We start from the raw sequence: 112,233 nt of genomic DNA, 5'->3' as shown, positions 1-112,233 counted from the left end.
CCAAGGAGGCGCCGTACATCCAGAAGAACATCGACGCCACCCGCAAGGCGTACGGCATCGACGCGACCGAGGTGAAGGACTACAAGGGCACCACGGCCGCCGAGGACAACTCCAAGCTGCGCGCCGACGCGGACACGGCCGCCAGCTACCGGCTGATCGACCCGAACGTGGTCACGCCCGCGTTCCAGCAGCTCCAGCAGGAGCGGAAGTACTACCAGTTCGCCGTGCCGCTGGACGTGGACCGCTACACCGACAAGGACGGCAAGGAGCAGGACACCGTCGTCGGTCTGCGTGAGCTCAACCTCAACGGCATCGACAAGCGCAACTGGATCAACGACCACTTCACGTACACCCACGGCTACGGCATGATCGCGGCCAAGGGCACCAGTGTGGACTCCAACGGCGCGCCCGACTTCACCGAGTCGGGGCTGCCCACCACCGGCCTGTTCAACGGGTACGAGCAGCGGATCTACTACGGCGAGAAGACCGAGCAGTACTCGATCGTCGGCGGTCCGCAGAAGGAGCTCGACTACGAGGCCGAGGGCAAGGGCCAGGCGACGACGAGCTTCAAGGGCAAGGGCGGCGTCAGCCTCTCCAACCCCTTCAACCGCGCCGCGTACGCGGTGGCCTTCAGCGAGCCGCAGATCCTGTACTCGGGAGCCATCGGCGAGGGCTCGAAGATCCTCTACAACCGCACGCCCAAGCAGCGCGTGGAGGCGGTCGCCCCGTGGCTGACCATCGACGGCGACCCGTACCCGGCCAAGGTCGGCGACCGCATCCAGTGGGTCGTCGACGCGTACACCACGACCAACGGGTACCCCTACGCCTCGCGTACGACGCTCGGTGAGACGACGGCGGACTCGCTGACCACCCGCCAGCGCGCGGTGATGGCGCAGCAGAACCAGGTCAACTACATCCGCAACTCGGTGAAGGCCACCGTCGACGCGTACGACGGCACGGTCACGCTCTACCAGTGGGACACCCAGGACCCGGTCCTCAAGACCTGGATGAAGGCGTTCCCCCACACGGTGAAGCCGAAGGCGGACATTCCGCCCAGCCTTCTGGCCCACCTGCGGTACCCGCAGGACATGTTCAAGGTCCAGCGCGAGCTGCTGACCCGGTACCACGTCACCAACCCGGCGCAGTTCTACAGCGGCAGTGACGCCTGGCAGGTGCCGGACGACCCGACCAACAAGGACGGCGTCGCGGTTCCGCCGTACTACCTGTCGATGAAGATGCCGGGGGCCGAGGACCAGGGCAAGAAGTTCTCCCTGACCACGACGTTCACCCCGAACGGGCGGCCGAACCTCGGCGGCTTCATGGCGATCGACGCGGACGCGGCGAGCAAGGACTACGGCACGATCAGACTGCTCAGGGTCACGGACAACGTGCAGGGCCCCCAGCAGGTCCAGAGCAAGCTGAACAGCTTGCCGGAGGTCGCCGAGTTCGTGCGGAACCTGCGCGGCAGCGACTCCGAGATCGACTACGGCAATCTGCTGACCGTGCCCCTGGGCGGCGGATTCCTGTACATCGAGCCGGTGTACGCGCGCGGTGGTTCGGCCAACTATCCGCTGCTGAAGAAGGTCGGTGTCTCCTACGGGCAGACGACCGTCTTCAAGGACACCCTGGCCCAGGCGCTGAACGCGGTGTTCGGCGTGGACGGGGCCGAGCCGCCCGCGACCAAGCCGCCCACCGACACCACCAAGCCGCCGTCCACCGGGACGAACGCCACGGTGGAGCAGGCCATCAAGGACGCCCAGAAGGCGTACGACGACGGCCAGAAGGCGCTGCAGAAGGGCGACTTCACGGCGTACGGCAAGGCCCAGGCGGACCTCCAGGCCGCGCTCCAGCGGGCCGCCGACGCCGAGGCCAAGGCCAAGGGGTCGAGCGGCGCCGGGACCAGCGGCGGCTAAGCCGGTCAGAGCTCCGTCCCGTGTCGTGATACGTTGTATTCACCGACGCGGGGTGGAGCAGCTCGGTAGCTCGCTGGGCTCATAACCCAGAGGTCGCAGGTTCAAATCCTGTCCCCGCTACTGACGAACGAGGGCCCGGATCCATCAGGATCCGGGCCCTCGTCGATTTGCGTTGTCCCGATGTGCCCCTGCTGCGTTTGGCTTATCTCTCTGTGGGCATGTCGACAAAACGCTGAAGTGACCTCACTGGCTGCGGTATACCAGGTGTACGCGGGTTGCGGGTGGTGCGACGATGGTATTTATGGGGGACAGGGCAACTCTGTTGGAGACAGGGCGGTTTGCGCGGATGCGCTCCGATGACGCCGCCGATGCCGAGACCGAGGCACGGCACCGGCGTGCTGCCGACAGCGGCGACGCCGCGTCCATGAGCGTTCTCGGATCCATGCTGCTGCGCCGCGGCGACCTCGACAGCGCCGAGCCCTATCTGCGGGGGGCCACCGCCGAGGGCGACCGCGCCGCGGCCAACAACCTGGGCGTGCTGCTGCACCAGCGCGGCTACCCGGACGAGGCGGCCGGATGGTGGCGCATCGCCGCCGTCGCCGGCTCCGCCGCCGCGGCGCACGCGCTGGGCCGGCACTACCGCGAGCGCGGCGACGAGCCGGCCGCCGAGTACTGGCTGCGCCAGTCCGCCGAGCAGGGCCACGCGCTGGGCGCGTACGCCCTCGCCGACCTGCTGGAACACCGCAGCGACGTGGGCGCCGAGCGGTGGCTGCGCGCCGCCGCCGAGCAGGGCCACCGCGAGGCCGCGTACCGGCTGGCGCGCCTCATCGACCAGCGGGCCGAGCGCGACGGCGGCGAGGCCGACATCGCTGTCGAGCCCGAGCCGGACGACGAGGCCAGGGCCCGGGCCGCCGAGGCCGAGCAGTGGTACCGCCAGGCCGCCGCGCGCGGCCACCGGCGGGCCGCGCTGCACCTCGGCGCGATCCTGGAGAAGCGCGGCGAGCTCAGGGAGGCCGGGCGCTGGTACCTCACCTCGGCCAAGGACGGCGAGGCGAAGGCGGCCTGCGCGCTGGGCTTCCTGCTCAAGGACGCGGGCGACGAGGAGAGCGCGGCCGTGTGGTGGCTGCGCGCCGCCCAGGACGGCGACGGCAACGCGGCCAACGCCCTGGGCGCGCTGCACGCGGCCCGGGGCGAGCCGCAGACCGCCGAGCGCTGGTACCGGGCCGCCATGGACGCGGGCGACGACAACGGCGCGTACAACCTGGCGCTGCTCTGCGCCGCCCAGGAGCGGACCGCGCAGGCCGAGCAGTGGTACCGGCGCGCCGCCTACGCGGGGCACCGCGAGGCGGCCAACGCGCTCGCCGTGCTGCTGCTCCAGGCCGGTGACGCCACCGGCGCCGAGCCCTGGTTCTCCAAGGCCGCCGAGGCCGGCAGCGTGGACGCCGCGTTCAACCTGGGCATCCTCTTCGCCAGCCGCGACGACGACGTCGAGGCCCTGAAGTGGTACGAGCGGGCGGCGGCGGCCGGGCACACCGAGGCGGCCCTCCAGGTCGGCATGGCGCTGCTGCGCGACGGCGAGGAGGCCGCCGCCGAGCGGCACCTGCGGTGCGCGGCGGGCGGCGGCAGCGCGGAGGCCGCGTTCCGGCTGGCCACCGTGCTGGACGCGCGCCAGCCGCCGCCGGGCGCCCCGGTGCTCGGCGAGCCGGTGGCCGAGAAGACGGAGTGCGAGGAGTGGTACGAGCGGGCCGCCGGGCAGGGCCACCGGCGCGCCCAGGTCCGCGTCGGCATGCTCGCGGCGGCCCGGGGCGACCAGGACGGCGCCGCGCGCTGGTACCGGGAGGCCGCCGAGGCGGGCAGCCGCAACGGCGCCTTCAACCTCGGGCTGCTGCTCGCCCGCGAGGGCAAGGAGCGCGAGGCCGCGCTGTGGTGGACCCGGGCGGCCAACGCCGGGCACGGGCGGGCGGCGCTGCGGCTCGCGCTGCTCGCCGCGCGGTGCGGGGAGCTGGCGGAGGGCCAGCGGTGGTGCGCGCGGGCGGTCGAGCTGGGGCCGGCCGAGGTGGCCGAGCGCGCGGCCCGGCTGCGGGAGGCCCTGCACCAGGAGCTCACGGCGTAGGCGCCGCGCAAGCGGGGGTGCGCCGATCGGGTTTGCGCTGCCCTGCACGGTGACGTAATGTTGTGTTCACCGACGCGGGGTGGAGCAGCTCGGTAGCTCGCTGGGCTCATAACCCAGAGGTCGCAGGTTCAAATCCTGTCCCCGCTACCAAGTACTCAGGGCCCGGATCCATTGGATCCGGACCCTGAGTCGTTTCCCGGCACCGTTCTCGGACATCGGTTCCGGACACCGTTCACGGACGCGGCCACGGCGTACGGGAAGAGGGCCCGCCCCCTGGGGGACGGGCCCTCTTCCCGTATGCGTACGCGTACGGCCGCGGCTACGCCTTCGCGCAGTCCGGGCAGATGCCGCGGTAGGTGACCTCGACGTCCGAGACGGCGAAGCCGAACCGCTCCGCCGGGGGGAGGTCCGCCAGCGGGTTGCCCGTGGGGTGCACATCGCGGATCGCGCCGCACAGGGCGCAGACCAGGTGCTGGTGGGGCTGGTGTGCGTTCGGGTCGTACCGCTTGGCGCGGCGGTCCGTGGAGACCTCGATGACCTCGCCGAGCGTCACCATCTCGCCCAGCGTGTTGTAGACGGTCGCGCGCGAGATCTCGGGCAGCTTCGCCACCGCGCGCGCGTGGACCTCGTCGGCCGTCAGATGCATGTGGTCGCCGTCGAGCACCTCGGCCACGACACGCCGCTGTGCGGTCATGCGCCATCCGCGTCCGCGAAGTCGTTCCAGCAGGTCACTCATAAGGGCCAGCCTAACAGCCGGGGGAGTCGAATCCCGAACAGGTGTGACTTTGGATGTCTGCTTGACTTGGACAATGTCCATTGTAGGATCGAGAACGGCAAACGCCAAGGGACAGGACTCGCAGGAAATGACGCAGGAGGCGCACGTGACGCAGGGACCGCTCACCACGGAGGCCGGCGCGCCGGTGGCCGACAACCAGAACAGCGAGACCGCGGGCGTCGGCGGTCCGGTGCTCCTCCAGGACCAGTCGCTCCTGGAGAAGCTCGCGCACTTCAACCGCGAGCGCATCCCGGAGCGCATCGTCCACGCGCGCGGCGCCGGCGCGTACGGCACGTTCACGGTGACCCGCGACGTGACGCAGTGGACGCGCGCGAACTTCCTCTCCGAGGTCGGCAAGCAGACCGAGACGTTCCTGCGCTTCTCCACCGTGGCCGGAAACCTCGGCTCGGCCGACGCCGTGCGCGACCCGCGCGGCTTCGCGCTGAAGTTCTACACGGAGGAGGGCAACTACGACCTGGTCGGCAACAACACGCCCGTCTTCTTCATCCGGGACGCCATCAAGTTCCCCGACTTCATCCACACCCAGAAGCGCGACCCGTACACGGGCTCCCAGGAGGCCGACAACGTCTGGGACTTCTGGGGGCTGAGCCCCGAGTCGACGCACCAGGTCACCTGGCTCTTCGGCGACCGCGGCATTCCGGCCACGCTGCGCCACATGAACGGGTACGGCTCGCACACGTACCAGTGGAACAACGAGGCCGGCGAGGTCTTCTGGGTCAAGTACCACTTCAAGACCGACCAGGGCATCAAGAACCTCACCCAGGCCGACGCCAACAGGCTCGCCGGCGAGGACCCGGACAGCCACCAGCGCGATCTGCGCGAGGCCATCGAGCGCGGCGAGTTCCCGAGCTGGACCGTGCAGGTCCAGATCATGCCGGCGGCCGACGCGGCGGGCTACCGCTTCAACCCGTTCGACCTCACCAAGGTGTGGCCGCACGAGGACTACCCGCCGATCGAGATCGGCAAGCTGGAGCTCAACCGCAACCCGGAGAACATCTTCGCCGAGGTCGAGCAGTCGGTCTTCAGCCCGGCGCACTTCGTGCCCGGCATCGGCCCGTCCCCGGACAAGATGCTCCAGGGCCGTCTCTTCGCGTACGGCGACGCCCACCGCTACCGCGTCGGCATCAACGCCGACCACCTGCCGGTGAACCGCCCGCACGCCACCGAGGCGCGCACCAACTCCCGCGACGGCTTCCTGTACGACGGCCGCCACAAGGGCGCGAAGAACTACGAGCCGAACAGCTTCGGCGGCCCGCAGCAGACCGGCCGTCCGCTGTGGCAGCCGGTGCCGGTCGCGGACGCGACGGGCAACCACCCGACCCCGCTGCACGCCGAGGACGACGACTTCGTCCAGGCGGGCAACCTCTACCGGCTCTACTCGGAGGACGAGAAGAGCCGGCTGATCGAGAACCTGTCCGGCTTCATCGCGAAGGTCTCGCGCGACGACATCGCCGAGCGCGCGATCGAGAACTTCCGCAAGGCGGACGCCGACTTCGGCAAGCGGCTGGAGGCCGCGGTCCAGGCCCTGCGCGGCTGACAGCACTGGACCGCTTGTCGTAGGCAGTCGGAGGGCCGGTTCCCCAGCGGGGGGTCGGCCCTCCGCGCGCCCGCGCCCGGCCCGGTCAGCCGACCAGTTCGCTCTGCCGGCGCGCGGGGGCCCAGCAGCGGATGATGTCCCGCACCGAGACCACCCCGACCGGGCCGTCGCCGTCCAGGACGATCAGGTGCCGGAAGCCGCCGTGCGACATCGCGTCGGCGGCCTCGGCCAGGGTCCAGCCCGGCGCCGCGAAGACGACGTCGGTGGTGGTGTGCCTGCTCGCGGTCTCCCGGTCCGGGTCCTGGCCCCGGCCGAGGGAGTTGAGGATGTCGCGCTCGGTGAGGATGCCGAGCCCGCTGGTGTCGGTGTCGAGGACGACGGCCGCTCCGACGCGGCGGTCGGCCATCAGCCGGGCCGCCTGGCGGAGGGTGTGGGCGGGTCCGATGGTGAGGACCACCGTGCTCATGGCGTCACGGACGAGCATGGATGGAGCCACCTCCTTGGTGAACCCCCGTGGCCCGTACGGAAGTACGGGAACGAGAACGGATTCACAAGTTCACAAGTGGGGGGACTCTTAGAGTGACATCACGGCGGGCGCGTCAACAAGAGGGTGGTAGAGGTCAGTTGAGGGGCGCGTAAAAGTACGACCCACGCCCCCCGGGGGCCCCAGCGGCGCACGCGCCCCGGCCCGGAGCGGGCCCGGGCGCCGTGCGCGCCGTGCGGGGTCCGGTCAGTCCGCCGTGCCCACGTAGTTCAGCAGCTCGTCGTGGAGCAGGCCGTTGGAGGCCGCCGCGTTGCCGCTGTGCGGGCCCTCCTTGCCGTCCAGACCGGTGAAGACGCCGCCCGCCTCCTGGACCACGATCACATTGGCCGCCATGTCCCACAGCGACAGCTCGGGCTCGGCGCAGATGTCCACCGACCCCTCGGCGACCATCATGTACGGCCAGAAGTCGCCGTACGCGCGCGTGCGCCAGCACTCCCGGGTCAGATCCAGGAAGTCGTCCAGCTTGCCGCGCTCCTCCCAGCCGCTCAGCGAGGAGTACGCGAACGAGGCGTCCGCGAGCTCGGAGACGCTGGAGACCCGCAGCCGCGTCGCCTGCGACAGGCTGCGGCCGGTGTACGCGCCGAGCCCCTCGGCCGCCCACCAGCGGCGGTTGAGCGCGGGCGCCGACACCACGCCGACCACCGGCCGGTAGCCGCCCTCGCCCGCCTCCATCAGCGCGATCAGCGTCGCCCAGACCGGCACCCCGCGCACATAGTTCTTGGTGCCGTCGATGGGGTCGATCACCCAGCGGCGCGGGCCCGTGCCCTCCAGGCCGTACTCCTCGCCCAGGATCGCGTCGCGCGGCCTGGCCCGCTGGAGATGGCCGCGGATCAGCTCCTCGGCGGCCTTGTCGGCCTCGCTCACCGGCGTCATGTCCGGCTTGGTCTCCACCTTCAGGTCGAGCGCCTTGAACCGGTCCATCGTGGCGGCGTCGGCGGCGTCCGCGAGGACGTGGGCCAGTCGCAGGTCATCGTGGTAGTCGGGCATGGCCACCACCGTATCGACCCGCTCCCGCCGCGACCACACGGCCCGGAATGCGGACGGCGCCGGTGCTTCCCGGACGCCTCCGGGGTGCGCCCCGACCGCCCGCCGCGGCTATTGACAGTGCCGGGGCACGCGTCAACTCTGAGGGACGAGCCTGCCCCAGCTCGACGAGCAGGGGAGCGCCCATCGGCCCGGGGAGGCCCGATGCCCACCGCGCGCGAAGCACTTCTCGACGCCGCACTCGCGGCCCTGGGCGCACGGCCCTGGGCGGCCGTGCGGATGGTGGACGTGGCCTCGGCGGCCGGGGTCTCGCGCCAGACGCTCTACAACGAGTTCGGCAGCAAGGAGGGGCTGGCCCGCGCGCTGGTGCGGCGCGAGGCCGACCTCTATCTGCGCGGGGTCGACCGGGTCCTGGCCGACCGGGTCGGCCCGGCCGAGCGGCTGGTCTCGCTCGCCGAGTGGACCGTGCGCTCGGCCCGGGCCAGCGCACTGGTCCGCGCGCTGCTCACCGGGTGCTGGGGCGAGCGCCTGCCCGCCCCGCGCCCGCTGCGCCCGCCCGGCGCGTACTCGCCCGTACCGGCGCAGCGGCGCGCGGACGCCGGAGTTCCGGGCCCCGCCGAGCTGGTGGCGACCGTACGGGACCGCTCGCTCGCGATGCTGGAGAAGGAACTGCCGGGCGCGGACAGCGTGGAGCTGGCGCGCTCCTGCGAGACCGTGGTGCGGCTCGCCCTGTCGTACGTGACGGCTCCCGCACCCGAGACGGCCGCGCCCGGGACGCCAGGCGGCACCGGGCACGTCGTCCACGTCCGCGCGCTGCTGGCCCGCACCCCGCTGCGGCCGGTGTCCCCGGGCCCGTGAGCCGGGGCCCCTGAGCCCGTGCTCGTGAGCCGGGACCCGCCGGGGCGGTCCGCGGGTGCGCGTGGACTCAGTGCGCCGAGCCGGAGATCTGCAGGCCGATCACGCCCACGATCACCAGGGAGATCGACACCAGCTTCAGCGTGGAGACCACGTCGTCCAGGAAGACCATGCCGTAGATCGCGGTGCCCGCCGCCCCGATGCCCGTCCACACCGCGTACGCCGGACCCACGTCCAGCTTCTTCAGCGACAGCGTCAGCAGGCCGAACGAGCCCAGGGCGAAGACCGCGAAGGCGATGGTCGGCCCGATGCGGGTGAAGCCGTGCGACAGTTTGAGACAGACGGCGAACCCGGTCTCCAGGATCCCGGCGACCACCACCAGCAGCCACGCCATGTCCAGGGCCTCCCACAACGGATAGTGACTGCTCGTCATCGTCAGGGCCGAACCGGGGCCCGACTGAGCCCGATTATGCACGGGGGCCCCGACGGCCGCCCCCGGGGCACGCTCGGCCCGGTGCCGGGCCGGGGATCCGGTCAGTCGCCCTCGTGCCGCTCCCGGGTGGCCAGCAGCCGCCGCAGCGAGTACAGCCGCGCCGGATCGGCGTGGCCCTCGGCCACCCAGGCGTCCAGCGCGCACTCCGCCTCGTCGTGGCTGCACGCGCGCGGGCAGTTCTCGGTGCCGGGCACCAGATCGGGGAAGGCGAGGATGACCCGGGACGGCTCCACATGGTGCAGGCCGAACGACCGCACGCCCGGGGTGTCGATGACCCAGCCGCCGTTCTCGCTGGCCAGCGGCAGGGCCAGCGCGGAGGTGGTGGTGTGCCGGCCGCGGCCGGTCACCGCGTTCACATGGCCGGTGACCCGGCGGCGGTCCTCCGGCACCAGCGCGTTGACCAGGGTCGTCTTGCCGACGCCGGAGTGGCCGACGAACGCGGTGACCCGGCCGTCGAGCTGCTCGCGCACCCGCTGGGCCGCGTCGCCGTTGTAGAGCTCCTCGCGGGAGGTGACGACGTGCGGGACGCCCAGCGCGCCGTACATCTCCAGGAGTTCGTCGGCCGGGGCGAGGTCGGACTTGGTGAGCACCAGCAGCGGCGAGAGCCCCGCGTCGTACGCCGCGACCAGACAGCGGTCGATCATGCGCGGGCGCGGCTCGGGGTCGGCGAGCGCGGTGACGATGGCCAGCTGGTCGGCGTTGGCGACGATGACCCGCTCGAACGGGTCGTCGTCGTCCGCCGTGCGGCGCAGCACCGAGCTGCGCTCCGAGATGCGCACGATGCGCGCGAGCGTGTCCTTGGCGCCCGACAGATCGCCGACGATCATGACCCGGTCGCCCACCACCGCGGCCTTGCGCCCCAGCTCACGGGCCTTCATCGCGGTGACCGTACGGTCCTCGACGAGACAGGTGAGGCGGCCCCGGTCGACGGTGAGGACCATCCCCTCCGAGGCGTCCTCGTGCTTGGGGCGGATGTTGGTGCGCGGGCGGTTGCCCTTGCGGTTGGGGCGGACCCGGATGTCGTCCTCGTCGGGGTTCTTGCCGTAGCGGCGCATCTGCTCAGGCCCCGCTCAGTTTCCGGCCCCGGACAGCATCTCGGTCCACATCTTCGGGAAGTCGGGGAGCGTCTTGGCGGTGGTCGCCACGTTCTCGATCTCCACGCCGGGCACGGCGAGACCGATGATCGAGCCGGCGGTGGCCATCCGGTGGTCGTCGTACGTGTGGAAGACGCCGCCGTGCAGCGCGCGCGGGCGGATGTGCAGCCCGTCCGCGGTCTCGGTGACGTCGCCGCCGAGCTCGTTGATCTCCTTGGTGAGGGCCGCCAGGCGGTCCGTCTCGTGCAGCCGCAGATGGGCGACGCCGCGCAGGGTGGAGGGGGAGTCGGCCAGCGCCGCGACCGCCGCGATGCCCGGCGTCAGCTCGCCGACCTCGCCGAGGTCCACGTCGATGCCGTGCACCTTGCCCGAGCCGGTGAAGACCAGGCCGCGGGCGGTGAGCTCGCAGGAGCCGCCCATCTCGGTGAAGATCCGGCGCAGCTGGTCGCCCGGCTGGGTGGTGCGCTCGGGCCAGTCCGGGATGGTCACCCTGCCGCCGGTGAGCAGGGCGGCGGCCAGGAACGGCTGGGCGTTGGACAGGTCCGGCTCGACGGTCAGGTCGCGGCCGAGCAGCGCGGACGGGGAGACCCGCCACACATTGGGCTCGCCGCCGGTCTCGGGCTCGTCGACCTGGGCGCCGACCGAGCGGAGCATGTCGACGGTCATCCGGATGTGCGGCATGGACGGCAGCGAGGCGCCGACGTGCCGCACCTCCACGCCCTGGTTGAAGCGCGGGCCGGAGAGCAGCAGGGCGGAGACGAACTGGGACGAGGAGGAGGCGTCGATGCGGACCCGGCCGCCGTCCAGGGCGCCGCTGCCGTGCACGGTCATCGGGAGCGCGCCGCGCCCGTCGTCGTCGATGCGTGCGCCGAGCGCGCGCAGGGCGTCGATCACGCCGTTCAGGGGGCGCTCGTAGGAGCGGGGGTCGCCGTCGAAGCGGATCGCGCCGTCGGCGAGGGCGGCGACGGGGGGCAGGAAGCGCATCACCGTACCGGCGTTGCCGACGTCGATGGCGGCGGGGCCGTGCAGACCGGCCGGGATCACCCGCCACGCCTCGCCGGAGCCGTCGGGGCCGACGCCCTCCTCGATGCCGACGCCCAGGGCGCGCAGCGCCTCCGCCATCAGCAGGGTGTCGCGCGAGCGCAGGGGGCGGCGCAGCCAGCCGGGCTCGGCGGCGAGGGAGGCCAGGACGAGCGCGCGGTTGGTGACCGATTTCGAACCGGGCACGGTGACCGTCGCGTCGACGGCTCCGCTCGCTACGGGGGCGGGCCAGAGGGCGGGGTGCACGGGCGTTTCGGTCATGGCTCTCACTTTAGTGGGGGGAGAACCTAGAGACCGAGCAGCCACCGTCCGCCACCGATGAGCGAGCAGACGGAGACGGCGTGGAAGAGGAAAAGCCAGAGCGCCGGTGGTACGTGGGTGAGCCGTCCCAGCTGGTCGGCGTCGGAGTCGCCGCCGTGCCGTCCGTGCCGCTTGCGCTGGAGCTCGAAGGCGGGCCGCACGCCCCCCAGCAGCAGGAACCACACCACCGTGTACGCGAACGCGGACTGCACGTCGGGGGCGGCCAGCCAGGACACCAGCAGGAAGGCGGCGCCGGAGAGGACGACGGTGAGCACGCCGTAGGCGTTGCGGATCATCACCAGCATCGCCGCCAGCAGGGCGGTGGCCAGCCAGAGCAGCAGGGTGACGTGGTGGGCGGCCAGCAGCGCGGCGCCGCCGAGGCCGAGCAGCGGGGGAGCGGTGTAGCCCGCGGCGGCCGTCAGGATCATGCCCGGGCCGGTGGGGCGGCCCCGGCTCACGGTGAGGCCGGAGGTGTCGGAGTGCAGGCGTATGCCGTCCAGGCGGCGGCCGGTGAGGAGGGCGACGAGACCGTGCCCGCCTTCGTGGGCGATGGTGATCGCGTTGCGTGAGAGGCGCCACACGCCGTGCGGGACGACGGCGGCGAGCGCGGCCACCCCGGTGGCGACGACCAGCCACTGGGCCGGTGCGGCCTGGGTGTCGAAGAGCTCAAGTCCGGGCAATTCGGCGGGCATGTGCGGAACGGCTCCTTGTGATCGGCTGCCGCGTGGCAGGGTGGCTGTCATGTGTGGGAGGTATGCAGCGAGTCGTGGTCCCGAGGATCTCGCGGAAGTCTTCGAGATAGAGAAGTGGGACCCCGAGGAGACCCTGGCGCCCGATTGGAACGTGGCCCCGACCAAGGAGGTCTACGCGGTCCTGGAGCGTCCACTGAAAGACGCGGAAGACCGCCGTCCGGTTCGCCAGCTGCGGAAGCTGAGATGGGGGCTGGTGCCGTCCTGGGCGAAGTCGCCCGAGGGCGCGGCCCGGATGATCAACGCACGGTCGGAGACGGTGCACGAGAAGCCGTCCTTCCGGCGGGCCTTCGCCACCCGCCGCTGCATCGTTCCGGCCGACGGCTACTACGAGTGGGTCACCGGGGCCGACGAGCGCGAGCTGGAGGTCGAGGGGAAGAGGAAGCGGGCGCGCAAGCAGCCGTACTTCATCTCGCCCGCCGACGGGTCGGCGTTCGCGATGGCGGGCCTGTACGAGTTCTGGCGCGACCGCACGCTCCCGGACGACCATCCCGCCGCCTGGTGGGCGACCTGTTCGGTGATCACCACCGAGGCGGAGACCGGGCCGCTCGGGGTGGCCCCCGCCGAGGGCCCCTCGACCCTGCACGCGATCCACCCCCGGATGCCGCTGATGCTCACCCCGGACCGCTGGGCGGCCTGGCTGGATCCGGCCACCACGGACGTGGCGGAGCTGCGGGGGCTGCTGGCGCCGCCGCCGGAGGGACGGATGCGGGCGTACGCCGTCTCGACGGCGGTCAGCAACGTGCGCAACAACGGCCCGGAACTCCTGAAGGAACTGGCGGGCCCGGAGGAGGGCACGCTCTTCTGACGCCGCCCCGCGCCCCTGGAAAGGACCTTCGGGCCCGCCTTCAGGGGCGCCGGCAACCGCGCGGGCGTCCCCGCACGGTCCGCGGACGAAACACCCGGCCGCCCGCCCGAGGCGTTCGGGAAGGGGCGGGGCGGGGACCCGGCAGGATGACCCCGTGACCCACAGCGACCTCATCGAGACCCCCGCGGGCGACGCCCGCATCACCTGGCACCGCGCCGCCGGAGCCCGCCTCACCCTCGCCCTGAGCCACGGTGCGGGCGGCGGCATCGACGCCCGGGACCTCGCCGCGCTGGCCGCCGCGCTGCCGCCCCGGGGCGTCACCGTCGCCCTCGTGGAGCAGCCCTGGCGCGTGGCGGGCAAGAAGGTGGCGCCGGCGCCGAAGACGCTGGACGCCGGGTGGCGCGCGGTGTGGCCCGCGCTCGCCGCCGAGGGGGCGCCCGTCGTCGCGGGGGGCCGCAGCGCCGGCGCCCGCGTCGCCTGCCGCACCGCCCGCGAGCTCGGGGCGCACGCCGTGCTCGCGCTGAGCTTCCCGCTGCACCCGCCGGGCAGGCCGGAGAAGTCCCGTGCCGAGGAGCTGCTGGGGGCCGGGGTGCCCACCCTCGTCGTGCAGGGCGGAAACGACCCCTTCGGGAAGCCCGCCGAGTTCCCCGACGGGGAGCACGAACTCGTGGAAGTGCCCTTCGGCGATCACGGGTTCGCGGTGCCCAAGCGCGCCTCCCTCACCCAGGACGAGGCCCTCGCGGTCATCACGGACGGCGTCGGCCGGTGGGTGCGCTCGCTGCGGGAATGACACGTACCCACCCGCTGTTGTGAGGGACATACGCATCCGCAAGCCTGAGCATTACGTGGAGAGGGAGTCCGTCGCATGGGTTCGACCATCTGCCCCAGTCGCTCGCACGCCGCTGACCTGGAGTGGACGGTGCTGACGGCTGCCAAGAACGCTCCTATTCGAGCGGCGGGCGGACCGGATCGTCGTCTATCCTCCGATTCGAGTGGGTCCAGCTTCGGACTCGCCACACCGTTCGAGGAGGTGGGTCCGGTCACAGGGACCGACGACGGCCACGCGGAAGAGTCGACCGCCGAGCGCAACGCGCGCTTCGAGCGGGATGCCCTCGGCTACCTCGACCAGATGTACTCGGCCGCCCTGCGCATGACGCGCAACCCGGCCGACGCCGAGGACCTGGTCCAGGAGACCTACGCTAAGGCGTACGGATCCTTCCACCAGTTCCGGGAGGGGACGAACCTCAAGGCTTGGCTCTACCGGATTCTCACCAACACCTTCATCAACTCGTACCGGAAGAAGCAGCGCGAACCCCAGCGCAGCGCCGCCGAGGAGATCGAGGACTGGCAGCTCGCGCGCGCGGAGTCGCACATGTCGACCGGACTGCGGTCGGCCGAGTCGCAGGCGCTGGACCACCTGCCCGACTCCGACGTGAAGGAAGCCCTCCAGGCGATCCCCGAGGAGTTCCGCATCGCCGTCTATCTGGCGGATGTCGAGGGCTTTGCGTACAAGGAGATCGCGGACATCATGGGTACACCCATCGGTACGGTGATGTCCCGGCTGCACCGGGGCCGCCGCCAACTGCGCGGAATGCTGGAGGACTACGCCCGTGACCGCGGGCTCGTCCCGGCCGGCGCCGGCGAGTCGGACGAAGCGAAAGGCTCGGGCTCATGAGCTGCGGAGAGCCGCACGAGACGGACTGCTCTGAGGTCCTGGACCATCTCTACGAGTTCCTCGACCACGAGATGCCCGACAGCGACTGCGACAAGTTCGAGGTGCACTTCGAGGAGTGCTCGCCCTGCCTGGAGAAGTACGGCCTGGAGCAGGCCGTGAAGAAGCTGGTCAAGCGCTGCTGCGGATCGGACGACGTACCCGCCGACCTGCGGTCCAAGGTCATGGGCCGGATCGATCTGATCCGCTCCGGCCAGGCCGTGCCGGACCAGGACATCGTCGCCGAGGGCTGACCCCCGCGACGGAACGGAGCTGAGGGCCGCGACCCAGGGGTCGCGGCCCTTCTCTGTCACTCGAAGGTGCTAATCGGACGGGACCTAAACGGTTCAATCCGACAATGCGCCTACTCGCCGCGCCGCGCGGGCCTATCCTCCCGATCCGGGGAACGGAGGGAGGCGCGCCATGGACGGACCGCAGCGGCGGACCCTGAACCGGGGGGCGCGCGGGGTTCTGCTGGGCGCCGTGGTGGCCGCCGGGGCGGTCGTGCTGCCCTTGGCGCGCACCGCGGTCCCCTGGGGCGCACTGGGGCTGCTCGCGGCCCTGTACGCGCTCTGCGAATGGCCCGCGCGCTGCCCGTTCCTGGCGGGCCGCGCCACCGTCGCGGTGCCCTCCGGATCGTTCTTCCCGGTGCTGCTCGCCGCCGCGTTCCTGCTGCCGCCCGGCGCCGCCGCGCTGGCCGCCGTCCCGGGCGCGCTGCTCGCGCCGGTCGCCGAGGCCCCCGAGACCCCGCGCCGGATCTGGCGGGCCGCCCGGCTCGCGCTGGCCGGCTCCGCGGCGGCCTGGACGCATCTGCTGCTGGGCGGGCGCACCGCCCTCGGCGGCACCCCGGCCGCCCCCGCGCCCGACTTCCCGTACGCGCTGCTGCCCGCCGCGGCGGCGGCGCTGGTCTTCTGCCTGGTGCTGACCGCGCTCGACGGGCTGATCCTGTGGACCGCCGAGCGGCTGCCCGCCCGCACCGCCTGGCGCGGACTGCTGCCGCGCTCGCTCGCCCCCTACGGGGTGCACGGGCTCGCCGGGCTGATGATGGCCGTCCTGTGGCGCAGCCCCTACGGCCCGCCCGCCGCCCTGCTGGTGCTGCTGCCGATGTACGTCTCGTGCTGGGTCTTCGCCCAGTACCACCGCGAGCACGCCGCCCACCAGGCCACCATCCGGGCCCTGGTGCAGGCCGTCGACATCAAGGACACCTACACCCGCGGCCACAGCGAGCGCGTCGGCCTCGCCTCCGTCCTGATCGCCCGCGAACTCGGCATGGCCGAGGACCGGTTGGAGGTGCTGCGGTTCGCCGGGATCCTGCACGACGTGGGCAAGCTCGGCGTGCCGACGCGGCTGCTGCGCAAGGACGGGCCGCTCACCCCGCAGGAGCGCGCGGTGATCGAGCTGCACCCCGAGTACGGGCACGAGATGGTGCGCGGCATCGGCTTCCTCGGCGAGGCGCGCGCCGCGATCCTGCACCACCACGAACGCCTCGACGGCAGCGGCTATCCGTACGGGCTCCGCGGTCCCCAGATCCCCGAGTTCGCCCGGGTCGTCGCCGTCGCCGACGCGTTCGACGCGATGACGTCCACCCGCTCCTACAGCCGCGCCCGGCCCGTCGGGGCGGCCGTCGAGGAGCTGCGGCGGTGCGCGGGGCGGCAGTTCGACCCCCAGATGGTGGGCGCCCTGGTGCGGGCGCTCGACCGGCACGGCTGGCATCCGGCGGTGACGGCGGACGAGCCGGACCGCGGCGCGCTCCCGTCGCACGCCGGGCGCGGAAACGTCTCGCCGTGCGACGCCGCCCCGGCCGGGCGCGGATGAGCCGCCCCCAGGCGCCCCCGCTGCCGTACCCCGTCGCCGGGGTGTACGGGGCCGCCGCCGCGCTCACCGTCTGGGCCCTGGGCCGCACCCTCTGGTACGGCGTGGTGGAGCCCGGCGGCGCCCTCGCCTTCGGCGCGCTGGTCGCCGTCGGCGAACTGGCCCGCTGGGACGGGCGGGACGGCCGCGAGGACGAGGGGGCGGCCCGCGAGTCGGCGCCGCTCGGCTCGGCCGGCGCCCTCGCCTACGCCCTGCTCGGCCAGAACGGCGGGCGCGCCACCCACCACGGCGTCCTCCAGGCCGTCGCCGTGGTGTTCGCCGCCGCCCTGGTCGGAGCGGTCCCGCACGTGGCGCGGGGCCGGGGGCCGAGCCCCGAGCAGATGGCCCGGCGGGTGCTGACCGTGGCCTTCGCCGCCGCCTGCTTCCAGCCGCTCTACAACTCCGGCGCACTGGCGCTGTGGGCCGGACACGGGCCGTCCTACGCGCTGTTCCTGCTGCTCGTCCTGGTGCTGACCGCGCTGTGCGACGCGGTGGTCGCCGCCGCCCTGGTGCGGGCCCGCACCTCCTACCCGTACGGCCCGCTCCTGCGCGAGCAGCTGCGGGCGCTGCTCGGGGTGGGCTCCGCCGTCTGCGCCACCGGCGCCGTGATCGCGCTGGCGGTCGCGGTGGCCGGGCTGTGGGCGCTGCCGGTGTTCTGCGTGCCGCTGCTCCTGACCCAGCTGGCGTTCCGGCGGTACGCGGGGGTGCGCACCACCTACCGGCAGACCATCGCCTCCCTGGCCCGCGCCACCGAGATCGCGGGGTACACCCAGCCGGGCCACGCCCGCCGGGTGGCCGAGCTGAGCCGGGCCGTCGGGCGCGAGCTGGGGCTGAGCGGGCCGGAGCTGACCGTTCTGGAGTACGCGGCCCTGATGCACGACATCGGGCAGCTCTCGCTGGTCGACCCGGTGCCCGCCGGGGCGACGGCGGCGCTCCCCGAGGCCGAACAGCGCCGGATAGCGCTGCTGGGCGGGGCCGTGGTCCGCCAGACCGGGGTGCCCGCCGAGGTCGCGGTGATCGTGGAGCGCCAGGCCGACCCGTACCGCGAGCAGCCGCTGCCCGCCCGGATCGTGCGCGCGGTCAACGCCTACGACGACCTGGCGGCCTCCCCGGGCGGACCGGGGGGCTCGCTGAGCGCCCTGGAGCAGCTGCGGCTCGGCACCGGGAGGGACTATCAGCCCGAGGTCGTCGAATCGCTGGCACGCGTCCTGGGCCGCGGCAGTCTGACCCCGGTGTCACCTGGGTAACCCAGGAGTAATGAGCGGCCTTCCGGCCGGGCATGGTTGGATGCGAAAGAACCCAGAAACACTGGGAGACCGTAAGACCGGCTCGGAGGCAGGCCGGTCTGGGCAGGCGGGAATCGTGAGGATCTTCGGCAAGGGACGGCACCGGCCCTCCGCCTCGTGGCGGCAGGCCACGGACCGTGCGTTCACGCTGATCGGCGACGGCAGGTACGAGGACGCCGGCGCGCTGCTGACGCGCGCCGCGGACCTGGAACCGTGGCTCTCCGAGTCCTGGTTCAACCTGGCGCTGCTGCACAAGTTCCGGCACGACTGGGAGCAGGCGCGGGCCGCGGGACTGCGGGCCGTGGCGCTGCTCGACAAGGAGACCGGGGCCCCCGACTGGTGGAACGTGGGCATCGCGGCCACCGCGCTCCAGGACTGGCCGCTGGCCCGCCGCGCCTGGCAGGCGTACGGCCTGAAGGTCCGCGGCTACCAGGAGAGCGCCACCGGCACCGGCGAGCCGCTGGGGATGGAGCTGGGCAGCGCGGCCGTGCGGCTCTCGCCCGAGGGCGAGGCCGAGGTGGTGTGGGGCCGCAGGCTGGACCCGGCGCGGATCGAGGTGCTGTCGATCCCGCTGCCGTCCTCCGGGCGGCGCTGGGGCGAGGTGGTCCTGCACGACGGGGTGCCGCACGGCGAGCGCACGGTCGCGGCCGGGCCCTCCTTCCCCGTCTTCGACGAGATCGAGCTGTGGGCGCCCTCGCCGGTGCCCACCTGGGTGGTGCTCCTGGAGGCCGCCACCGAGGCGGACCGGGACGCGCTGGAGCGGCTCGCGGCCGACGCGGGCTTCGCCGCCGAGGACTGGTCGTCGTCGGTGCGGCTGCTCTGCCGGGCCTGCTCGGAGTCGCGGATGCCCAGCGACGAGGGCGACGGCGAGCACCTGGACCCGCACGACCACAGCGAGCCGGGCCACCCCGGCCCGCTGGGCCACCGCACGGCCGGCGAGCTGTGGGTGCCCGAGCGCGAGTGCGGGATCGCTGCGCCGCCGGGGCTGGTGCGCGGGCTGCTGGACGGCTGGGTCGCGGACAGCCCGGACAGCCGCGAGTGGCGCGACCTCGAAGAGGTCTGCTGAACGCGCACCGCCCGGACAGGCCATAGGCTGTACGGGATCGGAACCGGCTTTCAGGAAGGCTTACGGCCAAGATGTCGCAGCAGGAGACGGACCAGCAGGTCGAGAACGACGGGTTCGTCGTCGACACGGAGGACTGCGAGGAGCGCGAGCAGGCGTACCGCGAGCGGGGCACGTCCCGGCCGATCACGGTCGTCGGCAACCCGGTGCTGCACAAGGAGTGCAAGGACGTCACCGAGTTCGACGACAAGCTCGCCGCCCTGGTCGACGACATGTTCGCCAGCCAGCGCACCGCCGAGGGCGTGGGCCTGGCCGCCAACCAGATCGGCGTGGACCTGAAGGTCTTCGTCTACGACTGCATGGACGACGAGGGCGTGCGCCACGTCGGCGTCGTCTGCAACCCGGTCCTGGAGGAGCTGCCGGCCGACCGCCGCGTGCTCGACGAGTCCAACGAGGGCTGCCTCTCGGTCCCGACCGCCTACGCCGAGCTCGCCCGCCCGGACTACGCGGTGGTCAGCGGCCAGGACGCCGAGGGCAACCCGATCCGGGTCCGCGGCACCGGCTACTTCGCCCGCTGCCTCCAGCACGAGACGGACCACCTGTACGGCTACCTGTACATCGACCGCCTCTCCAAGCGCGACCGCAAGGACGCGCTGCGCCAGATGGCGGAGAACACCCCGCGCTACGAGGTCGTCCCGAACGACTGATTCCCGGTCGCCCGCAGGACGCGAAAGGGGCCCGCACCTTCGGGGTGCGGGCCCCTTTCACAGCTCGTCCGAAGGATCAGAACTCCTCGTCGAAGCCCACCGAGCCCTCGACCGCCACCTGGTAGGCGGACGGGCGGCGCTCGAAGAAGTTCGTCAGCTCCTGGACGCCCTGGAGCTCCATGAAGGAGAACGGGTTCGCCGAGCCGTACACCGGGGCGAAGCCGAGGCGCGTCAGACGCTGGTCGGCGACGCACTGGAGGTACTCGCGCATCGACTCGGTGTTCATGCCCGGCAGACCGTCGCCGCACAGGTCGCGGCCGAACTGCAGCTCGGCCTCCACCGCTTCCTTGATCATGTCGGTGACCTGCTGCTGGAGCAGGTCGTCGAAGAGCTCCGGCTCCTCCTTGCGGACGGTGTCCACGACCTCGAAGGCGAAGTTCATGTGCATCGTCTCGTCCCGGAACACCCAGTTGGTGCCGGTGGCCAGGCCGTGCAGCAGACCGCGCGAGCGGAACCAGTACACGTACGCGAAGGCGCCGTAGAAGAACAGGCCCTCGATGCACGCGGCGAAGCAGATCAGGTTCAGCAGGAAGCGGCGGCGGTCGGCCTGCGTCTCCAGCTGGTCGATCTTCTCGACCGAGTCCATCCACTTGAAGCAGAACTGCGCCTTCTCACGGATGGAGGGGATGTTCTCCACCGCGTCGAACGCCGCCGCGCGGTCCTCCGGGTCGGGGAGGTAGGTGTCGAGCAGCGTCAGATAGAACTGGACGTGCACGGCCTCCTCGAAGAGCTGACGGCTCAGGTACAGCCGCGCCTCGGGGGAGTTGATGTGCTTGTACAGCGTCAGGACGAGGTTGTTGGCCACGATCGAGTCGCCGGTGGCGAAGAACGCCACCAGCCGGCCGATCATGTGCTGCTCGCCCGGGGACAGCTTGGCGAGGTCGGCGACGTCCGAGTGGAGGTCGACCTCCTCCACGGTCCAGGTGTTCTTGATCGCGTCGCGGTAGCGCTCGTAGAAGTCCGGGTAGCGCATCGGACGCAGGGTCAGTTCGAAGCCCGGGTCGAGCAGGTTCTTGTCAGAGGCGGACTTGTTCTCGGTGGAGCTCATTACTGGCATGCCTCGCAGGACTCGGGGTTCTCAAGGGAGCAGGCGATCGCGTCGGCGTCGGGGGCGGCCTGCTGGACCGGGATGGGGGCCGCGGCCTGGGCGGCGCGGGCGATCCGGGTGGCCGGGCGCGAGCGCAGGTAGTACGTGGTCTTCAGCCCCTGCTTCCAGGCGTACGCGTACATCGACGACAGCTTGCCGATGGTGGGCGTCTCCAGGAACAGGTTCAGCGACTGCGACTGGTCCAGGAACGGGGTCCGGGCCGCCGCCATGTCGATCAGACCGCGCTGCGGGATCTCCCACGCGGTGCGGTACAGCGCGCGCACGTCGGCCGGGATCCAGTTGAAGTCCTGGACCGAGCCGCTGGCGTCGCGCAGCGCCTCGCGGGACTGCGCGTCCCACACGCCGAGCTTCTTCAGGTCGTCCACCAGGTAGCCGTTGACCTGGAGGAACTCACCCGACAGCGTCTCGCGCTTGAAGAGGTTGGAGACCTGCGGCTCGATGCACTCGTAGACACCGGCGATGGAGGCGATGGTCGCGGTCGGGGCGATCGCGAGCAGCAGCGAGTTGCGCATGCCGGTCGTGGCGATCCGCTCGCGCAGCGCCGCCCAGCGCTCCGGCCAGTTCAGCTCGACGTCGTAGTGGTCGGGGTGGAGCACGCCGCGCGCGGTGCGGGTCTTGTCCCACGCGGGCAGCGGGCCCGACCGCTCGGCGAGGTCGCAGGACGCCTCGTACGCGGTGAGCATGATGCGCTCGGCCAGCCGGGTGGAGAGCGCCTTCGCCTCGGGGGAGTCGAAGGGCAGGCGCAGCTTGAAGAAGACGTCCTGCAGACCCATCGCGCCCAGGCCCACCGGACGCCACTTGGCGTTGGAGCGGCCGGCCTGCTCGGTCGGGTAGAAGTTGATGTCGACGACCCGGTCGAGGAAGGTCACGGCGGTGCGGACGGTCTCGTCCAGCCGCTTCCAGTCGATCTCGCCGGAGGCCAGCACGAAGGAGCCGAGGTTGACCGAGCCGAGGTTGCAGACGGCCGTCTCGCCGTCGTCGGTGACCTCCAGGATCTCGGTGCACAGGTTGGAGGAGTGGACCGTGTGGCCCGGCTCCGCCGTCTGGTTGGCGGTCCGGTTGGAGGCGTCCTTGAAGGTCATCCAGCCGTTGCCGGTCTGCGCCAGGGTGCGCATCATCCGGCCGTACAGGTCCCGCGCCGGCATGGTCTTCTGGGCCAGACCGGCCGCCTCGGCCCTGCGGTAGGCGGCGTCGAACTCGTCGCCCCACAGGTCGACCAGCTCGGGCACGTCGGCGGGGGAGAACAGCGACCAGGTGCCGTCCGCGTCCACCCGGCGCATGAACTCGTCCGGGATCCAGTGCGCCAGGTTCAGGTTGTGGGTGCGCCGGGCGTCCTCGCCCGTGTTGTCCCGCAGCTCCAGGAACTCCTCGATGTCGGAGTGCCAGGTCTCCAGGTAGACCGCCGCCGCGCCCTTGCGCCGACCGCCCTGGTTGACCGCCGCCACGGAGGCGTCCAGCGTCTTCAGGAACGGCACGATGCCGTTGGAGTGCCCGTTGGTGCCCCGGATGAGGGAGCCGCGCGAGCGGATGCGGGAGTAGGAGAGGCCGATGCCGCCCGCGTGCTTGGAGAGCCGCGCCACCTGGTGGTAGCGGTCGTAGATCGAGTCCAGTTCGTCCTGCGGGGAATCCAGCAGGTAGCAGCTGGACATCTGCGGGTGGCGGGTGCCGGAGTTGAAGAGCGTGGGGGAGGACGGCAGGTAGTCCAGCCGGCTCATCAGCCCGTACAGCGAGGCGACCTCGTCGAGCGCGCGCGCCGAGTCGTCCTCGGCCAGGCCCGCCGCGACCCGGAGCATGAAGTGCTGCGGGGTCTCGATGACCTTGCGGGTGATCGGGTGGCGCAGCAGGTAGCGGGAGTAGAGGGTGCGCAGGCCGAAGTAGCCGAAGCGGTCGTCGGCGCCGTCGGCGAGGGAGGCGTCGACCAAGGCGTCCAGCCGGGCCGCGTGCAGCGCGACGAAGTCGGCGGTGCGGTCGGCGATCAGGCCCTCGGTGTGGCCGACGGCGACGGACCGGGCGAAGGAGACCGAACCCTGGGTCGCGGCCTCCTCGGCGATCGTGATCGTCAGCAGCCGGGCGGCCAGACGGGAGTACGCCGGGTCCTCGGAGATGAGGCCGGCGGCGGCCTCGGTGGCCAGCCCACGCAGCTCCGCCTCGTCCGAGCGCGCGTTCCGGCCGCGCAGCGCGGCGGCGGCGACACGGCCGGGGTCGGTGTCCGGCAGATCGGCGGTGAGGTCGGTCAGGGTCCGCAGCAGGGCGGTCCCGGGGGCGTCCGCCTGCTCGTCGGCGATCGCTGAAGCGGGATCCGCAGGGGCGATGGTCACGTGGGGGCACTCCTCGCTCGGCACGGGGCCTTGGGGGAGGGTGCGGGCACACGAACACACCCCATCGGGGGTACGTCGCGTCCACCTGCCCATTCCGCGAGGCCCGGACGTCTGGGCACCCGGACCGGATGGCCCAGGGTGCGCTGTCGGCAGGACCTCGGACTGAACAAAGTGCGCGTATGCACACCAGTACACCGTTGCGGGACAGTTCCGGATTTGCACCGGATTCCCCTGCGTCGACAGCGATGACGAGCATACATCTTGTGCCGGGTTCCGACTCCACCCCCACATGTTGTGTCGCGGTGAAATCATCGCGTGGCAGAGCGTCAACTCGCCTTCCCGGAACGCGACAACGGGCCGCCGGGATTCCCGGCGGCCCGTGTGCGTTCGGTGAAGGGTCGGCTCAGTGCGCGGAGCCCGCCGTCGCCGGGGGCAGCTCGGTCTGTACGCCGGGCTCGCCGGCGTCCGCCGTGTAGTCCTCCGGGGAGGTCTCGTCGACGCCGTCGGGGGCCTTCAGGGCCCGCAGGGCGACCGTGAGGACGACGGTGACGGCGACGTTCAGGACGAACGCGGTGAGGCCGATGTAGCCGATCTCACCGATGCCCGGGATCTCCTTGGAGCTGCCGCCGAAGTGCTTCTGGGTGGGGGAGGCCACCCCGTACGCGGCGAGCGTGCCGTAGAGCATGCCGGCCGCCCAGCCCGCGAGCAGCGCCCAGCGGTGGAACCAGCGGGTGAACAGACCGCCGACCAGCGCCGGGAAGGTCTGCAGGATCCAGATGCCGCCGAGCAGCTGGAAGTTGATCGCGACCGTCTTGTCCATGGTCAGGACGAAGACCAGGGCGCCCACCTTCACCAGGAGCGAGACGAACTTGGAGACCTGGGCCTCCTGCTTCGGCGTGGCGTCCGGCTTGATGAAGTCCTTGTAGATGTTGCGGGTGAACAGGTTCGCGGCTGCGATCGACATGATCGCCGCCGGGACGAGCGCGCCGATGCCGATCGCCGCGAAGGCCACGCCCGCGAACCAGTCCGGGAACATGTCCTCGAACAGCTGCGGGATCGCCAGCTGGCCGTTCTTGACCTTGACCCCGGCCGCGATCGCCATGAAGCCGAGCAGCGCGAGCAGCCCCAGCATCAGGGAGTACAGGGGCAGGATCGTGGTGTTGCGGCGGATGACGTTGCGGCTGCGGGAGGAGAGGGTCGCCGTGATCGAGTGCGGGTACATGAAGAGCGCCAGCGCCGAGCCGAGGGCGAGCGTGGCGTACGTCCACTGGCCCGCTTCACCGGGCACCAGCGCGCCCGTGGGCTTCCCGGCCGCGTTGGGCGTCTCGAACTTGTGGCGGGCCGCGGCGAAGATGTCGTGGAAGCCGCCGAGCTTGATCGGGATGTAGATGATCGCCACCAGGATGACGATGTAGATCAGCGTGTCCTTCACGAACGCGATCAGTGCGGGGGCGCGCAGCCCCGAGGAGTAGGTGTACGCGGCGAGCACCGCGAAGGCGATCAGCAGCGGCAGGTCCTTGACGAACCAGTTGCCGGAGCCGCCGATGCCCATCACGTCCAGCACCGCCTGGATGCCGACCAGTTGGAGCGCGATGTACGGCATGGTGGCCAGGATGCCGGTGACCGCGACCGCCAGCGACAGGCTCTTGGAGCCGAACCGGCCGCGCACGAAGTCCGAGGTCGTCACATAGCCGTGCTTGTGCGAGACCGACCACAGGCGGGGCAGGAAGGTGAAGATCAGCGGATAGACGAGGATGGTGTAGGGCACCGCGAAGAACCCGGCCGCACCCGCCGCGTACACCGCCGCCGGGACCGCGACGAAGGTGTACGCCGTGTAGAGGTCGCCGCCGAGCAGGAACCAGGTGACCCAGGTGCCGAACGAGCGCCCGCCCAGGCCCCACTCGTCCAGGCTGTGCTCGTTCTCGGCCCGGCGCCAGCGGGCGGCCAGGAAGCCGATGACCGTGACGGCCAGGAAGAAGAAGATGAAGACGCCGAGCGCGACGCCGTTGACACCGTCGCCAGCTGCGAGAGTCACTTGCCCTCACCCGCCTTGCGGCCCTGCTGGTCGCGCTGCCACAGCTTGTACGCGAGCATGGTGAGCGCGGTCGAGATGACCACCCACAGCATCTGGTACCAGTAGAAGAACGGGATCCCGGCGAGGGCCGGGTCGGCCTTCGCGTACGAACCGACCCAGAGCATCGCCACGAAGGGCGCGATCAGACAGATCGCGATGACCACGCGCACCGGCGTGATCACCGCTCTCCGCACTTGCGTTGTGTCCGGCATGGTGGCTGCGTCCCCTCACTGTGCTCACCTGTTGTAATGCGCACGAAATCTAGGGGACGGGGACCCGTCACGGAACCCCTGTACCGGATACCGGACGTCGCCCGGCGCGTCGTCCGGGGCGTCGGCCGGGGCCGTCCGGTCGGTTCGGCCCGATCGGCCCGATCGGTCCGTTCTTCCGAGCGGGCCGATCAGTCCGTCGGCCGCTTGAGCCGGGCCACGAACTTGTAGCGGTCGCCCCGGTAGACCGAGCGCACCCACTCCACCGGTTCGCCGTCGCCGTCCAGCGAGTGGCGGGAGAGCATCAGCATCGGCAGGCCCACGTCCGTGCCGAGCAGCCCGGCCTCGCGGGGGGTGGCCAGGGACGTCTCGATGGTCTCCTCGGCCTCGGCGAGCCGCACCCCGTACACCTCGTTCAGGGCGGTGTAGAGAGAGGTGTACTTGACGAGCGAGCGGCGCAGCGCGGGGAAGCGCTTGGCCGACAGATGGGTCGTCTCGATCGCCATCGGCTCGCCGCTCGCCAGCCGCAGCCGCTCGATGCGCAGCACCCGGCCGCCGGCCGCGATGTCGAGCAGCCCGGCCAGGGTGTCGTCGGCGGTGACGTAGCCGATGTCCAGCAGCTGGGAGGTGGGCTCCAGACCCTGGGCGCGCATGTCCTCGGTGTAGGAGGTCAGTTGGAGCGCCTGGGAGACCTTGGGCTTGGCGACGAAGGTGCCCTTGCCCTGGATGCGCTCCAGGCGGCCCTCGACCACCAGCTCCTGGAGGGCCTGGCGCACGGTGGTGCGGGAGGTGTCGAACTCGGCGGCCAGGGTGCGCTCGGGCGGCACCGGGGTGCCGGGCGGCAGGGTCTCCGTCATGTCCAGCAGATGCCGCTTGAGGCGGTAGTACTTGGGCACGCGTGCGGTGCGGGCGCCGGCCCCCGCCTCCGTCTCCGTGCCGCTCCCGTCGGTGCCCATGGCCCGCCTTCCCGAGTGCTGCGCTGCTGCCGTCACCGGCTCCTCCGTCTGTCGCGGCTCACATGGTGGCACGTACCGGTCACGGGTCGTCTCTCTCCTCTAGGTGTCGGTCCGATAACGGACGCGACAGCCCTTCTTATACACCCTTGACACCCCTAAAGGTCTAGGCCAAGCTCCCGGTACTGGTCTAAACCATTAAAGACCAGGTCCCAGCCCCACAGGCAGTACACGTCGTATGTCTTCGCGGTGGGCGGGGGGTTGCAGCATCCCTTGAGGAGGATGGCGTGAAGCGCAAGCTCATCGCGGCGATCGGCGTCGCGGGCATCATGGTCGGCGTCGCGGCGTGTGGCGGGTCGGACGACAAGAAGGACGACGGCAAGGGCGGCGCGGACGCCAAGCAGCTGACCGTCTGGCTCACCGTGGACGCGCAGAAGAACTGGCCGGACCTGGTCAAGGCCGCCGACGACGCGATCATCGCCAAGCACCCCGGCCTGAAGATCAACCACGAGTACTACGGCTGGCCGGACAAGAACGCCAAGCTCGACGCGGTGCTCGCCACCGACAAGGCCCCCGACGTGGTCGAGATGGGCAACACCGAGATGCTCGCCTACTCGGTCAAGGGCGCGTTCGCCGAGATCGACCCGTCGAAGTTCGACAACTCCTCCGCCTGGCTCGACGGTCTCAAGGCGTCGGTCACCTACGACGGCAAGACCTACGGCGTCCCCTACTACGCGGGTGGCCGCACGGCGACCTGGCGCAAGGACATCGCCGCCGACGCCGGCGTCACCGCCGTGCCGAAGACGTACGCCGAGCTCACCGGCGACCTGGACAAGATCCAGGCGAAGAAGGGCGACAAGTTCAGCGCCTGGTACCAGCCGAGCCGTGACTGGTACGCGGCCATGTCGTACGTGTACGACGCCGGCGGCTCCATCGCCAAGGAGGACGGCGGCAAGTTCAAGGCGAACCTGTCCTCGCCGGAGTCCCTCAAGGGCCTGACCGAGTACAAGAACATCCTCGACAAGTACATGCACGGCGACAAGACGAAGGACGAGGCCGACCGCCCGATCGTCTACGGCCAGGGCAAGTCCGCGCTGATCTTCAGCGCCGCCTGGGAGGGCGGCAGCGCCGCGCTCCCCGAGAACGACAAGGTCGGCAAGCTCGCCGACAAGCTCGAGTCCTTCGTGATGCCCGGCCCGTCCGGCAAGGCCATGCCCGTCTTCCTCGGCGGCTCGGACCTCGCCATCCCGGTCAAGTCCAAGGCGTCGGCGCTGGCCGGCGAGTGGATCAACGCCTTCACCGGCACCCAGGGCCAGAAGGGCCTGATCGCCAAGCAGAACCTGCCCAACAACAAGACGGACCTCGCGCCGCTGAAGTCGGACCCGAAGACCGCCGTCGCGGCCACCGCGGCCGAGTCCAGCTGGTTCGTGCCCATGGCGCCGGGCTGGGGCCAGGTCGAGAAGGCCAAGGTCCTCCAGGACATGCTCCAGGCCATCGGCACCGGCAAGAAGTCGGTCGAGCAGGCCGCCAAGGACGCGGACACCGCGATCGACAAGGTCATCAACACCAAGTGACCTGTGGGCGAGGGCCCCGTCGGAACAGCGACGGGGCCCTCGCCCGGCCAGTACCGGAGAGGGACCGCTAGGAGCGCGCGATGAGTGCCGCAGAGACAACCACCGCCAAGGTGCCGCCGGCGCGGCGCGAACCACAACCGGGCACGGGCCCCGCGGAGCCGGGCAAGCCGGGCAGAAAGCGCTCGCGGGGGCAGGCGGCGGTGCCGTGGGCACTGCTGGCCCCCTGCATCCTGGTGCTCGCCCTCGTCCTGGGCTATCCGCTGGTGCGCCTGGTCACCCTGTCCTTCCAGAAGTTCGGCCAGCCGCAGCTGTGGGGCTTCAAGGACCCGGAGTCGGTCGGCTTCGACAACTTCACCAAGGTCCTGAGCGACAACGAGTTCTGGACCGTCGTCGTCCGCACCGTGGTGTTCGCCTTCACCGCGGTCGTGCTGACCATGGTGCTCGGCATGCTGATAGCCCTGCTGCTCCAGCGGGTCTCCGGCTGGGTCAAGACCCTGGTCAACATCGCCCTGGTGGCGAGCTGGGGCATGCCCATCGTCGTCGCCATCACCATCTTCAAGTGGATGTTCGACACCGACTTCGGCGTACTGAACTGGCTGCTCAGCCAGTTGCCCGGGGTCGACATGATCGGCCACAACTGGTTCGCCAGCGGCACCCAGGGCCTCACCGTCATCATGCTGCTGGTCGTCTGGGGCGCGGTGCCGTTCGTCGTCATCACCCTGAGCGCGGGCCTCACCCAGGTCCCCAAGGAGCTCGAAGAGGCCGCGCGGCTCGACGGCGCCGGCTCCTGGGGCGTCTTCCGGCACGTCACGCTGCCGATCCTCAAGCCGATCATCGTGATGCTGGCGACCCTCTCGGTCATCTGGGACATGGGCGTCTTCCCGCAGGTCTTCGTGATGCGCAGCAACCACCCCGAGCCCGAGTTCCAGCTCCTCACCACGTACTCGTACGACAAGGCGTTCGTGGTCAACGACTACTCGCAGGGCTCCGCGATCGCGCTGCTCACCGTGCTCCTGCTGCTCGGTGTGATCGCCGTCTACATGCGCCAGATGCTGAAGATCGGAGAGGTGGAGTAACCGATGGCTGCCTCCAACGCGCTCGCGCGCCCCCGCAAGAAGAAGTCCAAGCTCGGCTGGAACCTGCTCGGACTGCTGGTCTTCGCCACCGCGGGCTTCCCGGTCTACTGGATGCTCAACACGGCCCTCAAGCCGTCCAAGGACGCGATCGACCCGAACCCGCACTTCTTCCCGCGGACCTTCACCCTGGACAACTTCCGCCGGGCGCTGGACATCGGCGACTTCTGGGGCTCGATCGGCCGCTCGCTGATCGTCTCGGTCGTCGTCGTGCTGATCGGCATCGCTGTCGGCCTGCTGGCCGCGCTCGCCATCTCGCGGTTCGCCTTCCGGGGCCGCAAGATCGTGATCATCGGCATCCTGGCGGTCCAGATGGTCCCGCTGGTCGCGATGATCATCCCGGTCTTCCTGCTCCTCAACGACCTGGGCCAGTACGACAAGCTCTCGGGTCTGATCCTCACCTATCTGACCTTCATCCTCCCCTTCACGGTCTGGACGCTGCGCGGTTTCATCGTCAACGTGCCCAAGGAGCTGGAGGAGGCGGCGATGGTCGACGGCTGCAGCCGCACCGGCGCCTTCATCCGCGTGGTCTTCCCGCTGCTGGCCCCGGGCATGGTGGCGACCTCGGTCTACGGCTTCATCCAGGCGTGGAACGAGTACCTCTACGCCCTGATGCTGATGAGCCAGAACCACCAGACGGCCACCGTGTGGCTCTCCAACTTCACCACCCAGCACGGCACCGAGTTCGCCCCCATGATGGCCGGCTCCACCATGATGGCCGTCCCCATCGTGGCCCTCTTCCTCCTCGTCCAGCGCAAGATGGCCGCGGGTCTGACGGCCGGCGCAGTGAAGGGATAACGCCGCCACATGACGACGATCGCACGCAGCACCGACACGCTCACGCGTGACGCCCTGACCGTCCTGCAGCCCGGCTTCGTCGGCACCACCGCCCCCGACTGGCTGCTGCGCCGGATCGGGGAGGGCCTGACCTCGGTCGGCCTGTTCGGCCGCAACATCGACTCGGCCCCGCAACTGGCCGCCCTGACCGCCCAGTTGCGGGCCGAGCGGGACGACGTCCTGGTCGCCATCGACGAGGAGGGCGGCGACGTCACCCGCCTCGAAGTCCGTACCGGCTCGTCCTTCCCCGGCAACCTCGCGCTCGGCTTCGTCGACGACACCGAGCTGACCCGGGCGGTCGCGCACGAACTCGGCCGCCGCCTCGCGGCCTGCGGCGTCGACCTGAACTGGGCGCCGTCGGCGGACGTCAACTCCAACCCCGGCAACCCGGTCATCGGCGTACGGTCCTTCGGCGCCGACCCGTACCTGGTGGCGCGGCACACCGCCGCCTACATCGACGGCATGCAGTCCGCCGGCGTCGCCGCCTGCACCAAGCACTTCCCCGGCCACGGGGACACCGCCGTCGACTCGCACCACGCGATGCCCCGCATCGACGTGGACCTCGACACCCTGCACGCCCGTGAGCTGGTGCCCTTCCGCGCCGCGATCGCCGCGGGTTCCAAGTCGGTCATGAGTGCGCATATCCTGCTACCCGCGCTCGACCCGACCTGCCCGGCCACGCTGAGCCCCCGCGTCCTGACCGGACTCCTGCGGGAGGAACTCGGCTACGACGGGCTGATCGTCACCGACGCCGTGGAGATGCAGGCCATCGCCTCGACGTACGGGATCGAGCGGGGCTCGGTCCTCGCGATCGCGGCCGGAGCGGACGCCCTGTGCGTCGGCGGCGGCCTGGCGGACGAGGACACCGTGCTGCGGCTGCGCGACGCGCTGGTCGCGGCGGTACGGGCCGGTGAGCTGCCCGAATCGCGCCTCGCCGACGCGGCGGCGCGGGTGCGCGCACTCGCGTCCTGGACGCGGCGGGCCAGGGGGGACGCGGCGGAGCCGGGCGCGGAAGTGCAGGAGGGGACCGCGCCCGGCGCCGACGTCGGCCTGGTCGCGGCGCGGCGCGCGCTGAAGGTGACGGGGGACGCGGCGCCGCTGGCCGCCGCGCCCTATGTGGCCTCGTTCACCCCGGTCGCCAACATCGCCGTCGGGGACGAGACGCCGTGGGGGGTGGCGGCGGAGCTGGGCGCGCTGCTGCCGGGGACGGAGACGGGGACGTACGGGCCGGACGACGATCCGGCCGGGGTCCTCGCGGCGGCGGGCCCCCGCCGCATCGTCGCGGTCGTCCGCGACGAGCACCGCCATCCGTGGATGTCGGCGGCCCTGCACACCCTGCTGTCGGCGCGGCCCGACACGGTCGTGATCGAGATGGGCGTGCCGCAGGCGCCGCCGAGGGGGGCGGTCCACATCGCGACGCACGGCGCGGCGAGGGTGTGCGGCAGGGCGGCGGCGGAAGCCCTGACCAAGGGGTGAGCCCCTCCCCGCCCCTTCCCTAAACCCTCCGGGGGTTGGGGGGAGGGGGGAAAGGGGGAAGGGTTTCCCGGGGGCCCCGCCCCCGGCCCCCCGGCGGGGCCTGCGGCCCCTGCACCCCGCTCGGGGGTCGGGGAAGGAGAGCGCGTCCCGGCTTACGTCCGGGGGCTGCGCCCCCGGGACCCCGGCGGGGCCCGCGGCCCCCGCACCCCGCAGGGAGGGTTGGGGGAGGAAAGCGGGCTCTCCGGGTCCTTCCGGGGGCTGCGCCCCTGGGACCCCCGGCGGGGCCTGTGGCCCCCGCACCCCGCTTCGAGGTGGGGGACGAAACGAAGGAACGCCGGACCGGCTGTCAGCAGCCGGTCCGGCGTTCGTCGTTCACGCTGTGGGGCGGCGCCCTTGGCGGGGTGCACGGCCGCGGGGCCGAACGGGGGTCCAGGGGCGCAGCCCCGAGCGGGGTGCGGGGGCCGCAGGCCCCGCGAGGTCCCGGCCCCCGGGAAAACCCTTCCCCCAAGGGATGCGCAACGCCTGGCGGGGTGCGAGGGCCGCAGGCCCCGCGAGGGGTTCGGGGGCGAAGCCCCGGGGAACGCTCTCCGGCCTTCCCCTCACTCCCGAGGGTGCGCAGCCCGTCGCGGGGTGCGGGGGCCGCAGGCCCCGCCGGGGTTCGGGGGCGGAGCTCCCGGGGAACGCTCTCCCGCCTTCCCGAGGGTGCGTAGCCCCAAGCGGGGCGCGGGGGCCGCAGGCCCCGCCGGGGTTCGGGGGCGGAGCCCCGGGAACGCTCTCCGGCCTTCCCCGCCCTCCCAAGGGTGCGCAGCCCCGAGCGAGGTGCAGGGGCCGCAGGCCCCGCCGGGATTCGGGGGCGAAGCCCCCGGAGACAACCCCTCCCGCCCTCCCCCCCAACCCCCGGAGGGTTTAGGGAAGGGGCGGGGTGGGGGCTCCTACAGGCCCTGCCACTCCGGCTTGTTCGCGTACGTGTGCCGGAAGTAGTGCGCCAGCTTCAGCTTCGACGCCGCCGCCTCGTCCACGACGACCGTCGCGTGCGGATGCAGCTGCAGCGCGGACGCGGGCACGACGGAGGCGACGGGCCCCTCCACCGTCGCGGCCACCGCCTCCGCCTTCCCCTCGCCCGTCGCGAGCAGCACGAGGTGCCGGGCCTCCAGGATCGTGCCGATGCCCTGGGTGATGACGTGGTGCGGCACCTGCTCGATGTCGTCGTCGAAGAAGCGCGCGTTGTCCACCCGCGTCTGCTCCGTCAGCGTCTTGATCCGGGTCCGGGACGCCAGCGAGGAGCACGGCTCGTTGAAGCCGATGTGCCCGTCGGTGCCGATCCCGAGGATCTGGAGGTCGACGCCCCCGGCCGCCGCCAGCTCCCGGTCGTACGCCTCGCACGCCGCCTGGACGTCCGCCGCCGAACCGTCCGGCCCGATGAAGGATCCCGCGCCGAGCCCGAGCGGTTCGACGACCTGGCGGATCACGGTCGCGCGGTAGGACTCGGGGTGCCCGGTCGGCAGCCCGACGTACTCGTCGAGCTGGCAGACCCGGGCCCGCGAGACGTCGACGTCCCCGGCGGCGACCTTGGCGGTCAGCGCGTCGTAGATGGGCAGCGGGGTCGAGCCGGTGGCCACGCCGAGCAGCGCGTCCGGCTTGCGGCGCCACAGTGCCGCGATGGATTCCGCGATGAGCTCGCCGCCCGCCTTGGCGTCCGGGACGATGACAACTTCCACGTGGGCCTGCCGATCTGGAGACGTAGAACTAACCAGGGTGGTATAGACCAATCTAGCAGAATGGGCGGCCCTCCCGCTGGCGGCCGGGCCTTTTCCCATGGTCGACTGGAGGGGTTTCGGCAACGCGTACAGCGACCGCCATTTGGAGGCACCGCGCATGTCGTCCCCGATGTCGATGACGCAGAGCGAGCAGCCCGGCCGGATCATGCGCGGCGAGATGGCGGAGCAGCCCGCCGTGCTGCGGCGGATCCTGGCCGAGGGCGCGCCCCGCATCCGTGAGACCGCCGCCGCGATCGCCGCGGCCAAGCCCCGGTTCGTCCTGCTGACCGCGCGCGGCACCTCCGACAACGCCGCGCTGTACGCCAAGTACCTGCTGGAGATCCAGCTCGGCATGCCCTGCGGGCTGACCTCGATGTCCACCACTACGGCGTACGGCGCCCGCCCCGACCTCAGCGACGTCCTGGTGATCACCGTCAGCCAGTCCGGCGGCTCGCCCGACCTGGTGGACTCCACCCGGGCGGCGCGCGCGGCGGGCGCGATCACCCTGGCCGTCACCAACAACGCCGACTCCCCGCTGGCGGCCGTCTCCGAGCACCATGTCGACATCCTGGCCGGGCCGGAGAAGGCGCTGCCCGCGACCAAGACGTACACGGCCTCCCTGCTCAGCCTCTACCTGCTGGTCGAGGGCCTGCGCGGCGGCGACGGCTCGGCCGCGGCCGCCCTGCCGGACCTGGCCGACCAGGTGCTGGCCCGCCAGGACGAGGTGCGCCGCCTGGCCTCCCGGTACCGGTTCGCCGAGCGCATGGTCATCACCTCGCGGGGGTACGGCTACCCCACGGCCAAGGAGGCCGCGCTGAAGCTGATGGAGACCAGCTACATCCCCGCCCTCTCGTACTCGGGCGCCGACCTGCTGCACGGCCCGCTGGCCATGGTCGACAACATCTCGCCGGTGATCGCGGTGGTCACCGACGGCCGGGGCGGCCAGGCCCTCCAGCCGGTCCTCGACCGGCTGCGCGGCCGGGGCGCGGACCTGTTCGTGGTCGGCCCGAAGGCCCAGGTGGATGCGGCGTCGGCGGGGTTCGTGCTGCCGACGGAGGGCGTACCGGAGGAGCTCCAGCCGGTACTGGAGATCCTGCCGCTGCAACTCCTGGCGTACGAGGTGACGATCGCCCGCGGCCAGGACCCGGACGCACCACGGGCCCTGGCCAAGGTGACGGAGACCCACTGAGGACCTGACCCGGCGGCGCCCCGGCGGAGGGCGACCGGGCGTCACGGACGGCCTTCTGCCGGGCCCCGGCGGAGGGTGACCGGCCCCCACCGGCGACCTTCTGTCGTGCCCCGGTCGGGCCCCGGCCGAGTGTGACCGGGCGCCGCTGAGGGGCCGCCGCCGGACGTCCGGTTGCGCCTCTGGCCGGGGTTGCCGGGCCCTGCCGGGGGCCTTCTGCCGGGCCCCGGCCGAGGACGGACCGGGCCCCCACGTGGGGGTCGCCGCCGAGGCCCCCGCGGCCGAGGGGTGACCGCGCCCCCGGCGGCAGCGGGCGCCGGCCGAGGATGGACCGGGCCCCGGCACAGGCGCGGCACCAGGGCCACCCCCAACCCCCTACGGCAGCGACCCGCCCGTCGCGTCCACCCACTGCCCCGTCACCCAGCGCCCCTCGTGCGAGGCCAGGAACGCGATCACGTCCGCTATGTCCGCCGGGGTGCCGACGCGGCCCAGTGCCGACATGGCCGCCGCGCCCTGCCACGCCTCCTCGCTCGCGCGCAGCCACTCCGCGTTCACATCGGTGTCGACGATGCCGGGCGCCACCGAGTTGACGGTGATGCCGCGGCTTCCCACGACGCGGGACAGGTCGCGGGTGAACACGTCGAGCGCGGCCTTGGTCATCGCGTACGCCATCAGGTCCGGCAGGAGCGCGGAGCGCGAGACGCCGGAGGAGACGTTGACGATCCGGCCGCCGTCGCGCATCCGCTCCAGGCCGAGGCGGGTCAGGAAGAACGGGGCCCTGGCGTTCACGGCGAAGAGCCGGTCGTACTCCTCCTCCGCGATGTCCCCGAACGCCTTCGCCGTGCCGATGCCCGCGTTGTTGACCAGGATGTCGACCCCGTCGGCCTGCCGGTCGAAGGCGGCCCACAGGGCCTCGGCGTCGCCGGGGACGCCGAGTTCGCGGCCGAGGGCGAAGGCCGAGCCGCCCGCCGCCTCGATCGCGGCGACGGTCTCCCGCGCCGCCGCCCCGTTGCTGCCGTAGTGGACGGCGACCCGTGCCCCGTCCCGGCCCAGCCGCTCCGCGACGGCCCGGCCGATGCCCCGGCTGGCCCCGGTGACCAGCGCCGTCCTGCCCGTGAGTGCGCCCATGGCGTGTCCTCCCCGTTCCCGTTCGATATTTCTATATCGGTCACTACAGAAATGGACCGTAGCACATTCTTTAGCGCTCGCTATAGAATTCGTCCATGACCACCGGACAGCGCGGCCGGCCCCGCTCCTTCGACCGGGCGCGCGCCCTCGAACAGGCCACCCTGGCCTTCTGGGAGCACGGCTACGAGGCGACCTCCGTCGCCGATCTGACCCGCGCCATGGGCATCGGCGCGCCCAGCATGTACGCGGCCTTCGGCGACAAGAAGTCCCTGTTCGACGAGGTCGTCCGGGGGTACGGGCAGACGCACGGCGCGTACATGGTCCGGGCGCTCGCCGAGGAGGGGACCGCGCGCGCGGCGATCGGGCGGATCCTGCGGGAGGCCGCCGCGGAGTTCGTCCGCCCGGGCCGCCCGCCCGGCTGCCTGGTCGTCACCGCCGCCGTCAACTGCGCCACCCAGGAGGTCGAACGGGCGCTGCGCGAGCAGCGCGAGGCCAACCTCGCGGAGTTCGAGCGCCGGATCGCCGCCGACGTGGCCGCCGGGGAGCTGCCCGCCACGACCGACGCCCGCGCCCTGGCCCGGTTCAGCGCCGCGGTGTTCCAGGGCATGTCCTTGCAGGCCAGGGACGGCGCGGCCGAGGAGGAGCTGGCGATCGCGGCCGAGACCGCGATGCGCGCCTGGCCCGCCGCCCCCGTTCGGCGCGAATCGCCGGACGGGCTCTAGGGCCGTCGACTCCTTCGCGTCCGTCCGACGACGCGAATCGCCGGACGGGCTCTAGGACCGGTCGTCCCCTTCGCGTCTGCCCGGCGACGCGAATCGCCGGACGGGCTCTAGGCTTCCCGCCGCCCTCGTGGCAGGCTCGGTCCCGCCCGGGGTGCGGGCTTGCGTCGGCCCGGATCCGGGCCGGCATATGGATGGACAGCGACGAATGGTCTAGTCCACAATGGCCGCACAGGGCCTCCGGCCTCCCCGCACAGGAGGCCGGACCGAGGTATCCGGCGCTCTCTGCCCTGACAGCGCCGGAAACCTCCCGTAAGGCCGAGGGGCACCGCACACCCGTCGGCCGGTTGTTCCGGGCTGCGGTGCCGGACGGGCCGAGGGTCCCGACCCGGCGCCGTAGCCCGCGCGGGTTACCCTCCTGACGTGCCCTCCATGAACGACCTCGTACGTCAGCACACCGCTCTCAGTGAATCCGACCTGGAGTGGCTCCATCTGCTGGTCTCGGAGTGGCAGCTGCTCTCCGACCTCTCCTTCGCCGACCTGGTGCTGTGGGTTCCCACCCTCGACGGCACCCGGTACGTCTCGGTGGCCCAGATGCGGCCCAACACCGGGCCCACCTCCTACCAGGACGACATGGTCGGCCACCTCGTCCCGCGCGGCCGGCGCCCGCTGCTCGACGCCGCGCTCGACGAGGGCCGGATCGTGCGCGAGGGCGACCCGGAGTGGCGCGAGGAGGTGCCGGTGCGGGTGGAGTCCATTCCCGTGCGCAGGGAGGGCCGCGTCCTCGGGGTCATCGCCCGCAACACCAATCTGCTCACCGTGCGCACCCCCTCGCGCCTGGAGCTCACCTATCTCCAGTCCGCCTCCGACCTGGCGCAGATGATCGCCGCCGGAACGTTCCCGTTCCCGGGGCAGCAGGTCGACATGGACGCCTCGCCGCGCGCGGGGGACGGGCTGCTGCGCCTCGACGCGGACGGCATCGTCCAGTACGCCTCGCCCAACGCCCTCTCCGCGTACCACCGGCTCGGCCTCGCCTCCGACCTGGTGGGCCAGCACCTGGGCGAGCTCACCGCCCAACTCGCGCCCTCCCGGGGGCCGGTGGACGAGGCCATCGTCAAGCTGGCCAGCGGATACGCCCCGCGCGAGACCGAGGTCGAGGGCAGCGGCGGGGTCATCCAGCTGCGCGCCATCCCGCTCAAGCCCAAGGGCACCCGCATCGGTTCGCTGGTGCTGCTGCGGGACGTGACCGAACTGCGCCGCCGCGAGCGCGAGTTGATCACCAAGGACGCCACCATCCGGGAGATCCACCACCGGGTGAAGAACAACCTCCAGACGGTGGCGGCCCTGCTGCGCCTCCAGGCCCGGCGGATCGACTCCGAGCAGGGGCGCGAGGCGCTCAACGAGGCGGTCCGGCGGGTCGGCTCGATCGCCATCGTGCACGAGACGCTGTCCCAGAACCTGGACGAGCGCGTCGAGTTCGACGAGATCGCCGACCGGGTGCTGGCGATGGTGGCGGAGATCTCCCCGGGCAAGGTGACCTGCCGCCGCACCGGCCGGTTCGGCATCCTCGACGCCGAGGTCGCCACCCCGCTCTCGATGGTCCTGACCGAGATCCTGCAGAACGCGCTGGAACACGCCTTCGCACCGGGGGAGCAGGGCGCGGTGGAGGTCTCGGCGGTCCGGGGCGGCTCCCGCGGGGAAGCCCGGCTGCTGATCACGGTGCGCGACGACGGACGCGGGCTGCCCGCGGGCTTCGACCCCAAGACCGCCGGGAACCTCGGCCTCCAGATCGTCCGGACGCTGGTCGAGGGCGAGCTGGGCGGCGCCTTCGACATGGTGGCCGCGCCGGACGGCGGCACCCAGGTGGTGCTGGACGTCCCGGTCCGGGCCGAGAAGTAGCCCCGGCCCGGCCGCGTCGGCCGGATCCGGTCGTCCGGCCGGAAACGTTTGCCCGTACGCGGCCGGAAACGTTCTTTGCCCGTACGCTCCCGGAAACGCCGTGCACAGCAGCGAGCCCCGGACCGAGGAACGGTCCGGGGCTCGAATGCTGTGGGTTACTGCTGCGCGCTGCGGCTCGGGGGGCGGTGAGTGCGTACTCGCTGTACGCGCCGCGCGGGCCTAGGCAGAGGGGGGAATCAGGCGGTCGCGTTGCGCGCCCGGTTGCGGGCGGCGCGGCGCTTCATCGCACGGCGCTCGTCCTCGCTGAGGCCACCCCAGACACCCGAGTCCTGGCCGGACTCGAGCGCCCACTGCAGGCACTGCTCCATGACGGGGCAGCGGCGGCAGACGGCCTTGGCTTCCTCGATCTGCAGCAGCGCAGGACCGGTGTTGCCGATGGGGAAGAACAGCTCGGGGTCTTCCTCACGACAAACGGCGTTGTGACGCCAGTCCATGGCTGCTACCTCTCTTGGTATTACGTGCGGGTTGCTTGTGAATGTGAACGCTTTCACGAATCCCCCCGTAAGGGAAGGGCCGACTTCCAGATGGACTGGTTGTGGTCCTGAGCTTGAGGAGGGGTTCTGGCTCTCACGGAGGCCGGTGTTGCGGGCCGTCCCGATCGCCATGTAGAGATTCGCAAACCTCGGCGGCGGATACAACCCCTTCCGGAAAGTTTTTTTTGATTCCTCGGTGTCGACTGGGTCACAGTCGTACTTCTATGGGGTGGGGCCCAGCCCAAACGTTCGAGTTAAAGGACTTTCGGCCCTTCCACTCACACAATCACACGCAGTGCACGGCGTACGCCTGTGAACGTCACGCTCGTACGCAGACCCAGGTGGTCGCCGTCCATCTGGAAGGGGAGCGGGGCCTTTGAATGCAAGGTGAAGTCGGTGAGGTCGTGCAGTGACACCGCGTGCTTGCCGCGCGGCCCCTTCTCGGGCGTCGACGTCAGCAGCTGGGTCGCGTAACGGGCCGCCGCCGTGGTCGAGAGGCGGCTGAGCGCCAGCACGTCGAGGGCGGTCTCGAAGGACGCCTCCGGAGCCGCGTACACCGGGCGATTGCCCAGGTAGGTCCAGGGGGAGGTGTTGCAGACTATCGACATCACCAGGTCCTCGACCGGGTCCTGGCCGGGCCGCTCCAGGCTGATCACCCCGTGTCTGCGGTGCTCCTCGCCGAGGAACTGGCGGGCCACCTGGCGCAGATACAGCGCGTGCGTCGAACGCCTGCCCTTTTCCCGCTGCTGTTCGACCCGGCCGATGACGCCCGCGTCGAATCCGAATCCGGCGCAGAAAGTGAACCAGCGGGCCGGGACGCCTTCGTCCTCGGTGCCCGGCGTGCCCGCCGCGAGGCCCAGGCTCACCGTACGGCCGCGCCCTTCGCGCAGGGCGTCCAGCAGTATGCCGGTGGCCTCGACGGGCTCATTGGGCAGTCCGACCGCGCGGGCGAAGACATTCGTGGAGCCGCCGGGGACCACCGCGAAACTCGGCAGGTTCTCCGGATCGGGTCCGTCGTGCAGCAGTCCGTTGACGACCTCGTTGACCGTGCCGTCGCCGCCGAGCGCCACGACCAGGTCGATGTCGTTGCTCTCCGCGGCCCGCCGCCCGAGGTCGCGGGCGTGCCCCCGGTACTCCGTCGTCACGGCCTCCAGCTTCATCTCGCTGGCCAGCGCGTGGATGAGGACATCACGGGTGCGGGCACTGGTGGTGGTAGCCGCCGGGTTGACCACGAGAAGTGCACGCATGGTCGCCAGAGTACCTACCGGGCGGTACCGGGCACAGTGCAGCCCCTCCCCTCCGGCCCCCGGCAAGAGCGGAAGGAAACGTTCCGCCAGGGGGTGCGGGGCCGCCGGGGGCCCGGGGCGGGCCCGGGGGCGGCGGCTACCCTGCTGGGGTGAGTACTGACCAGCACCCTGACCGCGAGCCCGGCACCGGCGCCCCCGAGGGGCCGCGCCCCGGCCGCCTCACCGCCGCCGCCGCGATCGCCGCCGTCGAGGGCCTCGCCCTGGTCGCCGGCGGCCTCTACATGCTCGTGATGGGCCTGCTGGGCAAGCCCGACCAGCCCCGGCAGGCCGAGACCGGCGGGGTGACGCTGATGGTCCTGGGCCTCATGCCGCTGATCGCCGCGCGCGGACTGCTGCTGCGCCGCCGCTGGAGCCGGGGCCCGGCGCTGATGACCCAGATCCTGGCCCTGCCGGTCGCCTACATGCTGCTGACCTCGAACGGCCCGGCCATCCCGGTGGGGATCGCCGTGGCCGCGCTGGCGGTGACCGGTCTCGTGATGCTGGTCAACCCGGCCACGGCGGAGGCGCTCGGCGTGCGCGGGGCGGGCGAGCGCTAGGACCCGCCCGGCGGGCCTTGCCCTGGGCGCCTTGCCCGGGGCGCCCGGCGCGGGCGCTTCGGACCGCGACCGGATCCGCCCGGCCGGCCCTGGGCCCCGCCCGCCGCACCTCGTCCGGGACGCGGGTCCTCCACGGCCGGACGCGCGGTCCGGCACCCCGGCGCGGGCCGGGCCTACTCCTCCACCAGCAGCTTCTCCCGCAGCTGGGCCAGGGTCCTGGCCAGCAGCCGGGAGACGTGCATCTGCGAGATGCCGACCTCCTGCGCGATCTGCGACTGGGTCATGTTCCCGAAGAAGCGCAGCAGCAGGATGCGCTTCTCGCGCGGCGGCAGGTCCTCCAGGAGCGGCTTGAGCGACTCCCGGTACTCGACGCCCTCCAGCGCCTCGTCCTCCGCGCCCAGCGTGTCCGCGACCGCGGGCGACTCGTCGTCCGTGTCCGGCACGTCCAGCGAGAGCGTGGAGTACGCGTTGGCCGACTCCAGGCCCTCCAGGACCTCCTCCTCGGAGATGCCCAGGCGCTCCGCCAGCTCGTGCACCGTGGGCGAGCGGCCGTGCTGCTGGGAGAGCTCGGCGGTGGCCGTGGTCAGGGCGAGGCGCAGCTCCTGGAGGCGGCGCGGCACCCGGACCGCCCAGCCCTTGTCCCGGAAGTGCCGCTTGATCTCGCCGACGACCGTCGGGGTCGCGTACGTCGAGAACTCGACGCCGCGCTCCGGGTCGAACCGGTCCACCGACTTGATCAGGCCGATGGTCGCCACCTGCGTCAGGTCGTCCAGCGGCTCGCCGCGGTTGCGGAAGCGCCGGGCCAGGTGCTCGACCAGCGGCAGGTGCATCCGGACCAGCCGGTTGCGCAGCTCGGCCTTCTCCGGCGAGCCGTCCGCGAGCTTGCGCAGCTCGATGAACATCGCCCGCGCCCCGCTGCGGTCCTGCGGATCGTGCTGGTGCTGCGTGTGCTCGGTGTGCTCGCTCATGTGGGCCGCCCGCTCTGCCTGCCGCGTCTGCTCCGCCACGGCCTCAAGGCCGTCAAGTCCGTCCACCGGGTGCGGCCGGGCCTGCTGCTCCGGAATGCCGACGGAGCGCGGCACCTCCGGGTGCGCCTCGGGGATGCGCCGCTCGTCGCGCACCGGACCGTCCCCGCTCACGCCGGTCCGGGTCCCGCGCCGCGCTGTTTGTACAGGCTGATGGAGACCGTGCGGTCGTCGGCCACCGAGGAGTCGACCTTGCCGGCGAGCGCGGAGAGCACCGTCCAGGCGAAGGTGTCGCGCTCGGGGGCCCGGCCGTCCGTGGTCGGGGCCGAGACGGTGACCTCCAGCGAGTCGTCCACGAGCCGGAACACACAGCTCAGTACGGAGCCGGGCACGGCCTGCTGGAGCAGGATCGCGCACGCCTCGTCGACCGCGATGCGCAGGTCCTCGATCTCGTCGAGGGTGAAGTCCAAACGTGCCGCTAGACCGGCCGTGGCCGTACGCAGCACCGACAGGTAGGCACCCGCGGCCGGCAGCCGGACTTCCACGAAGTCCTGATTCCCGGGCTCGCCTGCGATCTGGGACACCCTCACCTCCAAGGTGCACAAGCTCTCTCGGGCCCCGGTGGAGGGGACGCCTCCGGGGCCATGCGGTACGTAATGCGTGATCGTGCGCCGTCCACGCGACGTGGTGCTCGGAAGGGCGACGCTATCGCGATCCATGGTGCCGTGTCGCCGGGACCCCTCCCGGCAGGTGTCACTCATGGTAAGCATATGAGCACGGACAGTGGCTAGAGGTGTGCGGTGCCCAATTGCGGTGAACCGGCGCCGGGTTGACGTACCCAGGCCGCGGGCCGTCGAACCGTCGGGACCCTCCTGACCTCCGGGGTCACACCAGTACGTTGTCCACAAAGCACCAGCGCCAGTCCTCGCCCGCCTCCAGCGTGCGCATCACCGGGTGGCCGGTCTCCCGGTGGTGGGCGCTCGCGTGTTTCCTCGGTGACGAGTCGCAGCAGCCCACATAGCCGCAGACCAGGCAGAGCCGCAGCTGCACGTGGTGCGTGCCGGCCGCCAGGCACTCCTCGCAGGTCGTGGTCAGCGGGACCGGCTCGGGGCGCGGCAGTTCGGCAACGTGCGGGCACTCGCTCATGATTGCCAGGTTACGACGGACCGGGTGTGAGGTGACTGGATGGACGCGTTGCCGCTGGTGGCACTGGTGGCGGGGAGCGCGGCGGTGGCCGGCGCCGCCCGCCGCACCCCCGTGCCCGCCCCGCTGCTGCTGGTGGCGGCCGGGCTGGTGGCGGCCTATGTGCCGGGCGTGCCCGACTACGCGCTCGACCCGCACATCGTGCTGCCGCTGCTGCTGCCGCCCCTGCTGTACACGGCGGCCGTCGACAGCTCGTACCTCGATCTGCGAGCCAATCTGCGGCCCGTCGCGCTGCTCTCGGTCGGTTACGTGCTGTTCGCGACCCTGGCCGTGGGCTGGCTCGCCTATCTGCTCGTGCCCGACCTGCCGCTCACGGCCGCGCTGGTGCTCGGCGCGGTGGTCGCCCCGCCGGACGCGGTCGCGGCCACCGCCATCGCCCGCCGCCTCGGCCTGCCCGGCCGGATCACCACGATCCTCCAGGGCGAGTCGCTGGTGAACGACGCCACCGCGATCACCGCGTACAAGGTGGCGCTGGCGGCGGCCGTGGGGGAGGGGGCGACCTGGGCGGGCGGGCTGCGGGAGTTCGCGCTGGCCTCGGTCGGCGGGATCGGTGTCGGGCTCGTCCTGATGGTGCCGATCCACTGGCTCCGCACCCACCTGGGCGAGCCGCTGCTGCAGAACACGCTGTCGCTGCTGATCCCGTTCGTCGCGTACGCGGCGGCGGAGGAGGTCGGGGCGTCCGGGGTGCTCGCGGTGGTGGTCGTGGCGCTCTACCTCGGCCACCGGGCCTGGCAGGTGGACTTCGCGACGCGGCTCCAGGAGGAGGCGGTCTGGAAGATGGTCGCGTTCGTCCTGGAATCGTCGGTGTTCGCGCTGATCGGACTGCAGCTGCCGGTGGTCCTGGAGGACCTGGGCGAGTACGACGCCGGGCAGGCCCTGCTGTACGCGACCGGGGTCTTCGTGGCCGTCGTGGTGGTCCGGTTCCTCTGGGTGTTCCCGGCCACGTACCTGCCGCGCGCGCTCTCCGCGCGCATCCGCGCCCGCGAGCCGGGCACCGACTGGACGGCGCCGGTGATCGTGGGCTGGGCCGGGATGCGCGGGGTGGTCTCGCTCGCCATCGCCTTCTCGATCCCGCTGACCCTCCACGACGGCCGGGCCTTCCCGGCCCGCAACCTGGTGCTCTTCCTCACCTTCACCACGGTCATCGCCACCCTGGTGGTGCAGGGGCTGACCCTGCCGCCGCTGATCCGGGCGCTGAAGCTGCCGGGCCGGGACGCGCGGGCCGAGACGCTGGCCGAGGCGCAGGCCCAGAGCGAGGCGTCGCTGGCCGCCGAGCGGCGCCTGGACGAGCTGCTCGCCGACGAGGCCAACGCGCTGCCCCCGCCGCTCGCCGACCGGCTCCGCACGGTCCTGGAGCGGCGCCGCAACTCCGTGTGGGAGCGGCTGGGCGGGGTGAACGCGGTGACCGGCGAGTCGGCCGACACGACGTACCGCAGGCTCTCGCGGGAGATGATCGGCGCGGAGCGGGAGGTGTTCGTACGGCTGCGGGATGCTCGGCGCATCGATGACGAGATGCTGCGGACGCTGCTGCGGCGGCTGGATCTTGAGGAGGCGGCGGCGTATCGGGAGAGCGAGGAGTAGGACGGGCGTGCGGTTCGGCTGCGGGCCGGTGGTGGGTCGCTCTTGGGCCCGGTCCTTGTCCGCGGGCCGGTGGCGGGCTGGTCGCGCGGTTCCCCGCGCCCCTGAATACCCGCGTTTGTCTGCGGGCCGGTGGTGGGTTGCTCGCGCGGTTCCCCGCGCCCCTCATGGGCCGGACTTCGGCTGCGGGGCGTGGTCGCTTCTCGCGCCGTTCCCCGCGCCCCTTCACGGGGTGCCGGTGATGATTGCTGCCAGGGTTGTGGTCGGGGGGAAGGCGCCCTCTTCCGTCAGTGTCAGTAGGCCGAGCAGCATTTTGGCGACATAGAGCCGTTCGACCGCCAGGCCGTGGCGGGTCTCGAAGTCGGTGGCGAAGGCTTCGAGGGCGGGGGTGGTGCGGGCGTAGCCGCCGCAGTGGAAACGGTCGTCCAGGGACCAGTTGGGGGTCACCGCGCCGAACGCCTCGCGCTGCGACCGGCGTATCTCCTCGTCGAGGAAGCCGCCACGCAGCACCGGGAACCCGACGGCCCGGCCGCCGTCGCCCAGGCCCGCCGCGAGGCCCGCCAGCGTCCCGCCGGTCCCGCACGCCACCGCGGCCACGTCGGCGGCCCCGCGCAGCTCGCGGCCGAGCTCCGTGCAGCCGCGTACGGCCGCGGAGTTGCTGCCGCCCTCGGGCACCACGTACGGCTCGTCCCCGAAGAGCTCGCGCAGCGCGGCCAGCACCTCCGGCTCGGCCTTGCGCCGGTAGGTGGCCCGGTCCACGAAGTGCAGCCGCATCCCGTCGGCCGCGCACCGGGCGAGCGAGGGGTTGAGCGGGCGCCCGGCCAGCTCCTGGCCCCGGACCACGCCGATGGTGGGGAAGCCGAGCAGCCGGCCCGCGGCGGCGGTCGCGCGCAGATGGTTGGAGTAGGCCCCACCGAAGGTGAGCACCGGCCGCCCGCCGGCCTCGGCCAGGTTCGGGGCGAGCTTGCGCCACTTGTTGCCGGGAGGGTACAGCTCCACTGGTCCCAGCGCACCGGGGCCGCCCGGCATCGTGGTGTGGATCAAGTCGTCCCGCTTGAGCAGCAGCCGCACGCCCCGGCGCTCGAACCGCTCGTCGTGGAGTTCCTGGAGCGGGGAGGGCGGCCGGGGCTGCAAGGCGGTGGCAAGGTCTACGGGCTGGCTCACCATCCCATTGTGGCTGCTCAGCGCCGCCGCTACCGCCTGCGGGGCGTGCAGCGCGCGCAGCGGCACGGTGGCCACGCGGAGGTGATCAGCGGCGCCAGGGGAGCATCGGCCCGGAAGACGCGCTCGCTGCCCCAGGTGCGCCCGCCGTCGCGGGAGACCCGTAACCACATGACGGTCTGAGCCCCGGCTCGCTCTCATCGGATGCCCTTCGTCCGGTTTCGTGAGCTGTGAGCGTCCCGCTGCGGCGAGAGCCCTTGCGACGGCAGAGAAGGTGCCGTTCCGGCGTCATCGCAAGGGCGTCAATTCGGTGTCATTGGCCACGGGTTGGCGCTAGCTTGGATCGCATGACGACCGTGGTGCACGTACCGAACGACGCCCTGCGGGCCGTACGCATCGGCCTGCGGATGAGCCAGGACGACCTCGCGAAGGCCATCCGCCGGGCGGGGGACGAACTGGGCGAGCCGAACGACGCCAGCAAGCGGCTGGTGCAGCGCTGGGAGTCCGGGATCAGCCGGTCCCCCCGGCCGGTCTACGCACGAGCCCTGCAAAGGGTCACCGGGATGCCGATCGAGGTCTTGGGCTTCGCGCCGCACGTGCCCATGGCCCGAGTCCGTGAGGACGGCGCGGGAGGGCACGACATGGCGCCGGGCACCGAAGGGGTGGCCCTCGCGTCCGGAGCCCCCCAGGTGGCGCCTCACCGGGCCGTGGACAGCCACAACGGCGTATGGCTGTCCCGCTACGAGTTCTACTCGTCCGGCCGCGACGCGACCTTCGAGGGCAAGCACTTCGTGGTGCTGGTCCAGCACGGAAACCGACTGACGGGACGGTCGCTGCCCGGCGCGTCCGCCAACCCGGATTCCCCGCTCGCCCTGGACCTCACCGTCGACCGCAACGTGGTCACCGGGACGTGGACCGAGGAGACCGCCGGCGGTGGCTACTACCAGGGCGCTCGCTACCACGGCGCGGTGCAGATGCTGGTGGAGCCGACCGGTCGGCGCATGGCCGGGAAGTGGGTCGGCTTCGGCAAGGAGTTCGACGTCAACAGCGGGCCCTGGGAACTGCGTCTGATGGACACCTCCACCGCGAAGGCGACCCTGGAGCAGTACAGCAGGCCGCCGGAGTGATCGGGCGTCGGCGGCAGGCCGTTCAGTGAACCGGTCGAGCGCGTCGGCGATGGACTCCGTCGGAGAGTCGGCGAGCAGTGCGTCGGCGATCCGGCGCGATGTCCTGTACTCCCGGGGGTGGCGTTCCGTCGAGCACTTCCCCTTGCGGACCCGTAGGCCGTACGGCGGCTGGCCGCCCGGCCAGGCCCCGGTGGTCTTCTTCTCGGCCTTGGTCCTGCGCGTGCGCGTCGGGGTGTTGTAGGACTCCGGCCGAGCTTGTTCGGCCAGCCAGGCGAACAGCCCCCGGTGCTGCGGGATGCTGCTGTCCAGGCCGTCCATGTGCGCCAGCAGGCGCGCGCCCCGCTCGTCGAACTGGTCGAGGACCTGGCCGACCTGGCCCATGCCCCGGCGGCTCAGCCGGTCGAGTGTCCAGACCAGGAGGTGCCGCACCTCTCCGGCCAGAACGGCCGAGATGGCATTGTCGAACTCCTCGCGCTTGATCCCCGCCTTGAAGGCGGACAGCTCCTCTTTCCAGACCTTGCGGACCGTGAGGCCCTCGCGGTCCGCAAGGTCTGGAGATCACGCTCGTGCGCGATCAGGAAGCGCTCGTCCTCGACCCGTTGCGGTGGTGAAGGGATGCGTGGCCGCAGCGCGGTGGTGAGGTCGAGCGCCCTGGAGATCACCCGTCCATTGTGCCGCCCGGTCTCACTTGAGGCGCTCGTGCACCCGCTCGCGCAGCCAGTCCATGGTGAAGCCGCGGGGGTCGACCTTGCCCGGCTGCCACTCCTTGTGGCCGATCACCGAGCGTTCGGTCCACCCGTAGTGGCGGCAGACCGCCGCCGCGGCCTTCTCGATGGCTTCGAGCTGGGCCGGTGGCCAGGGGTCTTCGCCGTCGCCGAGGTTCTCGCACTCGAAGCCGTAGAAGTGCGCGTTGCCGTCGGTGTCCGCCTGGTCGCAGGGCGGCAGCCGTTTCTCGGCGATCACCGCGCGCAGTACGTCGCCGTCGCCCGCGCCCGCGTGGTTGGCGCGGCCGTTGCCGACCAGGTGGACCGTGCCGTCCTTGGTGATCACGCCGTGGCAGAGCGGGCCGGGCAGGCTGTCGTAGCCGTCGTAGCAGATGCGTACGGTGGCGTCGGCGCCCTCGGTGACGGTGTGGTGGATCATCACGCCGTTGAGCGGGCCCCAGGCGCCGTGCCCGGCCCGGTTGTGGGTGCGCCACTGCCCGACTTCGACGACGCGCAGCCCCTCGGCGCGCAGGGCGGAGAGGAACTGGTCGGCGGACATGGGTGGGGCCATGGCCGGCTCCTTCGTTCGCGGTACCGGCGGCTGCGGTACCTGATGGCCGCCGGTACCGGTGCGGCACGAGCGGAATGTTGTCTACCGCTTGTACCGGAACCGCAGTGAGTGGGCGATCTGTTCGGACGGCGTGCGAGCCTTTCCGGACAAACCATCCGATTACCCTCAGTCCTGTGCGAGCCAGAGGTCGGGTCCGAACACCTCGTAGTGGATGTCGGCGGGCGCGACCCCCTTGGCCAGCAGCTGGCTCCGGACCGCCCGCATGAACGGCAGCGGCCCGCACAGGTACGCGCGCGTGCCCGGCGCCACCGCCACCGCGGCCAGGTCCACCCGGCCGGTGCGGTCGGCGGGGTGGCCCGGCTCGGGGCGCTCGTACCAGAAGTGGGCGGCGGCGTCCGGGAGTTTGGCCGTCAGGGCCGCGTGGTCGTCGCGCAGGGCGTGCTCGGCGGGGGAGCGGTCGCCGTGCACCACGGTCACCGGGGCGCGGTGCCCGGTGTCCGCCAGGTGCTCCAGCATCGCCAGCATCGGGGTGCAGCCGATCCCCGCCGAGGCGAGCAGCAGGGGCGCCCCGCCGCCGTCGAGGACGAGATCGCCGCAGGTGGCCGAGAGGTGCAGCCGGTCGCCCTCGTGCACGCGCGCGTGGAGGTGGTGGGAGACCTCGCCGTCCGGCGCCCCGGCCCGGCCCCGGACCCGCTTGACGGTGATCGAGCGGGTGGCCGAGCCGGGGGCGGAGCTCAGGCTGTACTGGCGTATCTGGCGGGCGCCGTCCGGGAGTTCGACTTGGACGGAGACGTACTGGCCGGGGCGGAAGCCGGGCGCGGGCGCGCCGTCGGAGGGCCGCAGGTGGAAGGTGGCCGCGTCGGCGGTCTCCTCCGTGCGGCCCACCACCGTCCACTCGCGCCAGACGTCCCCGGCGGCCACCTCGTGGGCCGCGTACAGCCGGGTCTCGACGGCGGTCAGCGCGTTGGCCATCAGCCAGTAGACCTCGTCCCAGGCAGCCGCGACCTCGGGGGTCACGGCCTCGCCGAGCACCTCGGCGATCGCGTCGAACAGATGCCGGTGGACCACCTCGTACTGCTCGGCCGTGACGCCCAGCGAGGTGTGCTTGTGGGCGATGCGGCCCAGCATCGCGTCGGGCCGCCCGTCCGGGTGCTCCACGAGGTGCGTGGCGAAGGCCGCGATGGACCCGGCGAGCGCCTGCCGCTGGAGCCCGGCGGCCTGGTTGCCCCGGTTGAAGAGGTCGCGCAGCAGCTCGGGGTGGGCCGCGAACAGCCGCTCGTAGAAGCGCTCGGTGATGGTGCCGATGGCCGCGCCGACGGCGGGCAGGGTGGCGCGTACGGTCGCGGCCGACTTCTCGGAGAGCAAGATGGCTCCTTAATTGGAATTTTAGAGTCGTATTTAGCGGCGTGGGGTGAGCGGGCTGGTGGTGTCGGGGGGAGGGGGCGCCCGGGCGTGCGCCCCCCTGGCCTCAGCCGGCCCGGCCGCGTCCGCCCGTCAGGCCGATGAGCAGCGGGCCCGTCGGTGAGGTGACGAGGTCGGCGACGGTGATCGGGTCGAGGGAGGCGCAGAACGCCTCCTGCGCGCTGCGCAGTGCGCCGCGCAGCCGGCACGCGGAGTTGAGCGGGCACGGCACGGCCCCCTCGCACTCCACCACGTCACCGGGCCCCTCCAGTTCGCGGACCAGCCCGCCGACCGAGGCGCGGCGGCCCGCCGGGGTGAGCGCGAGTCCGCCGCCGCGCCCGCGCCGGGCCTCGACCAGGCCGAGGTGCTGGAGCTTGGCGACGACCTTCGCGGTGTGCGTGTAGGGCACCCGCATGGTCTCGGCCACCTCGCGGGTGGTGGGCGGCGCCTCCCGGTCGCCCTCGTCCGCGACAGCCAGGCGCATGAGCACGCGCAGCGCCAGGTCCGTGAATCTCGTCAACCTCATGACTGCACCGTAAATAACTTGCATCTTGTGTGCAAGTTTAAGTCCGGAACCGGAGGGGGGATTCGGCGGGGAGGCGCAAGTTGCCCCGCCGGGGCGGTTCTAGTCCCACTCCTTCGTGTGATGGTGCGCGCACCCTCCGTGCTGGAAGGCTTCTCGCTGCAGGTCAGCTCATGATCGGAAGATCGAGAGGGAATCACATGTCGGTCGAGACATCACCCGAGAACCGTGCGCAGCAGAGTCTTGGTACGGCGGCGGCGCGGAATCTGGCGACGACGACCAAGTCGGTTCCGCAGATGCAGGAGATCACGTCGCGGTGGCTGTTGAAGATGCTGCCGTGGGTGCAGGTGCAGGGTGGTACGTACCGGGTGAACCGGCGTCTGAGTTATGCGGTGGGGGACGGGAAGATCACGTTTGTGCAGACGGGTGAGCGGGTGGCGGTGATCCCGGCGGAGCTGGGGGAGTTGCCGGCGTTGCGGGGGTTTGAGGACGAGGCGGTGCTGGGGGAGCTGGCGGCGCGGTGTGTGCAGCGGGAGTTCGCGGCGGGTGAGGTGCTGGCGTCGGCGGGTGGTGCGGTGGATGCGGTGTATCTGCTGGCGCACGGTCGGGTGGAGCTGATCGGTGCGGGCCCCTATGGGGGTGAGGCGGTGCTGGGGGTGCTGGCGGACGGGGCGCATCTGGGGGAGCAGGCGCTGGTGTCGGAGGCGGCGCGGTGGGAGTCGACGGCGCGGGCGGCGACGGCGGTGACGGTGCTGGTGCTGTCGCGGGCGGATGTGCTGAACCTGGCGGAGCGGGCGACGGGGCTGGGGGAGCATCTGGCGGGGTTCGCGCTGGTGCCGGACCAGCGGACGAACAAGTACGGTGAGGCGGCCATTGATCTGGCGGCGGGTCATGTGGGTGAGGCGTGATCCCGCATACGTATGTGGATTATGAGGGTGCGCCGCGTGAGTATGAGCTGTCGGTGGCGCAGACGGTGCTGAAGGTTCACAGCCGGGTGGCGGATCTGTACAACCAGCCGATGAATCAGACGGAGCAGCAGTTGCGTCTGACGGTGGAGGCGTTGCGGGAGCGGCAGGAGGACGAGCTGGTCAACAACCGGGAGTTCGGGTTGCTGGCGAACTGTGATTACAGTCAGCGGCTGCAGCCGCATGACGGGGTGCCGAGTCCTGATGACATGGATGAGCTGTTGTCGCGGCGGCGGGGGAGCAAGTTGTTCCTGGCGCATCCGAAGGCGATCGCGGCGTTCGGGCGGGAGTGCAACAAGCGGGGTCTGGTGCCGGAGTCGGTGGATTTCGAGGGGCATCGGCTGCCGGCGTGGCGGGGGGTGCCGATTTTTCCGTGCGGGAAGATCCCGTTGAGTGCGGAGCGGACGACGTCGATCATCTGTATGCGTACGGGTGAGGACGAGCAGGGTGTGATCGGGCTGCGGCAGAGCGGGATCCCGGACGAGATCGAGCCGAGTCTGTCGGTGCGGTTCATGGGGATCGACGAGCAGGCGATCATCTCGTATCTGGTGACGGCGTACTACTCCGCGGCGATCCTGGTCCCCGACGCCCTGGGCGTCCTCGAAAACGTCGAAGTCAGCCGCTGGCGCTGAGAGACCCCGGACGGGCGGCCCGCGACGGGGAGGTCGGCGGGCCGCCCGCCCGGCAACGACACAGCCGGCGGGGCGCGCCGCCGGATGCGCGCGCCACAGGGAAGCCGCGCCCGTACGGGCAGGGGCGCGGGCGCCCGGGTAACAGCCTTGGCTGGTAGGGGCGTTCGAGAAACTCCGTACGGCATCCCGGCGCGGCCGGGGAGCACGGCACTCCACGCAATGGCTTGGCCGCGACCCAGGCATTCGACAACTCCGTACGACATCCCAGCGCGGCCCGGGAGCACGGCACTCCGCGCGACACCTCAACACGGCCCAGGAGCAGGGCAGGGCAAAGCAGGACGCGGCGCAGCGAACACGACGAGAGGAATGTCGAGTTGGTCATGGGGGAAGCCGTCGAGGGACGTGAGGCCGTCGACCTGCTGGAGCGGACCCGGCTGGCGGTGAACCCGTGGCTGCGGGCCACCGTCGAGTCGCTGCCCGGCTCGATACGGCGCGTCGCGATGTACCACTTCGGCTGGGAGCACGCGGACGGCACGCCCGCCGCCGGACAGGCGGGCAAGGCCATCCGGCCCGCCCTGGTGCTCGCCGCCGCCGCGGCGCTCGGCGGCCGGACCGAGCACGCGCTGCGGGCCGCCGCCGCCGTCGAACTCGTCCACAACTTCACCCTGCTCCACGACGACGTGATCGACGAGGACGCCACCCGCCGCCACCGGCCCACCGCCTGGACGGTGTTCGGGACGCCCGACGCCATCATCGTCGGCGACGCCCTGCTCGCCCTGGCGCTGCGGCTGCTCGCCGAGGACACCCATCCGGCGGCCCCGGCCGCCTCGGCGCGGCTCGCCTCCTGCGTCATCGAGCTCTGCGCCGGACAGCAGGCCGACTGCGCCTTCGAGCAGCGCGGCCCGCAGGAGGTGTCGCTGGACGAGTGCCTGGACATGGCGATGGCCAAGACGGGGGCGCTGCTGGGCTGCGCCTGCTCGCTGGGCGCGCTGTACGCGGGGGCGGAGCCCGAGGAGGTGTCGGCGCTCGACGCGTTCGGGCGGGAGGCGGGGCTCGCCTTCCAGCTCATCGACGACCTGATCGGCATCTGGGGCGACCCCGGCCGGACCGGCAAACCGGCCGGCTCCGATCTCGCCTCGCACAAGAAGTCGCTGCCGGTGGTGGCCGCCCTGACCTCGGGCACCCCGGCCTCGGCCGAACTCGCGGAGCTGTACCGGGGCCCGATGGGGGCCGCCGCGGTGCGGCGGGCGGCGGGGGCGGTGGACCGGGCGGGCGGCCGGGACTGGGCGCAGATCCACGCGGCCGACCGGATGGCCCGGGCGGTGGGCGAGCTGTCCAGGGCGGTCCCCGACCTCGGGGCGGCGGGCGACCTGCTGGCGCTCGCGGAGTTCGTGACCAGGCGCTCGCGCTGACCGTACCGGCGGGGGTGGTGGCCCGAGGGGGCCGTGGCTGACCGCACCCGCAGGGGGAAACGGCCCGAGGGGGGCCGTGGGCGAAAGCCCGAGGGGGGCGGGACGAGGGGCTCCGGGCTGCCACCGGGGCCCCTCGTTCCCTGACTCTGGGAGAGTCAACCCTAGGATCGTGGCCGTCAGTTGAGGATCGACGGAACGTGACAAGGGCGGCCGACATGCATGTCGACACGAATACGGGACCGGAAGCGGGCATACGCCGGGTGGCACCGGACGACGCCGGGGCGCTGGAGGCGGTGGTGGACCTCCTCGACACGGTGTTCCAGAACGACCCGGTGAGCAGCTGGGTCTTCCCGGACCCGGCCCACCGCCGCGCCGCGCACCCGCGCCTGATGCGCGCCTTCGCGGAGATCTCCCTGGCCGAGGGCCGGGTCGAGCTGGCCGGGGACGGCACGGCGACGGCCCTGTGGGTGGACGTTCCGGCCGGGCCCGGGGACGACGAGGAGGACGGGCCGGTGCTGCTGAGGGAGGCCGTCGACCCGGAGAACGAACGCGTCGAGCAGATCGGCCGGTTCACCGCCTCCATCCATCCGCACGGCCGCGCGCACACCTATCTGCTGCTGATAGCGGTCGCGCCGGAGCGCCAGGGCCGGGGGGACGGGGCCGCGCTGATCGCGGCCGAGCTGCGGCGGTGCGACCGGGCGGGGCTGCCCGCGTATCTGGAGGCCAGCAACACGCGCAGTGCCCGGCTGTACGAGCGGCTGGGCTTCGTCCACCTCGGGGAGCCGCTGCGGCTGCCCGGGGGGCCGCAGATGTATCCGATGTGGCGCGAGCCGGTGGGCTAGCGGCGCCCCGGGAGCCGGTCACCCAGCGGCCCGTTCCGCAAGCCGGTGGTCTGGCGCCCCGCCCCGGAAGCCGGCCGCCCCGAGTGCCCCTCGGCCACCCGGCGGACCCCTCACCCGCCCCCGCCGGGCCCGTGGCCGCTCAGGATCCCACCACCCGGTCCACGACCATTTCCACCAGGCGGTCGGTCTGGTCCGGGCCGAGTACGTCCGGCAGGGTGAGGGAGTCGATCAGCAGGCCGGTCATGGCGAAGTGGAGCAGCCGTACGGTGTCCGCGTCGCCCGGGAGCCCCGCGTCCAGATGGAAGCGGATGTTGGCGTCCAGGTCGGCGCGGATGGCCTCGGTGAGCGTCGCCCGCAACTCCGGTCTGCGGGTGGCCTCCAGCTTCAGTTCCAGCAGCGCGAGACAGCCGACGCGCTCCTTGGCCATGCGCCGCACCAGCCAGTGCATCAGTGAGGCGACGAGCTCCCGCGAGGGCGCGGGCCGCAGCGCCTCGGCCACCTCGTCGGGGTCCGGCGCCATCCGGACGTGGATGTGCCGCCCGGCCTGGATGAACAGGTCGTCCCTGCTGGTGAAGTAGTTGGACGCGGTGCCGGGCGGCACTCCGGCCTCGGTGTCCACGGCGCGGAAGGTCATCCCGCGCGCCCCCTCGCGCGCCAGCACCTCGATCGCCGCGTCGACGAGCGCGGTCCTGCGCTCCGGGTTCCTCACCATCCGCGTTCCTCTCTCAAAGGGATTGCGCAACCACTACGTCCAAAGTACTTTACGTGAAGTGGTTGGCGATCCGAGCGTGCCGACCGCGTCGACCGTGCCAGCCACACCGACCGCACTCCCGAACCGAAGAGGTCAGTTTGCGCAAGCTTTCGTATTACATCGCCCTCACCATCGACGGCTTCATCGCCGGTCCGGACGGGTCGTTCGACTTCTATCCGGTGAGCGAGGAGTTCGCGGGCTTCATGGCGCGCGAGATGCCGGACGCCCTGCCGACCGCCGCCCGTCAGGCCCTGGGTGCCGCCGACGCGCCGCTCGGCCGGTACGACACGGTGCTGATGGGGCGCGCCTCGTACGAACCGGGCCTGCGCCACGGCATCACCAGCCCGTACGCGCACCTGCGCCAGATCGTCTTCTCGCGCAGCCTCGCCGAGTCCCCCGACCCGGCCGTGGAGATCGTCTCCGGCGACCCGGTCCCGTTCGTCCGCGAGCTCAAGAAGGAGGCGGGCGCCGACATCTACCTGTGCGGCGGGGCCGACCTCGCGGGCCAGCTCGTCGACGAGATCGACGAGCTCGTGATCAAGAGCTATCCGATCGTCGCGGGCGCCGGAATCCCGCTGTTCCGGGCCGAGTTCTCGCCCCGCTCGTTCGTGCCGACGGACAGCCGTACCTTCGAAAACGGTACAGTCGTCACCACTTACGCAAGGAAGCGGTAACTCCCATTTCGGTCACGCCCTGTGACGAACGGCAGGGTGCGCCGCTAATCTCCCGCCCATGACACCACAGTCCTGGGCGGGCTGGTACCGAGACCGCCATGGATCCGAAGCGCTGACGATCACCACTGACGGGGCGCGGCTGCACACCCGTATCAGGGGGGTCGACTTCGCCGGAGCGGGGTTCGACTCGCTCGGCCCGGTACCGGGCATACCGACGGAGGGTTCGTTCGCGCTCGACGGCGGCGCCCTGCGCGACTTCGTCCTCGAATGGGACATGCCGCTCCCCGTCGCCTCCGCCGACGGCGGGGTCCAGCAGGCCACGCTGAGCTGCCTGATCTCGCTCAAACCGCCGGAGCCCGACCTGGGGCTCGCGCTGCACCTCGGGGGAGCGGTGTACGCGACGGGGCGCGGCGAGCTGGACTTCGGCTCGGCGCTGAACGACATCCGGCGCCAACTCCCGCAAGGCGCGCGCCTCCAGCACTCCGTACTCGACAGCATCTGACCACCTGTGGCCCTGCCGCGCCGGGAACCGTCCGGGGCGGCAGGGCCACACCTGTCACGGGCGTGCGCGACGTCTGCGGCGTGCGCGGTGTCACGTTCTTTGGCGTCACGTCAGAAGTACGTCAGAGAAGCCCACTTGGCCTCCTCGGCGTTCGATTGTTCTACTACTGTGCGAACAATGAAGGTTTCGACGAACCGTGCCCGGTACCACCTGATCGCGCTCTCCGTACTGCCGTTCCTGGGGGCCCTCGCCGTCGACCTGGGCCTCTTCCTCGCCCTCCGAGACCGGCTGCCGCACAGCCTGGCCACCCACTTCGACGGGAACGGCGCCGCCGACGGCTACAGCGGCCGGGGCGCGTACGTGGGCGTGAACATCGGCCTGGCCGCCGGGCTCGCGGTGGTGTGGGCGGCCGTCGCGGCCACCGCCGACTTCACCCGGCGCGGCGCGCGCTGGACCGTCCACGCCGGATACGCGACCGCGGGCCTGACCGGATACCTGATGGCGGCGGCACTCTTCGCGAACCTCGACGCGCCCGACGGGAGCGGAGTGCGGCTGCCGTGGTGGCAGTTGGCCGTGGCCCTCGCGGTGGCCGCGCTCGCCGCCGGGGCGGGGGCGCTGCTGCTGCGCCGCGTCGACCTGCCGCCGCCCGCGCCCTCCGAGGGGACCGGCGCGGTGGCGCGCCTCGACCTCGCGGACGGCGAACTGGCGGGCTGGGCCCGGCTGGCCCCCTCGCGCGCGCTCTGCGCGGCCGGGTTGGCGCTGCTGGTGGCGGGCGGCGCGCTGACGTACGTGTACGGCTGGGGCCGGGCCGCCGCGCCCCTGGTGTGCGGGGTGCTGATCCTCGCCTGCTCCTGCCCGTACGTCATCGTGGACCGGCACGGTCTGACCGCCCGCCCGACCCCGCTGCCGTGGCCCCGGGTGCGGATACCGCTGGCCGACGTGGACCGGGCGGTGAGCCGGGAGGTCAAGGCCCTCGCGGAGTACGGGGGATGGGGCTACCGGGTGCGGCCCGGGCGCTCCGGGCTGATCCTGCGCTCCGGCGAGGCCATCGTGGTGCGGCGCTCGGGCGGGCGGGAGTTCGCCGTGACGGTCTCCGACTCCGCCACGGCCGCGGCCCTGCTCAACACGCTGGCCGAGCGCGAGGGGGCGCGGGGCTGATGCTGTTCCGGGTGGATCCGGCGTCCCCGGTGCCGCTGGGCGACCAGATCGCCGCGTCCGTGCGGCGCGCGATCGCCGAGGGAACGGTCCGGCCGGGCGAACGGCTGCCCGCCGCACGCGTCCTCGCCGGCTCCCTCGGCGTCAACGTCCACACCGTGCTGCGCGGCTACCAGCGGCTGCGCGAGGAGGGCCTCATCGAACTGCGCCGGGGCCGCGGCGCGGCCGTGGTCGACTCGACGACCTCGACCGCCCGGGCCCGGCTGATGGTACGGGTGAGGGAGCTCGCGGAGGAGGCGCGGGGCCTGGGGCTGACGGAGGACGAGGTGATTCAGCTGGTGCGGGTGGGGTTGGGCGGGGGGTAGGGAGTCCGTTCGGGGGCGGCGGGGCTGGCCGGCGTCACCGCTCGGCGGCGCCCCGAGGCAGGGCCGGACCCCGGTCAGTGGTCTCGCCGGGCCCCGCCCGGTGGCCCTGCGGGGCAGTGGCGGCGGGGAGTGGTGAGGCGACCCGAGGCCGGGCGGACCCGTCCCGCCCCGCCCGGCGACCCGGCTCGGCCCGCCTCGGCGGTCAATAGGTCTGGAGCTCGACCAAGTTGCCGTCCGGGTCGTGGAGATGGGCGGCCCGCATGGTCGGGCCCCACTGCGGCCGGTCCTGGGCGGGGGCCACCACCGTGGCGCCCGCCGAGGTGCACAGCTCGACACCGGCGTCCAGCGCCCCCGGCCCGTCCACCCGGATGACCACGGACGCCCCCGCCGGTACGTTCTCCGCGCCGACCGCCGCGGCCATCGCGGCCCGTGAGAACAGGGCGAAGGTGGTGCGCCCCTCGCAGTCGTCCCAACTGGCGTAGCCGGACGACTCGGTGCCGCGCGCCAGCGAGCAGCCGCTGAGTCCGGGCAGCACGGCCGCGTAGAAGCGGAAGGTCGGCTCGAAACGCTCCACCAGGAGCCGGGTGTACGGAGGTTCAAGAGGTGCCATGGCTTGAATTTACCGCGACCGTACGGGGGCGGGACCGGGCCCCGTACGGGCGTACGCGCAGCGCAGCCGGGGCGCGCGGGCTCACAGGGGGAGGGCCCCCTCCACCCGGCGGGCCGCCAGCATCCGGCCGGGAGTGGTGCCGGCCAGCGCGCGGAACTCGCGGTTGAGGTGCGCCTGGTCGTAGAAGCCGCAGAGCGCGGAGGTCTCGGCGAGGGTGGCGGTGCCGCGGGCGAGCATCCGTACGGCCCGGTCGAAGCGCAACACCCGCCCGTACGTCTTGGGGGTGAGGCCGATCTGCTCGGTGAACCGGCGGATCAAGTACCCCTTGCTCCAGCCGACTTCGGCGCTGAGCCGGGCGACCGGGATGGTCCCGGCGGTACGGGCGAGCAGCCGGTAGGCGTGGCCGACCTCCGGGGCGGGGTCGGGGCCCCGGGCGAGGCGGTCCAGGAGCGCGGCGTCCAGCAGGTCGAACCGCTCGGCCCAGTCCACGGTGGCCGCCAGCCGCTCCGCCAGCAGTTCGGCGCCGGGGCCCAGGACGTGGTGGAGCTCGACGACGTGCTGGGCGAGCTCGCCCAGGGGCAGGGCGAACAGCCGGAACGCGCCCAGCGGGGTGAGTTCCAGCCGGATCGCCTCCTGCCCGCCGTGGTGGCCGCAGAGCGTGGGGCTGTCCTCCAGCCCGACCACCAGCGAACCGATCCGCCCGCTGCCCGTGCCGGGCGCCCCGATCCGGCGCACCTGGGCGAACGGCTCCCCGAGGTTGATGACCAAGACGGCCCGCCCGGTCGGCACGACCCGCACCTCGTACGGCGAGAGCCCCGAGTCCCAGTACCCGGCGTAACTGCGCAGGAAGGGCCGCAGCCCCGGATGCCAGTCCCGGGTGACCCGCCACAGCCCCCCGGCCCGCACGACGTCGACCCGCCCACCCGCGAGTAAGCCGTGGCCCCCCAACACCCCTCCCCCCACCCGGCCGCCCCGCGACCACCGATGTCCTACCAGCACGGCTACTTCCCACCCTGCCCGCAGCGGATGCCCCAGGGTCGAAAAACCGACAACACCCGGCTCCGCGCGGATGCCGGGTGTTGCGGGTACCGCTGGCGGAAGGCGGGGTGCTCAGCTCGCGCTCTGACCTCCCTGACGGCCATCGACCTGTGGCACCGCGGGCAGGACCGGCCGGCCGTCGCGGAGGTACCGAGGACGACCGTCGGCGAGCAGAAGCATTCTGGTCCGCCGTACGTCGGGGAAGCGCGTCAGGCAATCCCGTACGGGTGGGTATCCGCGATGCGGAGCCAACAGGTCCCGGAGGGCGTCGAGCTGGTGGACCACGCAGACCGAGCCGAGGGCCGGGTCGGCGGAGAGCAGGTCGTGGCCCACGTGCAAGGCGGCATCCAGCTCGCGGTCCGGTCATTGGGCGGCTGACCCTGGGCAACCGAGGACGAATGTGGAGTGCTCTATTGCCAGCCGTCGAGGGAGACTTCCGGACCACCCGCGAGGTAGCCGTGGAGGGCCCTGGCGGTGGTCTCCACGAACTCCGCGGGGATGGCGTCGGCGTCGACCCAGCGAACCTGGGAGTGCTTGCGGGGTTCGCGGTTTTCGGGTTCGCCGGTCCATTCCTCAGCGGTGAAGACGACCGTGAGGAAGCCGTTGGGGGCCTCGACGCCCCAAGCGCCGTGGATGATGTGGGCGACCTTGAGGGACTCGGGCTCCACGGTGAGGCCGGTCTCCTCGTAGAGCTCGCGGACCGCGGTCTCCGTGATGGGTTCGCCCGGCTCGCTCTTGCCGACGGGGAGGTCCCACATGCCCTGGGCGAACTTGGCGTTCTGGCTGCGCTGGAGGAGGACGACGCGATTGGTGGCTTTGTCGTGGACGATGACGGCGGCGACCAGCAGGGTCATCGACTCGAGCGCGGGCTTGAGGGCTCGGGGGCGGTCGTTGGTCTGCTGGGCCACGATGTTCCCTTCGGTAGGCGGGGTGTTGGGCATCTCAGGCGAGCGCCTCGTGGGCGCGGCGGGCCAGATCGGCGGCGCCGGGGACGCGACGACGCCGGTAGACCGCGAGGGTGGAGCGGAGCGAGGTGATGGCCTTGCGGGTGCGGTCGGAGGTGCGGAGCCACCCCCACTTGAGGCCCGAAGAAAAAACCGCACCCGGCTCGCCACGGACGCCGATTTCGGCGGCCTGCGGGCCGGGTGCGGACGGGTAGGCGATGCGGCCCGCGGAAGCGCGGGGCGGACGGCCCAGCCAGATCAAGCCTTCTTCGTCTCCCAGAAGATCCGGTCGATCTCGGCGATCAGCTCAAGGGCCTTCTCGCCGGTCTTCGGGTCCGTCGACGCCTTCGCGGCCGACAGGGCCTTGAGGGTGTCGTTGACCAGCTGGTGGAGCTGGGGGTACTTCTCGAAGTGCGGGGGCTTGAAGTAGTCGCTCCAGAGCACCGAGACGTGGTGCTTGGCGAGCTCGGCGCGCTGCTCCTTGATGACCACGGCACGCGCACGGAAGTGCGGGTCCTCGTTGGCCTGGAACTTCTCCTGGACTGCCTTGACCGACTCGGCCTCGATGCGGGCCTGGGCCGGGTCGTACACGCCGCAGGGCAGGTCGCAGTGGGCGCTGACCTTCACCTTGGGGGCAAACAGGCGGGAAAGCATTGAGCTGTCCTTCCTCGTGATCGTCTTCTCAGGTGGGACATTACTCGGTGAGTGACCTGTTTTCGCGAGTGCCCCCGGGGGCTTAGGACAAAAGTCCAGGGCCACCACGGGGCCCGTGGCGGAACGTACCGTGGGTGTGGACCGGGTAGCGGGAGGTGGGTGGCGGATGACGGATCAGGGGCGGGAGCCGAAGGTGCCGTTGGGGATCGCGGAGGTGACGGGGACCTCCATGGTGCCGACGCTGCTCCACGGTGATCAGCTGCTGGTGCACTACGGGAGCGAGCTGCGGGCGGGCGACGTCGCGGTGCTGCGGCACCCGCTCCAGCAGGACCTGCTCATCGTCAAGCGGCTGATCGAGCTGCGTGAGGGCGGCTGGTGGGTGCTCGGGGACAATCCGGACGACGAGGTCGTGGACAGCCGGGCCTTCGGGACCGTGCCGTGCGAGCTGGTGCTGGGGCGGGTGCGCGGGCGGTACCGGCCGCTGCTGCCCGGGCGTCAGCGCTCGGTGGGGGTGCTGCTGTCCTGGGTGCTCTCGGCGGTCCGGCCGGTGTTCGCGGACCGGTCGGTCTCCAGGCGCTTGCGGGCGCGGTAGGCGGCCACGTTCGCCCGGGTCGCGCACCGGTCGGAGCAGTAGCGCCGGGAGCGGTTGGTGGAGGTGTCGAGGTAGGCGTTGCGGCACGGTGCTGCCTGGCACAGGCCGAGCCGGTCCACCCCGTACTCGGTCAGGTGGAAGGCCAGTCCCATGGAGGCGAGCGCCGCGTAGCCCGCCGTCGCGTTGGAGGTGTGGTCCGCCAGGTGCATGTGCCACAGCGGGCGGCCGTCCTCGTCCCGGTGGTCGTGGCCGGAGACCTGCGGGCTGACCGGGAACTCCAGGAGCAGCGAGTTCAGCAGGTCCACCGCCCGGGTTTCCTCGCCCTCGTCCGCCGCCTCGAACACGGCCCGCAGCCGGGCCCGCACCGCCCGCAGCCGGGGTACGTCGGCCTCGGTGGCGCGGCGGGCCGTCATGGACTCGGAGCCGAAGAGCTCGCGGATCACCTCGACCGTCGTCAGGGAATCCTTGTTGCGGGCCGGCTCCTCGGTGTTGACCAGGCGCACGGCGTAGTCCGAGTAATAGGCCAGTTCCACTTGTGATCCTTACGGCGGCAGTAACGGCTGGATGCCATCCGAGGGTATTACGTGAGCGGCCCCGGCGGGGACGGAACCCCACTACGCCGAACGGGGCGGTCCGGCCCGATCGGCCGTACCGCCCCGCCTCGTACCTCCGGCCCGTCGGCCGGCCGCAGGATCTTCGACTACAGGACCTCGGTCGGAGGGCCTCGACTACAGGGCCCGGACTACAGGACCTTCGACAGGAACGACTTCGTCCGGTCGTGCTGCGGGTTGGTCAGGACGTCGCGCGGGTGGCCGGACTCGACCACCACGCCGCCGTCCATGAACACCAGCGAGTCGCCGACCTCGCGCGCGAAGCCCATCTCGTGGGTCACCACGACCATGGTCATGCCGTCCTCGGCCAGACCGCGCATGACGTCCAGGACGTCGCCGACCAGCTCCGGGTCGAGCGCGGAGGTCGGCTCGTCGAAGAGCATCAGCTTGGGCTCCATGGCCAGCGCGCGGGCGATCGCCACGCGCTGCTGCTGGCCGCCGGAGAGCTGCGAGGGGTAGTTCCCCGCCTTGTCGGCCAGGCCGACCCGGTCGAGCAGCTTCTGGGCGCGCTCGCGGACCACCGCCTTGCTCTCGCCCCTGACCTGGATCGGCGCCTCCATGACGTTCTCCAGCGCCGTCATGTGCGGGAACAGGTTGAAGCGCTGGAAGACCATGCCGATGTCGCGGCGCTTGAGCGCGACCTCGCTGTCCTTCAGCTCGTAGAGCTTGTCGCCCTTCTGGCGGTAGCCGACGAGCTCGCCGTCGACGTACAGCCGGCCGGCGTTGATCTTCTCCAGGTGGTTGATGCACCGCAGGAAGGTCGACTTGCCGGAGCCGGACGGGCCGATCAGGCAGAACACCTCGCCCTCGGCCACCTCCAGGTCGATGCCCTTGAGGACCTCGACGGATCCGTAGGACTTGTGCACGCCTTCGGACTTCACCATGGCGGTCATCAGCTCACCACCTTGGGGGTGCTGCGGAGCGAGGTCAGGTTGGCCCTGACTCGCTGGAACGGGGTGGGCGGGAGCGCCCGGGTGGAACCGCGGGCGTAGTAGCGCTCCAGGTAGTACTGGCCGATCGAGAAGACCGTGGTCAGGATCAGGTACCAGGCGGCGGCCAGGAACAGCATCTCGACCGAGGCGCCGGACGTCTGGCCGATGTCCTGGGCCTGGCGCAGGAGTTCGTAGAACTGGACCGCCGAGACCAGCGAGGTGGTCTTCAGCATGTTGATGACCTCGTTGCCCGTCGGCGGCACGATCACGCGCATCGCCTGCGGGATCACGATCCGGCGCAGCGTCTTGCCGTGGCTCATGCCCAGCGCGTGGGCGGCCTCGGTCTGGCCCTCGTCGACCGCCAGCAGACCGGCGCGGCAGATCTCCGCCATGTACGCGGCCTCGTTGAGGCCGAGCCCGAGCAGCGCCGTGAGCAGCGGCGTCATGAACGAGGACCAGTAGTCCTTGTAGATCGGGCCGAGGTTGATGTACTCGAAGACCAGGCCCAGGTTGAACCAGACCATCAGCTGGACCAGGACCGGGGTGCCCCGGAAGAACCAGATGTAGAACCAGGCGATGGAGGACGTCACCGGGTTCTTCGACAGGCGCATCACGGCGAGCAGGATGCCGCCCGTGATGCCGATCGCCATGGACAGGACGGTCAGCAGCAGGGTCTGGCCGACACCGTCGAGGATGCGGTCGTCGAAGAAGTAGTCCGGGATGGCACCCCAGTTGATCTTGCCCTGGCTGAACGCGTAGATGATCGCGGCGAGCAGGGCGATGGCGATCACGGCGGAGACGTACCGGCCGTAGTGGCGGACCGGGATCGCTTTGATGGCCTCCGGAGCGGCGGGGGGAGTGTCCGCCGGCTCCGTCTTGTTGACGTCAACAGTCACGGGTGTTGCCTTTCAGAAGCCTTCAGGCCGCCCGCCCCGGGGACGGGGGCGGGGCGGGCCTGGAGCGGAGAGAATCAGACGCCGCCGTTGATCTTGGCTTCCTTGACGGCGCCGGCCTCGACGCCCCACTTCGCGATGACCTTGTCGTAGTCGCCGCTCTTGATGATCGCGTCCAACGCCTCCTTGAGGGCGTCACGCAGCTGGGTGTTGTCCTTGGAGACGGCGATGCCGTACGGAGCGGCCTCGACCTGCTCGCCGACGATCTGGAAGTCGTTGCCGCCGCCGGAGGTCTTCACCGCGTACGCGGCCACCGGGAAGTCCGAGGAGCCCGCGTCGGCGCCGCCGGAGCGCAGCCGGGTCTGGGCCTGCTGGTCCGTGTCGAACGCCTCGATCGAGATCTTGCCCTTGTCGCCGCACTTCTCGGACTGCTTCTTGGCGAGGTCCTCGGAGACCGTGCCGCGCTGCACCACGATCTTCTTGCCGCAGAGGTCGTCCCAGGTCTTGATGTTCTGGTCCTTCCCCTTCGCAGTGTAGATCGACACGCCCGCGGTGAAGTAGTCCACGAAGTCGGCGCCCTCGCCGACCTTCTTCTTGGTCTCCGAGTCCACGCCGTTCTGGCGGTCCTTGGTGTCCGTCATGGCCGACATGGCCATGTCGTAGCGCTTGGCGCGCAGACCGGTCACCAGGGTGTCGAAGGTGCCGTTCTCGAACTCGAACTTCACGCCCAACTGCTTGCCCAGGGCATCGGCGATGTCCGGGTCCATGCCGGCGGTCTTGCCGTCCTTGTCCTTGAACTCGACCGGTGCGTACGCGATGTCCGAACCGACCTTGATGACGCCCTTGTCCTGGATCGCCTTGGGCAGCTTGGAGAAGAGCGGGCCCTTGCCGGAGGAGCTGGCGGACGAGGAGCTGTTGTTGTCCTTGCTCTTCGTCTGGTCTCCGCATCCGGTCAGCAGCAGGGCTCCGGCGACCGCGATCGCGCCGACCGCGACAATCTTGGACGAGGCGGCGGTCGAGCGACGGGTGGTGCTTGCGGTCATGGTCGGGTTCCTCCGGCGGGTGATGGAGTGGCCATTGAGTACACAGCTGGCCGTGGCGCTCTTCCTTGGGTGACACGACCGTGTTGTGTCGGCATCTTGCCATTCGGACCAGCGGATTCAGGGGGCCGCGCATGTCAAAATCGGATAACGGGTCACCCCCGAACCCGAACGGACCGGTAACTCCGGGCCGGACCTTGTGCGGGCAGTGCCTTTCCGGACCGGAAGATCTGCGGTTCATCTCGCGTTGTGGACATGTTTCATGCCGCATAGCTCACTTGTCCCGACATGCCGCTTGAGTCGTGTCACTGCACTGTTCCGCAGTCGAAATGGACTACTCGGCGGACGCCTCCGTCCGGTAAGAAGGATCCTTACACCCCTCATCCGGGGCTCAGGGCGCGTTGTGCGGCGCGCCCGCGCGTACGTACCTCCTCCTCGCGGGGCGGGCCAACCGCTCTCCGCGGGGAACGTGCGTGGTGCCCACCCACCCCTCCTCAACAAGGAGTGGCCACCCTCAACTGATGAAGACTTAAGGGGTCAACACCATGGCAGCGGAGATCGTCAATCCTCGCAGCGACAGCAGTACCGAAGGTGCCTCCGCGGAGGACCCCTTCGATCCGGCCTTCGCCCTCCACCGGGGCGGCAAGATGGCCGTGCAGGCAACCGTGCCCATCCGCGACAAGGACGACCTGTCCCTCGCGTACACCCCGGGCGTGGCGAAGGTGTGCAGCGCCATCGCCGAGAACCCGGAGCTGGTCCACGACTACACCTGGAAGTCCCAGGTCGTCGCCGTGGTCACGGACGGTACCGCCGTGCTCGGGCTCGGTGACATCGGCCCGGAGGCGTCCCTCCCCGTGATGGAGGGCAAGGCCATCCTCTTCAAGCAGTTCGGCGGGGTCGACGCGGTGCCCATCGCGCTCGCCACCACCGACACCGACGAGATCATCGAGACGGTCGTGCGGCTGGCGCCGTCCTTCGGCGGGGTGAACCTGGAGGACATCTCCGCCCCCCGCTGCTTCGAGATCGAGCGGCGGCTCCAGGAAGCCCTGGACATCCCGGTCTTCCACGACGACCAGCACGGCACCGCCGTGGTCACCCTGGCGGCCCTGCGCAACGCGGCGAAGCTCACCGGCCGCACGCTCGGGGAGCTGCGGGGCGTGATCTCGGGGGCGGGCGCGGCCGGTGTGGCCATCGCCAAGTTCCTGCTGGAGGCGGGGCTGGGTGACGTCGCCGTCACCGACCGCAAGGGCATCGTCAGCCGGGACCGCCAGGACCTGACCGACGTCAAGCGCGAGCTCGCGGAGATCACCAACAAGGCGGGGCTCTCCGGGTCCCTGGAGACCGCGCTGGCCGGTGCGGACGTCTTCATCGGCGTCTCCGGCGGTACGGTCCCGGAGGCCGCGGTGGCCTCGATGGCGCCCGGCGCCTTCGTGTTCGCCATGGCCAACCCGAACCCCGAGGTGCACCCGGACGTCGCGCACAAGTACGCGTCGGTGGTCGCCACGGGCCGGTCGGACTTCCCGAACCAGATCAACAACGTGCTGGCCTTCCCGGGGATCTTCGCGGGTGCCCTCCAGGTCCGGGCCTCCCGGATCACCGAGGGGATGAAGATCGCGGCGGCGAACGCGCTGGCGGATGTCGTCGGTGACGATCTGGCCGCGGACTATGTGATTCCGTCGCCGTTCGACGAGCGGGTCGCCCCGGCGGTGACCGCGGCGGTGGCCGCGGCGGCCCGGGCGGAGGGCGTGGCCCGCCGCTGACCCCGTGCTGCGCGGCCGGACCCCGTGTGGGGCCCGGCCGCACCCCGGGGCCGGTACGGCCGCTCGTCCGTGGCCTGCGGGCCGTGTGGGGCCGCTCGCGCCGTTCCCCGCGCCCCTGGGGGACCCGTGTTCGTCTGTGGGCCGTGGTGGGTTGCTCGCGCCTTCGCGGTCGCGTAGGTGCGGCGTGTCACACCGGGGGGTGGTTCCGGGTGGGGCGGGGGCGTGTCTATCGTCTGGGGCATGTACGCCGCCTACGCCGCCCGCATCGACCGCGACCAGCCGCTCTCCGGACTGGAGTTGGGGGAGCGGCCGGCCCCCGAGGTACGTCCGGGCTGGTCCCTCATCGACGTACGGGCGGCCTCGCTCAACCACCACGACCTGTGGTCCCTGCGCGGCGTCGGGCTCGGTGAGGACAAGCTGCCGATGATCCTGGGCTGCGACGCGGCCGGGGTCGACCAGGACGGCAACGAGGTCGTCCTGCACTCGGTGATCGGCCAGAGCGGCCACGGCGTGGGCCCCCGCGAGGGCCGTTCCATCCTCACCGAGAAGTACCAGGGCACCTTCGCCGAGCAGGTCGCGGTGCCGACCTGGAACGTGCTGCCCAAGCCCAAGGAGCTCAGCTTCGCCGAGGCGGCCTGTCTGCCGACCGCGTGGCTCACCGCGTACCGGATGCTCTTCACCAACGCGGGCGTACGGCCCGGCGACTCCGTTCTCGTCCAGGGTGCGGGCGGCGGTGTCGCGACCGCCGCGATCGTCCTGGCCAAGGCCGCCGGCCTGCGGGTCTTCGCCACCAGCCGCGACGAGTCCAAGCGCGCGCGGGCGGTGGAGCTGGGCGCCCTGGAGGCGTACGAGCCGGGCGCGCGGCTGCCGGAGCGGGTGGACGCCGTGATCGAGACCGTCGGCGCCGCCACCTGGTCGCACTCGGTCAAGTCCCTCAAGCCCGGCGGCACCCTGGTCATCTCGGGCGCCACCAGCGGCGACCGCCCCGCGCACGCGGAACTCACCCGGATCTTCTTCCTGGAGCTGAAGGTCGTCGGCTCGACCATGGGCACCAAGGAGGAGCTGGAGGACCTGCTGGCGTTCTGCGCGGCCACCGGTGTACGGCCGGTGATCGACGAGCTGCTCCCGCTCGACCGGGCCCGCGAGGGCTTCGCGAGGATCGAGTCCGGGGACGTCTTCGGGAAGATCGTGCTGACGACCTCTTGATGGTTCGTCAGAAACCCTGATCTGATCTCCGGCACGCCCACTCGACGACGTGCCGGAGGTCTCCCATGCGGACGAGCAAGTTCCTTGCGACGGTGGGCTGTTGTGCCGTGCTGGCGGGCGGTGGTCTGGCGCCCGCCGCCCACGCCCGGGAGGCGGGCGGGATTCCCCGGCTCACCGACGAGCGGGGGCGCACGCTCACCCTGCGCGGCTGGAACGTGGAGGACAAGGTCCACAGCGGCGACCAGGCGCTCTCCGCGATCACCGAGCGGACCTTCCGGGACCTGCGCGCCCACGGCTTCGGCTTCGCCCGGCTGCTGGTCTTCTGGGACGACCTGGAGCCGGTGCCGGGGCAGTACAGCGGGGCGTACCTGGACAAGATCCAGCGGATCCTGGACTGGGCGCACCGCCATGACGTACGGGTGCTGATCGACGCCCACCAGGACGTGTTCGGCCCGGCGTTCGGGCACCGGGGGATACCGGCCTGGGCCACCCGCACGGACGGGCTGCCGTTCATCCCGCACCCGGACGACTGGTTCTCCGAGTACTACGAGCCCGCCGTGCAGAGGGCGTTCACCCATCTGTACGGGGACGCGGACCTGCGGCGGGCGCAGGCGCGGATGTGGCGGGTGCTCGCCGGGCGGTTCGCGCACCACCCGGCCGTCTTCGGGTACGACCTGATCAACGAGCCGATGGGGGAGTTCCGGCCGGGCGAGGACGCGCCGACGGCGGCCCGCCGCATCGAGGCCGAGGAGCTCACCCCGATGTACAACCGCCTGGCGCGGGCGGTGCGTTCGGCCGACCGCGAGCACTGGCTCTTCGTGGAGCCCACCCCGGCCGTGGGCGAGGGCGTGCCGACGGGCCTCGGCCGGATCGAGGACCCCAAGGCGGTGTACGCGCCGCACTTCTACAACACCGCGATGGAGGCGGGCGCCGACTACGACCCCTCGGCCGGGTGGATCGAGGCGTACGAGTCGGCCGTGACCGCGTATCCGAAGAAGTACCGGGTGCCGGTGGTGGTGGGCGAGTGGGGGCCGCTCAACGGCGAACTCCCGCACATGGGCCGGTTCTACGCGGACGCGCTGGCCTCGCTGGCGCGCTACACCTCCGGCTGGGCGGGCTACGTCTGGTGCTACGGCGGCGGCTACTGCGCCGCCGACGCGCGGGGCGAACTGCGGGGCAACAAGAAGCTGATGGCGACGCCGTACGCGCGGGCGGTGGCGGGCCGGGTGCGCACCCAGGCGTACGACCCGGCGACGCGCACCTACCGCCTCGGGTACGTCGCCGACGGCGGCACCACCGCGCTCTCCCTGCCGACCGACGCCCGGCAGTGGCGGATCGCGGTGACGGGCGGGCGGGCGCGGGGCACCGAGGTGCGGGCGGCGGCCGGGGCGGCCGTCACCGTGACGGTCGCGCCCCGGGTCGCGGCCGGCCCTGGTGGACGAGGATGAAGTCCCCGTACGGGTACGAGCCCGGGCGGCCCTCCGTCTCGGCCAGGGCGCGGCGCAGGGTGTGCAGATGCGCGGCGGTCAGCTGCAGCGGCGGCTCGTCGGGCTGGTAGGTGGTGCCCCGGGGGTAGTCCTCGTCCGGGGTGGTGGTCATCTCGATGTGGCAGCCCAGGACGTGGCTGATCGGCCGCCCGGCGCAGAAGTCGATCAGGCGGTCGGCGGTCCGCGCGTACGCCTCGGCGTCGTCGACGTACAGCCTGCCCGGGTACAGCGAGTCGCCCGTCAGCAGCAGGCCGGTGTGCCGGTCGTGGAAGACGACGGCGGCCGGGTGGTGGCCGGGACCCGGTACGAGGTCGAGGACCCGGCCGCCGAGGTCGAGCTCGGCGGTGCGGTGCGGCCAGTCGGCGAAGCCGAAGTGGCGCACCACGTCGTCGAGGCCGGGCGCCACGACCGTGGTGGCGGGCCGGTCCGCGAACTGCGCGTCGGCCGCGATGTGGTCGCCGTGGCCGTGCGTGTGGGCGACCAGCAGCTCGTACCCGGTACGGGGGTGGCGGGCCAGCCACTGCTCGATCAGGGCGTCCACGGTGGCGCGCAGCGGGAAGTGGGCCGGGTCGGGGCTGGCGCCGGTGTCGAGGAGCAGGGCGCGGTCGTTGCCGAAGAGGAGGAAGAGGAAGGGGGCCTCGAAGTGCACGGACATGTTCTGCCGGAGCAGCAGGGTGTGTTCCGTGTACGGGTGGATCTGGATCTCGGGGGCGGGGTCGTGTTTGGGGGAGGGGTGGCCTGCGTGCCAGTGGGTGGGGAGGGTGGGGGTGGGGGTTGGGGGGCCGAGGAAATCGATCATGGGGCCTAGTGTGGCCCCCTGTGGCCCCCTTGGGCGCGGGCTTCGGCTGCGGGGCGGTGGTCGGTTCTCGCGCCGTTCCCCGCGCCCCTTTTCGGCCGGGTCTTTGTCTGCGGGGCGTGGTCGCTCCTCGCGCAGTTCCCCGCGCCCCTTGTGGGCCGGACTTCGGCTGCGGGTTGTGGTCGCTTCTCGCGCGGTTCCCCGCGCCCCTTGTGGGCCGGACTTTGTCTGCGGGGCGTGGTCGCTTCTCGCGCCGTTCCCCGCGCCCCTGGAAACCCGTCTTTGTCTGCGGGCCGTGGTGGGTTGCTCGCGCAGTTCCCCGCGCCCCTGGAAACCGTCTTCGTCTGCGGGGCGTGGTCGGTTCTCGCGCTGTTCCCCGCGCCCCTGAAGAACCTCGTTCGGCTGCGGGGCCTAGGTGTCGTGGGGGGTGCGCAGGAGTGCGCCGATGTGGGCTGCTGCTGTGGACAGGTGGCGGCGGGTTTCGCGGAGTTGGTGGGCTGTCACTCCGTGGTCGCGGGCCGCGTCCCGGATGTCGTCGCGGAAGCGGTCCAGGAGGCGGTCCAGGTCGCGGGCCGGGTCGCCGGTCGCCGGGTCGTCGGCCCAGGCGGGGGGCGTGGGCTCGGTCGCCGTGGTCCCGGTGCGGGTGGCCTCCGGGGCCGGGGCGTCCGGGCGGGGGGTGGCCGGGGGCTCCTTGGGCTGGGGGCGGGTCAGCCGGCCCAGCTCCTTGGTGATCTCCGCAAGGCCCTCCCGTACCCCCGTGGGCCAGTCCCCCCGGGCGAAGTGGTCCTGCACCTGCTCGGCCACCCGCTGCATCTGCTCGCGCGCCCGGTCCTGGGCCTCCTTGGCCTGGCGGCGCGCCTGCTGGGCGTCCTCGCGGGCGCGGCGCGACTCGTCCTTCGCCCGGCGCGCCTGCTCCTTCCACTCCTGCTTGGCCCGCTTGAACTCCTCCTTGGCCTGGTGCCAGGACTCGCCCTCGCCGGTGTGCCCGGCCTTGCCCGCAGGCCCCGTCTGCGCCTCGCGGGCCGCGCGCCGCATGTCCGCGCGCAGATCGCCCGCCGCCCCGCGCACATCGGCGCGGATCTCGGCGGCGAGCTCGGAGACCGAGTCGCGGATCTCCAGCTCCAGGTCGGCCAGTTCGCCGCTGCGGCCCGCGAGTTCGGCGCGGCCCGCGTCGGTGATCGAGTACACCTTCCGGCCGCCCTCGCTGGTGTGGGTGACCAGGCCCTCGGCCTCCAGCTTGGCCAGCCGCGGGTAGACGGTGCCGGCGCTCGGCGCGTACAGGCCCTGGAAGCGCTCCTCCAGCAGGCGGATCACCTCGTACCCGTGGCGCGGGGCCTCGTCGAGCAGCTTGAGGAGGTACAGCCGCAGCCGGCCGTGGGCGAAGACGGGGGGCATGTCAGAGCACCTTCTTGGTGGCGGGGGCGGCCGGGGCCGGGTCCTCGGGGCGCGGGCGGCGCAGCAGCGCGATGGCGCCGGAGACGGTGGTGGCGCGCAGGGTGCCGTTGCCGGCGCCCAGGGTGCCGGTGATCTTCTTGGTGCCCCACTGGCCGCTGACGCGCAGGTCCTCGAAGGCGTTGGAGACCGCGCCGCTGGTGGTGTTGGCCTCCACCCGGGCGTCGGCGGCCGGGTGCTCCAGGCGGATGGCGATCTCGCCGGAGACCGTGGTCAGCCGTACGTCGGTGGGCTTTCCGGTGGGGTCCAGGTCGAGCACCATGTCCCCGCTGACCGACTCGGCCTTCACGGAGGTGGCCGCGCCCTCGACGACGGTCAGGTCGCCGGAGACGGACTGGAAGTGGAGGTCGCCGGTGACGGCCTGGGCCTCCAGGTTGCCGGAGACGGTCTCGGCGTGGATGGAACCGGTCAGGCCCACCAGGGTGGTGTCGCCGGTGACGCCGCGCACGTCGGTGCGCCCCCGGATCCCGGAGACCACGGCCCCGGCGCCGACGACGCCGACCTCGACCGCGCAGGTGGCGGGCACGGTGAGGGAGACGACCGCGCTGCGGCGCCAGCCCTTGCGGTCGAACCACTTGAGGAAGCCCTTCCAGGGCAGGTCCTCGTAGGCGACCGTGAGGGTCGAGCCGTTCCGGGTGACGATCAGCGGCGGGCCGTCCAGGGCGGAGACCTCAAGGCGGGCGGAACCCTCTTCGGTGCCCACGACGTTCACCGTTCCGTTGACGACGCGCACGTTGAGCGCGCCGACCGGGGCGTCGAAGGTGAGTGTGCGCGGCTCCGAGACGTCCCACGTCGACTCTGCCATGGCTGCCCTCCCTGGGCGGATCGTGACGCAACATATCGCGTCTCACTGCTAGACACGATATATCGCGGATCCGGGAAGTCAAGACACGGCGCCACGGTGGCCGCCGCGTCGCCCGTCACCCCGTACCGGCGGGTGGAAAGTGGTGGATTGCCCTAGCGTGGGGAGCGTGTCCAGAGCCTCCACCGCCTCCGGCGCACTGCTCCTGTGCCGCGCCGAACCCGCGGTCGTCCGCCCCGCCGCGCATCTGCTGCGCGAGCGCATGCGGCTGGCCCCGGCGGGCGAGGGGTGGAGCGTGCTCGTCCCCGAGACCAAGCCCTGGGCGAGCGGCGCCGACCCGGTCGACCAGGTCCTCGGCGGCTGGGCGGCGGCCCTCGCCGTGGGCGCGGCCTGGCCCGTCCTCGCGCTCTGGTGGGACGCGGACCGGGCCGGATACGCCCTGGCCGCCGGGTTCCGGCGCACCGTCGGGTACGTGTGGCTGGCCGACGGGACCGCGGCGGGCGAGGGCGAGGCGATGCGGACGTTCGCGGCGCGGCTCGGGCTCGACCCCGTACTCGACCTGGAGCAGCTCGACCGGCTCACCCGGCCCGACCCGGCCGCCGACGCACGGGCCCGGCTGCTCGGGCTCACCGCCGTACTGGCCCGCGCCGGAGTCGCCCTGCCCGTCGGGCTCACCCCGGGCGAGAGCGCCGACCGGCTGCGGTCGGTGGCGGTGGCGCGGGGCGCCGAGACCGTGGAGTGGTCGGGCTGGCGGGACGCGGTCCGCGCCGAGCTCGACGTGGTGGAGGAGGGGCCGCTGGGCCCCTGGCTGCGCGGCCCCCGGGCCCGCGCGCTCGGCGCGGCCCAGCTGGCGCTCGGCCTGCCCCTGGCCGCCTGGGGCCTGGCCCGGCGCAGCGGCGGCTGGACGGTGGCGGGCGCGGTCCTGCTCACCCACGGAGCACTGTCCCTGGCGTACGACCGGGCACGCGAGCGGCCCTAGGACCCGGCGGGTCCCAGGGGCTTCGAGTGGGGGGCGGGCCGGTCGAGCCGGCCGGGCCCGGGGCCGACCGGGCCACTCCACCCGGTGCCGGACCGTCCCGCCCGGGGTGCCCGAGCGGCCCCGGAGTACGACCGGGCCGTCCCGTCCGGGGGCGCCCGGCGCTTCCCGGTCCGGAGCCCGGAACCCGCGGGGAAACCCGGCCGCGCGAGCCGCCCCAGGGGCCGACCGGACCGTCCCGCCCGGGGTGCCCGGTGTCGCCCCGCCGGAGCCCCGGCCTACTCCTCGTCGTCCTCGTCGTCCAGCCGGGCCAGCCACGTGGCCAGGCGCTCGACCGGGACCTCGAAGTCCGGATTCAGGTCGACGAAGGTGCGCAGCTGGTCGGCGAGCCACTCGAAGGTGACCTCCTCCTCGCCGCGCCGCTTCGCCAGCTCCTCGATACCTCGGTCGGTGAAGTACACAACGTGCTCCTGGGAAGGGTGGCGCCCCCGCGCCGCGCGGGCCCGGGGGCATATGTTCCCCTCCAGGGTATCCGGCACCTTCCGGGGGTCCCGCGCAACCGCCGCGCCCATTACCCTCGTCTTCTCAAGTCAGGTGAATATGCGACTGGTTGAGGGGGCGGCCATGGCGCACTTGAGGGAAATCGAGCTGCCGGGCGGAGCCGTGGTACTGGCCCGGATCGGCACCGCCGGGGGGTACGCGGCCGATGACGACGACGTCGGGGTGCTGGACAGCGCCGTGGCCAAGGTGGAGCGGCTGGGCGAGCTGATCGCCGGGGTCGGCCAGGCCGTGCTGGACGCGGCGGCGGCCGTACGGCCCGACGAGGCGCACATCAGCTTCGGGATCGAGCTGTCCGCCAAGGCCGGGGCGGCCGTCGCGATCCTGGCCGACGGGGAGGCCAAGGCGTCCATCCAGGTCACCCTCGGCTGGAAGCGGCCCAAGGCACCGGCCCCGGCGCGCCCGCTGGGGCCCGTGCCGCCACTGCCCGCGAACCCGCCCGCCGGTGCCGGATCCGATGCCTAGCTCTTCGGCGGCCGGCCCCCCGGACCCGTACCTCCACGAACTCACCCGACTGGCCACCGTGCACCTGCTGGCGGCCCGGGGCGGCCCGATGTGGGGCAGCGGCTTCTTCGTCGCCCCCGGCTGGGTGCTCACCTGCGCGCATGTGCTGCGCGCGCGGCTGGCCGGGGACCGCGAGCAGGTCTTCCACGTCGACAGCGACAGCCTGGGCGGCGAGCCGCTGCGGGCCCGGCTGGCGGCCTGGCTGGTCGACGACGACCTGAGCGGCGACGACATCCCCGTCGAGCAGGACCTGGCCCTGGTCAAGCTGCTCGACGAGGACGTGGAGCACGAGTGCGTCTGGCTGAGCGACTGCGCCGAGCCGCCCGGCGTCGGCGCCCACGTCCACGGCTTCCGGCCCGACAACGGCCCGCAGCGCTGGCACACGGGCATCGACATCCGCACCCACGACGGGAGTTACGGGCTGCGGTTCACCGACACCGAGTTCCCCAAGGGCGTCTCCGGCGGACCCGTGCTCGACCCGCACACCGGGGCCGTGGTCGCCGTCATGAAGTCGCGCCGGGTCGAACGCGACGGCGGCCGGGCGATCGCGCTGCCGGTGCTGCGCCGGTTCGGCGAGCTCTACCAGACCGTGATCGCCGAACACGACCAGTGGCACGGCTCGGCGCCCCGCGCCAACGGCTACAACTGGATCGAGCGCCAGCAGGAGTTACCGGCCGCCGGGCTGCACCGCACCGCCGAGCACTGGAGTCCGGTCGACCGGCGCGCGGCGCTGCGGCTGCTCGCCTCGGTGCCCGCGCCCGGCGGGGTGCCACCGGTGGCCAAGCTGGCCCGCAAGGCGCGCGGCGGGATCGCGCCGCCCGGCAGCCTGCCCCAGCCCGTCTCCTGGCGCGACGGCCACGGACTGCTCTACGAGGCGCACCGGCCGATGCCCGCCATCGCCTTCCTGCACTACCTCAAGCTCGTCGTGGAGTACGAGCGCGGGCGCGGCGGCGACCCGGCCGGGCTCGACGCCTGGGTGAGCGAGCGGCTGCGCGGGGTGCCCGCCGTGATGCACACCCTGGTCACCGAGGCGCGGCTGCCCGAAGCGCTGCTGCCGGTGCTGGGGCCCGGCGCGCCCGAGGAGCACATGACCGTACTGCCCTACCCGCGCACCGACGGCGGCGCGGTGGTCACCGTCGAGCTGGAGCCCCTCTCGGACGCGCCCGACCGCTTCTACTGGCGCATCCGGGTCCACGACGGCGACCGCGAGGGCTCCAGACCCGTGGCCGAGGAGTGCCACGGCAACGGGGTGGCGCCCGGCCAGCTGATCAGCAAGCTGCGCCGCGAGCTGGTCACCGCGTTCGAGAGCGTGGACACGGACGACTGCCCGGCGCCCCTGGAAGTCGCCCTGCCCGCCGACCACTTCGACACCGCCGTGCACCGCTGGCTGCTCACCGAGACGGGGCGGCTGTACCGGCCGCCCCACCTCGGGGTGCAGCGCCGGGTGGTGCTGCGCGACCTCGACCGGCGCGGCGGCGTCGACCCGTACTGGCGCGAGCGCTGGGACGGACTGATGGCCGCCGAGGCGCTGCTGGCCGTGCCGCAGCCGCTCGCCGGGAAGGCGCCCCGGGCCCACCACTTCACCGGCATGGCACCCGGCGAGGTGCCGGTGCTGTGCCGGCCCGCCGGGCGAGGGGTGGGCGGCGCGGCCATGCGGATGGCCCTGGACGCCGGCCACGGCCTGGCGCTCTGGCACACCGACGGCCACTCGGAGCACGGCTGCCGGGAGTTCTGCACCGCCCTGCGGGCCGGATTCGCCGAACTGCTCGGGCAGGCGAAGGACCCCACTGAACTCCCGGACCGGCTGCGCCGTATCCGTGAGGACGTCAGCGATTCCAAGGACGCCCAGCACTGGGCGGAGGGTGTGGCGATGCTGTACGACGATCCGGACCGGCCGCTGCCGGACCTCCCTCGGGTGGACGCGCCGTGACGCCGCCCCGCCCCGCGCCCCGCGCGGGAGCCCGGTGCGCCGCCGTGCGCCCGGCGGCGCGCCGCTGTGACGGCTCGTGCGTCGATTCGGCCGGCTCCTGGCGCGATCGCGCATTTCGACGGCGCCCAAGTGGGTACGTTCACACTGGACTTCGGCTCGCGAAGACACGACACGCAAGGACACTTGGCAGCGAAGCGGTGCCCCGCCGACCGTCGACGAGGAGCGAGCGATGGACGACTGGCTGATCTACCGGGGCTTCGGGGAGCCCGATCCGGAGCGGATCGACGCGCTGCCGGACCCGCCGCGCTGGCGCGCCTTCGACGGCGAGCCCCGCCCCTACCGGGTGCCGGAGATCGACATCGCCTCCCGGCGCAGGCTCGGCGAGCGCGTCGCCGAGCTCTCCGCGCACGACGCCGAGACGCTCCAGCTGATCAACGCCGCGCTGTATCTGCGCCGCCCGCTGCTGATCACCGGCGAGCCCGGCTCGGGCAAGTCGACCCTGGCCCACTCCCTCGCGTACGAACTGGGGCTCGGCCGGGTCCTCCAGTGGCCGATCATCAGCCGCACCGAGCTCAAGGACGGGCTCTACACCTACGACGCGATCGGGCGGCTGCACGACGCCCAGCTCGCCGACGGCCAGGCCGAGGACATCGGCCGGTACATCAAGCTCGGGCCGCTCGGCACGGCGCTGCTGCCCGCCGAGCGCCCGCGCGTCCTGCTCATCGACGAGCTCGACAAGAGCGACATCGACCTCCCCAACGACCTGCTGAACGTGCTGGAGGAGGGCGAGTTCTCCCTCCCCGAACTGGAGCGGATCGCCGACCGGCCGGGTCGCGAGGTGGTCGAGGTGCTCACCGACGACGGGTACCGGGTCGAGGTGGCGCACGGCAAGGTGCGCTGCCGCGCCTTCCCCGTGACCATCCTGACCAGCAACGGGGAGCGCGACTTCCCGGCGCCGCTGCTGCGCCGCTGCATCCACCTGCACCTGGAGCCGCCGCGCGAGGAGCGCCTCGCGGCCTTCGTGCAGGCCCACTTCGGACCCGGCGCCGACGAGCGGAACGTGGATCTGCTCTCCCGGTTCACCCGCGACGACGGCGACGGCGAACTGCGCCCCACCGACCAGCTCCTGAACGCCATCTTCCTGACCCAGCAGGTCCGTGACGAGGGGCCGGAGCGGCGCGAGGAGATAGCCGAGCTGCTGCTGCGCCCGCTGGACACCAGGCAGCGGTGACCCGGTGAACCCCGCCCCCCGCGCCGAGACCGCCGTGAGCGCGACCCTCACGGCGCTGGTGGCACGCCTGCGGGAGGCGGAGCTCCAGCCGACCGCCCAGGAGCTGGCGGACGCCCTGTGGCTGGCCGACTACGCGAGCCCGGCGGCCCGGCCCGGCCCCCCGGTCCCGCAGACGCAGCCGAGGTTCACGGGCGGCCCCGGCGTGAAGCCCCCCGGCGACACCGAGACCCCGCCGCCCGACGGGCCCGCCCCGGCCCGGAGCGGCCCGGGGCCCGCGCCCACGCGCACGCGCACGTACGAGGGGCAGGCCGACCTCTACACCCCGGGCCCCGGCACCCGGCAGGACGGCGGCCGGGAGGCGGACGGCCGGCGGACGGCCCCGCCGGGCGGTCCCGGCGGGGCCCGGGTGGCCGCCCCGGCCGCCGCCACCCTGCCCGAACCGGCCGCCCTGCAACGGGCGTTGCGGCCCCTCCAGCAGTACCGCACCCCGGCCCGCTCGGCCGGGCACCGGCTGGACGAGCAGGCCACCGCCGACCGGGCGGCCGACCTCGGTCTGGTGGTGCCGGTGCTGAAGCCGGACCGCCGCCGCCAGGCCCGGCTCGCCCTGCTGATGGACGTCTCCTCCTCCACCGTGGTGTGGCAGCAGACGCTCGACGAGCTGCGGCAGGTCTGCGAGCGCGCCGGGGCCTTCCGCGAGGTGCGGGTGCACTTCCTGCACGAGGACGCGGACGGCAGGCCGCGCGTCGGCGGCTCGCCCGCGCCCGGCGGGCGCCTGGTCGACCCCAGCCAGCTCTGGGACCCGGCCGGACGCCGGCTCACCCTGCTGCTCAGCGACTGCGCGGGCCCCATGTGGCGCAGCGGGCAGCTCCAGCGGATGCTGTACGGCCTGTCCGGCGCGGCCCCGCTCGCGGTGGTCCAGCCGCTGCCGCAGCGGATGTGGCGCTCCACCCACCTGCCCACCCGCCAGGGCGTGCTGCGGCGCCGCGAAGGCCCCGCCGGGCGGCTGGAGTTCCGGCCGCGCAGGCCCGAGCGCGGGCAGGCCGCCCAGGGCGTGCCGGTGCCGGTGCTGGCCCTGCGCCAGTCCTCGTTCGGATCCTGGGCGCGGCTGGTGAGCGGGGGCAGCGAGCAGAGCATGGAGGCGGCGGTCGGGCGGGTGCGCGCCGACCACGGCGCGGCCCCGGGCAGCCCGCGCGCCGAGCAGGGCCTGCCGCCGGACGAGCGGTTGGCCGCGTTCCGCGCCACCGCCTCGCCCGACGCGGCCCAGCTGGCCGCCTGTCTGTCGGCGGCGCCGCTGGTGCTGCCGGTGATGCAGCTGGTGCAGCGGGCGATGCTGGTCAACAGCGGGCCCGAGGTGCTGGCCGAGGTGCTGCTCAGCGGCCTGCTGAAGGCGTCCGACGGGCAGGGCGCGGACCGGGCGCCCGGCTACGTCTTCGTCGACGGGGTGCGCGAGCGGCTGCTGGACCGGCTGGGCGCCGGGGGCGCGGCCCTGGTGCTCAAGCACTGCTCGGAGTACGTGGAGCGGCGCTACGGGCGGACCGTGCGCAACTTCCCGGCGCTCGCCGCCGCCGTCCTCGCCGGGTCCGTGGACCCCGGGGGCCCCGCCCCGGCCGGACCCTCCGACGATCCCCGGATGCGGCTCTTCGCCCGGGTCTCCTCCCAGGTCCTGCGCCGGTTCGGGCGCTCCGACCATCTGGTGCTGCCCGGCGGCACGGACGGGCTGACCCCGCGCGAACTGGCCGAACGGGCCCGCGACTGCCTCGACCGCTTCCGCTCGTACGGCACGGTCCGCGACCTCGACATGGGCGTCCAGCTGCTGTCGGCGGCCGTGAGCGGCGAACAGCGCGTACCGCAGCGGGCCCAGCTGTACGGCGAACTGGCCGCCGCGCTGCTGCTGCGCTGGGAGCTGCGGCGGCTCACCGAGGACCTGGGCGCGGCCCTGTCCGCCGTGGAGAACGCCCTGCCGCACGCCCGTCACGCCCACCTCACCCTCGCGGGCGTCCTGGAGGCGATGGCCGACGAGGCCGAGTCGGGGCGGGCGGGCACGGACGAGGCGTGGTGGCTGGCGGCGCTGTCCGGACGCGGGCAGGACGGCGCCCGGCCCGGCACGGACGGCACCGGCCGCCCCGGCCTGGACGGGCTCGGGCTCGCCGGGCCGCCGGACACGGTCCGGCCCGACGCCGGATCCACCGCCGAGCCGGAGCCGCACGAGGCCCGCCAGATCGCCGTCCACCTCCTCAACCGCGCCCACAACAGCCTCGTCCTCATCGGCGGCATCCCCCCGGCCTCGGCCGCCCAGCGCGCCGACTGGCGGCTCGCCTCGCTGGCCCGCATCCGGGTGCTGCGACGGCTCGCCGAGCTGGAGCCGTCCTACGCGCCGGGCTGCCTCAACAGCGCGGTGCAGGTGGCCGGGGCGCTGCTGGCCGAGGAGCGCACCGCCGAGGTCCTGCTGCTGCGCGGCACCCTGCTGCTCGCCCTCGCCCGCCGCGAGTCGGCCCAGGGCACGCCGGAGTCGTCCCCGGCCGCCGCGCGCTCGTACGCCGACGGCGCCGTCGCCGACCTGTACGCCGGGTTCGAGACGCTCGCCCCCGGCTCGCTCGGCGACGCCGAGATCAGCCGGGCCTGGCTGGACCTGGCCGACGCCGTCGAGCTCACCCGGGCCGAGGCCGACGACGCGACCCGGCTGACCGTCCTCCAGGCCCTCGACCAGGCCCGCAGCTACGCGGGCCCGGACCGCGAGGCGCAGGCCGCGTGCCTGCTGCGGATGGGGCGGGTGCTGCGCGAACGGTACGAGTCGACCCGCAGCCGCAGCGTCCTCGACTCGGCGGTGTCGGCCTGGTCGGAGGCGCTGGAGCTGCTGCCCGGCGACGATCCGCGCCGGGCCGGGGCCTACACCGAGCTCGGTGACGCGCTCACGGCGCGGCTGCGCGTCAAGGAGTCCCGCGAGGACGCCCGGGGCGCGGTGCGCGCCCTGCACCGGGCGCTGGACGAGACCTCCGAGAGCGACCCCGAACTCGCCCGCAGGCGCTACCTCCTGGCCACCGCCCACGTCCGCAGGTTCCACGTCGAGGGCGGTCTCGCCGACCTCCACGAGGCCCACTGGATCCTGGGCGCCGCCGCCCGCGCCACCGAGCACAGCGCGCTGCTGTCGCAGATCTGGCTGCTGCGCGCCGAGGTGGTGCGGCTGCTGTGGGCGCGCACCGGCTCCACGGCCCGGCTCGGGGAGGCCGCCGACCACGCGCTGCGGGCCGCCCGCGAGGGCCGGGCGGCCGGGGACCCGCTGGCCGAGGCGCGGGCGCTACAGCTGCGGGCCACGCTGCTCGAACGGACGGCGGGCCCGGACCGAGCACGGAGGGAGCACCGTGAGGTACTGCGCGTCCTTTCGGAGGCGGGGGAGCCGGACGACGGGATCGGGGCCCTGAGCCGGGCGGAGATCGACCGTCTCGCGGACGGGCCGGGAGCGCCGTGACGGCGACCGCCGCGGGCGGGGGCAGAGCCGTGCCCGGACCTCCGGCGCGGCCGGGCCCGCCCGCGCCGCCCGACGCCTCCGCGCTGCCCGCCCTGCGCCCGCTCGCGCTGCGGGCCGTCCGCGACTGCGCGCACCCGGTGCTGGCCGCGGTGGTGGCCGAGCTGCGGGCGCGGACCGGCGCGGGGGACGGGGCGTACTTCAGCGACGCGCCCGCCGCCGGTGCCTACTTCGCGGACACGCCGTCGCCCGGGGCCGCCGGGGTGCGCCGGTGAGCGCCGCCGGGGAGCCGCGCTGGCCGCACCGCGCCCTGGACACGCGCACGGTGCGGCCCGTGCCGCTGCGCCAGTTCGTGCTCAAGGTGCACAGCCGCTGCAACCTCGCCTGCGACTACTGCTACATCTACCGCGGCCAGGACAGCAGTTGGCGCGAGCGCCCGGCCCGGGTCGCCGAGCCCACCGTGCGCCGCACCGCCCGCCGCATCGCCGAGCACGCCGCCGCCCACCGGCTCGGCGCCCTCCGCATCGACCTGCACGGCGGCGAACCGCTGCTCGGCGGGCCCGGCCCCGTCCTGGCGTACGCGGCCGAGGTGCGGCGCGCGGTGCGCGAGGCGGTGCGCGGCGTGGTGCCGGGCGGCTGCGAGGTCACCGCGACCGTGCAGACCAACGGCACCCTGCTCACCCCGCGCACCCTGGACCGGCTGGCCGCCGCCCGGGTCCGGGTCGGACTCAGCCTGGACGGGGGCGCGGCCCGGCTCAACACCCGCCGCACCGACCGCCGGGGCCGCTCCTCGTGGCCCGCCGTCGCCGCCGCCGCGCGGCTGCTCGCCCGGCGCCCCGCCGCGTACGCCGGGATCCTGTGCACCGTCGACCTCGCCGCCGACCCCGAGGACGTCTACCGCTCGCTGCTCGCGCTGGGCCCGCCCGGCATCGACCTGCTGCTGCCGCACGCCACCTGGGCCGCGCCGCCGCCGGGGATCCTCCCGGCCCCGGTGCCCGGACGGCACGCGCGCCCCACTCCGTACGGGGACTGGCTGGTGCGGGTCTTCGACCTGTGGTGGGACGACGACCGGATGCGGACCGGGGTGCGGCTCTTCCAGGAGATCGTGGCGCTGCTGCTCGGGGTGCCCAGCACGGTGGAGTCGGTGGGGCTCTCCCCGATGGTGGCGGTCGTGGTGGACACCGACGGCTCGATCGAGCAGACCGGCGCGCTGCGCTCGGCGTACGAGGGGGCCTCCGCCACCGGTCTCGACGTCTTCCGCCACTCCTTCGACCGGGTGCTGCGCCACCCCGGGGTGGCCGCCCGCCAGCTGGGCGCGGCGGGCCTGGCGCCGGACTGTCTGGCGTGCCCGGTGCGCGAGGTGTGCGGGGGCGGCAACTACGCCCACCGGTACGCCCCGTACAGCGGGTTCCTCCACCCCAGTGTGTACTGCGCCGACCTGGAGCGGCTGATCCGCCATGCCGCGGCCCGTCTCGCGGCGGCCGACGGGCCGGAACGGGGCCGCTCGTGACGGCCAACTCCTGCTCACCCACGCCCATGTGACGCACAATTGAAGGTGCGCGCCATTCCATGCTTCCGGCCCGAGCCGAGGGAGTCCGCCGCAATGTCCGACCACGAGGGCCCCGAGGGGCCGGGTCCCGTCGAGGAGTCACCCCGTGTCACCGTGCTGTTCGCCGGGCAGAGCCAGGCGTGGGCCGACTGGATCGGGCAGCAGCTGGAGCGGGCCGGGCACCCGGCCGTCCTGATCCGCTGGGATCCGCTGCACCTGCAGCCCGCCGACTCCGCGCTCGCCGACCTGCTGGAGCCGCCCGGCCACATCCTGGTCGTCCTCGACGACTGGTACCTGCGGTTCGACTCGGCCAAGTACCAGGGCTGGGCCGCCGCCCTGCGCGACACCCTGCCGCTGCACCGCGACCGGGTGGCGGCCGTCAGCGTCACCGCCAAACCGCTGCCGCCCGCCGCCGCCACCCTGCGGCCCACCGCGCTGCGCGGCATCGGGCCCGACGAGGCGCGCCGCCGGGTCCTGGAGTGCGCGGGAACGCCCGGGCGCCCCACCGGAGTCGTGCTTGAGCGCGCCATCCGCTTCCCCGACGACCGGCCGGGCGTCTGGAACGCGCCGCGCCGCAACCGCCAGTTCACCGGCCGCGAGGAGACCTTCGACAAGATCCACGACCTGCTGGCCGCCTCCGGGGAGGAGGGCGGCCGGGTGGTGGTGCACGGGATGAGCGGCGTCGGCAAGACGCAGGCGGCGATGGAGTACGTGCACCGGTTCGCCGGGGAGTACGACATCGTGTGGTGGGTGGGCGCCGCCGCCAAGGCCGGGGCCCGCGAGGGCGTCGCGGCGCTCGCCCCCGAGCTGGGGCTGGCCCAGGGCAGCCGCCTCGGGGAGGTCATCACGGCGGTGCGCGGCGCCCTGGAGTGCACCCGGCGGCGCTGGCTGCTGGTCTTCGACGGCGCCGAGAGCGCCGAGACCGTCGGCGAGCTCGTCCCCGAGGGTCCCGGCCACGTCCTGGTCACCGCCAACTCGCCGGAGTGGCCGGGCCTGGGCGCCCACACGGTGCAACTGCCGCCGTTCGACCGGGAGGAGAGCGTCGCCTTCGTGCAGCGCCGGGCCGAGCGGCTCGACGAGAAGGACGCCGACCGGCTCGCCGAGGCCGTGCAGGACCTGCCGCTGCTGCTGGACCACACCGCCAACTGGATCGCCAACAACCCGGCCGCCTCGGTCGCCGAGTACGTGCGGAGCATCAGCCAGGGCGACCCGCACGTCGTGGACACCCTGCCCACGCGCGAGTACCCGACCAACTTCCAGGCCGCCTGGTCCAAGACCCTCAACAGCCTCCACGAGACCTCCGCCGAGGCGTGGGAACTGCTGAAGCTGCTGGCCCACTTCTCCCCGGACTCGGTGCCGGTGCGGCTGCTCCAGAGCGCCCGGGTCAGCGACCTGCCCCCGCACCTGGCCGCGCTGGTCACCGACCCGAGCAGCTGGAACTCGGCGCTGCGCACCCTGTCCCGGGTCACCGCGACCCCGCTGGAGTACGACGAGCCCGGCCGGCTCGGCACCCGTACGGTGGGCTCGCTGCGCATCCACCGCCTGCTGCACCGCTTCGTGCGCGGCAGCCTGCCCCCGGAGGAGCACCGCCGGGCCACCACCACCGCCTGCCAGGTGCTCGTCGCCGCCGACCCGCGCGACCCGGCGTCCGCGCTGAACTGGCCGCGCTACGCCGAGCTCATCCCGCATCTGGAGCCCTCGGGCGCGGTCGCCTCCACCGACCCGGACGTGCGCCGCCTCGTCCTCAACTGCGTCGAATACCTGCGGGTGCGCGGCGAGTTCCGGGAGGGGCGGCGCCTCAGCGCCCTCGTGGTGGACGTCTGGCGCCCCGAATCGGGCCCCACCGACGGCCTGGTGCTGGTCGCCACCCACCAGCTCGCCCACATGCTGCGCCAGCTGGGGGAGTACGGGCAGGCCGAGTCGCTGGGCCGCACCACCCTGCGCAGACTGATGTCCGAGGGGCGCGGCGGCATCGAGGTGGTCCGCGCCAAGAACGGTCTGGGCGGCACCCTGATGGTGCTCGGCAAGTACGCGGAGGCGCGCGCCCTGTTCGAGGAGGCGGCGGGGGAGACCGCGGCCCTGCTCGGCGACTGGAAGGTGCCCCGGCTCCTCGCGATCCGCCACAACCTGGCGGTCACCCTGGCCCTCCAGGGCCACTACGCCAAGTCGCTCTCCCGCCACCAGGAAGTCCTGGAGGAGTGCATCTCCGTACTCGGCGGCAAGGACCACCTCACCCTCCAGTGCGGCTCGTTCACGGCCCAGATGCTCCGGCTGATGGGGCGGTACGGGGAGGCGCTGACCCTCCAGGAGTACAATCACCGCCTCCACCACCAGGTGCTCGGCGCCGACCATCCGCAGACCCTGCTGGCCCAGCACAACCTGGCGCTGTGCCTGCGCCGCGACGGCGAGCCCGAGCGGGCCAGGGGGCTGCTCCACGAGGCCCGCCAGGCGATGCTGCGGCGCGCCGACGCGACCGCCTACACCTGCGACTACGCGATGCTCCTGCGCGAGCTGGGCCGCCACGAGGAGGCGCGCGAGCTCGCCGGGGAGGCGGCCGAGGCGTACGAGCGGCTGCTCGGCCCGGACCACCCGTACACCATCGGGGCGCGCGACAACGTGGCGCTGGTGATGCGCGAGGCGGGCGAGAGCGGCCCGGCCCGCGAGCTGGCCGAGCGCAACTTCCACGCCTTCACCCGGGTGCTCGGCCACGCCCACCCCTGGACGCTGGGGAGCGCCATGAACACCGCGTCGGCGCGCGCGGCCTGCGGGGACCTGTCCGGGGCCGCCGAGCTCGGCCGCGCGTCACTGGTCAGCGCGGTCGCCTCGGTCGGCGCCTCGCACGTGCTGTCCGTCAACCTCCAGGCGGGCCTGGCCCAGGACCTGCGGGCGCTGGGGCGCCGGGCCCAGGCGGCCGAGCTGCTGCGGGACGCGGTGGGCTCGCTCGCGGCCTCCCTGGGCGAGCAGCACCGCCAGACCGCCTATCTGTGCAGCGGGGCCCGGCCGTACTGGGACTTCGAGCCGATGCCGGTGTGAGGGCCGGTCCGGCGGCGGATGTGACGAAGGCCACGAGTGGCCGGATCCCGCCGGATCCGGCCGTTCTCTGACGTTCCCCTGACCGGGATTTGACGCTCCCCGGACCTTGATGGCCCGTTTCCGCGCCCGTGGGCGTGGCGGCGTCCCGAGCCGAACGTGCCGCGCTTGAAGCGGAGTTGGTTCCTCAACATGCTTGAGGGGCCCCGGCGCACTCAAGGGGCGCTCGTGCGCGGGGGGCGACGATCGGATGTGCCGAGAGCTCCTCTCCACGGCGAGAGGACCACTCCCCACGTCTTCGGAAGGCACTGCCATGACTCACGGCGACACCCTCGGCGCCGGACCCGCGACCCCGGCAGCCGGTCCGCCGCCACCGCGCAAGGGACTGGGGAAGTCGGCCGGCATCCGGACGGTCGCCACCCGCGACGGGTGGCTGCGGCCCGAGGCCACCCGGCTGCCGTCGCTGACCGGGCTGCGCTTCCCCGCGGCCCTGCTGGTCTTCCTCAACCACACCGGACTGCCCTTCCCGTTCCTGCGGCTGGTCAAGGACGACGGCGCGGCGATGGACTGGTTCGACGTCACCCGCAACGCGGGCGCGCTCGGCGTCACGTTCTTCTTCGTCCTCAGCGGATTCGTCCTCACCTGGGCCGTCCGGGAATCCGACACCACCCGCGCCTTCTGGCGCCGCCGGATCGTCAAGATCTATCCGAACTACGCGCTCACCTGGCTGCTGGCGATGGTCCTGTTCGCCTCCGCCTATACGCCGACCCGCACCGCGGTGCTGAACCTGCTGATGGTGCACGTATGGGTGCCCACGTTCGACGTGTTCTCCAGCGTGAATCAACCGAGCTGGTCACTGGGTTGCGAATTGCTCTTCTATCTGGCCTTCCCGCTGCTGCACAAGGCATTCCGGCGGATCCGGGCCGGGCACCTCAAGTACTGGATATCGGGTGTCACCGCGGCGATCATCGCCACCCCGTTCTTCACCTATCTGCTGCTGCCGGACGACCCCAACTTCCCCGGCGGCCTCGCTCTGGGCGCCCGCGCCTCGACCGAGCAGTACTGGTTCGCGTACAACTTCCCGCCGGTACGGCTGCTCGACTTCGCGCTCGGCATGCTGGTGGCCCAGGCGGTGCTCAACGGCCGCTGGTGGAACATCGGGATGACCTGGTCGTCCGTCCTGCTGGCGGGCACCTACGTATGGGCCTCCCACGTGCCGTTCCTGTACTCCCAGCGGTCCATGACCATCGTCCCGATCATCTTCCTGATCGCCGCCGCGGCCACCGCCGACGCGCGAAACCAGTTCACCCTCTTCCGCAATCGCGCGATGATCTGGCTGGGCGAAGTCTCGTTCGCCTTCTATCTCGTCCACTTCGTCGTCCTCGCCTACGGACGGAAGTGGCTCGGCCACACCATGTATTCGGTCCCGCAGACCGTCGGCATCGTGCTCGTCGAGTTCGCGATCGCGCTGCTCGCTTCCTGGGCGCTCTACGCCCTGGTGGAGCGGCCCATCACACGTGGCTGGTCCAAACCGCGGCGCCCCCGGGCCGCGACCGGCTGAGTTAAGCGGAACCACTTGTATTCAAGTGGACATCGAGATTCGACTGCAAGGATTCCCCCCATGAAGACCATCGCGCTCATTACCGGTGCCAATAAGGGAATTGGATTCGAGATCGCACGCCAGCTCGGTGAGCTGGGCATCACCGCCATCATCGGCGCGCGGGACGAGGAGCGCGGCCGGGCCGCCGCCGAGAAGCTCGGCCAGCCGTTCGTCCAGCTCGACGTCACCGACCCGGAGAGCATCAAGAAGGCCGCGACCTGGATCGGCCTCGCCTACGGCAAGCTCGACATCCTGGTGAACAACGCGGGCATCACGGTCTCCCACGAGGAGGGCCGGCCGAGCACCACCTCGCTGGAGACCCTCCGCTCCCTGTACGAGACCAATGTGTTCGCCGTCGTCGAGGTGACCAACGCGTTCCTGCCGCTGCTGCGCAAGTCGCCCGCCGGCCGGATCGTCAACCAGTCCAGCGAGATGGGTTCGCTCACCAACGTGCTCAACCAGGACCACCCGATCTGGCACGTGAACAACCTGCCGTACAACTCGTCGAAGACCGCGCTCAACATGATCACCGTGTCCTACGCCAAGGAGCTGTGGGACACTCCGATCAAGGTCAACTCCGTTGACCCCGGCTGGTGTCGGACGGACATCACCGGTGGTGAGGGGTACAAGTCGGCCGAGCAGGGCGCTGCCATCGCCGTGAAGCTCGCCACGCTCGACGCGGACGGCCCGACCGCCACCTTCGTCCAGGACCAGGGCCCGCTGCCCTGGTAGCCCTGAGCACCACCGCCAATCCCCACAGTTCGCAAGGAAGATGACGATGTCCACTCCCCGCATGAACAACCCCGCGCAGGTGCTGCCCGACTCGATGGCGGCCATCGGCGGACTCATCAAGTCGATCCGCAAGGCCGGTGTCGCCGACGCCACTCTTGAACTGGTCCACCTGCGCATCAGCCAGATCAACGGCTGCGGGCCGTGCCTGGACGCCTCCGCCAAGGCCGCGCGGAAGGCCGGCGTCTCCGACGAGCGCGTCTTCTCGGTCGGCGCCTGGCGCGAGACCCCGTACTACAGCGACGCCGAGCGCGCCGCGCTCGCCCTGGCCGAGCACGCCACCCGGCTCGCCGACCGCGAGGACGCCGTGCCGGACGCGGTGTGGAACGAGGCCGCCGCGCACTACGACGAGCAGCAGCTGGCCGCGCTGCTCCTCCAGATAGGCGTGGTCAACCTGTTCAACCGCCTCAACGCCTCCACCCGCCAGCAGGCGGGCCAGGCCTGGTAGAGGCCGTGCGCGTGCCGCCGGGGCGTCAGACCCCCGGTGGCACGCGGCAGTTCCCGGCCGCGCGGACCGGCGGGCGTCCGGACCGGTGCCGGGCGCTGTCACATTTGCCGTGGTCGGTTCGTCAGGGGAATGACGGTACGCGAGCCAAAAGGATGTGACCGATGGACGAGCGCGAGTGGCTGGCGCAGCGGTTCGAGGAGAACCGGAGTCATCTGCGGGCGGTGGCCTATCGGATGCTCGGTTCGGTGAGCGAGGCCGACGACGCGGTGCAGGAGGCGTGGATCCGCCTCAGCCGTTCCCACAACGACGAGATCGAGAACCTGGCCGGCTGGCTCACCTCCATCGTGGGCCGGGTCTGCCTGGACATGCTGCGCTCGCGCCGCGCCCGGCGCGAGGACCCGCTGGACTCCCAGGTGACCGAGCCCGCGCTCAGCCCCGACGACCCCGGTGACCCCGAGCACCAGGCGCTGCTCGCCGACTCGGTGGGCCTGGCCCTGCTGGTGGTCCTGGAGACGCTGGAGCCCGCCGAGCGGCTCGCGTTCGTCCTGCACGACATGTTCGCGGTGCCCTTCGACGAGATCGCCCCGATCGTGGACCGCACGCCCACCGCCGCCCGTCAGCTCGCCAGCCGGGCCCGGCGCCGCGTCCAGGGCGCCGAGCCGGTGCCCGACCCCGATCTGACCCGCCAGCGCCAGGTCGTGGACGCGTTCCTGGCGGCGGCGCGCGGCGGCGACTTCGAGGCCCTGGTCGCCGTCCTCGACCCGGACGTGGTGGCCCGCAGCGACGCCGCCGCCGGGACCCCCGCCGGGCGGCAGTCGGTGATCCGGGGCGCGGCGGCGGTGGCCAAGCAGGCCCTCACGTACGCCCCCTTCACCAAGGCCGCGCAGCCCGCGCTGGTCAACGGGGCGCCGGGCGTGGTGGCCAACAACGGGAGCCAGCAGTTCCGGGTGATGGCGTTCCAGTTCGCCGACGGGGTCATCGTGGAGATCGACGTGATCTCCGACCCGGCGCGGCTGCGGGAGCTCGACCTGGCGGTGCTGCAGGACTGAGGAATGCCGGGTTCCCCGGCATCGGTGCAGGTGAGACGGCCTGGCCCCGCTTCGGCGGGGCCAGGCCGTTCTGTGTGCCGAAACTTATTTTGGTTCACCGGTCACATTCGGCCCGCGGGATCCGTCATATCAGTGACGGACGAGTCCGGGCCGGCGAGCCGAGGGGGGCAGCGCCGGTGGGGCGTCCGTCGCCCTCGTTCGGGGGCGCCCGTATCGCCCAAAAGCCCCCGATGGAGAGCAAGCCTTTGACACGTTCGTCCCGCGTCCGGAACCGAACTCTCGGGCGGCGTTCCGTGCTCGGACGCGGTTGTGTCCGGCAGCCACCCGGCCTCGCCGGGGGCGCTCTCACCTACTCGATTCTGCAAAGTTTAGGAGTTTCGTAATGGCTGCCGCCGACTCACTCGCGCGGTCGGGACCCGGGGCTGGTTTCAAGCCCGGTGCGATCCTGGCGTTTGTGTGCCTGGGCCAGTTCATGGTCTTCATCGACGTGTCGATCGTGAACCTCGCCCTGCCGTCCATCCAGGACGGCCTCGACATGTCCGATGTCAGTCTCAACTACATCGTCACCGCGTATTCGACCGTGCTCGGCGGCTTCCTGCTGCTCGGCGGACGGCTCGCCGACACCTTCGGCCGACGCAAGTTCCTCATGGGCGGCTTCCTCATCTTCGCCCTCGCCTCCCTCACCTCGGGTCTGGCGCAGAACGCCGCCATGCTCATCACCTCCCGCGGCTTCCAGGGCCTCGGCGCCTCGATGATCGCCCCCGCGGCGCTCTCGATCCTGACGAACACCTTCCCCGAGGGCCCGGAGCGCAACAAGGCGCTGGGCGTGTGGGGTTCGCTCGCCGGTATCGCCTCCATCCTCGGCGTGATCCTCGGCGGTGTCCTGGCCGACGGTCCCGGCTGGGAGTGGATCTTCTGGATCAACGTGCCGATCGGCATCGGCCTGGCGCTGCTCGCCCCGCGGATCGTTCCCGAGTCCAAGTCCGACGCCCCGCGCCAGCGCTTCGACTTCGCGGGCGCCGCGACCCTGACCGCCGGTCTGCTCCTGCTCATCTTCACCCTCGGTGAGGCCATCAACGTCGGCTGGGGCACCACGCGCACCATCGGCAGCCTGATCGGCGTCGCCGTCCTGCTCACCGCGTTCCTGGTCATCGAGACCAAGGTCGAGGCCCCGATGATGCCGCTGCGCATCTTCCGCCTCAAGACGATGCGCGTCGCCAACATCTCCGCGATCCTCGTCTTCGGCACCTTCGGCGCCCTGTTCTTCTTCGCCAGCCTCTTCATGCAGCAGGCGTTCGGCTACTCCCCGATGAAGGCCGGCTTCGCCTACGTGCCGCTCGCCCTCTCGGTGGCCATCGGCGCCGGTGCCGCCTCCGGCATCATCGCCAAGGTCGCGGCCCGTCCGGTGCTCGCGGTCGGTCTGACCCTGACCACCACCGGTCTGCTCCTGCTGTGGCGCGCCCCGGCCGACGGCAGCTACGCCATCGACCTGCTCCCCGCGTTCATCCTGCTCGGCCTCGGCTGCGGCATGGTCTTCGTGACCCTGCAGATCGCCGCCTTCGTCGGCATCCCGGACGAGGAGGCGGGCGTCGGCGCCGGTCTCATCAACACCAGCCAGGAGGCCGGTGGCGCCCTGGGTCTCGCCGTGATCGCGACCATCGCGTACAACGGCCTGGAGGACAAGCTCGCCAAGACGGGCGGCAACCCCGCCAAGATCCACGACGTCCAGGCGACCGCCAACCACCACGCGTTCCTCTCCGCCGCCATCCTCTGCTTCGGCGCCCTCCTGGTCGCCCTGTTCTTCATGCCGAAGGGCCAGCAGTCGATGAGCTCGTCGCACGCGCACGGACTCGCCGACCCGGAGGCCGCGGGCACCCCCGAGGCCGCCACCGTCGAGAAGTAAGAGAGCTCTTCCCGACCCGCCCGCCCGCCGCATAGGGCAGGGCACCCCCGTGGCGCTCCTCCGGTACGAGCCGGAGGGGCGCCACGTGCCACTACGGGAGCCTGCCCGGGGCCGCTCCCGGCCCCGTACGCCTGGAAGGACAACCGCGATGCCGCAGCCCCGGGGGCGTACCAGCGCTCCGCCGGTCTCCGCCTCGGTGGGGGCGTTCCTCACCGAGCCGCTCGTCGCCACGCTCACCACCCTGCGGCCCGACGGCTCGCCGCACGTGGCGCCGGTGCGGTTCACCTGGGACGCGGCGTCGGGGCTGGCCCGGGTGATGACCGTCGTCACCTCGCGCAAGGCCCGCAACGCGCTGGCGAACCCGGGCGGGCGGGCCGTGCTGTGCCAGGTGGACGGGTTCAGCTGGGTCAGCCTGGAGGGCACCGCCACGGTCTCGGACGACCCGGAACGGGTGGCCGAGGGCGTGCGGCGCTATGCCAAGCGCTATTGGTCGGCGCCGCCCAATCCGCCCGGCCGGGTGGTGCTGGAGATCGCCGTCGACCGGGTGATGAATCTGAACACGTAAAAAGAAACGCGCCGCGCGCAATGCGCGGCAGATGGCGCACCCCATCAGGGCGTGGCACCGCGGGAACTCCGGTTCCGCGGCGCCGCGCCCTTTTGCGTCCGCTTCCGGAATTGCGATAACTCCTTCCGCACAACGGCCACTTGAGTCGTACTCAGGTTGGCGCTGCGACGCTCGGGCATATCGGCTGATCCAATGTCATCCACGTGCACGAGGAGTGCTAAACATGACCCAGGGCGCAATTGTTGTCGGTGCCGGTCCGGTCGGGCTGATGCTGGCCGGCGAACTCCGCCTGGCCGGTGTGGAGGTCGCCCTCTACGACAAGCTCCCGGCCCCCAGCGGCGAGTCGCGCGGCCTCGGTTTCACCGGCCGCACCGCCGAAGTCCTCGACCAGCGCGGCCTGCTGGCGAAGCTCGGCGACATCCGCTGGGGCAAGCAGGGCCACTTCGGCGGGGTCCGCATCAACTTCGACGAGCTGGACGAGAGCCACTACGGCATCATGGGTCTGGCCCAGTCCCGCACCGAGGAGACCCTCGGCGCCTGGGTGGAGGAGCTCGGCGTCACGGTGCGCCGGGGCTACGAGGTCACCGGCTACCGCGAGACCGAGACCGGTGTCGTCGTCGAGTACGAGGGCCCCGACGGCCGCGGCGAGGAGGAGGCCCAGTACCTCGTCGGCACCGACGGCGGCCGGTCCACCATCCGGCGCCTGGCCGGCATCGAGTTCCCGGGCGAGCCCGCCACCCGCGGCATGTACCTGGCCGACGTGGTCGGCGCCGGGCTGCGGATGCGCCCCATCGGCGAGCGCATCGAGGGCGGCGGCATGGTCCTCTCCGTCACGCTGGAGCCCGGCATCGACCGGATCGTCATCCACGAGCCGGGCGTGCGCCCGCACCACGGCGAGGGCGAGCTGCAGTTCTCCGAGCTCGCGGACGCCTGGGAGCGGATGACCGGCGAGGACATCCACGGCGCCAGCGCCCGCTGGATGTGCGCCCTCACCAACTACACCGGCCAGGCCACCGACTACCGCAAGGGCCGGGTCTTCCTGGCGGGCGACGCCGCCCACGACCACGCCCCGCTCGGTGCCCAGGGCGTCAGCGTCGGCCTCCAGGACGCCGTCAACCTCGGCTGGAAGCTCGCCGCCGCCATCAAGGGGTACGCCCCCGAGGGCCTGCTCGACACCTACCACTCCGAGCGCCACCCGATCGGGCAGCAGCTGCTGCGCAACACGCTCGCCCAGTCGCTGATCTACCTCAGCGGCGAGGAGATGGAGCCGCTGCGCGCCGTACTGCGCGAGCTGGTGCAGATCCCGGACGCCGCCCGCCACCTCGCCGGTCTGGTCTCCGGCCTGGACGTGCGCTACGACGTGGCGGAGGGCGGCCACCCGCTGCTCGGTCTGCGCCTCGCCCCGGGCCGCGAGCTCAAGCTGGCCGACGGCGGCCAGGTCCGGGTCGCCGAGCTGCTGCACGCCGGGCACGGCGTGCTGATCACCACCGGCGACTCGGCCGAGGCGGCCGAGCTCGCCGCGGGCTGGGCGGACCGGGTCGATGTCGTCAACGGCAGCTGGGTCCCCTCCGACACCGCCTCCGGCGAGGACCCGGAGGCCGTGCTGGTGCGCCCCGACGGCCACGTCATCTGGGTCGCGGCCGACGGCGGCAAGCTGCGGGACGCGCTTGAGCGCTGGTTCGGCACCGCTCTAGCGGCCGGCTAGAAGCTTCCGAACACCGGCCGCCACCGTGCCGAGGGCCTGTCCGGCGCCTACCCGCCGGACAGGCCCTGGCCCACCCCTGCCCCGCCCCGTCCGAAAGGGAAAACCACCATGACCGTCCTCGTCACCGGCAGCAGTGGCAAAGTCGGCTCCCACCTGGTCCAGCTCCTGCATGCCAAGGGCATCGCGGTGCGGGCCGGGTCCCGCAGCCCCGAGAAGCTGACCCTGCCCCACGGCGTCGAGTCCGTGAAGCTGGCCCTCGACGAGCCGGCCGACTTCCCGGCCGCGCTCGCCGGGGCCGACTCGGTGTTCCTGTACTGCGAGCCCGCCGCGGTCGGCGAGTTCGTCGCGCAGGCCGAGGCCGCCGGTGTCCGGCACGTCGTGATCATGTCCGCCGACGCGGTGCTGCGTCCGGACGCCGAGACCAACCCGATCGCCACGGGCCACCTCGTGGTGGAGCGGGCGCTCGCCGCCTCCTCGATCACCTCGACCCCGCTGAACTGCGGCGCGCTCGCCAGCAACGCCCTGCCGTGGGCGTGGCAGCTCAAGGCGCGGGGCACGGTCGGCCTGCCGTACCCGAACAGCTACGCCGACCCGGTCAACGAGAAGGACGTCGCCGAGGCCGCCCTCGCGGTGCTCACCGACCCGTCCCTGGGCGGCCGTTCGTACCACCTCACCGGTCCCGAGGCGCTCACCTTCGCCCAGCACATCGCGGCCATCGAGGCGGCGGCGGGCCGCGCCATCCCGGTCACCGAGGTCCCCCCGGCCGTCTGGCGCGCCAACAAGCCCGACTTCATGCCCGGCGACATCGCGGACGCGCTGCTCGACCTCTGGGCCGCCAGCGCCGCCCCGGTCCCGCTCACCGACGACGTCGAGCGGCTCACCGGCCACCCGGCCCGCCCCTTCACCGAGTGGGCCCAGGAGTACGCGGGGCCGTTCCGCGGCTGACGCCCCACCCCGACCACCCACCCCCACGGGCACCGCGAGCGAGTCCCCCCATGCAACGAAACGAGGCAGGACGGAAGATGTCGTTGGACCGCAGGAAGATCATGACGCTGGGGGCCGGTTCGGCCGCCCTCGCGATGGCCGGCGGGGTCGCCGCCACCGGGACCGCCGAGGCGAGCGCGCACCGGGACGTCCCCGGCGACGAGGCGCTGGCCCGGTCGCTCGCCGGCGGCTTCCGCAGCCATCACGTCCGCGTCAACGGCGTCCGTCTGCACTACGTGGCCGGCGGCTCGGGCGAGCCGCTGGTGCTGCTGGCCGGATGGCCGCAGACCTGGTGGTCCTACCGCAAGGTCATGCCCGCGCTGGCCCGGCGCTTCCGGGTCATCGCCGTCGACGTGCGCGGCCAGGGCTCCTCGGAGAAGCCGCAGGGCGGCTACGACAAGAAGACGATGGCCGAGGACGTCCGCGAACTGGTGCGCGCCCTCGGCTACCGCCGGGTCAACATCGCGGGCCACGACATCGGCTCCAAGGTGGCGTTCGCCTTCGCCGTCAACCACCCGGACGCCACCCGCAAGCTGGCGATGCTGGACGCCCTCCACCCGGACGAGAGCTTCTACGAGATCCCCGTCCTGCGCCGTCCGGGCGCCGGCTTCAACATGTGGTGGTACGCCTTCAACCAGCTCCAGGGGCTGCCCGAGGCGCTGGTGCGGGGCCGCTCCCGGCACCTGATCGACTGGTTCTTCGCCAACTCCCTGGCCGACCAGTCGATGGTGTCCGACTTCGACCGCAACGTGTACGCGAAGGTCTACGACACGCCTGACGGCATCCGGGCCTCCAACGCCTGGTACCAGAACTTCGGGCAGGACATCGCGGACCTGAAGACCTACCCGAAGATCACCGCGCCGCTCCTCGGCCTGGCCTCCGAGATCAGCTATGCGCAGTTCCTCTCGACGCTGCCCACGCAGGCAACCGACGTCCGCGTGGAGAAGCTCGACAACACCGTGCACTACCTCCAGGAGGAGGCCCCGGACCGAGTCTCCCGGGCCCTCTTGGAGTTCTTCGCCTGATCCGAGATCCAAGACACGAGGAGTACGCAATGACCAACGGTGCGATCATCGTCGGGGCCGGGCCGGTCGGGCTGATGCTCGCGGGTGAGCTGAAGCTGGGTGGTGCGGAGGTGGCTGTCTATGACCGGCTGCCCGCGCCGAGCGGGGAGTCGCGCGGGGTGGGTTTCACCCGCCGGGCCGCCGAGGTCTTCGACCAGCGGGGCCTGCTGGCCCGGTTCGGTGACGTCGAGTGGGCGCAGGGTCATTTCGGCGGGGTCCGCATCGACTTCTCCAAGCTGGATGACAATCACTTCAGTGTGCGGGGTGTGCCCCAGTTCCGTACGGAGGAGATCCTGGAGGGGTGGCTCGCGGAGCTGGGTGTGAGGGTGCACCGCAGCCATGAGGTGACCGGGTTCCGGGAGACGGAGGACTCGGTGGTGGTCTCCTTCGAGGGGCCCGACGGGCCGGGGGAGGCGGAGGCCCGGTATCTGGTGGGCTGTGACGGTGCCCGTTCGGTGGTGCGCAGGACGGCCGGGATCGACTTCCCGGGCTGGGATGCGACGCGGGGCATGTACATGGCCGATCTGGTGGGTGCGGGGGTGCGTCAGCGGCCGATCGGTGAGCAGGTGCCGGGCGGGATGGTGATGGCGTTCAATCTGGAGAACGGTGTCGACCGGATCGTCATCCATGATGAGAAGCTGCGTCCGCACGAGGACAAGAGCCAGCTGACGTTCGAGGTGGTGGCGGATGCCTGGGAGCGGATGACGGGGGAGTCGCTGCATCATGCGGAGGTCCGCTGGATCAGTGCGTTCACCGACACCACCCGTCAGGCGTCGGAGTACCGCAGGGGCCGGGTGTTCCTGGTCGGGGATGCGACCCACATCCATATGCTTACCGGTGCGCAGGGCATGAGTGTGGGGGTGCAGGACGCGGTGAACCTGGGCTGGAAGCTGGCGGCGGCCCTGCGTGGTACGGCGCCGGAGGGGCTGCTGGACACCTTCCAGTCCGAGCGGCACCCGGTGGGTGAGCAGCTGATGCGCAACACCCGGGCGCAGACCCGGCTGTATCTGACGGGTGAGGAGATGGAGCCGCTGCGTGCGGTGATGCGTGAGCTGGTGGAGTCGCCGGACGTCGCCCGTCATCTGGCGGGTCAGGTCAGTGGTCTGGACGTGCGGTACGACGTCGGGGCCAGTGGCCATCCGCTGCTGGGTCTGCGGCTCTCGCCGGACCGGGAGCTGGAGCTGGCCGGCGGCGGCCGGGTCCGGGTCGCCGAGCTGCTGCACGCCGCGCGCGGGGTGCTGATCACCACCGGCGACTCCACCGAGGCGGCCGAGCTCGCCGAGGGCTGGGCCGGCCGCGTCGACGTGGTCACCGGGACCTGGGTCCCCGACGAGAAGGCCGCCCACCAAGACCCCGAGGCACTGCTCGTCCGCCCCGACGGCCACATCGCCTGGACCGCCCCCGACGGCGGCAAACTCCGCGACGCCCTCGAACTCTGGTTCGGCCAGGCCGACTGAGCCGCACACCCGCCGGTACCGAGCTGCTTCCCGTACCGAGCCCGATCCGGTACCGCACCTCTCCCGTACCGCGATTTCGTACCGCACCTCTCCCGTGCCGCCCAACCGGCCGGGCTCCGGGCGCCGTTGGCGTTCGGGGCCCGGCCGTTCGCGTGTGCACGCCCGCCCGAGCAGCGCTCAAGCAGCGGGCAGTGTAATCGCCCCCGGCGGTCACCACCCCCCAGCCGTCCAAGCCCTGAACGCCCCCCACCCAGCGGACAACCCGCCATGTCCCAGGAAGGTTTGAGATGACGCACGGCGCCACCAGGACGCTGCGCGAGGTGCCGACGCGGGACGGTCTGCTCAGTCCCGGAGCCTCGCGGCTGCCCTCGCTCACCGGTCTGCGGTTCCCCGCCGCACTGCTGGTCTTCTTCAGTCACGTCGGCCTGCCGATCCCCCTGCTGCGCCTGCTCAAGGACGACGGGGCGGCCAACGATCTCGCCAAGGCGACCGAGAACGCCGGTTCGCTGGGCGTCGCCTTCTTCTTCGTCCTCAGCGGCTTCGTGCTGACCTGGTCCGCCCGCGAGCAGGACACCGCCCCGGCCTTCTGGCGCCGGCGCTTCGCCAAGATCTACCCCAACTACGCGATCACCTGGGGCCTGGCGATGCTGGCGTTCGCCTCCTCCTTCACCCCCACCAGGGTCGCGCTCGCCAACCTGTTCATGGTCCAGGTGTGGGTGCCCGACTTCCAGTACCTGTTCAGCGTCAACCCGCCGAGCTGGTCGCTGGGCTGCGAGTTCGTCTTCTACGCCTCGTTCCCGCTGCTGCACCGCCTCTTCCTGCGCATCGACGCGGCGCGGCTGAAGTACTGGATCGGCGGCCTGGTCGCGGCGATCATCCTGACCCCGCTGTTCACCTACAACGTGCTGCCGGACGCGGGCGCGGTGCAGCTCACCGGGGCGCCCGCCGACGCCTCGGTGAAGCAGTACTGGTTCTCCTACTTCCTGCCGCCGGTGCGGCTGCTGGACTTCGCGCTCGGCATGCTGGTGGCCCACGCGGTGATGCGCGGGCGCTGGCGCAACATCGGGATCGCCTGGTCGTGCCTGCTGCTGGCGGGCGGCTACTGGCTCTCCTCCCACGTCGACCTGCTCTACTCGCAGCGCTCCACCACGATCGTCCCGATCGTGCTGCTGATCGCCGCGGCGGCCACCGCCGACATCGAGGGCCGGTTCACGGTCTTCCGCAACCGGGCGATGGTGTGGCTGGGCGAGATCTCCTTCGCCTTCTACCTGCTGCACTTCATCGTTCTCGCCTATGGCCGCAAGGTCCTGGGCCACGACCTGTACTCGACGCCCGAGACGGTGGGGCTGGTGGCGGCGATGCTCGTGATCAGCGTGCTCGCCTCCTGGGCCCTCTACGCGCTCGTGGAGCGGCCGATCACCCGGCGCTGGTCCAGGTCGCGCAAGGCGCGGGCGGCGGCCACGGCCTGACGCCACCGCGGCGGGCTCGGCCGGACCGGCCGGTCGGGGCCGGACCGGGCGGACCGGGCAGCGCGGTCCCGACCCGGCCCCGGTGGACCGAAAGGGCCGAAAAGTGTCCGTACCCGAGGGCCGACTTCCCAGTAACTGGGCGTCGGCCCTTGGCGGTTGGGCGAAAAGCTGGCTGAAAGCGAGTGGGGTACAAGCTCGTCTCAAGCCCCCTCGGCCACAGTGACAGGGACGCGTCACCCGCCCCACCGGACTACACGAGGAGTCAGGACAGCATGCATGAGTCGCGTATGGACAACCCGGCGGCGTTCAACCCCGAGGCCGCCCGGCTTATCCAGGAGCTCTACTTCGCCTCCCGCAAGGGCGGTGTCCCCGAGCTGATCCTCGGCCTGGTGCACCTGCGGTCCAGCCAGATCAACGGAGACAGCTTCTGCGTCTCCGGCGACGCCCAGCGGGCCCGTGAGGCCGGCCAGAGCGACGAGAAGCTCTTCGCCGTGGCCGCCTGGCGCGACGCCCCGTTCTTCACCGAGGCCGAGCGCGCCGCCCTGGCGCTCGCCGAGGCGGCCACCCGCATGGCCGACCAGGCCGACCCCGTCCCGGACGAGGTGTGGGACGAGGTCAACAAGCACTTCGACACCGAGCAGGTCGCGTCCCTGGTGCTCACCATCGGGGTCACGAACATGTTCAGCCGCCTGAACGTCACCACCAAGCAGCTCGCGGGCAGCCGGGAGTGGGACAGGTAGGACCGTCCGGCGCCCCACCGCCGGACCTGGTCGCGCACGGCCCGGTCCCCCCGCACCCGGGGAGACCGGGCCGTGCCCGGCCGCACAGCCCGCAGACGACCCCAGACCGAACCACGAGGGCGAGGCCGGTCGGTGACCGGCCGGCGGCCCAGCGACCAACCCATGTCCCAGGAGGGTGTGCCATGACCCAAGGCAACACGATCGGCGACCGGCCGCCCGGCGCCACCGCCCGCGAACCGCGGGTCCGCGACGGCCTGCTGCGGCCCGACACCACGCGGCTGCCCTCGCTGACCGGCCTGCGGTTCCCCGCCGCCCTGCTGGTCTTCCTGAACCACACCGGTCTGCCCTTCCCGGGCCTGCGGCTGCTGCGCGACAACGAGACCACCAAGGACTGGTTCGAGCTCACCAAGAACGCCGGATCCCTCGGCGTCACCTTCTTCTTCGTCCTCAGCGGGTTCGTGCTGACCTGGTCCGCGCGCGAGCGGGACACCAAACCGGCCTTCTGGCGCCGCCGGTTCGTGAAGATCTACCCGAACTACGTGGTCACCTGGGTGCTGGCGATGGTGCTCTTCGCCTCCGCCTTCACCCCGACCCGCACCGCGGTGGCCAACCTCTTCATGGTCCAGGTGTGGGTGCCGAAGTTCGACGTCTTCTCCAGCGTGAACACCCCGAGCTGGTCGCTCGGCTGCGAGGCCGTCTTCTACGCCTCGTTCCCGCTGCTGCACGCGCTGTTCCTGCGCATCCCGGCCGAGCGGCTCAAGTACTGGATCGGGGGCCTGACGGCGCTGGTCGTGGCCACCCCGACCCTCGCCTACGCGGTCTTCCCCGACAAGCCGTACTTCCCCGGCGGCGAGCAGCTGGGCGCCCACGCCACGGTGACGCAGTACTGGTTCGCGTACTTCCTGCCGCCGGTGCGCATGGTGGACTTCGCGCTCGGCATGCTGGTCGCGCTCGCGGTCATGAAGGGGCGCTGGTGGAACATCGGCATGCTCTGGTCGACGGTGCTGATGGTGGGCGGCTACGTCCTCGCCTCACACGTGCCGTTCCTCTACGCGCAGCGCTCCACGACGATCGTCCCGATCGTCTTCCTGATCGCCGCCGCGGCCACCGCCGACGTGAAGGGGGAGTTCACCCTCTTCCGCAACCGCACGATGGTCTGGCTGGGCGAGGTGTCGTTCGCCTTCTACCTGATCCACTACGTGGTGCTCACCTACGGCCGCAAGTGGCTCGGCCACGACTACTACTCGACGGCCGAGACCGCCGGGCTGCTGGCCCTGATGTTCGCCATCGCGATGGTGGCCTCCTGGGCGCTCTACGCGCTGATCGAGCGGCCCATCACCCGCAACTGGTCCAAGCCCCGGCGCAGGGCCGCGGCGGGCGGCACGCCACCGCTCGCCGGGGCCGAGTGACCGGGCCGCTCTCAGTCGATACCGCGGACGATGTGGTGCTCGTGGTCGTCGTCCTCCGCCCCGGCCAGCCGGAGCGGAGGCGCGACGGCCGCGAGTTCACCCGTCCGCAGATCATGGTCTTCCCGGTCTTCCCTGTTCTCGTACATCTGCTCCCCCTTCGCATGGATACGAGCACGGGCCGTTCGAGCATGGCCGTACGGCGGCATCGCGGCGAGCCACCGGGTTGCACAGGGCTCGGATCAGGCCGCGTACAGGTCGAAGGTGGAGGTGCGGCGGGGGCCCGCCACCACGTCGAGCTGCGGGTCGACGGCGAGGATCGCCTGGTGCAGCCGCTGCAGCTGGGGCGAGGGCTCCACCCCGAGGTCGTCGATGAGCCGGCCGCGCAGCCGCCGGTAGACGTCGAGCGCGGTGGCCTGGCGGCCGGAGCGGTAGAGCGCCACCATCGCCTGCGAGTGCAGCCCCTCGTGTTGGGGGTGACGGGCAATCAGATCAGTGAGTTCGGCGGTCAGTTCGGCGTGGCGGCCGAGCCGCAGATCGGCGTCGATCCGGCGCTCCTTGACCACCAGCCGGCTCTCCTCCAGGCGCAGCACCTCGATGTCCAGGATCGGCCCCACCCGTACGTCGACGAGCGCGGGCCCCTGCCACAGGTCGAGGGCGCGCCGGAAGCACTCCGCCGCCCGCTCGTTGTGTCCTCCGTCGAACGCCAACTGGCCCTCCGCAACCAGCTGTTCGTACGCGTGGACGTCGACCGCCTCGGACGGGATCTGGAGCAGATATCCGCCGTAACGGGTGGCCAGTACCTCCTTGGCCGAAACCTGTGCGTCGGGGCCCATGGCGCCGGCGAGCCGCCGGCGCAGCTGCAGGATGTAGGTCTGCAGGGTGGTGAGCGCGCTCTGCGGCAGATCCGTCCCCCAGATCTCCTCCATGAGGGTGGGTACGGGAATGACCTGGCCGGGGTAGAGGGCGAGCAGGGCGAGGATCTGACGGGGCTTGCCCGCGGTGGGGACGACGGAGGCTCCATTCACTTCGGCACTCAGCGGGCCCAGAACCTGAATTTTCACGGCTTCCTCTCTGAAACAGCTCTGAATCGGCTCTGAAACGAGGGGCGGGGGTGTACGCCGGACATCGTTGTCTCCCCCCGGGGCGAAGCCGCCGGGGGCTTGGTGCTCGTACGGGGGCGCGCCCGGGCGGCCGGGCGCCCGTACGGCGGGCGCGTGCGTCCGCGGGTCAGCCGGCCCGGGCGACGAGCGGCTCGTCGAGCAGCTCGGCCGCCGAGGGGCCGCCGGGCAGCGGGACGCCGGGTCTGGCGGCGAGGATGGCCATCTGGAGGCGGCCGAGCGCCGCCGAGGGCTCCAGACCGGACTGCGCCACCAGGGTGGCGCGCAGCCGCTGGTACACGTCGAGCGCCTCGCTGCGCCGGCCGGAGCGGTGCAGCGCCAGCATGAACTGGCCGTGCAGCGTCTCGTGCAGGGGGTGGCGGCTGACCAGCAGCGTCAGCTCGGAGAGCAGCTCGCGGTGGCGGCCCAGGTGCAGATCGGCCTCGATGCGCCGGTCCAGGGCGGCGAGCCGGGACTCCTCCAGCCGCTCGGTCTCCGGGCGGATGCGGCAGCCCCGGTGCACATCGCCGAGCGCGGGCCCGGACCACAGGGCGAGCGCCTCGCGCAGCAGCCTCGCCGCGCCGGTGTGGTCACCGGCGTCCATGGCGCGGTGCCCGGCGGTGGCGCGGCGCTCGAACTCCCGGAAGTCCACCCGGCCTTCGGCCGCGTCCGTCTCCAGGCGGTAGCCGCCGGGCAGCGTGACGAGCACGTCCTTGGCGGTGCGGCGCTCGCCGTCGCGGCGGGCCAGCGCCTCGCCGATGACTTCGCGCAACTGCATCACATACGTCTGAACGGTGGTACGGGCGCTGCGTGGTGGAGCGTCGTCCCAGAGTTCCTCTGCCAGCGTCGCGAGGGGCACCACGGAATCGGCGTGGAGCGCCAGGAGGGCGAGCACCTGCCGCGGTTTGCGCGCGGTGGGCGCGATGGATAACCCGTTCTTACGCACCGACAGTGCACCCAGCACTTCGATGTCCATTTTTCTCCCCAGAGTCGGGAAATGCGGGGGGTAAGGGTGTTCGGGCTGGAAGTGTCCGCTCGGCTGGCAGGCCCTCGGCGGCAACCCGCTTTGATCATGTGCTCGAACCCACCCGTTGCGGCAAGCCCGCGTGTGGCTGATTTGACGTACCTGTCAAAGTCCTGACGGCGTTGTCAAAATCCTGTAGCAGTGAGCAATTCCGCTCGGATTGAAGCCGCTCGACTCTGGGTAAAGAACGGCCGGACTTCACGCGATAACAGGTCGATCGACCTGTTTCAGGCTCTGGCCCGCGGCTTCCGCTTCGACCCCCGCCCGCACCCGCTCCGGGCTCCGGATCTTACGCCGATCACATGCAAGCGCGCAGCGCAGAAGCGGGGTCGCACACCAATGTGGCGTGGGTCACACGACACTCCCGTCACATTCCCGTTCCCCGTTCCGTCATAGCTGTGACGGACGGAAGCCGACCGGTGTGGATGTTCTGGCAGGGCCGGTCGGCCTCCGGCTTCATGAGTTCTGTGTGAACTGTTCGGCGTGTACTTGAGATCTTTTGAGGAGAGCAAATCATGACTGCTCGGGCGAAGCACCCTGCTTTTGTCGTGCCTGGTGCCATTGACGCTTTGGTGGCCCTCGGAAAGGCCAGCAAGGAAGTTCCCGGCGTCGATGTGAAGCTGCTGGAGCTGCTGCACCTGCGCGCCAGCCAGATCAACGGCGACGGCGCCAACGCGGACCGTCACCCGCGTCTGGCCAAGGCCGCGGGCGAGACCTCCGACGAGCGTCTCTTCGCCGTCGCCGCCTGGCGCAACACGCCGTACTTCACGGACTCCGAGCGCGCCGCCCTCGCGCTGGCCGAGGCCGTCACCCGCCTCGCCGACCGCGAGGACGCGGTCTCGGACGAGGTGTGGAACGACGCCGCCAAGCACTTCAACGAGCAGCAGCTCGCCGCGATCGTCCTCTCGGTCGCCACCGCGAACCTGTGGAACCGTCTGCACGTGGCCATCGGCCAGGTTGCCGACCCCAACAGCTGATCACCCCCGTACAGCTGCTGGTGCCGGCCGCCACCCCCGACGGCCGGCCGGTCGGGCGGACGGCTCGACGCAGGGCGGCCCGTTCACCGCAAGGACGTTGCGGTGAACGGGCCGCTTTCATGGGGCGCCCGTGTGCGCGGGACGCCCTTGGGGTCCGGTCCGGGAAGGTGCTCCCGGACCGGACCCCGGCCCCGGACCTCAGCCCTCGCGCTCGGTGCGGGCCTTCCGGGCGGCCTCGACGAACGCCTCGAAGAGCGGCACCGTGTCCTTGCCCAGCTCGCCGTGGGCCTGGAGCCCGGCGAGGAACGGCGCGGACGGGTCCTCGGCCTCGGCGCCCTCGATCACACCGTCGTCCGACCAGGCGGTCGCGACCAGCCCGGCGCCCAGCTTGTCGATGCCCTGGTGGTGGTGGCAGTGGACGGTCGCCGTCGGCCCCAGCGCCCGGCCGAGCAGCGAATCCGGCTTCACCTGGATCTCGCGCGGCTCGTACTTGCCGGGCACGACCGGGGAATGCTCCGGCAGGTGCTGGTCGAGCGTGCCGCCGCGGATGATGGAAATCAGCTGGAGGCCGCGGCAGACACCGAGCACCGGAATGCGGCGCTGCTCGGCGATCGCCAGCGCCGCGAGTTCGGCGGTGTCGCGCGCCTCGTGCGGCGGAAACGTGAACTTCTCCCGCTCGGCCCCGTAGAGGGTGGGGTTGATATCGGCACCGCCACTCATGAGAAGGGCGTCCGCCTTCGCCATGACGGCGTCTATCGCTTCGGGAATCGGCGGCACCAGGACGGGCGCGCCGCCCGCGTCGCTCACCTTCTCCATGTACTCCCACGGGAGCAGGGAGACATGGACGTCCCCCCAGATGTTCCAATTCACCGTCGTCAGGTCGGCGGTCACCGCCACGATGGGGCGAGTCATCGAAAGTCGTCCTTCCCAATTCCAGTGAAATTGAGTTTCACTAGAGCGTCACTTGAGTCACTCTCCGTGAGTCCGCACCGGATACGGAGGCGCTGCTCAAGAATTACACAGAGATCCATTCGGCGGAAGAATTCAAAAACGAGTATGGTGTGAAATGAGGTCGTGTTCGAGGGGTACTTGAGGAGGCTTGCGGAAAACACGGCAGAAGTAATGCGGCCGTTTACCGCGCGCGTGCAACTGCGATCCGCTCGCAGTCGCACACCCCTAGGGGACGCGCGGCGCCTTTGCGTACGCTCACGGCAGTGACCGGTCCATTCGCCTTTTACTCCATAAACTGGGGGAGAAACACATCATGACGGCCGCGACTGAGAACCCCGGCGCGCGTATGTACCAGGAGTTCCTGGGGGTCCACGCCATCCTGCGCCGTGGCACGGAACTGGTGGCGGACGCCTTCGCGCGCCTCGGCGACGGCGACCGGGTCAGTGTCAAGGAGCTCATCGACACCGCGCAGTGGCTCATCGACTTCACGCACCACCACCACGAGTCGGAGGACGAACTCTTCTGGCCCGTGCTGCACGGCCTCTACCCCGAGTCCGTGTCCGCCTTCGACACCCTCAACGAGGAGCACGCCGAGCTCGACCGCGAACTCGGCGGCCTGAGCCGGGCGGTGGAGCTCCTCACGGCGGCCGGCGAGGCCGGGGAGCCGGTCGGGAGCGCCGCCGTGACCGGGGCGGCGCACGCCGGCACGGAGGCGGCCCGCAAGGTCCGCGACATCCTGGCGAGCCACCTCGACACCGAGGAGCCGGTCGTGCGCGACCTCTTCCCCGGGGTGCCCGGCCCGGAGATCGACCGGCTGCGCACCGCGATCACCGAGGGCAGCCCCAAGTCCGGCGGCCACCTGGTCTTCGGCCTCCTGGAGGACCCGGAGCTCGCCGAGGGCTACGACGAGCTCATGGACAGCTTCCCCCTCGCCTTCCGCTCGAACCGCCCCGCGCTGATCCAGATGTACGTGGAGACCAAGAAGGCGCTGGGCCTTCTGGCGGCCTGACGGGGATCGGAAAGCCGTCCTCCGGCGTTGAGTGGGTACGGGACCCACAGACCGGAGGTGACCGCTCGTGTTCGGATCGGCCTTGAACGAGATCTTCGCGCCCGGAAAGCGGCACGAGGAGGAAGAGCGGCGCCGCCTGGAGATCACCCTCGACGAGGTCGGGGACGCCGACCCCGGGCGGGGGCCGATAGACCTGGCCAGCGGGACCGTGACCATACGGGTGCCGCCCAGGGAGGCGGCCCCGCAGGCGCCCCCGGACGCCGACCCGGACGCGCCCGCGCAGGACGGCGAGGCCGCAGGCTAGCGCGTACGCCGAAGGGCCCGGCACCCCGATCGCTCGGGGTGCCGGGCCCTTCGTACCACTCGTTCCGGGGCCGCGACTAGGCGTCGAAGACCTCGGCCACCAGCTGCTCCTGCTCCTGCTCGTGCCGCTTCTTCGAGCCCACGGCGGGGGACGAGGAGTGCGGGCGCGAGATCCGGCGCAGGCGCTCGCCGTGCGGGATGTCCGCGCCGACCGCCAGGTCCAGGTGGTCGATCAGGTTGAGCGCGATGAACGGCCAGGCACCCTGGTTCGCCGGCTCCTCCTGGGCCCACAGGTACTTCTCGGCGTTCGGGAACTTGGCGATCTCGGCCTGGAGCTCCGCACCCGGCAGCGGGTACAGGCGCTCCAGACGGATCAGCGCCGTGTCCGTGACGCCGCGCTTGTCGCGCTCCGCCTTCAGGTCGTAGTAGACCTTGCCGGCGCAGAAGACGACCTTGCGGACCGCGTTCGGGTCGACGAACTCGTCACCGATCACCGGGCGGAAGCCGCCGGTGGTGAACTCCTCCGCCGTGGACGCCGCCGCCTTCAGGCGCAGCATCGACTTCGGGGTGAAGACGATGAGCGGCTTGTGGTGCGGGTTGTGCACCTGCCAGCGCAGGAGGTGGAAGTAGTTCGACGGGAGCGTCGGCATGGCGACCGTCATGTTGTTCTGCGCGCACATCTGCAGGAAGCGCTCGGGGCGCGCGGACGAGTGGTCCGGGCCCTGGCCCTCGTAGCCGTGCGGCAGCAGCAGCGTGACGCCGGACGTCTGGTTCCACTTCTGCTCGGCGGAGGAGATGAACTCGTCCACCACCGTCTGGGCGCCGTTGACGAAGTCGCCGAACTGCGCCTCCCACATGACGAGGGACTCGGGACGGGCCAGCGAGTAGCCGTACTCGAAGCCCATCGCCGCGTACTCGGAGAGCAGCGAGTCGTAGACGTTGTAGCGGGCCTGCTCGTCGGTCAGGTACATCAGCGGGGTGTAGTCCTCGCCGGTGACCTGGTCGACCAGGACCGCGTGGCGCTGGCCGAAGGTGCCGCGGCGGGTGTCCTGGCCGGAGAGCCGGACCGGGACGCCCTCCATCAGCAGCGAGCCGATGGCCAGGGTCTCGCCCATGCCCCAGTCGATCGTGCCGTCCTCGACGGAGGCGGCACGGCGCTGCATCTGCGGCATCAGGCGAGGGTGCACCGTGATGTGCTCCGGGATGTTCACCTGGGACTCGGCGATCCGCTTGACGACCTCCTGGGAGACGCCCGTGGTCACCGCCGCCGGGAACTCGGCCTGCGGCTCGGCGGACTGGATCTCGCCCGCCTGCGAGGTGGCCTCGCGGACCTCGGCGAAGACCTTCTCCAGCTGGCCCTGGAAGTCCTGGAGCGCCTGCTCCGCCTCTTCCAGGGTGATGTCGCCGCGACCGATCAGCGACTCGGTGTACAGCTTGCGCACCGAGCGCTTCTTGTCGATCAGGTTGTACATCTGCGGGTTGGTGAACTGCGGGTTGTCGCCCTCGTTGTGACCGCGGCGGCGGTAGCAGATGAGGTCGATCACGACGTCCTTGTTGAACGTCTGGCGGAACTCGAAGGCCAGGCGGGCCACGCGGACCACGGCCTCCGGGTCGTCGCCGTTCACGTGGATGATCGGCGCCTCGATCATGCGGGCCACGTCCGTGGCGTACATGGAGGAGCGCGACGACTCCGGGGCGGCGGTGAAGCCGACCTGGTTGTTGATGACGATGTGGACCGTGCCGCCGGTGCGGTAGCCGCGCAGCTGCGACATGTTCAGGGTCTCGGCCACCACGCCCTGGCCCGCGAAGGCCGCGTCGCCGTGCAGGGCGACCGGCAGGACGGTGAAGTCCGTGCCGCCCTTGTTGATGACGTCCTGCTTGGCGCGGACGACGCCCTCCAGGACCGGGTCCACCGCCTCCAGGTGCGAGGGGTTGGCGACCAGCGAGACCTTGATCTGCTCGCCGTCCAGGCCCGTGAAGGTGCCCTCGGCGCCCAGGTGGTACTTGACGTCGCCGGAGCCGTGCATCGACTTCGGGTCGAGGTTGCCCTCGAACTCGCGGAAGATCTGCGCGTACGACTTGCCGACGATGTTGGCCAGCACGTTGAGACGGCCGCGGTGGGCCATGCCGATGACGACCTCGTCCAGACGCGACTCGGCCGCGCTGTCGATGACGGCGTCCAGCAGCGGGATGACCGACTCGCCGCCTTCGAGGCTGAAGCGCTTCTGGCCGACGTACTTGGTCTGCAGGAACGTCTCGAACGCCTCCGCCGCGTTCAGACGCCGCAGGATCCGCAGCTGCTCCTCGCGCTCCGGCTTGGAGTGCGGGCGCTCCACCCGGTCCTGGATCCACTTGCGCTGCTTGGGGTCCTGGATGTGCATGAACTCGATGCCGGTGGTGCGGCAGTACGAGTCGCGCAGGACGCCGAGGACGTCGCGCAGCTTCATCAGGGTCTTGCCGGCGAAGCCGCCGACCGCGAACTCGCGCTCCAGGTCCCACAGGGTGAGCCCGTGCTCGGTGATGTCCAGGTCGGGGTGCTTGCGCTGGCGGTACTCCAGCGGGTCGGTGTCGGCCATGACGTGGCCGCGGACCCGGTAGGAGTGGATCAGCTCGAAGACGCGCGCCGCCTTGGTGACGTCGTCGTCGTGCGAGGCGTCGATGTCCCGGAGCCAGCGGACCGGCTCGTACGGGATGCGCAGCGACTCGAAGATGCCGTCGTAGAAGCCCTCGTCGCCCAGCAGGAGGTTGGCGACGATCCGCAGGAACTCGCCGGAGGCCGCGCCCTGGATGACCCGGTGGTCATAGGTCGACGTGAGGGTCATCACCTTGGAGATGCCCAGCTTGTTCAGGGTGTCCTGGGAGGTGCCCTGGAACTCGGCCGGGTAGTCCATCGAGCCGACGCCCATGATGACCGACTGGCCGGGCATCAGACGCGGCACGGAGTGGACGGTGCCGAGGCCGCCCGGGTTGGTGAGGGAGACCGTCACGCCCGAGAAGTCGTCCATCGTGAGCTTGCCCTGGCGGGCCCGCTTGACGATGTCCTCGTACGCCTGCCAGAACTCGAAGAAGTTGAGCGTCTCGGCCTTCTTGATGCCCGCGACGACCAGCTGGCGGTCGCCGTTGGGCTTCACCAGGTCGATGGCGAGACCGAAGTTGATGTGCTCCGGCTTGACCAGGGTCGGCTTGCCGTCCTTCTCCGTGAAGGAGTGGTTCATCGACGGCATGGCCTTGATGGCCTGCACCATCGCGTACCCGATGAGGTGGGTGAAGGAGATCTTCCCGCCCCGGGCGCGCTTCAGGTGGTTGTTGATGACGATCCGGTTGTCGAACAGCAGCTTCACCGGGACCGCGCGCACGGACGTGGCCGTGGGGACCTCGATGGAGGCGTGCATGTTCTTCGCCACGGCGGCGGCGGGGCCGCGCAGGGTGACGTACTCCGGACCGGCCGGGGCCTCGGTCGCCGGGGCGGCCTTGGCCGGAGCGGCGGCCTTCGCCGGGGCGGCCACCGGGGCGGCGGCCGGAGCGGCCTTCACCGGGGCCGGGGCGGCCTGCGCGGGCGCGGCGGCCACCGGGGCGGCCGGCGCGGCCGGAGCCTGCGCCTGCGGCGCGGTGGCGCCGTTGGCCGCCGGTGCGGCGGCCGGGGTGGCTACCGCAGCCCCCGCGGCTGCGGCGGGAGCACCCTCGGGCTTGTCCGCCGTGCCGGTGGCACCCGGCTTGTAGTCGGCGAAGAAGTCCCACCAGGCACGGTCGACCGAATTGGGGTCCTGGAGGTACTGCTGGTAGATCTCGTCGACGAGCCACTCATTGGCACCGAAGCCGGCTGCAGGGTTCTTGCCCTGCCCGTCTTGGTCGGTCGAGACGCTCGAATTACTGGGGGACTGAGACGACACGGCGGCAACCGCCCTCTTCCGCTTCACAAGGTGATGGACAGCGGAAATAAAGGCTACGCCTCCCCGGCGTGGAGGTGCAGGCCGGGCGTGCCACAGTCGCGTAAGTCACACCGGAAAGCGTGTTTCGGGGCAGGTTTTGGCGGGAAACAGATCAGGTTCTGCCGGTGAGTGGGTACACCGAGCAGCGGCCACGGCCCCCGGACCGCGCGCCCCTGACCACCCGCACCACCCGGGCAGCGGCTCCACCGGAGCGCCGAGGGCAGGCGAATGTCTGCTTCCGGTTCGAGCCTACGTCAATTGCCAGCCCGGGGTGCGCCCGGAAGAGTGACCTGGATACGGCATCCGCGCGACGATTCGGCCACCCCGATGTGGCCGCCGTGGAGATCCACCGCCCAGCGGGCGATCGCCAGGCCGAGACCCGTCCCGCCGTCGCTGCCCGGCCCGTGCGGGGCCGAGGCGTCGCCCCGGTTGAACCGCTCGAACACCCGGTGCCACTCCGACTTCGGGATGCCCGGCCCCTCGTCCAGGACCTCCAGGTCCAGCGACTCGGGCTGCGGCCCGCGCCGCGCCCGCACGGTGACCCGGCCGTGCGGCGGGGAGTGCTTGACCGCGTTGTCGATGAGATTCGCCACCACCTGGTGCAGCCGCTCCCGGTCCGCGTGCGCGGTCAGCTCCGGCGGCGAGACGTCCAGGTGCAGATGGACGTCGGTACGGGTGTGGTTGCCCGAGCCCGAGGAGAGGCCGCGCCGGGACGCCGCCAGGTTGGCCTCCTTCAGCACCCCGGAGAGATAGGGCCAGACCTCGAAGCGGTGCGCTCTGAGCGGAACGACGCCGTTGTCGAGGCGGGAGAGGTCGAGCAGGGTCTCCACCAGGCGCCCGAGCCGTTCCGTCTGCTTCAGCGCGGTGCGCATGGTCTCGGGGTCGGCGGCCGAGACGCCGTCCACCACGTTCTCCAGGACCGCCCGCAGCGCCGCGATGGGGGTGCGCAGCTCGTGTGAGACGTTCGCCACGAGCTCCTTGCGGTGGCGGTCCACCGCCTCCAGGTCGTCCGCCATGCGGTTGATGGTGGAGGCCAGGTCGCCGAGCTCGTCGCGGCGGTCGGCGCCGCGCACCCGGCGGGTGTAGTCGCCGTGCGAGATCGACCGCGCCACCGTGTTCATCTCGTCCAGCGGCGCGGTCAGGCCGTGCGCCACGAACTGGGTGATCAGCAGGGTGGCGATCACCGAGAAGACGGTGATGAACCGCAGCTCGGTACGGGTCTGCACGGCCACCATCAGCAGTCCGGTGGTGATGAAGACCGAGACCACGACCAGGCTGCCCAGCTTGGTCTTGATCGAGATCGAGACGTCCTTCAGACCGCCCCGCAGCCGGTCGCGCAGCCGGGCGGGTGCCCGGGCACCCGACCCGTCCCGCCGGGTCCGCCCGTTCACCGCTCCGGCCGCCGCCCGGCTCATGGCGCCGGGGTCTCCAGCGCGTACCCCACGCCGTGGACGGTGCGGATGCGCTCGGCTCCGATCTTCCGGCGCAGCGCCTTGATGTGGCTGTCCACGGTCCGGGTGCCCGAGGCGTCCGCCCAGTCCCAGACCTCGGCCAGCAGCTGCTCGCGCGAGAGCACCGCGCGCGGGGTGTTCGCCAGACAGCTCAGCAGGTCGAACTCGGTGGGGGTCAGGTGCACGTCCTCGCCGCGCACCCGTACCCGTCGCTGAGCGTGGTCGATCTCCAGCTCGCCCAGGCGCAGGATCCCGGTGCGCGGGGTGGCCGCCGCCAACGTGGCGCGCTCGACCCGGCGCAGCAGGACGTGGACCCGGGCCGCCAGCTCGCGCATCGAGAACGGCTTGGTCATGTAGTCGTCGGCACCGACGCCCAGTCCGACCAGCATGTCCGTCTCGTCGTCACGGGCCGTCAGCATCAGGACCGGGACCGGCCGGCGGGCCTGGACGCGGCGGCAGACTTCCAGTCCGTCGAAGCCGGGCAGCATGATGTCCAGGACCATCAGGTCCGGCTGCCACGCCTCGGCCGTGTCGACCGCCGCCGGGCCGTCGAGCGCCGTCTGGACCTGGAACCCCTCGGCCCTCAGCCGTGCCGCGATGGCATCGACGATCGTCGTGTCGTCCTCGACGACCAGCACCCGGCGCTGGGCGCCGGGCGTGGCCGCGACGCCGTTGTGGGTGGTGTGTGCCTGCTCCATCGCCCCGCCCTGATTTTGCTTCCGGGGATCCGTGGGGTGATCCCTCGTGTCGGTCAGAGACTAGAGGCACCGGCCGGGTCCCGGCTACGCAGGGCGAACAGCGAGATGGACCACGTCAGGGACGCCCCGGGCAACTGTGATCTCTTCGGTCCTAACCCCGTGGAAACCGGCATTCCGGAGAGCCTCCTCGAAGGCGGGGGAGGGCCGGGCGGACCAGACCGCGAGCACTCCGCCGGGGTTCAGCCGCTCCCGGCAGGCCGCGAGGCCGGCGGGGGAGTAGAGGCCGTCGTTGCTCTCCGTGACGGTCCAGTCGGGGCCGTTGTCGATGTCCAGGCAGAGCGCGTCGAAGGTGTCCGCGGCGGTGCGCACGT

General features: G+C 72.1%; 103 protein-coding genes, 2 tRNA genes, 2 pseudogenes and 1 riboswitch (2 of these 108 cut by a window edge). Of the genes and pseudogenes, 61 read left to right on the top strand and 46 right to left on the bottom strand.

Annotation, left to right across the window (positions count from 1 at the left end; all coding sequences use genetic code 11):
- The 4 genes from AB5J87_RS12260 to AB5J87_RS12245 form a co-directional block, all read left to right on the top strand.
- Positions 1–1,913 carry the 3' portion of a UPF0182 family protein gene (locus tag AB5J87_RS12260; protein ID WP_369383490.1) on the top strand. Its footprint begins 982 nt before the window's first position, so 1,913 of the gene's 2,895 nt are visible here — the last part of the coding sequence; the start codon falls outside the window, past its left edge; its stop codon occupies positions 1,911–1,913.
- Between the two features lie 46 nt (positions 1,914–1,959).
- Positions 1,960–2,033, top strand: a tRNA-Met gene (locus AB5J87_RS12255).
- Positions 2,034–2,205: 172 nt separating this feature from the next.
- On the top strand, positions 2,206–4,026 hold the full coding sequence (locus tag AB5J87_RS12250; protein ID WP_369376501.1) for a tetratricopeptide repeat protein: 1,821 nt from the start codon (positions 2,206–2,208) through the stop codon (positions 4,024–4,026).
- A 73-nt stretch (positions 4,027–4,099) separates the two neighbouring features.
- Positions 4,100–4,176, top strand: a tRNA-Met gene (locus AB5J87_RS12245).
- A 169-nt stretch (positions 4,177–4,345) separates the two neighbouring features.
- Here the strand turns inward: AB5J87_RS12245 and AB5J87_RS12240 are convergent.
- Positions 4,346–4,762: a Fur family transcriptional regulator gene (locus AB5J87_RS12240; RefSeq protein WP_369376500.1), complete on the bottom strand. Its 417-nt coding sequence runs from the start codon at positions 4,760–4,762 to the stop codon at positions 4,346–4,348.
- 127 nt (positions 4,763–4,889) lie between these two features.
- Here AB5J87_RS12240 and AB5J87_RS12235 point away from each other — a divergent pair, with 127 nt between their 5' ends.
- Positions 4,890–6,359 carry a catalase gene (locus tag AB5J87_RS12235; RefSeq protein WP_369376499.1) on the top strand — a complete coding sequence of 490 codons (1,470 nt, stop codon included), beginning with the start codon at positions 4,890–4,892 and terminating at the stop codon, positions 6,357–6,359.
- Between the two features lie 85 nt (positions 6,360–6,444).
- Here the strand turns inward: AB5J87_RS12235 and AB5J87_RS12230 are convergent, their stop codons facing one another.
- The gene (locus tag AB5J87_RS12230) at positions 6,445–6,843 is read right to left on the bottom strand and encodes a cyclic nucleotide-binding/CBS domain-containing protein (protein WP_369376498.1); all 399 of its coding nucleotides are present in this window, start codon (positions 6,841–6,843) and stop codon (positions 6,445–6,447) included.
- A 246-nt stretch (positions 6,844–7,089) separates the two neighbouring features.
- Complete coding sequence (gene hisN, locus AB5J87_RS12225; protein ID WP_369376497.1) at positions 7,090–7,890, bottom strand: histidinol-phosphatase; 801 nt, start codon at positions 7,888–7,890, stop codon at positions 7,090–7,092.
- A 201-nt stretch (positions 7,891–8,091) separates the two neighbouring features.
- On the opposite strand from hisN, the gene AB5J87_RS12220 reads away from it, so the two are divergent.
- Positions 8,092–8,745, top strand: a complete 654-nt coding sequence (locus tag AB5J87_RS12220) for a TetR/AcrR family transcriptional regulator (protein ID WP_369376496.1) — start codon at positions 8,092–8,094, stop codon at positions 8,743–8,745.
- Between the two features lie 67 nt (positions 8,746–8,812).
- Here AB5J87_RS12220 and AB5J87_RS12215 read toward each other — a convergent pair whose 3' ends face one another.
- The 4 genes from AB5J87_RS12215 to AB5J87_RS12200 form a co-directional block, all read right to left on the bottom strand.
- Entirely contained in the window at positions 8,813–9,136 is a 324-nt protein-coding gene (locus AB5J87_RS12215) for a multidrug efflux SMR transporter (protein ID WP_369383489.1), read from the bottom strand.
- Positions 9,137–9,276: 140 nt separating this feature from the next.
- Positions 9,277–10,290, bottom strand: a complete 1,014-nt coding sequence (rsgA, locus tag AB5J87_RS12210; protein WP_369376495.1) for a ribosome small subunit-dependent GTPase A — start codon at positions 10,288–10,290, stop codon at positions 9,277–9,279.
- A gap of 15 nt (positions 10,291–10,305) precedes the next feature.
- The gene (gene aroA, locus AB5J87_RS12205; protein ID WP_369376494.1) at positions 10,306–11,631 is read right to left on the bottom strand and encodes a 3-phosphoshikimate 1-carboxyvinyltransferase; all 1,326 of its coding nucleotides are present in this window, start codon (positions 11,629–11,631) and stop codon (positions 10,306–10,308) included.
- 26 nt (positions 11,632–11,657) lie between these two features.
- The gene (locus AB5J87_RS12200) at positions 11,658–12,362 is read right to left on the bottom strand and encodes a M50 family metallopeptidase (RefSeq protein ID WP_369376493.1); all 705 of its coding nucleotides are present in this window, start codon (positions 12,360–12,362) and stop codon (positions 11,658–11,660) included.
- A 49-nt stretch (positions 12,363–12,411) separates the two neighbouring features.
- On the opposite strand from AB5J87_RS12200, the gene AB5J87_RS12195 reads away from it, so the two are divergent.
- The 8 genes from AB5J87_RS12195 (at position 12,412) to def (ending at position 19,845) form a co-directional block, all read left to right on the top strand.
- Complete coding sequence (locus AB5J87_RS12195; RefSeq protein WP_369376492.1) at positions 12,412–13,227, top strand: SOS response-associated peptidase; 816 nt, start codon at positions 12,412–12,414, stop codon at positions 13,225–13,227.
- A gap of 154 nt (positions 13,228–13,381) precedes the next feature.
- A complete protein-coding gene (locus AB5J87_RS12190; RefSeq protein WP_369376491.1) occupies positions 13,382–14,017 on the top strand; it encodes an alpha/beta family hydrolase in 636 nt (211 codons plus the stop codon).
- Positions 14,018–14,092: 75 nt separating this feature from the next.
- Complete coding sequence (locus tag AB5J87_RS12185) at positions 14,093–14,902, top strand: sigma-70 family RNA polymerase sigma factor (protein WP_369376490.1); 810 nt, start codon at positions 14,093–14,095, stop codon at positions 14,900–14,902.
- Complete coding sequence (rsrA, locus tag AB5J87_RS12180; protein WP_369376489.1) at positions 14,899–15,192, top strand: mycothiol system anti-sigma-R factor; 294 nt, start codon at positions 14,899–14,901, stop codon at positions 15,190–15,192. Before AB5J87_RS12185 ends, rsrA begins: the two co-directional genes overlap by 4 nt.
- A gap of 169 nt (positions 15,193–15,361) precedes the next feature.
- Complete coding sequence (locus AB5J87_RS12175) at positions 15,362–16,753, top strand: HD-GYP domain-containing protein (protein ID WP_369376488.1); 1,392 nt, start codon at positions 15,362–15,364, stop codon at positions 16,751–16,753.
- Positions 16,750–18,036, top strand: coding sequence for an HD-GYP domain-containing protein (locus AB5J87_RS12170; protein WP_369383488.1), 1,287 nt, complete (start codon positions 16,750–16,752; stop codon positions 18,034–18,036). The genes AB5J87_RS12175 and AB5J87_RS12170 overlap by 4 nt, the downstream gene beginning before the upstream one ends.
- Positions 18,037–18,151: 115 nt before the next feature.
- Entirely contained in the window at positions 18,152–19,141 is a 990-nt protein-coding gene (locus AB5J87_RS12165) for a tetratricopeptide repeat protein (protein WP_369376487.1), read from the top strand.
- A 71-nt stretch (positions 19,142–19,212) separates the two neighbouring features.
- Entirely contained in the window at positions 19,213–19,845 is a 633-nt protein-coding gene (def, locus tag AB5J87_RS12160; RefSeq protein WP_369376486.1) for a peptide deformylase, read from the top strand.
- 76 nt (positions 19,846–19,921) lie between these two features.
- Here the strand turns inward: def and AB5J87_RS12155 are convergent, their stop codons facing one another.
- The 5 genes from AB5J87_RS12155 to AB5J87_RS12135 all read right to left on the bottom strand — a co-directional run bounded on the left by AB5J87_RS12155 (position 19,922) and on the right by AB5J87_RS12135 (position 26,570).
- Positions 19,922–20,953: a ribonucleotide-diphosphate reductase subunit beta gene (locus AB5J87_RS12155; RefSeq protein WP_369376485.1), complete on the bottom strand. Its 1,032-nt coding sequence runs from the start codon at positions 20,951–20,953 to the stop codon at positions 19,922–19,924.
- Positions 20,953–23,331 carry a ribonucleoside-diphosphate reductase subunit alpha gene (locus AB5J87_RS12150; RefSeq protein ID WP_369376484.1) on the bottom strand — a complete coding sequence of 793 codons (2,379 nt, stop codon included), beginning with the start codon at positions 23,329–23,331 and terminating at the stop codon, positions 20,953–20,955. Before AB5J87_RS12150 ends, AB5J87_RS12155 begins: the two co-directional genes overlap by 1 nt.
- A gap of 130 nt (positions 23,332–23,461) precedes the next feature.
- A riboswitch (cobalamin riboswitch) is annotated at positions 23,462–23,604 on the bottom strand.
- 130 nt (positions 23,605–23,734) lie between these two features.
- Positions 23,735–25,366 carry a monocarboxylate uptake permease MctP gene (gene mctP / locus AB5J87_RS12145; protein ID WP_369376482.1) on the bottom strand — a complete coding sequence of 544 codons (1,632 nt, stop codon included), beginning with the start codon at positions 25,364–25,366 and terminating at the stop codon, positions 23,735–23,737.
- Positions 25,363–25,617: a DUF3311 domain-containing protein gene (locus tag AB5J87_RS12140; RefSeq protein WP_369376481.1), complete on the bottom strand. Its 255-nt coding sequence runs from the start codon at positions 25,615–25,617 to the stop codon at positions 25,363–25,365. Before AB5J87_RS12140 ends, mctP begins: the two co-directional genes overlap by 4 nt.
- Positions 25,618–25,805: 188 nt before the next feature.
- Entirely contained in the window at positions 25,806–26,570 is a 765-nt protein-coding gene (locus tag AB5J87_RS12135; RefSeq protein WP_369383487.1) for a GntR family transcriptional regulator, read from the bottom strand.
- A 284-nt stretch (positions 26,571–26,854) separates the two neighbouring features.
- Here AB5J87_RS12135 and AB5J87_RS12130 point away from each other — a divergent pair, with 284 nt between their 5' ends.
- The 4 genes from AB5J87_RS12130 (at position 26,855) to AB5J87_RS12115 (ending at position 31,587) form a co-directional block, all read left to right on the top strand.
- The gene (locus AB5J87_RS12130; protein WP_369376480.1) at positions 26,855–28,141 is read left to right on the top strand and encodes an extracellular solute-binding protein; all 1,287 of its coding nucleotides are present in this window, start codon (positions 26,855–26,857) and stop codon (positions 28,139–28,141) included.
- Positions 28,142–28,221: 80 nt separating this feature from the next.
- Positions 28,222–29,217, top strand: a complete 996-nt coding sequence (locus tag AB5J87_RS12125; protein WP_369376479.1) for a carbohydrate ABC transporter permease — start codon at positions 28,222–28,224, stop codon at positions 29,215–29,217.
- A 3-nt stretch (positions 29,218–29,220) separates the two neighbouring features.
- Positions 29,221–30,072, top strand: a complete 852-nt coding sequence (locus AB5J87_RS12120; RefSeq protein WP_369376477.1) for a carbohydrate ABC transporter permease — start codon at positions 29,221–29,223, stop codon at positions 30,070–30,072.
- Between the two features lie 9 nt (positions 30,073–30,081).
- On the top strand, positions 30,082–31,587 hold the full coding sequence (locus AB5J87_RS12115; RefSeq protein ID WP_369376475.1) for a glycoside hydrolase family 3 protein: 1,506 nt from the start codon (positions 30,082–30,084) through the stop codon (positions 31,585–31,587).
- A gap of 932 nt (positions 31,588–32,519) precedes the next feature.
- Here the strand turns inward: AB5J87_RS12115 and nagB are convergent.
- Entirely contained in the window at positions 32,520–33,305 is a 786-nt protein-coding gene (gene nagB, locus AB5J87_RS12110) for a glucosamine-6-phosphate deaminase (protein WP_369376474.1), read from the bottom strand.
- Positions 33,306–33,462: 157 nt separating this feature from the next.
- Here nagB and AB5J87_RS12105 point away from each other — a divergent pair, with 157 nt between their 5' ends.
- A complete protein-coding gene (locus tag AB5J87_RS12105) occupies positions 33,463–34,533 on the top strand; it encodes an SIS domain-containing protein (RefSeq protein WP_369376472.1) in 1,071 nt (356 codons plus the stop codon).
- Positions 34,534–34,905: 372 nt separating this feature from the next.
- Here AB5J87_RS12105 and AB5J87_RS12100 read toward each other — a convergent pair whose 3' ends face one another.
- Positions 34,906–35,658, bottom strand: a complete 753-nt coding sequence (locus AB5J87_RS12100; protein ID WP_369376471.1) for an SDR family oxidoreductase — start codon at positions 35,656–35,658, stop codon at positions 34,906–34,908.
- Between the two features lie 95 nt (positions 35,659–35,753).
- On the opposite strand from AB5J87_RS12100, the gene AB5J87_RS12095 reads away from it, so the two are divergent.
- Positions 35,754–36,380 (top strand): TetR/AcrR family transcriptional regulator, encoded by a 627-nt coding sequence (locus AB5J87_RS12095; RefSeq protein WP_369376470.1) that lies wholly within the window; start codon positions 35,754–35,756, stop codon positions 36,378–36,380.
- A gap of 429 nt (positions 36,381–36,809) precedes the next feature.
- On the top strand, positions 36,810–38,276 hold the full coding sequence (locus AB5J87_RS12090; protein ID WP_369383485.1) for a sensor histidine kinase: 1,467 nt from the start codon (positions 36,810–36,812) through the stop codon (positions 38,274–38,276).
- A 236-nt stretch (positions 38,277–38,512) separates the two neighbouring features.
- Here AB5J87_RS12090 and AB5J87_RS12085 read toward each other — a convergent pair whose 3' ends face one another.
- Together AB5J87_RS12085 and AB5J87_RS12080 are read right to left on the bottom strand one after the other, a co-directional pair.
- Positions 38,513–38,770 (bottom strand): WhiB family transcriptional regulator, encoded by a 258-nt coding sequence (locus tag AB5J87_RS12085; RefSeq protein ID WP_004937597.1) that lies wholly within the window; start codon positions 38,768–38,770, stop codon positions 38,513–38,515.
- A 317-nt stretch (positions 38,771–39,087) separates the two neighbouring features.
- Positions 39,088–40,056, bottom strand: coding sequence for a diacylglycerol kinase family protein (locus AB5J87_RS12080; protein WP_369376468.1), 969 nt, complete (start codon positions 40,054–40,056; stop codon positions 39,088–39,090).
- A 149-nt stretch (positions 40,057–40,205) separates the two neighbouring features.
- Between AB5J87_RS12080 and AB5J87_RS12075 the strand changes: the two genes are divergently transcribed.
- Positions 40,206–40,652, top strand: a complete 447-nt coding sequence (locus tag AB5J87_RS12075; protein ID WP_369376466.1) for a hypothetical protein — start codon at positions 40,206–40,208, stop codon at positions 40,650–40,652.
- 173 nt (positions 40,653–40,825) lie between these two features.
- Here AB5J87_RS12075 and AB5J87_RS12070 read toward each other — a convergent pair whose 3' ends face one another.
- The 3 genes from AB5J87_RS12070 to AB5J87_RS12060 form a co-directional block, all read right to left on the bottom strand.
- Positions 40,826–41,755, bottom strand: coding sequence for an RNA polymerase sigma factor SigF (locus AB5J87_RS12070; protein ID WP_369383484.1), 930 nt, complete (start codon positions 41,753–41,755; stop codon positions 40,826–40,828).
- Between the two features lie 32 nt (positions 41,756–41,787).
- A complete protein-coding gene (locus AB5J87_RS12065) occupies positions 41,788–42,201 on the bottom strand; it encodes an anti-sigma regulatory factor (protein ID WP_067163834.1) in 414 nt (137 codons plus the stop codon).
- Positions 42,202–42,502: 301 nt separating this feature from the next.
- Complete coding sequence (locus AB5J87_RS12060; protein ID WP_369376465.1) at positions 42,503–42,763, bottom strand: UBP-type zinc finger domain-containing protein; 261 nt, start codon at positions 42,761–42,763, stop codon at positions 42,503–42,505.
- A gap of 39 nt (positions 42,764–42,802) precedes the next feature.
- Between AB5J87_RS12060 and AB5J87_RS12055 the strand changes: the two genes are divergently transcribed.
- Positions 42,803–44,401 (top strand): Na+/H+ antiporter, encoded by a 1,599-nt coding sequence (locus AB5J87_RS12055; RefSeq protein WP_369376464.1) that lies wholly within the window; start codon positions 42,803–42,805, stop codon positions 44,399–44,401.
- A gap of 222 nt (positions 44,402–44,623) precedes the next feature.
- Here the strand turns inward: AB5J87_RS12055 and AB5J87_RS12050 are convergent, their stop codons facing one another.
- Positions 44,624–45,562 (bottom strand): 1-aminocyclopropane-1-carboxylate deaminase/D-cysteine desulfhydrase, encoded by a 939-nt coding sequence (locus AB5J87_RS12050; RefSeq protein ID WP_369376463.1) that lies wholly within the window; start codon positions 45,560–45,562, stop codon positions 44,624–44,626.
- Positions 45,563–45,571: 9 nt separating this feature from the next.
- On the opposite strand from AB5J87_RS12050, the gene AB5J87_RS12045 reads away from it, so the two are divergent.
- Together AB5J87_RS12045 and AB5J87_RS12040 are read left to right on the top strand one after the other, a co-directional pair.
- Positions 45,572–45,742, top strand: coding sequence for a hypothetical protein (locus tag AB5J87_RS12045; RefSeq protein ID WP_369376462.1), 171 nt, complete (start codon positions 45,572–45,574; stop codon positions 45,740–45,742).
- Between the two features lie 164 nt (positions 45,743–45,906).
- Positions 45,907–46,686 (top strand): helix-turn-helix transcriptional regulator, encoded by a 780-nt coding sequence (locus AB5J87_RS12040; RefSeq protein ID WP_369376461.1) that lies wholly within the window; start codon positions 45,907–45,909, stop codon positions 46,684–46,686.
- Between the two features lie 192 nt (positions 46,687–46,878).
- Here the strand turns inward: AB5J87_RS12040 and AB5J87_RS12035 are convergent.
- From AB5J87_RS12035 to AB5J87_RS12020, 4 genes and pseudogenes are all read right to left on the bottom strand, one after another.
- Positions 46,879–47,220: pseudogene (locus AB5J87_RS12035) on the bottom strand (recombinase family protein); the annotation flags it as partial.
- 150 nt (positions 47,221–47,370) lie between these two features.
- Complete coding sequence (locus AB5J87_RS12030; protein WP_369376459.1) at positions 47,371–47,961, bottom strand: N-acetylmuramoyl-L-alanine amidase; 591 nt, start codon at positions 47,959–47,961, stop codon at positions 47,371–47,373.
- Between the two features lie 165 nt (positions 47,962–48,126).
- Positions 48,127–49,326 carry a globin domain-containing protein gene (locus tag AB5J87_RS12025; protein ID WP_369376458.1) on the bottom strand — a complete coding sequence of 400 codons (1,200 nt, stop codon included), beginning with the start codon at positions 49,324–49,326 and terminating at the stop codon, positions 48,127–48,129.
- Between the two features lie 103 nt (positions 49,327–49,429).
- Positions 49,430–49,888, bottom strand: a complete 459-nt coding sequence (locus tag AB5J87_RS12020; protein ID WP_369376457.1) for an Rrf2 family transcriptional regulator — start codon at positions 49,886–49,888, stop codon at positions 49,430–49,432.
- A gap of 197 nt (positions 49,889–50,085) precedes the next feature.
- Between AB5J87_RS12020 and AB5J87_RS12015 the strand changes: the two are divergent.
- The 3 genes and pseudogenes from AB5J87_RS12015 to AB5J87_RS12005 all read left to right on the top strand — a co-directional run bounded on the left by AB5J87_RS12015 (position 50,086) and on the right by AB5J87_RS12005 (position 53,736).
- Positions 50,086–51,482 (top strand): annotated as a pseudogene (locus AB5J87_RS12015) (family 2B encapsulin nanocompartment shell protein).
- 380 nt (positions 51,483–51,862) lie between these two features.
- Positions 51,863–52,894 (top strand): family 2 encapsulin nanocompartment cargo protein polyprenyl transferase, encoded by a 1,032-nt coding sequence (locus tag AB5J87_RS12010; RefSeq protein WP_369376456.1) that lies wholly within the window; start codon positions 51,863–51,865, stop codon positions 52,892–52,894.
- Between the two features lie 215 nt (positions 52,895–53,109).
- Positions 53,110–53,736: a GNAT family N-acetyltransferase gene (locus tag AB5J87_RS12005; RefSeq protein WP_369376455.1), complete on the top strand. Its 627-nt coding sequence runs from the start codon at positions 53,110–53,112 to the stop codon at positions 53,734–53,736.
- A gap of 139 nt (positions 53,737–53,875) precedes the next feature.
- On the opposite strand, the gene AB5J87_RS12000 is transcribed toward AB5J87_RS12005, so the two are convergent.
- Positions 53,876–54,448: a TetR/AcrR family transcriptional regulator gene (locus AB5J87_RS12000; RefSeq protein WP_369376454.1), complete on the bottom strand. Its 573-nt coding sequence runs from the start codon at positions 54,446–54,448 to the stop codon at positions 53,876–53,878.
- Positions 54,449–54,585: 137 nt separating this feature from the next.
- On the opposite strand from AB5J87_RS12000, the gene AB5J87_RS11995 reads away from it, so the two are divergent.
- The 4 genes from AB5J87_RS11995 (at position 54,586) to AB5J87_RS11980 (ending at position 57,183) form a co-directional block, all read left to right on the top strand.
- On the top strand, positions 54,586–55,161 hold the full coding sequence (locus tag AB5J87_RS11995) for a dihydrofolate reductase family protein (RefSeq protein ID WP_369376453.1): 576 nt from the start codon (positions 54,586–54,588) through the stop codon (positions 55,159–55,161).
- 58 nt (positions 55,162–55,219) lie between these two features.
- A complete protein-coding gene (locus tag AB5J87_RS11990) occupies positions 55,220–55,663 on the top strand; it encodes a DUF6304 family protein (RefSeq protein ID WP_369376451.1) in 444 nt (147 codons plus the stop codon).
- 177 nt (positions 55,664–55,840) lie between these two features.
- On the top strand, positions 55,841–56,821 hold the full coding sequence (locus AB5J87_RS11985) for a DUF1648 domain-containing protein (RefSeq protein WP_369376450.1): 981 nt from the start codon (positions 55,841–55,843) through the stop codon (positions 56,819–56,821).
- The gene (locus AB5J87_RS11980; protein ID WP_369376448.1) at positions 56,821–57,183 is read left to right on the top strand and encodes a GntR family transcriptional regulator; all 363 of its coding nucleotides are present in this window, start codon (positions 56,821–56,823) and stop codon (positions 57,181–57,183) included. The genes AB5J87_RS11985 and AB5J87_RS11980 overlap by 1 nt, the downstream gene beginning before the upstream one ends.
- Before the next feature lie 202 nt (positions 57,184–57,385).
- On the opposite strand, the gene AB5J87_RS11975 is transcribed toward AB5J87_RS11980, so the two are convergent.
- Both AB5J87_RS11975 and AB5J87_RS11970 read right to left on the bottom strand, forming a co-directional pair.
- A complete protein-coding gene (locus AB5J87_RS11975; RefSeq protein WP_369376446.1) occupies positions 57,386–57,793 on the bottom strand; it encodes a glyoxalase/bleomycin resistance/extradiol dioxygenase family protein in 408 nt (135 codons plus the stop codon).
- A gap of 81 nt (positions 57,794–57,874) precedes the next feature.
- Positions 57,875–58,744 (bottom strand): helix-turn-helix domain-containing protein, encoded by an 870-nt coding sequence (locus AB5J87_RS11970; RefSeq protein ID WP_369376445.1) that lies wholly within the window; start codon positions 58,742–58,744, stop codon positions 57,875–57,877.
- A 327-nt stretch (positions 58,745–59,071) separates the two neighbouring features.
- Between AB5J87_RS11970 and AB5J87_RS11965 the strand changes: the two genes are divergently transcribed.
- Positions 59,072–59,209, top strand: coding sequence for a hypothetical protein (locus tag AB5J87_RS11965; protein WP_369376444.1), 138 nt, complete (start codon positions 59,072–59,074; stop codon positions 59,207–59,209).
- 32 nt (positions 59,210–59,241) lie between these two features.
- On the opposite strand, the gene AB5J87_RS11960 is transcribed toward AB5J87_RS11965, so the two are convergent.
- Genes AB5J87_RS11960 through sodN form a run of 3 tightly spaced genes read right to left on the bottom strand, consistent with a single transcriptional unit; the run spans position 59,242 to position 60,429 of the window.
- Positions 59,242–59,772 (bottom strand): NUDIX domain-containing protein, encoded by a 531-nt coding sequence (locus tag AB5J87_RS11960; RefSeq protein WP_369376442.1) that lies wholly within the window; start codon positions 59,770–59,772, stop codon positions 59,242–59,244.
- Between the two features lies 1 nt (position 59,773).
- Positions 59,774–60,037, bottom strand: a complete 264-nt coding sequence (locus tag AB5J87_RS11955) for a hypothetical protein (RefSeq protein WP_369383773.1) — start codon at positions 60,035–60,037, stop codon at positions 59,774–59,776.
- The gene (sodN, locus tag AB5J87_RS11950; protein WP_067163856.1) at positions 60,034–60,429 is read right to left on the bottom strand and encodes a superoxide dismutase, Ni; all 396 of its coding nucleotides are present in this window, start codon (positions 60,427–60,429) and stop codon (positions 60,034–60,036) included. The genes AB5J87_RS11955 and sodN overlap by 4 nt, the downstream gene beginning before the upstream one ends.
- 166 nt (positions 60,430–60,595) lie before the next feature.
- Here sodN and sodX point away from each other — a divergent pair, with 166 nt between their 5' ends.
- Positions 60,596–61,021: a nickel-type superoxide dismutase maturation protease gene (gene sodX / locus AB5J87_RS11945; RefSeq protein WP_369376441.1), complete on the top strand. Its 426-nt coding sequence runs from the start codon at positions 60,596–60,598 to the stop codon at positions 61,019–61,021.
- On the opposite strand, the gene AB5J87_RS11940 is transcribed toward sodX, so the two are convergent.
- The 4 genes from AB5J87_RS11940 to AB5J87_RS11925 form a co-directional block, all read right to left on the bottom strand.
- Positions 60,925–61,554, bottom strand: a complete 630-nt coding sequence (locus tag AB5J87_RS11940; protein WP_369376439.1) for an ABATE domain-containing protein — start codon at positions 61,552–61,554, stop codon at positions 60,925–60,927. The two genes, sodX and AB5J87_RS11940, sit on opposite strands and share 97 nt — an antisense overlap.
- Before the next feature lie 209 nt (positions 61,555–61,763).
- Positions 61,764–62,525 (bottom strand): amino acid ABC transporter ATP-binding protein, encoded by a 762-nt coding sequence (locus AB5J87_RS11935; RefSeq protein WP_369376438.1) that lies wholly within the window; start codon positions 62,523–62,525, stop codon positions 61,764–61,766.
- Positions 62,525–63,460, bottom strand: a complete 936-nt coding sequence (locus AB5J87_RS11930; protein WP_369376436.1) for an amino acid ABC transporter permease — start codon at positions 63,458–63,460, stop codon at positions 62,525–62,527. Before AB5J87_RS11930 ends, AB5J87_RS11935 begins: the two co-directional genes overlap by 1 nt.
- A gap of 74 nt (positions 63,461–63,534) precedes the next feature.
- The gene (locus tag AB5J87_RS11925; RefSeq protein ID WP_369376435.1) at positions 63,535–64,500 is read right to left on the bottom strand and encodes an ABC transporter substrate-binding protein; all 966 of its coding nucleotides are present in this window, start codon (positions 64,498–64,500) and stop codon (positions 63,535–63,537) included.
- Positions 64,501–65,042: 542 nt separating this feature from the next.
- On the opposite strand from AB5J87_RS11925, the gene AB5J87_RS11920 reads away from it, so the two are divergent.
- From AB5J87_RS11920 to AB5J87_RS11910, 3 genes are all read left to right on the top strand, one after another.
- A complete protein-coding gene (locus AB5J87_RS11920; RefSeq protein ID WP_369376433.1) occupies positions 65,043–66,257 on the top strand; it encodes an NADP-dependent malic enzyme in 1,215 nt (404 codons plus the stop codon).
- A gap of 240 nt (positions 66,258–66,497) precedes the next feature.
- A complete protein-coding gene (locus AB5J87_RS11915) occupies positions 66,498–67,463 on the top strand; it encodes a zinc-binding dehydrogenase (protein WP_369383483.1) in 966 nt (321 codons plus the stop codon).
- 65 nt (positions 67,464–67,528) lie between these two features.
- A complete protein-coding gene (locus AB5J87_RS11910) occupies positions 67,529–68,911 on the top strand; it encodes a cellulase family glycosylhydrolase (RefSeq protein WP_369376432.1) in 1,383 nt (460 codons plus the stop codon).
- Here the strand turns inward: AB5J87_RS11910 and AB5J87_RS11905 are convergent.
- The 3 genes from AB5J87_RS11905 to AB5J87_RS11895 all read right to left on the bottom strand — a co-directional run bounded on the left by AB5J87_RS11905 (position 68,859) and on the right by AB5J87_RS11895 (position 72,003).
- On the bottom strand, positions 68,859–69,749 hold the full coding sequence (locus AB5J87_RS11905) for an MBL fold metallo-hydrolase (protein ID WP_369376431.1): 891 nt from the start codon (positions 69,747–69,749) through the stop codon (positions 68,859–68,861). The two genes, AB5J87_RS11910 and AB5J87_RS11905, sit on opposite strands and share 53 nt — an antisense overlap.
- A gap of 408 nt (positions 69,750–70,157) precedes the next feature.
- Positions 70,158–71,141, bottom strand: coding sequence for a helix-turn-helix transcriptional regulator (locus tag AB5J87_RS11900; RefSeq protein ID WP_369376430.1), 984 nt, complete (start codon positions 71,139–71,141; stop codon positions 70,158–70,160).
- Position 71,142: 1 nt separating this feature from the next.
- Positions 71,143–72,003: a DUF4097 domain-containing protein gene (locus AB5J87_RS11895; protein ID WP_369376429.1), complete on the bottom strand. Its 861-nt coding sequence runs from the start codon at positions 72,001–72,003 to the stop codon at positions 71,143–71,145.
- A gap of 166 nt (positions 72,004–72,169) precedes the next feature.
- On the opposite strand from AB5J87_RS11895, the gene AB5J87_RS11890 reads away from it, so the two are divergent.
- On the top strand, positions 72,170–72,979 hold the full coding sequence (locus tag AB5J87_RS11890; protein WP_369376428.1) for a hypothetical protein: 810 nt from the start codon (positions 72,170–72,172) through the stop codon (positions 72,977–72,979).
- A 275-nt stretch (positions 72,980–73,254) separates the two neighbouring features.
- On the opposite strand, the gene AB5J87_RS11885 is transcribed toward AB5J87_RS11890, so the two are convergent.
- Positions 73,255–73,437: a DUF6104 family protein gene (locus AB5J87_RS11885; protein ID WP_369376427.1), complete on the bottom strand. Its 183-nt coding sequence runs from the start codon at positions 73,435–73,437 to the stop codon at positions 73,255–73,257.
- A gap of 163 nt (positions 73,438–73,600) precedes the next feature.
- On the opposite strand from AB5J87_RS11885, the gene AB5J87_RS11880 reads away from it, so the two are divergent.
- The 20 genes from AB5J87_RS11880 to AB5J87_RS11785 all read left to right on the top strand — a co-directional run bounded on the left by AB5J87_RS11880 (position 73,601) and on the right by AB5J87_RS11785 (position 100,423).
- The gene (locus tag AB5J87_RS11880; RefSeq protein WP_369376426.1) at positions 73,601–73,999 is read left to right on the top strand and encodes a CU044_2847 family protein; all 399 of its coding nucleotides are present in this window, start codon (positions 73,601–73,603) and stop codon (positions 73,997–73,999) included.
- The gene (locus AB5J87_RS11875; RefSeq protein WP_369376424.1) at positions 73,992–75,968 is read left to right on the top strand and encodes a trypsin-like peptidase domain-containing protein; all 1,977 of its coding nucleotides are present in this window, start codon (positions 73,992–73,994) and stop codon (positions 75,966–75,968) included. Before AB5J87_RS11880 ends, AB5J87_RS11875 begins: the two co-directional genes overlap by 8 nt.
- A gap of 229 nt (positions 75,969–76,197) precedes the next feature.
- Positions 76,198–77,199 (top strand): AAA family ATPase, encoded by a 1,002-nt coding sequence (locus AB5J87_RS11870; protein ID WP_369376422.1) that lies wholly within the window; start codon positions 76,198–76,200, stop codon positions 77,197–77,199.
- 4 nt (positions 77,200–77,203) lie between these two features.
- Complete coding sequence (locus tag AB5J87_RS11865) at positions 77,204–80,665, top strand: SAV_2336 N-terminal domain-related protein (RefSeq protein WP_369376421.1); 3,462 nt, start codon at positions 77,204–77,206, stop codon at positions 80,663–80,665.
- Positions 80,666–80,694: 29 nt separating this feature from the next.
- Positions 80,695–80,937: a hypothetical protein gene (locus tag AB5J87_RS11860; protein WP_369376420.1), complete on the top strand. Its 243-nt coding sequence runs from the start codon at positions 80,695–80,697 to the stop codon at positions 80,935–80,937.
- Positions 80,934–82,172, top strand: coding sequence for an FxsB family cyclophane-forming radical SAM/SPASM peptide maturase (locus tag AB5J87_RS11855; RefSeq protein WP_369376418.1), 1,239 nt, complete (start codon positions 80,934–80,936; stop codon positions 82,170–82,172). The genes AB5J87_RS11860 and AB5J87_RS11855 overlap by 4 nt, the downstream gene beginning before the upstream one ends.
- Positions 82,173–82,265: 93 nt before the next feature.
- Positions 82,266–85,244, top strand: coding sequence for an FxSxx-COOH system tetratricopeptide repeat protein (fxsT, locus tag AB5J87_RS11850; protein ID WP_369376417.1), 2,979 nt, complete (start codon positions 82,266–82,268; stop codon positions 85,242–85,244).
- A gap of 310 nt (positions 85,245–85,554) precedes the next feature.
- Positions 85,555–86,802: an acyltransferase family protein gene (locus AB5J87_RS11845; protein ID WP_369376416.1), complete on the top strand. Its 1,248-nt coding sequence runs from the start codon at positions 85,555–85,557 to the stop codon at positions 86,800–86,802.
- Positions 86,803–86,862: 60 nt separating this feature from the next.
- The gene (locus AB5J87_RS11840; RefSeq protein ID WP_369376414.1) at positions 86,863–87,573 is read left to right on the top strand and encodes an SDR family oxidoreductase; all 711 of its coding nucleotides are present in this window, start codon (positions 86,863–86,865) and stop codon (positions 87,571–87,573) included.
- Between the two features lie 46 nt (positions 87,574–87,619).
- Positions 87,620–88,078 (top strand): carboxymuconolactone decarboxylase family protein, encoded by a 459-nt coding sequence (locus AB5J87_RS11835; RefSeq protein WP_369376413.1) that lies wholly within the window; start codon positions 87,620–87,622, stop codon positions 88,076–88,078.
- A 161-nt stretch (positions 88,079–88,239) separates the two neighbouring features.
- Positions 88,240–89,127 carry an RNA polymerase sigma factor SigJ gene (sigJ, locus tag AB5J87_RS11830; RefSeq protein ID WP_369376412.1) on the top strand — a complete coding sequence of 296 codons (888 nt, stop codon included), beginning with the start codon at positions 88,240–88,242 and terminating at the stop codon, positions 89,125–89,127.
- 382 nt (positions 89,128–89,509) lie between these two features.
- Complete coding sequence (locus AB5J87_RS11825; protein WP_369376411.1) at positions 89,510–91,030, top strand: MFS transporter; 1,521 nt, start codon at positions 89,510–89,512, stop codon at positions 91,028–91,030.
- A gap of 148 nt (positions 91,031–91,178) precedes the next feature.
- Positions 91,179–91,595: a pyridoxamine 5'-phosphate oxidase family protein gene (locus tag AB5J87_RS11820; protein WP_369376409.1), complete on the top strand. Its 417-nt coding sequence runs from the start codon at positions 91,179–91,181 to the stop codon at positions 91,593–91,595.
- A gap of 223 nt (positions 91,596–91,818) precedes the next feature.
- Positions 91,819–93,300 (top strand): FAD-dependent monooxygenase, encoded by a 1,482-nt coding sequence (locus tag AB5J87_RS11815; RefSeq protein ID WP_369376407.1) that lies wholly within the window; start codon positions 91,819–91,821, stop codon positions 93,298–93,300.
- Positions 93,301–93,408: 108 nt separating this feature from the next.
- Positions 93,409–94,245 (top strand): SDR family oxidoreductase, encoded by an 837-nt coding sequence (locus AB5J87_RS11810; protein ID WP_369376406.1) that lies wholly within the window; start codon positions 93,409–93,411, stop codon positions 94,243–94,245.
- A gap of 77 nt (positions 94,246–94,322) precedes the next feature.
- Positions 94,323–95,309, top strand: coding sequence for an alpha/beta fold hydrolase (locus tag AB5J87_RS11805; RefSeq protein WP_369376405.1), 987 nt, complete (start codon positions 94,323–94,325; stop codon positions 95,307–95,309).
- Between the two features lie 29 nt (positions 95,310–95,338).
- Positions 95,339–96,805 carry an FAD-dependent monooxygenase gene (locus AB5J87_RS11800; RefSeq protein WP_369376404.1) on the top strand — a complete coding sequence of 489 codons (1,467 nt, stop codon included), beginning with the start codon at positions 95,339–95,341 and terminating at the stop codon, positions 96,803–96,805.
- Positions 96,806–97,092: 287 nt separating this feature from the next.
- On the top strand, positions 97,093–98,274 hold the full coding sequence (locus AB5J87_RS11795; protein WP_369376403.1) for an acyltransferase family protein: 1,182 nt from the start codon (positions 97,093–97,095) through the stop codon (positions 98,272–98,274).
- A 272-nt stretch (positions 98,275–98,546) separates the two neighbouring features.
- Positions 98,547–99,014, top strand: a complete 468-nt coding sequence (locus tag AB5J87_RS11790) for a carboxymuconolactone decarboxylase family protein (protein ID WP_369376401.1) — start codon at positions 98,547–98,549, stop codon at positions 99,012–99,014.
- Positions 99,015–99,196: 182 nt separating this feature from the next.
- Positions 99,197–100,423 carry an acyltransferase family protein gene (locus tag AB5J87_RS11785; RefSeq protein ID WP_369376400.1) on the top strand — a complete coding sequence of 409 codons (1,227 nt, stop codon included), beginning with the start codon at positions 99,197–99,199 and terminating at the stop codon, positions 100,421–100,423.
- An 11-nt stretch (positions 100,424–100,434) separates the two neighbouring features.
- Here the strand turns inward: AB5J87_RS11785 and AB5J87_RS11780 are convergent, their stop codons facing one another.
- The 3 genes from AB5J87_RS11780 to AB5J87_RS11770 all read right to left on the bottom strand — a co-directional run bounded on the left by AB5J87_RS11780 (position 100,435) and on the right by AB5J87_RS11770 (position 102,496).
- Complete coding sequence (locus tag AB5J87_RS11780; protein WP_369376398.1) at positions 100,435–100,569, bottom strand: hypothetical protein; 135 nt, start codon at positions 100,567–100,569, stop codon at positions 100,435–100,437.
- Positions 100,570–100,662: 93 nt separating this feature from the next.
- The gene (locus AB5J87_RS11775) at positions 100,663–101,484 is read right to left on the bottom strand and encodes a BTAD domain-containing putative transcriptional regulator (protein ID WP_369376397.1); all 822 of its coding nucleotides are present in this window, start codon (positions 101,482–101,484) and stop codon (positions 100,663–100,665) included.
- Positions 101,485–101,650: 166 nt separating this feature from the next.
- The gene (locus AB5J87_RS11770) at positions 101,651–102,496 is read right to left on the bottom strand and encodes a BTAD domain-containing putative transcriptional regulator (protein WP_369376394.1); all 846 of its coding nucleotides are present in this window, start codon (positions 102,494–102,496) and stop codon (positions 101,651–101,653) included.
- Between the two features lie 563 nt (positions 102,497–103,059).
- Here AB5J87_RS11770 and AB5J87_RS11765 point away from each other — a divergent pair.
- A complete protein-coding gene (locus AB5J87_RS11765) occupies positions 103,060–103,521 on the top strand; it encodes a carboxymuconolactone decarboxylase family protein (protein ID WP_369376393.1) in 462 nt (153 codons plus the stop codon).
- Positions 103,522–103,719: 198 nt separating this feature from the next.
- Here AB5J87_RS11765 and AB5J87_RS11760 read toward each other — a convergent pair whose 3' ends face one another.
- Positions 103,720–104,433: a gamma-glutamyl-gamma-aminobutyrate hydrolase family protein gene (locus tag AB5J87_RS11760; protein ID WP_369376392.1), complete on the bottom strand. Its 714-nt coding sequence runs from the start codon at positions 104,431–104,433 to the stop codon at positions 103,720–103,722.
- A gap of 352 nt (positions 104,434–104,785) precedes the next feature.
- Here AB5J87_RS11760 and AB5J87_RS11755 point away from each other — a divergent pair, with 352 nt between their 5' ends.
- The gene (locus AB5J87_RS11755; protein ID WP_369376391.1) at positions 104,786–105,481 is read left to right on the top strand and encodes a hemerythrin domain-containing protein; all 696 of its coding nucleotides are present in this window, start codon (positions 104,786–104,788) and stop codon (positions 105,479–105,481) included.
- Between the two features lie 67 nt (positions 105,482–105,548).
- Positions 105,549–105,785 (top strand): DUF6191 domain-containing protein, encoded by a 237-nt coding sequence (locus AB5J87_RS11750; RefSeq protein WP_369376390.1) that lies wholly within the window; start codon positions 105,549–105,551, stop codon positions 105,783–105,785.
- Between the two features lie 76 nt (positions 105,786–105,861).
- Here the strand turns inward: AB5J87_RS11750 and AB5J87_RS11745 are convergent, their stop codons facing one another.
- The 4 genes from AB5J87_RS11745 to AB5J87_RS11730 form a co-directional block, all read right to left on the bottom strand.
- Positions 105,862–109,674, bottom strand: a complete 3,813-nt coding sequence (locus AB5J87_RS11745; RefSeq protein WP_369376389.1) for a multifunctional oxoglutarate decarboxylase/oxoglutarate dehydrogenase thiamine pyrophosphate-binding subunit/dihydrolipoyllysine-residue succinyltransferase subunit — start codon at positions 109,672–109,674, stop codon at positions 105,862–105,864.
- Positions 109,675–109,967: 293 nt separating this feature from the next.
- Entirely contained in the window at positions 109,968–111,128 is a 1,161-nt protein-coding gene (locus AB5J87_RS11740) for a sensor histidine kinase (protein ID WP_369376387.1), read from the bottom strand.
- The gene (locus AB5J87_RS11735; RefSeq protein WP_067163879.1) at positions 111,125–111,862 is read right to left on the bottom strand and encodes a response regulator transcription factor; all 738 of its coding nucleotides are present in this window, start codon (positions 111,860–111,862) and stop codon (positions 111,125–111,127) included. The genes AB5J87_RS11740 and AB5J87_RS11735 overlap by 4 nt, the downstream gene beginning before the upstream one ends.
- A gap of 84 nt (positions 111,863–111,946) precedes the next feature.
- Positions 111,947–112,233: the end of a spermidine synthase gene (locus AB5J87_RS11730; protein ID WP_369376385.1), read on the bottom strand. 400 nt of this gene lie beyond the right edge of the window; 287 of the gene's 687 nt are visible here — the last part of the coding sequence; its start codon lies beyond the right edge, outside the window — the gene reads right to left on this strand; the stop codon is at positions 111,947–111,949.

Source organism: Streptomyces sp. cg36 (assembly GCF_041080675.1).
In the GTDB taxonomy this organism is placed as follows: domain Bacteria; phylum Actinomycetota; class Actinomycetes; order Streptomycetales; family Streptomycetaceae; genus Streptomyces.
This window is presented reverse-complemented; position numbering and strand designations above follow the sequence as displayed.

Bases quoted from the DNA above. Each gene is read 5' to 3' on its own strand.
- AB5J87_RS12235 (WP_369376499.1), top strand. From the start codon at position 4,890: ATGACGCAGGAGGCGCACGTGACGCAGGGACCGCTCACCACGGAGGCC.
- AB5J87_RS12200 (WP_369376493.1), bottom strand. From the start codon at position 12,362: ATGCCCGCCGAATTGCCCGGACTTGAGCTCTTCGACACCCAGGCCGCA.
- AB5J87_RS12010 (WP_369376456.1), top strand. From the start codon at position 51,863: ATGGGGGAAGCCGTCGAGGGACGTGAGGCCGTCGACCTGCTGGAGCGG.
- AB5J87_RS11760 (WP_369376392.1), bottom strand. From the start codon at position 104,433: ATGACTCGCCCCATCGTGGCGGTGACCGCCGACCTGACGACGGTGAAT.
- AB5J87_RS12230 (WP_369376498.1), bottom strand. From the start codon at position 6,843: ATGCTCGTCCGTGACGCCATGAGCACGGTGGTCCTCACCATCGGACCC.
- AB5J87_RS11910 (WP_369376432.1), top strand. From the start codon at position 67,529: ATGCGGACGAGCAAGTTCCTTGCGACGGTGGGCTGTTGTGCCGTGCTG.
- AB5J87_RS12175 (WP_369376488.1), top strand. From the start codon at position 15,362: ATGGACGGACCGCAGCGGCGGACCCTGAACCGGGGGGCGCGCGGGGTT.
- AB5J87_RS12170 (WP_369383488.1), top strand. From the start codon at position 16,750: ATGAGCCGCCCCCAGGCGCCCCCGCTGCCGTACCCCGTCGCCGGGGTG.
- AB5J87_RS12240 (WP_369376500.1), bottom strand. From the start codon at position 4,762: ATGAGTGACCTGCTGGAACGACTTCGCGGACGCGGATGGCGCATGACC.
- aroA (WP_369376494.1), bottom strand. From the start codon at position 11,631: ATGACCGAAACGCCCGTGCACCCCGCCCTCTGGCCCGCCCCCGTAGCG.
- AB5J87_RS11790 (WP_369376401.1), top strand. From the start codon at position 98,547: ATGCATGAGTCGCGTATGGACAACCCGGCGGCGTTCAACCCCGAGGCC.
- AB5J87_RS11780 (WP_369376398.1), bottom strand. From the start codon at position 100,569: ATGTACGAGAACAGGGAAGACCGGGAAGACCATGATCTGCGGACGGGT.
- AB5J87_RS11735 (WP_067163879.1), bottom strand. From the start codon at position 111,862: ATGGAGCAGGCACACACCACCCACAACGGCGTCGCGGCCACGCCCGGC.
- AB5J87_RS12220 (WP_369376496.1), top strand. From the start codon at position 8,092: ATGCCCACCGCGCGCGAAGCACTTCTCGACGCCGCACTCGCGGCCCTG.
- AB5J87_RS11935 (WP_369376438.1), bottom strand. From the start codon at position 62,525: ATGACCGCCATGGTGAAGTCCGAAGGCGTGCACAAGTCCTACGGATCC.
- AB5J87_RS11975 (WP_369376446.1), bottom strand. From the start codon at position 57,793: ATGGCACCTCTTGAACCTCCGTACACCCGGCTCCTGGTGGAGCGTTTC.
- AB5J87_RS12215 (WP_369383489.1), bottom strand. From the start codon at position 9,136: ATGGCGTGGCTGCTGGTGGTGGTCGCCGGGATCCTGGAGACCGGGTTC.
- AB5J87_RS12020 (WP_369376457.1), bottom strand. From the start codon at position 49,888: ATGAGGTTGACGAGATTCACGGACCTGGCGCTGCGCGTGCTCATGCGC.
- hisN (WP_369376497.1), bottom strand. From the start codon at position 7,890: ATGCCCGACTACCACGATGACCTGCGACTGGCCCACGTCCTCGCGGAC.
- AB5J87_RS12090 (WP_369383485.1), top strand. From the start codon at position 36,810: ATGAACGACCTCGTACGTCAGCACACCGCTCTCAGTGAATCCGACCTG.
- AB5J87_RS11920 (WP_369376433.1), top strand. From the start codon at position 65,043: ATGGCAGCGGAGATCGTCAATCCTCGCAGCGACAGCAGTACCGAAGGT.
- AB5J87_RS11985 (WP_369376450.1), top strand. From the start codon at position 55,841: ATGAAGGTTTCGACGAACCGTGCCCGGTACCACCTGATCGCGCTCTCC.
- AB5J87_RS12105 (WP_369376472.1), top strand. From the start codon at position 33,463: ATGTCGTCCCCGATGTCGATGACGCAGAGCGAGCAGCCCGGCCGGATC.
- AB5J87_RS12030 (WP_369376459.1), bottom strand. From the start codon at position 47,961: ATGGCCCCACCCATGTCCGCCGACCAGTTCCTCTCCGCCCTGCGCGCC.
- AB5J87_RS11845 (WP_369376416.1), top strand. From the start codon at position 85,555: ATGACTCACGGCGACACCCTCGGCGCCGGACCCGCGACCCCGGCAGCC.
- AB5J87_RS11925 (WP_369376435.1), bottom strand. From the start codon at position 64,500: ATGACCGCAAGCACCACCCGTCGCTCGACCGCCGCCTCGTCCAAGATT.
- AB5J87_RS12055 (WP_369376464.1), top strand. From the start codon at position 42,803: ATGGACGCGTTGCCGCTGGTGGCACTGGTGGCGGGGAGCGCGGCGGTG.
- AB5J87_RS12085 (WP_004937597.1), bottom strand. From the start codon at position 38,770: ATGGACTGGCGTCACAACGCCGTTTGTCGTGAGGAAGACCCCGAGCTG.
- AB5J87_RS12100 (WP_369376471.1), bottom strand. From the start codon at position 35,658: ATGGGCGCACTCACGGGCAGGACGGCGCTGGTCACCGGGGCCAGCCGG.
- AB5J87_RS11905 (WP_369376431.1), bottom strand. From the start codon at position 69,749: ATGATCGATTTCCTCGGCCCCCCAACCCCCACCCCCACCCTCCCCACC.
- AB5J87_RS12250 (WP_369376501.1), top strand. From the start codon at position 2,206: ATGGTATTTATGGGGGACAGGGCAACTCTGTTGGAGACAGGGCGGTTT.
- AB5J87_RS12135 (WP_369383487.1), bottom strand. From the start codon at position 26,570: ATGGGCACCGACGGGAGCGGCACGGAGACGGAGGCGGGGGCCGGCGCC.
- AB5J87_RS12080 (WP_369376468.1), bottom strand. From the start codon at position 40,056: ATGCGTGCACTTCTCGTGGTCAACCCGGCGGCTACCACCACCAGTGCC.
- sigJ (WP_369376412.1), top strand. From the start codon at position 88,240: ATGGACGAGCGCGAGTGGCTGGCGCAGCGGTTCGAGGAGAACCGGAGT.
- AB5J87_RS12140 (WP_369376481.1), bottom strand. From the start codon at position 25,617: ATGCCGGACACAACGCAAGTGCGGAGAGCGGTGATCACGCCGGTGCGC.
- AB5J87_RS11870 (WP_369376422.1), top strand. From the start codon at position 76,198: ATGGACGACTGGCTGATCTACCGGGGCTTCGGGGAGCCCGATCCGGAG.
- AB5J87_RS11875 (WP_369376424.1), top strand. From the start codon at position 73,992: ATGCCTAGCTCTTCGGCGGCCGGCCCCCCGGACCCGTACCTCCACGAA.
- AB5J87_RS11815 (WP_369376407.1), top strand. From the start codon at position 91,819: ATGACCCAGGGCGCAATTGTTGTCGGTGCCGGTCCGGTCGGGCTGATG.
- AB5J87_RS11980 (WP_369376448.1), top strand. From the start codon at position 56,821: ATGCTGTTCCGGGTGGATCCGGCGTCCCCGGTGCCGCTGGGCGACCAG.
- AB5J87_RS11805 (WP_369376405.1), top strand. From the start codon at position 94,323: ATGTCGTTGGACCGCAGGAAGATCATGACGCTGGGGGCCGGTTCGGCC.
- AB5J87_RS11820 (WP_369376409.1), top strand. From the start codon at position 91,179: ATGCCGCAGCCCCGGGGGCGTACCAGCGCTCCGCCGGTCTCCGCCTCG.
- AB5J87_RS11990 (WP_369376451.1), top strand. From the start codon at position 55,220: ATGACACCACAGTCCTGGGCGGGCTGGTACCGAGACCGCCATGGATCC.
- sodX (WP_369376441.1), top strand. From the start codon at position 60,596: ATGACGGATCAGGGGCGGGAGCCGAAGGTGCCGTTGGGGATCGCGGAG.
- AB5J87_RS11880 (WP_369376426.1), top strand. From the start codon at position 73,601: ATGGCGCACTTGAGGGAAATCGAGCTGCCGGGCGGAGCCGTGGTACTG.
- AB5J87_RS11825 (WP_369376411.1), top strand. From the start codon at position 89,510: ATGGCTGCCGCCGACTCACTCGCGCGGTCGGGACCCGGGGCTGGTTTC.
- AB5J87_RS11900 (WP_369376430.1), bottom strand. From the start codon at position 71,141: ATGCCCCCCGTCTTCGCCCACGGCCGGCTGCGGCTGTACCTCCTCAAG.
- def (WP_369376486.1), top strand. From the start codon at position 19,213: ATGTCGCAGCAGGAGACGGACCAGCAGGTCGAGAACGACGGGTTCGTC.
- sodN (WP_067163856.1), bottom strand. From the start codon at position 60,429: ATGCTTTCCCGCCTGTTTGCCCCCAAGGTGAAGGTCAGCGCCCACTGC.
- AB5J87_RS11810 (WP_369376406.1), top strand. From the start codon at position 93,409: ATGACCGTCCTCGTCACCGGCAGCAGTGGCAAAGTCGGCTCCCACCTG.
- fxsT (WP_369376417.1), top strand. From the start codon at position 82,266: ATGTCCGACCACGAGGGCCCCGAGGGGCCGGGTCCCGTCGAGGAGTCA.
- AB5J87_RS12000 (WP_369376454.1), bottom strand. From the start codon at position 54,448: ATGGTGAGGAACCCGGAGCGCAGGACCGCGCTCGTCGACGCGGCGATC.
- AB5J87_RS12060 (WP_369376465.1), bottom strand. From the start codon at position 42,763: ATGAGCGAGTGCCCGCACGTTGCCGAACTGCCGCGCCCCGAGCCGGTC.
- AB5J87_RS11895 (WP_369376429.1), bottom strand. From the start codon at position 72,003: ATGGCAGAGTCGACGTGGGACGTCTCGGAGCCGCGCACACTCACCTTC.
- AB5J87_RS11765 (WP_369376393.1), top strand. From the start codon at position 103,060: ATGACTGCTCGGGCGAAGCACCCTGCTTTTGTCGTGCCTGGTGCCATT.
- AB5J87_RS11840 (WP_369376414.1), top strand. From the start codon at position 86,863: ATGAAGACCATCGCGCTCATTACCGGTGCCAATAAGGGAATTGGATTC.
- AB5J87_RS11770 (WP_369376394.1), bottom strand. From the start codon at position 102,496: ATGGACATCGAAGTGCTGGGTGCACTGTCGGTGCGTAAGAACGGGTTA.
- AB5J87_RS12120 (WP_369376477.1), top strand. From the start codon at position 29,221: ATGGCTGCCTCCAACGCGCTCGCGCGCCCCCGCAAGAAGAAGTCCAAG.
- AB5J87_RS11795 (WP_369376403.1), top strand. From the start codon at position 97,093: ATGACGCACGGCGCCACCAGGACGCTGCGCGAGGTGCCGACGCGGGAC.
- AB5J87_RS11785 (WP_369376400.1), top strand. From the start codon at position 99,197: ATGACCCAAGGCAACACGATCGGCGACCGGCCGCCCGGCGCCACCGCC.
- AB5J87_RS12095 (WP_369376470.1), top strand. From the start codon at position 35,754: ATGACCACCGGACAGCGCGGCCGGCCCCGCTCCTTCGACCGGGCGCGC.
- AB5J87_RS11960 (WP_369376442.1), bottom strand. From the start codon at position 59,772: ATGCCCAACACCCCGCCTACCGAAGGGAACATCGTGGCCCAGCAGACC.
- rsrA (WP_369376489.1), top strand. From the start codon at position 14,899: ATGAGCTGCGGAGAGCCGCACGAGACGGACTGCTCTGAGGTCCTGGAC.
- rsgA (WP_369376495.1), bottom strand. From the start codon at position 10,290: ATGCGCCGCTACGGCAAGAACCCCGACGAGGACGACATCCGGGTCCGC.
- AB5J87_RS11800 (WP_369376404.1), top strand. From the start codon at position 95,339: ATGACCAACGGTGCGATCATCGTCGGGGCCGGGCCGGTCGGGCTGATG.
- AB5J87_RS12125 (WP_369376479.1), top strand. From the start codon at position 28,222: ATGAGTGCCGCAGAGACAACCACCGCCAAGGTGCCGCCGGCGCGGCGC.
- AB5J87_RS11755 (WP_369376391.1), top strand. From the start codon at position 104,786: ATGACGGCCGCGACTGAGAACCCCGGCGCGCGTATGTACCAGGAGTTC.
- AB5J87_RS12185 (WP_369376490.1), top strand. From the start codon at position 14,093: ATGGGTTCGACCATCTGCCCCAGTCGCTCGCACGCCGCTGACCTGGAG.
- AB5J87_RS12005 (WP_369376455.1), top strand. From the start codon at position 53,110: ATGCATGTCGACACGAATACGGGACCGGAAGCGGGCATACGCCGGGTG.
- AB5J87_RS12115 (WP_369376475.1), top strand. From the start codon at position 30,082: ATGACGACGATCGCACGCAGCACCGACACGCTCACGCGTGACGCCCTG.
- AB5J87_RS12040 (WP_369376461.1), top strand. From the start codon at position 45,907: ATGACGACCGTGGTGCACGTACCGAACGACGCCCTGCGGGCCGTACGC.
- AB5J87_RS11915 (WP_369383483.1), top strand. From the start codon at position 66,498: ATGTACGCCGCCTACGCCGCCCGCATCGACCGCGACCAGCCGCTCTCC.
- AB5J87_RS11835 (WP_369376413.1), top strand. From the start codon at position 87,620: ATGTCCACTCCCCGCATGAACAACCCCGCGCAGGTGCTGCCCGACTCG.
- AB5J87_RS11740 (WP_369376387.1), bottom strand. From the start codon at position 111,128: ATGAGCCGGGCGGCGGCCGGAGCGGTGAACGGGCGGACCCGGCGGGAC.
- AB5J87_RS12155 (WP_369376485.1), bottom strand. From the start codon at position 20,953: ATGAGCTCCACCGAGAACAAGTCCGCCTCTGACAAGAACCTGCTCGAC.
- AB5J87_RS12195 (WP_369376492.1), top strand. From the start codon at position 12,412: ATGTGTGGGAGGTATGCAGCGAGTCGTGGTCCCGAGGATCTCGCGGAA.
- AB5J87_RS11965 (WP_369376444.1), top strand. From the start codon at position 59,072: ATGCGGAGCCAACAGGTCCCGGAGGGCGTCGAGCTGGTGGACCACGCA.